General features: G+C 61.3%; 107 protein-coding genes and 1 tRNA gene (2 of these 108 cut by a window edge). 26 read left to right on the top strand and 82 right to left on the bottom strand.

Annotation, left to right across the window (positions count from 1 at the left end; all coding sequences use genetic code 11):
- The 5 genes from FN060_RS12800 to FN060_RS12780 all read right to left on the bottom strand — a co-directional run.
- Positions 1-702, bottom strand: the 5' portion of a protein-coding gene (locus FN060_RS12800; protein ID WP_142588348.1) for a TRAP transporter large permease. It extends 600 nt beyond the left edge of the window; only the first 702 of its 1,302 coding nucleotides appear in the window; the start codon lies at positions 700-702; its stop codon lies off the left edge, out of view.
- Complete coding sequence (locus FN060_RS12795) at positions 699-1,217, bottom strand: TRAP transporter small permease (RefSeq protein ID WP_077549142.1); 519 nt, start codon at positions 1,215-1,217, stop codon at positions 699-701. The genes FN060_RS12800 and FN060_RS12795 overlap by 4 nt, the downstream gene beginning before the upstream one ends.
- Positions 1,218-1,297: 80 nt before the next feature.
- Positions 1,298-2,284: a TRAP transporter substrate-binding protein DctP gene (dctP, locus tag FN060_RS12790; RefSeq protein ID WP_142588346.1), complete on the bottom strand. Its 987-nt coding sequence runs from the start codon at positions 2,282-2,284 to the stop codon at positions 1,298-1,300.
- Positions 2,285-2,439: 155 nt separating this feature from the next.
- Positions 2,440-4,329: a bifunctional sugar phosphate isomerase/epimerase/4-hydroxyphenylpyruvate dioxygenase family protein gene (locus tag FN060_RS12785; RefSeq protein ID WP_142588345.1), complete on the bottom strand. Its 1,890-nt coding sequence runs from the start codon at positions 4,327-4,329 to the stop codon at positions 2,440-2,442.
- Positions 4,326-5,225: a shikimate dehydrogenase gene (locus tag FN060_RS12780; protein ID WP_142588343.1), complete on the bottom strand. Its 900-nt coding sequence runs from the start codon at positions 5,223-5,225 to the stop codon at positions 4,326-4,328. Before FN060_RS12780 ends, FN060_RS12785 begins: the two co-directional genes overlap by 4 nt.
- Before the next feature lie 196 nt (positions 5,226-5,421).
- Between FN060_RS12780 and FN060_RS12775 the strand changes: the two genes are divergently transcribed.
- Complete coding sequence (locus FN060_RS12775; RefSeq protein ID WP_183949883.1) at positions 5,422-6,075, top strand: TetR/AcrR family transcriptional regulator; 654 nt, start codon at positions 5,422-5,424, stop codon at positions 6,073-6,075.
- Between the two features lie 82 nt (positions 6,076-6,157).
- Here FN060_RS12775 and FN060_RS12770 read toward each other — a convergent pair whose 3' ends face one another.
- The 5 genes from FN060_RS12770 to FN060_RS12750 all read right to left on the bottom strand — a co-directional run bounded on the left by FN060_RS12770 (position 6,158) and on the right by FN060_RS12750 (position 9,943).
- Complete coding sequence (locus FN060_RS12770) at positions 6,158-7,471, bottom strand: O-antigen ligase family protein (RefSeq protein ID WP_183949881.1); 1,314 nt, start codon at positions 7,469-7,471, stop codon at positions 6,158-6,160.
- Between the two features lie 4 nt (positions 7,472-7,475).
- Positions 7,476-8,231: a glycosyltransferase family 25 protein gene (locus FN060_RS12765; protein WP_142588339.1), complete on the bottom strand. Its 756-nt coding sequence runs from the start codon at positions 8,229-8,231 to the stop codon at positions 7,476-7,478.
- A 56-nt stretch (positions 8,232-8,287) separates the two neighbouring features.
- Positions 8,288-8,944, bottom strand: coding sequence for a YrbL family protein (locus FN060_RS12760; protein ID WP_142588337.1), 657 nt, complete (start codon positions 8,942-8,944; stop codon positions 8,288-8,290).
- Positions 8,945-9,148: 204 nt separating this feature from the next.
- Entirely contained in the window at positions 9,149-9,373 is a 225-nt protein-coding gene (locus tag FN060_RS12755; protein WP_142588336.1) for a hypothetical protein, read from the bottom strand.
- A gap of 102 nt (positions 9,374-9,475) precedes the next feature.
- The gene (locus FN060_RS12750; protein ID WP_142588334.1) at positions 9,476-9,943 is read right to left on the bottom strand and encodes a MarR family winged helix-turn-helix transcriptional regulator; all 468 of its coding nucleotides are present in this window, start codon (positions 9,941-9,943) and stop codon (positions 9,476-9,478) included.
- Positions 9,944-10,029: 86 nt separating this feature from the next.
- Between FN060_RS12750 and FN060_RS12745 the strand changes: the two genes are divergently transcribed.
- From FN060_RS12745 to FN060_RS12735, 3 genes are read left to right on the top strand one after another with little or no spacing between them, the layout of a single operon-like run.
- The gene (locus FN060_RS12745) at positions 10,030-11,805 is read left to right on the top strand and encodes an N-acetylglutaminylglutamine amidotransferase (protein ID WP_142588332.1); all 1,776 of its coding nucleotides are present in this window, start codon (positions 10,030-10,032) and stop codon (positions 11,803-11,805) included.
- A gap of 2 nt (positions 11,806-11,807) precedes the next feature.
- Entirely contained in the window at positions 11,808-13,610 is a 1,803-nt protein-coding gene (gene ngg, locus FN060_RS12740; protein ID WP_142588493.1) for an N-acetylglutaminylglutamine synthetase, read from the top strand.
- A 2-nt stretch (positions 13,611-13,612) separates the two neighbouring features.
- Positions 13,613-14,776 carry an osmoprotectant NAGGN system M42 family peptidase gene (locus FN060_RS12735; protein WP_142588329.1) on the top strand — a complete coding sequence of 388 codons (1,164 nt, stop codon included), beginning with the start codon at positions 13,613-13,615 and terminating at the stop codon, positions 14,774-14,776.
- 34 nt (positions 14,777-14,810) lie between these two features.
- On the opposite strand, the gene FN060_RS12730 is transcribed toward FN060_RS12735, so the two are convergent.
- The 4 genes from FN060_RS12730 to FN060_RS12720 all read right to left on the bottom strand — a co-directional run bounded on the left by FN060_RS12730 (position 14,811) and on the right by FN060_RS12720 (position 18,777).
- Positions 14,811-15,143: a four-helix bundle copper-binding protein gene (locus FN060_RS12730; protein ID WP_142588328.1), complete on the bottom strand. Its 333-nt coding sequence runs from the start codon at positions 15,141-15,143 to the stop codon at positions 14,811-14,813.
- 76 nt (positions 15,144-15,219) lie between these two features.
- Positions 15,220-17,082: a 4-alpha-glucanotransferase gene (gene malQ / locus FN060_RS12725; protein WP_142588326.1), complete on the bottom strand. Its 1,863-nt coding sequence runs from the start codon at positions 17,080-17,082 to the stop codon at positions 15,220-15,222.
- Between the two features lie 72 nt (positions 17,083-17,154).
- Positions 17,155-17,286 (bottom strand): hypothetical protein, encoded by a 132-nt coding sequence (locus FN060_RS23390; protein WP_280136222.1) that lies wholly within the window; start codon positions 17,284-17,286, stop codon positions 17,155-17,157.
- A gap of 60 nt (positions 17,287-17,346) precedes the next feature.
- Entirely contained in the window at positions 17,347-18,777 is a 1,431-nt protein-coding gene (locus FN060_RS12720) for a phosphomannomutase (RefSeq protein ID WP_142588324.1), read from the bottom strand.
- Positions 18,778-18,955: 178 nt separating this feature from the next.
- Here FN060_RS12720 and FN060_RS12715 point away from each other — a divergent pair, with 178 nt between their 5' ends.
- The 3 genes from FN060_RS12715 (at position 18,956) to FN060_RS12705 (ending at position 23,035) form a co-directional block, all read left to right on the top strand.
- Entirely contained in the window at positions 18,956-20,203 is a 1,248-nt protein-coding gene (locus FN060_RS12715; RefSeq protein WP_142588322.1) for an NAD(P)/FAD-dependent oxidoreductase, read from the top strand.
- A 173-nt stretch (positions 20,204-20,376) separates the two neighbouring features.
- Positions 20,377-21,735 (top strand): glutamine synthetase family protein, encoded by a 1,359-nt coding sequence (locus tag FN060_RS12710; protein ID WP_052637026.1) that lies wholly within the window; start codon positions 20,377-20,379, stop codon positions 21,733-21,735.
- A 1-nt stretch (position 21,736) separates the two neighbouring features.
- Entirely contained in the window at positions 21,737-23,035 is a 1,299-nt protein-coding gene (locus FN060_RS12705; RefSeq protein WP_183949879.1) for an NAD(P)/FAD-dependent oxidoreductase, read from the top strand.
- Positions 23,036-23,050: 15 nt separating this feature from the next.
- Here the strand turns inward: FN060_RS12705 and FN060_RS12700 are convergent, their stop codons facing one another.
- From FN060_RS12700 to rirA, 4 genes are all read right to left on the bottom strand, one after another.
- The gene (locus FN060_RS12700; RefSeq protein WP_244665768.1) at positions 23,051-23,704 is read right to left on the bottom strand and encodes a TetR/AcrR family transcriptional regulator; all 654 of its coding nucleotides are present in this window, start codon (positions 23,702-23,704) and stop codon (positions 23,051-23,053) included.
- A 154-nt stretch (positions 23,705-23,858) separates the two neighbouring features.
- Positions 23,859-24,398 carry a gluconokinase gene (locus FN060_RS12695; RefSeq protein WP_142588318.1) on the bottom strand — a complete coding sequence of 180 codons (540 nt, stop codon included), beginning with the start codon at positions 24,396-24,398 and terminating at the stop codon, positions 23,859-23,861.
- Positions 24,399-24,491: 93 nt separating this feature from the next.
- The gene (locus tag FN060_RS12690; RefSeq protein ID WP_142588317.1) at positions 24,492-25,520 is read right to left on the bottom strand and encodes an AbrB family transcriptional regulator; all 1,029 of its coding nucleotides are present in this window, start codon (positions 25,518-25,520) and stop codon (positions 24,492-24,494) included.
- A gap of 111 nt (positions 25,521-25,631) precedes the next feature.
- Complete coding sequence (gene rirA / locus FN060_RS12685; protein WP_142588316.1) at positions 25,632-26,105, bottom strand: iron-responsive transcriptional regulator RirA; 474 nt, start codon at positions 26,103-26,105, stop codon at positions 25,632-25,634.
- A gap of 213 nt (positions 26,106-26,318) precedes the next feature.
- Here rirA and FN060_RS12680 point away from each other — a divergent pair, with 213 nt between their 5' ends.
- Positions 26,319-27,329, top strand: coding sequence for a Fe(3+) ABC transporter substrate-binding protein (locus FN060_RS12680; protein WP_244665802.1), 1,011 nt, complete (start codon positions 26,319-26,321; stop codon positions 27,327-27,329).
- Positions 27,330-27,386: 57 nt separating this feature from the next.
- On the opposite strand, the gene FN060_RS23385 is transcribed toward FN060_RS12680, so the two are convergent.
- Positions 27,387-27,509 (bottom strand): hypothetical protein, encoded by a 123-nt coding sequence (locus FN060_RS23385; protein WP_268877031.1) that lies wholly within the window; start codon positions 27,507-27,509, stop codon positions 27,387-27,389.
- Between the two features lie 105 nt (positions 27,510-27,614).
- Complete coding sequence (locus FN060_RS12675; RefSeq protein WP_142588315.1) at positions 27,615-29,111, bottom strand: CoA-acylating methylmalonate-semialdehyde dehydrogenase; 1,497 nt, start codon at positions 29,109-29,111, stop codon at positions 27,615-27,617.
- 108 nt (positions 29,112-29,219) lie between these two features.
- Here FN060_RS12675 and FN060_RS12670 point away from each other — a divergent pair, with 108 nt between their 5' ends.
- Positions 29,220-30,101: a LysR family transcriptional regulator gene (locus tag FN060_RS12670; protein ID WP_142588314.1), complete on the top strand. Its 882-nt coding sequence runs from the start codon at positions 29,220-29,222 to the stop codon at positions 30,099-30,101.
- Positions 30,102-30,111: 10 nt separating this feature from the next.
- Here FN060_RS12670 and FN060_RS12665 read toward each other — a convergent pair whose 3' ends face one another.
- From FN060_RS12665 to FN060_RS12650, 4 genes are all read right to left on the bottom strand, one after another.
- Positions 30,112-31,251, bottom strand: a complete 1,140-nt coding sequence (locus FN060_RS12665; protein ID WP_142588313.1) for a GNAT family N-acetyltransferase — start codon at positions 31,249-31,251, stop codon at positions 30,112-30,114.
- A gap of 128 nt (positions 31,252-31,379) precedes the next feature.
- Complete coding sequence (locus tag FN060_RS12660) at positions 31,380-31,619, bottom strand: helix-turn-helix domain-containing protein (protein ID WP_142588312.1); 240 nt, start codon at positions 31,617-31,619, stop codon at positions 31,380-31,382.
- Positions 31,620-31,856: 237 nt separating this feature from the next.
- Positions 31,857-31,933, bottom strand: a tRNA-His gene (locus FN060_RS12655).
- A gap of 126 nt (positions 31,934-32,059) precedes the next feature.
- Positions 32,060-32,506: a phasin gene (locus tag FN060_RS12650; RefSeq protein ID WP_077549116.1), complete on the bottom strand. Its 447-nt coding sequence runs from the start codon at positions 32,504-32,506 to the stop codon at positions 32,060-32,062.
- 221 nt (positions 32,507-32,727) lie between these two features.
- Between FN060_RS12650 and FN060_RS12645 the strand changes: the two genes are divergently transcribed.
- Positions 32,728-36,303 (top strand): PAS domain-containing sensor histidine kinase, encoded by a 3,576-nt coding sequence (locus FN060_RS12645; RefSeq protein ID WP_142588311.1) that lies wholly within the window; start codon positions 32,728-32,730, stop codon positions 36,301-36,303.
- A 135-nt stretch (positions 36,304-36,438) separates the two neighbouring features.
- Positions 36,439-38,013: an ABC transporter permease gene (locus FN060_RS12640; protein ID WP_142588490.1), complete on the top strand. Its 1,575-nt coding sequence runs from the start codon at positions 36,439-36,441 to the stop codon at positions 38,011-38,013.
- Positions 38,014-38,260: 247 nt separating this feature from the next.
- On the opposite strand, the gene FN060_RS12635 is transcribed toward FN060_RS12640, so the two are convergent.
- On the bottom strand, positions 38,261-40,210 hold the full coding sequence (locus tag FN060_RS12635; RefSeq protein WP_142588310.1) for an acetoacetate--CoA ligase: 1,950 nt from the start codon (positions 40,208-40,210) through the stop codon (positions 38,261-38,263).
- A gap of 176 nt (positions 40,211-40,386) precedes the next feature.
- Here FN060_RS12635 and FN060_RS12630 point away from each other — a divergent pair, with 176 nt between their 5' ends.
- On the top strand, positions 40,387-42,222 hold the full coding sequence (locus FN060_RS12630) for an AsmA family protein (RefSeq protein WP_142588309.1): 1,836 nt from the start codon (positions 40,387-40,389) through the stop codon (positions 42,220-42,222).
- A gap of 69 nt (positions 42,223-42,291) precedes the next feature.
- Here the strand turns inward: FN060_RS12630 and FN060_RS12625 are convergent, their stop codons facing one another.
- From FN060_RS12625 to FN060_RS12605, 5 genes are all read right to left on the bottom strand, one after another.
- A complete protein-coding gene (locus FN060_RS12625) occupies positions 42,292-43,110 on the bottom strand; it encodes an ABC transporter permease (protein WP_077549111.1) in 819 nt (272 codons plus the stop codon).
- A 3-nt stretch (positions 43,111-43,113) separates the two neighbouring features.
- Positions 43,114-44,022, bottom strand: coding sequence for an ABC transporter permease subunit (locus tag FN060_RS12620; protein WP_142588308.1), 909 nt, complete (start codon positions 44,020-44,022; stop codon positions 43,114-43,116).
- A gap of 12 nt (positions 44,023-44,034) precedes the next feature.
- Positions 44,035-45,189, bottom strand: a complete 1,155-nt coding sequence (locus FN060_RS12615; RefSeq protein WP_142588307.1) for an ABC transporter ATP-binding protein — start codon at positions 45,187-45,189, stop codon at positions 44,035-44,037.
- Between the two features lie 72 nt (positions 45,190-45,261).
- Entirely contained in the window at positions 45,262-46,359 is a 1,098-nt protein-coding gene (locus FN060_RS12610) for a polyamine ABC transporter substrate-binding protein (protein ID WP_142588306.1), read from the bottom strand.
- Positions 46,360-46,469: 110 nt separating this feature from the next.
- Positions 46,470-47,888, bottom strand: coding sequence for a helix-turn-helix domain-containing protein (locus FN060_RS12605; RefSeq protein WP_142588305.1), 1,419 nt, complete (start codon positions 47,886-47,888; stop codon positions 46,470-46,472).
- A 218-nt stretch (positions 47,889-48,106) separates the two neighbouring features.
- Here FN060_RS12605 and aceA point away from each other — a divergent pair, with 218 nt between their 5' ends.
- Both aceA and FN060_RS12595 read left to right on the top strand, forming a co-directional pair.
- Positions 48,107-49,396: an isocitrate lyase gene (gene aceA / locus FN060_RS12600; RefSeq protein ID WP_142588304.1), complete on the top strand. Its 1,290-nt coding sequence runs from the start codon at positions 48,107-48,109 to the stop codon at positions 49,394-49,396.
- A gap of 110 nt (positions 49,397-49,506) precedes the next feature.
- A complete protein-coding gene (locus tag FN060_RS12595; protein ID WP_052637005.1) occupies positions 49,507-49,743 on the top strand; it encodes an SMc00767 family acetate metabolism repressor in 237 nt (78 codons plus the stop codon).
- A 53-nt stretch (positions 49,744-49,796) separates the two neighbouring features.
- On the opposite strand, the gene FN060_RS12590 is transcribed toward FN060_RS12595, so the two are convergent.
- The 3 genes from FN060_RS12590 to FN060_RS12585 all read right to left on the bottom strand — a co-directional run bounded on the left by FN060_RS12590 (position 49,797) and on the right by FN060_RS12585 (position 52,408).
- Positions 49,797-50,669 (bottom strand): LysR family transcriptional regulator, encoded by an 873-nt coding sequence (locus FN060_RS12590; protein ID WP_142588303.1) that lies wholly within the window; start codon positions 50,667-50,669, stop codon positions 49,797-49,799.
- Between the two features lie 284 nt (positions 50,670-50,953).
- Positions 50,954-51,088 (bottom strand): hypothetical protein, encoded by a 135-nt coding sequence (locus FN060_RS23380; protein WP_280514325.1) that lies wholly within the window; start codon positions 51,086-51,088, stop codon positions 50,954-50,956.
- Positions 51,089-51,220: 132 nt separating this feature from the next.
- Positions 51,221-52,408, bottom strand: coding sequence for a BaiN/RdsA family NAD(P)/FAD-dependent oxidoreductase (locus tag FN060_RS12585; protein WP_142588302.1), 1,188 nt, complete (start codon positions 52,406-52,408; stop codon positions 51,221-51,223).
- A gap of 121 nt (positions 52,409-52,529) precedes the next feature.
- Here FN060_RS12585 and FN060_RS12580 point away from each other — a divergent pair, with 121 nt between their 5' ends.
- From FN060_RS12580 to edd, 5 genes are all read left to right on the top strand, one after another.
- Positions 52,530-53,981 (top strand): glutamine synthetase family protein, encoded by a 1,452-nt coding sequence (locus FN060_RS12580; RefSeq protein WP_077549102.1) that lies wholly within the window; start codon positions 52,530-52,532, stop codon positions 53,979-53,981.
- An 8-nt stretch (positions 53,982-53,989) separates the two neighbouring features.
- A complete protein-coding gene (locus tag FN060_RS12575; RefSeq protein ID WP_142588301.1) occupies positions 53,990-55,279 on the top strand; it encodes an NAD(P)/FAD-dependent oxidoreductase in 1,290 nt (429 codons plus the stop codon).
- A 90-nt stretch (positions 55,280-55,369) separates the two neighbouring features.
- Complete coding sequence (zwf, locus tag FN060_RS12570) at positions 55,370-56,842, top strand: glucose-6-phosphate dehydrogenase (RefSeq protein ID WP_142588300.1); 1,473 nt, start codon at positions 55,370-55,372, stop codon at positions 56,840-56,842.
- Positions 56,843-56,845: 3 nt separating this feature from the next.
- Positions 56,846-57,544 carry a 6-phosphogluconolactonase gene (gene pgl / locus FN060_RS12565; protein WP_142588299.1) on the top strand — a complete coding sequence of 233 codons (699 nt, stop codon included), beginning with the start codon at positions 56,846-56,848 and terminating at the stop codon, positions 57,542-57,544.
- Positions 57,545-57,628: 84 nt separating this feature from the next.
- The gene (gene edd, locus FN060_RS12560) at positions 57,629-59,446 is read left to right on the top strand and encodes a phosphogluconate dehydratase (protein WP_142588298.1); all 1,818 of its coding nucleotides are present in this window, start codon (positions 57,629-57,631) and stop codon (positions 59,444-59,446) included.
- Positions 59,447-59,471: 25 nt separating this feature from the next.
- On the opposite strand, the gene FN060_RS12555 is transcribed toward edd, so the two are convergent.
- From FN060_RS12555 to FN060_RS12530, 6 genes are all read right to left on the bottom strand, one after another.
- Positions 59,472-59,828 (bottom strand): hypothetical protein, encoded by a 357-nt coding sequence (locus FN060_RS12555; RefSeq protein WP_142588489.1) that lies wholly within the window; start codon positions 59,826-59,828, stop codon positions 59,472-59,474.
- A gap of 177 nt (positions 59,829-60,005) precedes the next feature.
- Positions 60,006-61,094: an ABC transporter ATP-binding protein gene (locus tag FN060_RS12550; protein ID WP_142588297.1), complete on the bottom strand. Its 1,089-nt coding sequence runs from the start codon at positions 61,092-61,094 to the stop codon at positions 60,006-60,008.
- A gap of 11 nt (positions 61,095-61,105) precedes the next feature.
- Positions 61,106-62,761: a beta-galactosidase BglA gene (gene bglA / locus FN060_RS12545; RefSeq protein WP_077549097.1), complete on the bottom strand. Its 1,656-nt coding sequence runs from the start codon at positions 62,759-62,761 to the stop codon at positions 61,106-61,108.
- 31 nt (positions 62,762-62,792) lie between these two features.
- Positions 62,793-63,956: a carbohydrate ABC transporter permease gene (locus tag FN060_RS12540; protein WP_142588296.1), complete on the bottom strand. Its 1,164-nt coding sequence runs from the start codon at positions 63,954-63,956 to the stop codon at positions 62,793-62,795.
- Between the two features lies 1 nt (position 63,957).
- Positions 63,958-64,971, bottom strand: coding sequence for a carbohydrate ABC transporter permease (locus FN060_RS12535; RefSeq protein ID WP_142588295.1), 1,014 nt, complete (start codon positions 64,969-64,971; stop codon positions 63,958-63,960).
- A gap of 98 nt (positions 64,972-65,069) precedes the next feature.
- Positions 65,070-66,431, bottom strand: a complete 1,362-nt coding sequence (locus tag FN060_RS12530; protein ID WP_183949889.1) for an ABC transporter substrate-binding protein — start codon at positions 66,429-66,431, stop codon at positions 65,070-65,072.
- A 242-nt stretch (positions 66,432-66,673) separates the two neighbouring features.
- On the opposite strand from FN060_RS12530, the gene FN060_RS12525 reads away from it, so the two are divergent.
- Positions 66,674-67,696: a LacI family DNA-binding transcriptional regulator gene (locus tag FN060_RS12525; RefSeq protein WP_142588294.1), complete on the top strand. Its 1,023-nt coding sequence runs from the start codon at positions 66,674-66,676 to the stop codon at positions 67,694-67,696.
- Positions 67,697-67,716: 20 nt separating this feature from the next.
- On the opposite strand, the gene folD is transcribed toward FN060_RS12525, so the two are convergent.
- The 40 genes from folD to FN060_RS12325 all read right to left on the bottom strand — a co-directional run bounded on the left by folD (position 67,717) and on the right by FN060_RS12325 (position 103,994).
- Positions 67,717-68,616, bottom strand: a complete 900-nt coding sequence (folD, locus tag FN060_RS12520) for a bifunctional methylenetetrahydrofolate dehydrogenase/methenyltetrahydrofolate cyclohydrolase FolD (RefSeq protein ID WP_142588293.1) — start codon at positions 68,614-68,616, stop codon at positions 67,717-67,719.
- Positions 68,617-68,732: 116 nt separating this feature from the next.
- On the bottom strand, positions 68,733-70,403 hold the full coding sequence (locus tag FN060_RS12515) for a GumC domain-containing protein (protein WP_142588292.1): 1,671 nt from the start codon (positions 70,401-70,403) through the stop codon (positions 68,733-68,735).
- Between the two features lie 98 nt (positions 70,404-70,501).
- Positions 70,502-71,143: a hypothetical protein gene (locus tag FN060_RS12510; RefSeq protein ID WP_142588291.1), complete on the bottom strand. Its 642-nt coding sequence runs from the start codon at positions 71,141-71,143 to the stop codon at positions 70,502-70,504.
- A 100-nt stretch (positions 71,144-71,243) separates the two neighbouring features.
- Positions 71,244-71,783 (bottom strand): hypothetical protein, encoded by a 540-nt coding sequence (locus FN060_RS12505; RefSeq protein WP_142588290.1) that lies wholly within the window; start codon positions 71,781-71,783, stop codon positions 71,244-71,246.
- Entirely contained in the window at positions 71,783-72,148 is a 366-nt protein-coding gene (locus FN060_RS12500) for a hypothetical protein (RefSeq protein ID WP_052636985.1), read from the bottom strand. Before FN060_RS12500 ends, FN060_RS12505 begins: the two co-directional genes overlap by 1 nt.
- 25 nt (positions 72,149-72,173) lie before the next feature.
- A complete protein-coding gene (locus FN060_RS12495) occupies positions 72,174-72,728 on the bottom strand; it encodes a rod-binding protein (RefSeq protein ID WP_142588289.1) in 555 nt (184 codons plus the stop codon).
- A 104-nt stretch (positions 72,729-72,832) separates the two neighbouring features.
- The gene (locus tag FN060_RS12490; protein ID WP_142588288.1) at positions 72,833-73,249 is read right to left on the bottom strand and encodes a hypothetical protein; all 417 of its coding nucleotides are present in this window, start codon (positions 73,247-73,249) and stop codon (positions 72,833-72,835) included.
- Between the two features lie 6 nt (positions 73,250-73,255).
- Positions 73,256-74,008, bottom strand: a complete 753-nt coding sequence (gene fliR, locus FN060_RS12485) for a flagellar biosynthetic protein FliR (protein WP_077549087.1) — start codon at positions 74,006-74,008, stop codon at positions 73,256-73,258.
- A gap of 28 nt (positions 74,009-74,036) precedes the next feature.
- Entirely contained in the window at positions 74,037-76,124 is a 2,088-nt protein-coding gene (gene flhA / locus FN060_RS12480; RefSeq protein ID WP_142588287.1) for a flagellar biosynthesis protein FlhA, read from the bottom strand.
- A 100-nt stretch (positions 76,125-76,224) separates the two neighbouring features.
- Complete coding sequence (gene fliQ / locus FN060_RS12475) at positions 76,225-76,491, bottom strand: flagellar biosynthesis protein FliQ (protein WP_142588286.1); 267 nt, start codon at positions 76,489-76,491, stop codon at positions 76,225-76,227.
- A gap of 39 nt (positions 76,492-76,530) precedes the next feature.
- The gene (gene flgD / locus FN060_RS12470; RefSeq protein WP_142588285.1) at positions 76,531-77,019 is read right to left on the bottom strand and encodes a flagellar hook assembly protein FlgD; all 489 of its coding nucleotides are present in this window, start codon (positions 77,017-77,019) and stop codon (positions 76,531-76,533) included.
- On the bottom strand, positions 77,010-77,459 hold the full coding sequence (gene flbT, locus FN060_RS12465) for a flagellar biosynthesis repressor FlbT (protein WP_142588284.1): 450 nt from the start codon (positions 77,457-77,459) through the stop codon (positions 77,010-77,012). The genes flgD and flbT overlap by 10 nt, the downstream gene beginning before the upstream one ends.
- Positions 77,456-77,803, bottom strand: a complete 348-nt coding sequence (flaF, locus tag FN060_RS12460) for a flagellar biosynthesis regulator FlaF (RefSeq protein WP_142588283.1) — start codon at positions 77,801-77,803, stop codon at positions 77,456-77,458. Before flaF ends, flbT begins: the two co-directional genes overlap by 4 nt.
- 33 nt (positions 77,804-77,836) lie before the next feature.
- Positions 77,837-78,934, bottom strand: coding sequence for a flagellar hook-associated family protein (locus FN060_RS12455; protein WP_142588282.1), 1,098 nt, complete (start codon positions 78,932-78,934; stop codon positions 77,837-77,839).
- 2 nt (positions 78,935-78,936) lie between these two features.
- A complete protein-coding gene (gene flgK, locus FN060_RS12450; protein WP_142588281.1) occupies positions 78,937-80,403 on the bottom strand; it encodes a flagellar hook-associated protein FlgK in 1,467 nt (488 codons plus the stop codon).
- Positions 80,404-80,432: 29 nt separating this feature from the next.
- On the bottom strand, positions 80,433-81,986 hold the full coding sequence (locus tag FN060_RS12445; RefSeq protein WP_142588280.1) for a flagellar hook protein FlgE: 1,554 nt from the start codon (positions 81,984-81,986) through the stop codon (positions 80,433-80,435).
- Positions 81,987-82,089: 103 nt separating this feature from the next.
- Complete coding sequence (locus tag FN060_RS12440) at positions 82,090-82,761, bottom strand: response regulator transcription factor (RefSeq protein ID WP_142588279.1); 672 nt, start codon at positions 82,759-82,761, stop codon at positions 82,090-82,092.
- A 282-nt stretch (positions 82,762-83,043) separates the two neighbouring features.
- A complete protein-coding gene (locus tag FN060_RS12435; RefSeq protein WP_142588278.1) occupies positions 83,044-83,619 on the bottom strand; it encodes a transglycosylase SLT domain-containing protein in 576 nt (191 codons plus the stop codon).
- A complete protein-coding gene (gene fliK, locus FN060_RS12430) occupies positions 83,549-84,946 on the bottom strand; it encodes a flagellar hook-length control protein FliK (protein ID WP_142588277.1) in 1,398 nt (465 codons plus the stop codon). The genes FN060_RS12435 and fliK overlap by 71 nt, the downstream gene beginning before the upstream one ends.
- The gene (gene motC, locus FN060_RS12425) at positions 84,943-86,217 is read right to left on the bottom strand and encodes a chemotaxis protein MotC (RefSeq protein WP_142588276.1); all 1,275 of its coding nucleotides are present in this window, start codon (positions 86,215-86,217) and stop codon (positions 84,943-84,945) included. The genes fliK and motC overlap by 4 nt, the downstream gene beginning before the upstream one ends.
- Before the next feature lie 11 nt (positions 86,218-86,228).
- Positions 86,229-87,512, bottom strand: coding sequence for a MotB family protein (locus tag FN060_RS12420; RefSeq protein WP_142588275.1), 1,284 nt, complete (start codon positions 87,510-87,512; stop codon positions 86,229-86,231).
- A complete protein-coding gene (locus tag FN060_RS12415; protein WP_142588274.1) occupies positions 87,509-88,147 on the bottom strand; it encodes a FliH/SctL family protein in 639 nt (212 codons plus the stop codon). Before FN060_RS12415 ends, FN060_RS12420 begins: the two co-directional genes overlap by 4 nt.
- Before the next feature lie 204 nt (positions 88,148-88,351).
- Positions 88,352-89,635, bottom strand: coding sequence for a flagellin N-terminal helical domain-containing protein (locus tag FN060_RS12410; protein WP_142588273.1), 1,284 nt, complete (start codon positions 89,633-89,635; stop codon positions 88,352-88,354).
- A 297-nt stretch (positions 89,636-89,932) separates the two neighbouring features.
- On the bottom strand, positions 89,933-91,144 hold the full coding sequence (locus FN060_RS12405; RefSeq protein ID WP_142588272.1) for a flagellin N-terminal helical domain-containing protein: 1,212 nt from the start codon (positions 91,142-91,144) through the stop codon (positions 89,933-89,935).
- Between the two features lie 229 nt (positions 91,145-91,373).
- Positions 91,374-92,549: a flagellin N-terminal helical domain-containing protein gene (locus tag FN060_RS12400; RefSeq protein ID WP_142588271.1), complete on the bottom strand. Its 1,176-nt coding sequence runs from the start codon at positions 92,547-92,549 to the stop codon at positions 91,374-91,376.
- A 308-nt stretch (positions 92,550-92,857) separates the two neighbouring features.
- On the bottom strand, positions 92,858-94,033 hold the full coding sequence (locus FN060_RS12395; protein ID WP_142588270.1) for a flagellin N-terminal helical domain-containing protein: 1,176 nt from the start codon (positions 94,031-94,033) through the stop codon (positions 92,858-92,860).
- A gap of 227 nt (positions 94,034-94,260) precedes the next feature.
- The gene (fliP, locus tag FN060_RS12390) at positions 94,261-94,998 is read right to left on the bottom strand and encodes a flagellar type III secretion system pore protein FliP (RefSeq protein ID WP_052636954.1); all 738 of its coding nucleotides are present in this window, start codon (positions 94,996-94,998) and stop codon (positions 94,261-94,263) included.
- 109 nt (positions 94,999-95,107) lie between these two features.
- Positions 95,108-95,605 carry a flagellar basal body-associated FliL family protein gene (locus tag FN060_RS12385; RefSeq protein ID WP_142588269.1) on the bottom strand — a complete coding sequence of 166 codons (498 nt, stop codon included), beginning with the start codon at positions 95,603-95,605 and terminating at the stop codon, positions 95,108-95,110.
- Positions 95,606-95,631: 26 nt separating this feature from the next.
- Positions 95,632-96,351, bottom strand: coding sequence for a flagellar basal body L-ring protein FlgH (flgH, locus tag FN060_RS12380; RefSeq protein WP_142588268.1), 720 nt, complete (start codon positions 96,349-96,351; stop codon positions 95,632-95,634).
- The gene (locus tag FN060_RS12375) at positions 96,348-96,881 is read right to left on the bottom strand and encodes a MotE family protein (RefSeq protein WP_244665766.1); all 534 of its coding nucleotides are present in this window, start codon (positions 96,879-96,881) and stop codon (positions 96,348-96,350) included. Before FN060_RS12375 ends, flgH begins: the two co-directional genes overlap by 4 nt.
- Positions 96,878-98,002 (bottom strand): flagellar basal body P-ring protein FlgI, encoded by a 1,125-nt coding sequence (locus FN060_RS12370; protein WP_142588267.1) that lies wholly within the window; start codon positions 98,000-98,002, stop codon positions 96,878-96,880. The genes FN060_RS12375 and FN060_RS12370 overlap by 4 nt, the downstream gene beginning before the upstream one ends.
- A complete protein-coding gene (gene flgA, locus FN060_RS12365; RefSeq protein WP_142588266.1) occupies positions 97,999-98,481 on the bottom strand; it encodes a flagellar basal body P-ring formation chaperone FlgA in 483 nt (160 codons plus the stop codon). The genes FN060_RS12370 and flgA overlap by 4 nt, the downstream gene beginning before the upstream one ends.
- 18 nt (positions 98,482-98,499) lie before the next feature.
- Entirely contained in the window at positions 98,500-99,288 is a 789-nt protein-coding gene (gene flgG / locus FN060_RS12360) for a flagellar basal-body rod protein FlgG (protein WP_142588265.1), read from the bottom strand.
- A gap of 18 nt (positions 99,289-99,306) precedes the next feature.
- The gene (gene fliE / locus FN060_RS12355) at positions 99,307-99,636 is read right to left on the bottom strand and encodes a flagellar hook-basal body complex protein FliE (protein WP_142588264.1); all 330 of its coding nucleotides are present in this window, start codon (positions 99,634-99,636) and stop codon (positions 99,307-99,309) included.
- Positions 99,633-100,052 (bottom strand): flagellar basal body rod protein FlgC, encoded by a 420-nt coding sequence (flgC, locus tag FN060_RS12350; RefSeq protein ID WP_142588263.1) that lies wholly within the window; start codon positions 100,050-100,052, stop codon positions 99,633-99,635. The genes fliE and flgC overlap by 4 nt, the downstream gene beginning before the upstream one ends.
- 3 nt (positions 100,053-100,055) lie before the next feature.
- Positions 100,056-100,442, bottom strand: coding sequence for a flagellar basal body rod protein FlgB (flgB, locus tag FN060_RS12345; protein ID WP_077549068.1), 387 nt, complete (start codon positions 100,440-100,442; stop codon positions 100,056-100,058).
- Between the two features lie 52 nt (positions 100,443-100,494).
- Complete coding sequence (locus tag FN060_RS12340) at positions 100,495-101,067, bottom strand: flagellar protein (RefSeq protein ID WP_142588262.1); 573 nt, start codon at positions 101,065-101,067, stop codon at positions 100,495-100,497.
- A 3-nt stretch (positions 101,068-101,070) separates the two neighbouring features.
- Entirely contained in the window at positions 101,071-102,468 is a 1,398-nt protein-coding gene (gene fliI / locus FN060_RS12335) for a flagellar protein export ATPase FliI (protein ID WP_244665765.1), read from the bottom strand.
- A 13-nt stretch (positions 102,469-102,481) separates the two neighbouring features.
- Positions 102,482-103,216, bottom strand: a complete 735-nt coding sequence (gene flgF, locus FN060_RS12330) for a flagellar basal-body rod protein FlgF (RefSeq protein WP_077549065.1) — start codon at positions 103,214-103,216, stop codon at positions 102,482-102,484.
- A gap of 1 nt (position 103,217) precedes the next feature.
- Positions 103,218-103,994, bottom strand: coding sequence for a DUF1217 domain-containing protein (locus tag FN060_RS12325; protein WP_077549064.1), 777 nt, complete (start codon positions 103,992-103,994; stop codon positions 103,218-103,220).
- A 201-nt stretch (positions 103,995-104,195) separates the two neighbouring features.
- Between FN060_RS12325 and motA the strand changes: the two genes are divergently transcribed.
- The 6 genes from motA (at position 104,196) to FN060_RS12295 (ending at position 109,449) form a co-directional block, all read left to right on the top strand.
- Positions 104,196-105,068, top strand: a complete 873-nt coding sequence (gene motA / locus FN060_RS12320) for a flagellar motor stator protein MotA (protein ID WP_077549063.1) — start codon at positions 104,196-104,198, stop codon at positions 105,066-105,068.
- Entirely contained in the window at positions 105,068-106,021 is a 954-nt protein-coding gene (locus FN060_RS12315) for a FliM/FliN family flagellar motor switch protein (RefSeq protein ID WP_425312158.1), read from the top strand. Before motA ends, FN060_RS12315 begins: the two co-directional genes overlap by 1 nt.
- A 62-nt stretch (positions 106,022-106,083) precedes the next feature.
- On the top strand, positions 106,084-106,728 hold the full coding sequence (fliN, locus tag FN060_RS12310) for a flagellar motor switch protein FliN (protein WP_142588259.1): 645 nt from the start codon (positions 106,084-106,086) through the stop codon (positions 106,726-106,728).
- A 29-nt stretch (positions 106,729-106,757) separates the two neighbouring features.
- A complete protein-coding gene (fliG, locus tag FN060_RS12305; RefSeq protein WP_142588258.1) occupies positions 106,758-107,801 on the top strand; it encodes a flagellar motor switch protein FliG in 1,044 nt (347 codons plus the stop codon).
- A 122-nt stretch (positions 107,802-107,923) separates the two neighbouring features.
- Complete coding sequence (flhB, locus tag FN060_RS12300; RefSeq protein WP_244665764.1) at positions 107,924-108,979, top strand: flagellar biosynthesis protein FlhB; 1,056 nt, start codon at positions 107,924-107,926, stop codon at positions 108,977-108,979.
- 26 nt (positions 108,980-109,005) lie between these two features.
- Positions 109,006-109,449 carry a hypothetical protein gene (locus FN060_RS12295; protein WP_052636920.1) on the top strand — a complete coding sequence of 148 codons (444 nt, stop codon included), beginning with the start codon at positions 109,006-109,008 and terminating at the stop codon, positions 109,447-109,449.
- A gap of 21 nt (positions 109,450-109,470) precedes the next feature.
- Here FN060_RS12295 and visR read toward each other — a convergent pair whose 3' ends face one another.
- From visR to fliF, 3 genes are all read right to left on the bottom strand, one after another.
- Positions 109,471-110,199 (bottom strand): transcriptional regulator VisR, encoded by a 729-nt coding sequence (gene visR / locus FN060_RS12290; protein WP_142588256.1) that lies wholly within the window; start codon positions 110,197-110,199, stop codon positions 109,471-109,473.
- 33 nt (positions 110,200-110,232) lie between these two features.
- Positions 110,233-110,970, bottom strand: a complete 738-nt coding sequence (gene visN / locus FN060_RS12285; protein ID WP_142588255.1) for a transcriptional regulator VisN — start codon at positions 110,968-110,970, stop codon at positions 110,233-110,235.
- Between the two features lie 271 nt (positions 110,971-111,241).
- Positions 111,242-112,870, bottom strand: partial view of a flagellar basal-body MS-ring/collar protein FliF gene (fliF, locus tag FN060_RS12280; protein WP_183949875.1) — the 3' portion only. Its footprint extends 48 nt past the window's final position; only the last 1,629 of its 1,677 coding nucleotides appear in the window; its start codon lies beyond the right edge, outside the window; its stop codon occupies positions 111,242-111,244.

Genomic DNA, 112,870 nt, shown 5'->3' with positions numbered 1-112,870 from the left:
GCAGCCGAGCAGGACCACCGGCATCATAAGGGCGGGGAAAGCGCGGATGGTGATGCGCGGGATTTCGCGCATCGGCACCGGATCTTCCACCGGGAAGTTCTTGCGGCGTGCGGTGATGGCAACCTGCATCATCTGCAGCCCCGCCATCATCAGGCCCGGAACCATGCCTGCGAGGAAGAGGTAGCCGATCGAGGCGTCCGACACGAGCGCGTAGATGATCATCGGGATTGATGGCGGAATGATCGGGCCGATAACCGAGGTCACCGCCGTCAGAGCGGCTGCGTAGCTCGGTGTGTAGCGGCCTTCCCGGGTCATCATGTTCTGCATCATCCGGCCGCTCCCGGCGGCGTCGGCGATTGCCGAGCCCGACATGCCGGCAAAGATGATGCTCTGCACGATATTGACCTGCGCAAGACCCCCGCGGAAACGCCCCACCAGGACGTTGCAGAAGGTCAGCAGTCGTTCCGTCATCGACCCGACGTTCATGAACTCGGCCGCAAGGATGAAGAGCGGGACCGCCAGAATGACGTAGTTGGAGTACATGCCGTTGAGAAACTGCTCGGCAACGATCCCCATGTCCGCGCCCGCCAGGAACAGGTAAAGCGTCGAACCGGCCAGCATGGCGAGCCCTATGGGCAGGCCAAGGAATGCAAGAATGGTGATGATGACGATTGAAATCGAGAAGGGGCTTGCGAGGTTCATACGCCTGAGCCTGCCTTGGTCGGGTCGAAAGCATCCGGCGCGTTGCCGCGTATAGCGCGGAAGCCCAGCCACATATAGCGGACGATCATCGCAATCGCGAAGACGACATAGATGGAATAGAGATAGTCGAAGCGGATCTTGAGATAGGCGGTGCTCTCCACCTTCATGAAGGTCACGTAGTCGACGATGGCCGGAAGCGAAATGCCGAAGAGGAAGATCAGTGCCGCTGCACAAATGATCTGCATGATGCGTCGTGACTGGTCGCTGGCACCACCCCAGATCAGGTCGAAGCGGATTTCGTCGACCTCACGAACCACGAAGGCTGATCCGAAGAGAACGATCCAGATCCAGAGCGCCACGCTGACCTCGTGGGTCCAGCCGATGGAGAGATTGAGTACATAGCGGAAGATGATCTGCAGGATGAAGACGACGAACATCATCAGCAGCATCAGGCACAATATGTTTTCCGCGCGCCGTCTCAACCACCCGCCGATGGTCGCAAGTGTGGTGTTCATCCCTCATTCCTCCCAGGAGGAGGCGCGCCGCAGGAGCGGGCCGCCTCCTCGATCATCGTACTCTGAGCTTCAGCTCGATCTTACATTCCAGCGACTTTTTCCAGGATGCCCTCGGGCCAAGACTTCGCGAGGTCGGAAGCGAGATACTTCTCCTGCGCGAATTTGCGGAACGCCTCCTGGTCTGGTTCATAGATCTCAAGGCCGGCAGCCTTGAACTCATCCAGCAGCGCCTTTTCCTGGGCGACGTGCTGTTCCTCGCTCCATTTCATGGCGTCGTCTGCCGCCGCCTGGAAGGACTGCTGCTGTTCAGGTGTCATCTTGTCCCAAACTTCCTTGGAGATGACCAGCAGGTCGTAGCCGATCAGGTGCGAAGTCAGCACGATCTGCGACATGACCTCGTAGAACTTCATGTTCTTGACGTTCGGGAGCGGGTTGTCCTGGCCGTCGATCGCACCCGTCTGCAGTGCGGTATAGACTTCCGCATAGGCAACAGGAACCGGGTTGGCCCCTAGGGCCTCGCCGAGGAACTGCCAGGCGTCCCCACCCGGCATGCGCAGCTTGATGCCGGCCATGTCTTCCGGCGTGTTGATCTTCTTCTCAGGCTTCAGGCCCACCTGGCGCGCGCCGAAATAGGTCGGGCCGAGAATGTGGATACCGAGCTTGTCCTCGGCCATCTTCTTGAACTCGGCGCCGGTCTCGCTGTTGAAGAAGGCCGACAGATGTGCAGCGTCACGGAAAAGGTAAGCGGACGTGAGAACCGACCACTCCGGGATCTGCTTGGAAATGTCCTGCGGCGCGATATTACCCATCTGCAGGTTGCCGCGCTGGATTGCTACGAGTTCGGTGCCCTGCTTGAAGAGGTTACCGCCGTAATAGGGTTCCAGCTTGAAGTTCTCGCTGATCCCTTCGGCAAGCTTCTTGGTCATCTCGGCGCGGATATCCTGCTCCGAGAACACGGCCGAGAACTTGAGGACCGGCTTGTCCTGGGCCAGGGCCGGAACGGCGAGCACTGCCGCGGCGAGCATGGTTGCGCCAAACAAATGACGGCGAGTGATATTGAGCATCATGTTTTCTCCTCCTGTTTGTTTCTCTCTCATCCACCGAGCGTAGATGATCTCCTCCAGACCAACGGTGTCTCCCGTCTGCTCAAGGCAGAATGTACGGAACAGTTCGTTTGGTCAATTCTTCCACCTGTTGCGCGTGTCTTCGCGCTGGCAATTTGTTATGTCGCGGGCACTCCTTCGGGTCGGATCTGCTTTCTCAAAGCCGCGATGCGGAAGATCGCATTGGCTGCACCGTAGCCGCGATAGCCGCGTCTTTCGACGATCTCGAAAAAGAATCCCTCAGCGAAGGTTCCGCTGTATAGCTGGAAATATTCCCCGTGCTCATCCCGGTCGTAGAGGATGTTCTCTGCCTTCATGCGCTCGGTCAATTGCGGCTCAAGACCGAAACGTGCTTCGACGTCGTCGTAGTAGTTTGGCGAGATCGGCAAGGTATGGAAGCCGTTGGCCCGCAACGCCTCGGCGGTCTTGAAGATATCGGTGCTTCTGAAGGCAAGATGCTGGATACCGGAGCCGAATTTCTCTGCTATGAAGTGGCCCGCCAGTGTTCTCCGGTTCTCGGCGCCGTTCATCGTGATCCGCAAGGAACCGTCGCGATTTTCAACGACCTGGCTCCGCACCACGCCGGCCGGATCGATGATGTCCACCATGGGCGACTTGGCGGCCTCGAAGATGGAGGTATAGAAGAGAAGCCAGGTCAGCATCTCTTCATAGGCCACCGTCTGGGCAACATGGTCTACGGCAATCAGGTTCGCGGGGACCGGCTGGCCCTCATCGGATGCGGGGACGAAGTCCACCTCCCATATTTTGCCTAGGCTGCTCGTGCCATCGATCAGATAGACCAACCCGCCGCCGACCCCGCGGATCGCCGGGATCTCCAGTTCGCCGGGTCCTACCGGCTGGTGGAACGGTTCCGCCCCCAACGCTACCGCGCGCGCCAACGCTGCAGATGCATCCTCTACTTCCAGGGCCATGGCATAGGCGGATGTCCCGTGAACGGCATAGGCCGCGCTGGCAAAGCCGACGGATTCCCGATTGACGAGGATGCGGATCTGTCCCTGCTGATAGACGCTGACCTTCTTCGTTCTGTGAACGGCGGTCTTGCGGAAACCGAGCGCATGCAGCATCGCGATCAACTGGCCGGCATCCGCCTCGCCGACAGAGAACTCTACGAAAGCCACGCCCTTCACCACGGCGCGCTCGGGCATCGGCGCAACCGACAGCGTGGCCGCCCCCGATTTTCTCCGCACCTGATCGCCGAGATAGATCAGCGATCGATGGCCATCGGCCGCGATCGCCTTGGGCGAGCCGCCACGAAATTGATCATTGAATATCTCAAGCGAGAAATAGCCGTCGTAGCCGGTTTCCGCGATTGCGGCGACGAAGTCGGTGACTGGCAGATCCCCCTCGCCCGGCATGTTGCGGAAATGCCTGCTCCAGTAGAGGAGGTCCATGTCGATGAGCGGCGCGTCCGCGAGCTGGACGATAAAGATCTTGTCCTTCGGGACAGATCGGATCGAACCGATGTCGATCTTGCGCGCCAGCGAATGGAAACTGTCGAGGATAAGCCCGACGTTGGGATGATCGGCGCGGCGGACGATTTCCCATGCGTCACGATGATCGAAGATATGGCGACCCCACGCAAGGGCTTCATAGCCGACCCGCAGGCCGCGCTTGGCCGCCCTCTCCCCCAGTTCCCGGAAGTCCGCTGCGGCGCGATCGATCCCACCCAGCGACACAGGCGAGACGTTCGAGCAGACCAGGACGAGATCCGTCCCCAGTTCCTGCATGATATCGAATTTGCGCTCGGCACGATCGAAGGTCCGTGCACGATGCGGCTCCGGCATCCCCTCGAAATCGCGGAACGGCTGGAAAAGCGTGATCTCCAGCCCGGCGTCCCGGACCATTCGGCCGACATCGCGGGGGCTGCCGTCGAAGGCAAGAAAGTCGTTCTCGAAGATCTCGACTCCGTCAAAACCCGCCTTGGCGATCGCCTCCAGTTTTTCCGGCAGTTCACCGCTGATCGATACCGTTGCGATCGATGTCTTCATCGGCCGCCTCCCGCTGCGCGGACGGGCTGGAGCGGCCCCCGCGTCATCTCGGCGAAGTGTCGGAGCATGCGGTCCTCATCCGGTTCCAACCCGGTAAACAGTGCGAATGCGCCAACAGCCTGAAAGACTGCCATGCCGCCGCCATCCAGGATGCGGCATCCAACCTTTTCCGCCTCGATCAGCAGTTCCGTCCTCAAGGGGAAATAGACGATTTCCGCCACCCATAGGGATGGGTCGAGAAGATCGGCCGGCAGCGGCAGGCCCGGATACTTCGCCATGCCGGTCGGCGTTGCATGGATCAGGCCCGTCGCCGATGCCATCTCCCGCGAGAGGTCGCGGCCTGCCACGACTGCCCTGTCTGGAAAATGCTGCTTCATGCTTTCAGCGAGAGCTGTGGAGCGAGCCGCATCCTGATCGAAGATCGTCAGCCTCTCGGCACCTGATCGAAGGATGGCAAAGGCCGTTGCGGCGCCCGCACCTCCGGCCCCCAACTGCACGACCGACCGGAGATTGGCTCCAGGCAGGCCTCGCCGAAAGCTCTCGGCGAACCCCCACCAGTCGGTGTTGTGCCCGTGCCGCCGGCCATCGCGGAGGACGACCGTGTTGACGGCGCCAAGCGCCATGGCCTCCTCGGAAAGGGTATGGAGGAAGGGGATGACGTCCTGCTTGCAGGGGTGGGTAATGTTCAGGCCACCGAAGCCTTTCGCTTCTGCATCCGAAAGGAGGTTCGGCAGGCGCTCGTCGCCACCATCGATCCGCTCCAGATCGAGTAGAACGTAGCGATAATCCAGACCCTGCGCGCGGCCCTCTTCCATGTGCATCGCAGGCGTCAGGGAAGCCTGGATGCCCTTGCCGATAAGCCCGGCACGAAATGAGGAATGCTCGACGGCTGCCATTTCTGCATTCACCGCGGCGACGGATGATCTTGATCATCCCGGCCGTGGCGCTCCTCCCAAAACGCTGTTCTTGGGTTCAGCGATAATGTACTAACTAGTTCGTGTCAATCGGTGCGCCATTGAAACCTGACTGCAAGGCCAATATGAGTCGTCGCGGAGGCGGCGAGGATGCCCGGGGGAAGTGACGGAAGTGGACGTGCGCAGGCCTGCTGAGCGAGAGAGCCGGAAGAACGATCCGGAAAAGACACGGGACGACATCCTGAACGTCGCGACGGAGGAGTTTTCGGCCTACGGCCTATCCGGCGGCCGCGTCGACGCGATTGCCGAGAAGACCCGCACGTCGAAACGAATGATCTACTATTATTTCGGCAGCAAGGAGGGTCTCTACCTCGCGGTGCTCGAGAAGGCCTACCGGAAGATCCGCTCGCTCGAAGCCGATCTTGAGCTTGCCGACATGCCTCCGGTCGAGGCGCTGCGAACCCTCGTCGCCAACACCTTCGACCATGACGAGAACAATCCCGACTTCGTCCGGTTGGTCAGCATCGAGAATATCCACCACGCCAACCACATGAAGCGATCGTCCGAGATTGGCGAACTCAACCTCTCGATCGTCAGGACGATCGGCGAAATCCTGGAAAGGGGGCGTCGAGAGGGCGTCTTCCATCGCGATGTCGACGCGGTGGACCTGCACATGCTGATCAGCGCCTTCTGCTTCTTCCGCGTCTCCAACCGCTACACCTTCGGCACGATCTTTCACCGGGATCTGTCGGAGCCCACCCTTTATGACCGGCACAAACGGATGATTTCGGATGCGGTTGTCGCCTACGTGACGCAACCTGCGGCGAAATAGTGATGAGGCCCTCAAGTCTCAACAATAAGGTCACGGCACCGAACACCGCGAAAATCAGGCAGCGAATTCCAGCGGGTCGTGACTAATCAGCTTGCGCGACATCGGCGGGCTTCGCCTGGCTGATCCGCATCGCAAGCGAAATCGCGAAGACGGCAGCCCCCGCAAGCAGGAAGTAGCTCTCGCCCAACGCAAGGCGGTTGTTCGAGTTCGTCGCGATGGTGATGAAGAAAAACAGACTGAGGCTGTAGAGGTAAAGCATGAGGCTTGCCGAGATGATCCCCTGCCGCCTTGCCTCGTATATCCTGTACGCGGACGCCAGGATGAAGATGGCGAGTACCAATGCGCCAAAGAGGCCGTGCCGCACCAATATTTCGAGATAGCCGTTGTGGAGCAGCCGGTGGTTGGTGTCTTGATAGGTTCCCTGCCGCCATCGATCCTGCCAGAGATTCCCCCAGCCGAACCATGGAGAGGACTCCACCGTGTCCAGTGCGTTGGTCCACAGCATCAGACGCTCGCGCATGGATGCGGGAGTGTCGGGGTTCTCTACGGCACGGCGCATGGCATCTCGGGGATCGACATACCCCATTCCAAAGCTGAACAACTCGCTGGTGGCTTCTATTGTCGGACCAGCCACGCGTCTGGCATCCTCCTGCGCAATGATGATGCCCATCATCGCGACCAGCAGTACTGCAAGCACGGCCAATGCCAGACGTCTGCCATAGAATGCTAGGACCGCCAGGGACATGAAGCCCGCCAGGGGGCCTAGGGCGAGCCACACCCCTTTCGACTGGGCGCCCAGAATACCGACCCCGCTCAACAGCACTGTCAGGAACCCCATTCCAAGGATCGCGGCGAGACGCCAACCGTCATAGCGCCGTGTTTCCACGACGTAGAGCATCAAGAAAATGCTCGTGACCAGAAGCATGCCGCATCCGATCGCTGCATGGATGGGATTGTTGTGAAAGAGAGGGAACACGCGCTCGCCGCTCCCGAGCGCAGCCCAGTCGATGCTCGCCAGCAACCCCAAACCGCCGGCGGCGATCAGAACGATCGCCGCCGGAAAGAGGTGCTGGCGTGTCTTGTATAGTGCCACCCCAAGCGCCGGAAAGAAGAGCGGGAATATGTACAACCACTCGGAGGTGCCGCGTGCGTCATGAACTGTCACGCCGATCACGAAGCGGATAGCAGCGTAAGCGGCCCAAAGCCAGCAGAACCAGGCGAGCCAGTCACGCGAGAGGACGCGAACGTGGTTCCGAAAACGGATCATGGAAAGCGCAACGAGCGCCAGCGTTGCGTAGCGGTAGGCGTCGCTCTCCACCAGCATGGCGGAAGCCATCAGCACCCACAACAGCGGAAGAAGAAAGGGGTCAAACCGGGAGGAAGCAGGCGCCGGCATGAGTTCAGACCCCCTTGAGCGCATATCGGATCCGCTGGAGATAGTCCCTTGCCCGCTGCCAATGAGTCGGGAGGCGCTTCCACCAGACGAACTTTCTCTCCTTGTAGCCGCTTCGGTTGGCGATAGTGCTTGCCGATCGCTTGGACGTGACGACGTCCTCGTCCACGGTCAAGACTTCCGCGCCTATCGCCCAGCCCCGCTCGAGAGCGATGTCGAACGGGTATTCCATCACCTTCATCTGCTCAACCAGCTTCGCCGCACCGGCGCGCGTGACCGCGTAGCAGGCCGCTGAGCCCATGGGACCGTGAATGGCCCGGCCGATCCGGTCGCCTCGATCGCTTGTTGCATAGATCCTGAAACCGACCATGCGGTGATTGAACAGTTTGATGACGTCCGCCCCCGGAACCGCGGCGAGCGCCGCCGCTGCACGCTGTGGCAGATCCGAGGAAAGCCTGATGTCGTCCTCAACGATGATTGCCTGAGGCAGCCCGGCCTCAAGAAAAGTCGAGAGCGCCTTCATGTGGCTGCGATAGCAGCCATACTCGCCCGGGATCATATGACGCCCGTTGTTGCGCATGAAGGCAGGTTCGTTCGCGTCGACCCGTTCTTCTGCTTCGACAACAGTGCCGTCAATCGCCGCAACCCTCTGGACAGGCAGGCCCAGAGCAGCAGCCTCGCGCGAGAGTTCCTCCCAGCGCTCCAGGGAGCGGTCGAGGTTTATCGCGTAGATGATAACCTGAGGGGTGTCGGCGCTATGCATTAGGACTCGTCGGAACGGGTTGGAGGCGGCAGTATCGTCAAGCCTGACGAAAGCGCCTATCCGCTCGCAGTCAGTGATTGATCGAGAGCGTCCTCGGCCGACAGCGCCGCTGCGTTCAACCGCGCACGGAGTTTCTCAGCCTTCTGACGCTTATCGTAGCGATTAAGTGACTGCGACCAGCTTTTCAACGGAATTGCGGCGTTTTCACCATAACCATCGATCAGGACGATCCGGAGTTGCCCCGGGAGCCGGTCTGAAAGCACGAGATTGTCGATCCCTAGCTCGTTGACCACAACCGGACTGCGCTCGAGCCAGTCAAAGAACTCATCCAGCAGCGGCAATAGGCTCCTGTCCAACCGCCGAGACTTCATCAGGCTCGCGACTGTGGGCGCGATGTCGCTCCGAAAGGTCTCGCATCGAACCGCAAGCCCGGGACCGATGTCGGTATCGACCAAACCGACCACCTCTTCCAGATGCTGCGAAGGATGTCCCTCGGCGGCGTAATAAGCCACCTGCTCCTCCAGAACCCGCATGAAATTCTTCAGATGATAGAAGCGGCGACGGCGGCCACGCAGAAATCCCCAGCGGGCCTTCTGACGCCTGGCGGCTTCGGACCGCACCACCTTGACGAGAATCGACTGGTCGTCCGGGTGGCGATACACAGCCGAGTTATTGCCCGAAGCAACAGGCGCGCTATCTGCCAGATGGATCATGCAAGGCTCCGGGGACAATACGATCGAGAGGTTGCGCTAAGCCTGATCGTGCCGATCGGCTTCAACAGTTCGCAACTTGCGCCTTATGCGACGGTTTGGTGACGAAATTCAAGCTGCACCAAATTTCTGCCACCTGTGGACGTCGCTCAGTTGCCAAAGGTTCTGGCGCGCCACGTCAGAGGGACGGATGCGGCAGCCCCCATCTCAACCGTGGTCTTCGTCCTGCTCCGGCTCCAGCATGGCGACAAGCTCTGCCACGCGAGGGCTTGGCAGATGATGCCCTTCGTTGATCAGCGCCTCGTCACTGTTGAGCCAGGTCCACGCTTCCATCAGGTCCTGGAAGCTTGCGCCGGTTGCAAGGATCTCGGCCGCGAAATTGTCGTCGACCGGACCCAAGACCTGCCGGATTTCTTCCCGTGTGATGGTCATTGCTGCCTCCTTCAGCCTTCGCAAGACAAGTTAGGATATCGGATTTCGTGAACAATAGGAGGCCGGTCGCTTTGTGGGCAATCCACGACCATCAGTGGACCACTACCTGGCCGGAGACATCAACTCCGCCAGTTGCAGGACAGCCTGCGCCAGCGCCTGGCGTTGCTGCGCGGGAAGGCCAGCGAAGTTCTCCAGAAATACGTCGCCCATCGGCTCCGGCGCCTCCGCCACCAGCCGAGTACCTTCCGGCGTGAGTCTCGTGTGGACGATCCTCCGGTCGGTACCGGACCGGTATCGCTGGATCAGTCCGCGCTCCTCCAGATTGTCCAGGATCGTCACCAGCGTCGCCGGGCTGATGTCAGCATAGACGGATAGCGCCACGGAGGTTACCTCCCCAAGCTCCATGATGCCCTTCATGAGGATGAGTTGGGCCGCCGTCAGCCCGCATCGCTTCGAAAGCGCCCGTGATTGAAGATCGTGGGCCCGGACGATTCGCCGGACTGCCTTCTCGACCATCCGGGCTTCCGTCTGCAACCTTTTCCCATCCGTCTCGTTTGCCGCGACATTCATGCCTTGACCATATCCATTCGATCTCTAACTATTAGATCTAGTATTATTTCAGGCCATTCAAGAGCAAGAGAGGATTGATAGGAACCGTGTGTGGGATCTGTGGTGAAGTGCGCTTTGATGGGGGACAGCCCTCGCCCCTCGTGCAGGCGAAAATGATGGATGCGATAGCGCCGCGGGGGCCGGATGGCTCCGGGTTGGTTATCCATGGCAATGCGGCGCTCGGCCACCGGCGCCTGTCCATCATCGACCTCTCGCAGAAGGCTCGCCAGCCCATGGTGGATGCCGATCTCGGCCTCACCATCGCGTTCAATGGCTGCATCTACAACTATCCCGAACTCCGCAACGAGCTGGAAGCCAAGGGCTATCGCTTCTTTTCGCACGGCGACACCGAGGTGATCCTGAAATCATGGCATGCCTGGGGAGTCGAGTGCGTGAAGCGCTTTCACGGCATGTTCGCGTTCGTGCTTCACGAGCGCGACAGCGGTCGGGTCGTCATGGCGAGGGACCGGTTCGGCATCAAGCCGCTCTACTTTGCCCGGACTGGAGGTGCGATCCGGTTTGCCTCCTTCCTTCCGGCGCTTCTGAAGAGTGGCGACATCGACACCTCGATCAACAAGACGGCGCTGCATCACTACATGACCTTCCATGCGGTAGTGCCCCCGCCACACACGATCGTCAACGGTATCCAAAAGCTGCCGCCAGCGACGATCCGCGTCATCGAGGCTGATGGGCGCGAAGAAGACACCGTCTATTGGGCGCCGCCCTACCAGCGAGATCCATCGCTGAGCAAGCTTTCCTCGACCGAATGGCGGGATCTCGTACTGGACGCGCTGAGAACGGCAGTTCGTCGTCGGATGGTGGCTGATGTTCCGGTGGGCGTCCTGCTTTCCGGCGGGGTGGATTCCAGCCTCATCGTCGGCCTTTTGGCAGAAATGGGCCAGAAGGACCTCATGACCTTCTCGGTCGGATTTGAAGCCGCGAACGGAGAAAAGGGCGACGAATTTGTCTATTCCGACATTGTCGCCAAGAGGTTCGGCACGGATCATCATCAGATCTTTGTGCCGTCGGAGCGCCTCATGGAGGCCTTGCCGGGTGTCTTCGCGGCAATGTCCGAGCCGATGGTTTCCTATGACAATGCCGGTTTCTACCTGCTGTCGCAGGAGGTCTCGAAGCATATCCGGGTGGTGCAGTCGGGCCAGGGGGCAGATGAGGTCTTCGGTGGCTATCACTGGTATCCGCCGCTGGCACAGTCGAACGACGTCAGCCACGACTATGCAAAGGTATTTTTCGATCGCTCGCATGACAAGCTTTCGCAGCACCTCAATCGCGAGTGGATGACGGAGAGCGACGTCAGCTTCGAATTGGTTGATCGCCACCTTCGCTCCCCCGGTGCGGACACGGCTGTTGATGCCGCCCTTCGTCTCGACAGCCAGGTCATGCTGGTGGACGACCCCGTGAAGCGGGTCGACAACATGACCATGGCCTGGGGCCTGGAGGCACGCGTGCCATTCCTCGACCACGAACTCGTTGAACTGGCTGCCAAGATCCCGCCGGAAGAGAAACTGCGGGAAGGCGGCAAAGGGGTGCTGAAAGACGCGGCACGCCTCGTCGTACCTTCGGAAGTGATCGATCGGAAGAAGGGTTACTTCCCGGTACCCCAGCTGAAATACGTCGACGGACCCTATCTCGATATGGTCCGCGATGCGTTAGGGTCGCAGGCTGCACGCGACCGCGGGATCTTCCGCAAGGACTACCTGAACCAGCTGTTCGACAACCCCTCTGATCATATCACCCCGCTTCGCGGGTCGGAGCTTTGGCAGGTAGGGCTGCTCGAAATGTGGCTGCAGACGCAGGGGATCTGATGATGGCCAAGACCACACCAGAAGACAGGGCGGGCCGATTTCCCGCGGCGAAGGCGGTTGCCCATCGTCTCAAGCGCCAACGGGTGGACTACTCCAGAGGCGGAGGCCACCCTGCGGACGCTGATCTCGCGAAGGATGCGGCCCAGGTCGATTGCGGCTGGGGGCGGCTGCTGTTTGCGCAGACCTTCCAGGATCCGGCTCAACTGGTGGCTGCCCTGCGCGAGGAAGCGCCGGAACGGCGGGACATAGCCGTCTATGTCAGCGATCCGCATGTCGTCCTCGCTGCTGCACCGCAGGAGCTCTTTCTTGATCCCTCCCACACGTATCGTCTGGATCTGGCAACCTATCGCAACAGCCGCAAGCAGCCCCGCGGCTTCTTTGTGCGCAGGCTCTCGTCCGAGGCAGATGCGGATGCGGTCAACCGCATCTATGCGTCGCGAGGAATGGTTCCGGTGCGGCCCGACTTCTTCTGGTCGAACAGGGACAATCGCTCGATCACCTACCTCGTGGCGGAGGACGAGGTCTCGGGCGAGATCATCGGCACCGTCACGGGCATCGACCATCGGCGTGCATTTACCGATCCGGAGCGGGGCTCGTCCCTCTGGTGCCTGGCGGTGGATCCGCAGGCTCGCCATGGCGGCGTCGGCGAAGCTCTGGTGCGGCGGCTGGCCGAGCATTTCAAGGCCAGAGGCTCAGCCTTCATGGACCTGTCGGTCCTGCACGACAACGAACAGGCAATCAGCCTCTACGAAAAACTGCACTTCCGCCGGATCACGGCCTTCACCGTCAAGAGGAAGAATTCCATCAACGAGCGGCTCTACGCCAATCCGCTCGAGGAATACGACGTTCTCAACCCTTATGCGCGGCTCATCGTCAATGAAGCCCGCCGGCGCGGGATCCACGTGGAAATCACCGATGCCGAAGGTGGCTTCTTTCGGCTGACCCAGGGCGGGCGGTCCGTGCACTGCCGCGAAAGCCTGTCGGAACTCACCTCCGGCGTCGCCATGTCGATCTGTGATGACAAGGCGGTGACCCGACGCGTGGTCGAGCGGGCCGGGATCAGCGTGCCGGAGCAGATGACGGCAGCCGGGAATGATGACGAACTGGCAGCCTTCATCGAGAGGCACGGCCAGGTCGTGGTCAAACCGGCCAGAGGCGAACAGGGTCGTGCAGTCGCGGTCGGGCTCGACAACCTAACGGCGGTCAAGCATGCAATCGCGGAAGCTCGGGAGGTCTGCGATCGGGTTCTCGTCGAGGCATGTTTCGAGGGGCAGGATCTCCGTCTCGTGGTCATAGACTTCAAGCTTGTTGCCGCCGCCGTCCGACGTCCGCCGCACGTTGTGGGAGACGGGCGGCAGACGATCCGCGAACTGATCGAGGCTCTCTCACGACGGAGGGCAGCTGCAACCGGAGGAGAGAGCACGGTCCCCATCGACGCCGAGACGGAGCGCTGCCTCAAGCTCGGTGGCTACGGGCTCGACACGGTGCTGGAAAGCGGCCAGGAGGTGCTCGTGCGCAAGGCGGCCAACCTGCACACGGGCGGCTCCATTCACGATGTCACGGGCATCGTCCATCCGCGGCTTGTCGAAGCGGCCATTGCCGCTGCACGCGCCATCGACATTCCAGTCGTCGGTATCGATTTCATGGTGCGCAATCCCACCGAGCCGGACTATGTCTTCATCGAAGCCAACGAGCGCCCCGGCCTGGCAAACCACGAGCCGCAGCCGACGGCGGAGCGGTTCCTGGACCTGCTGTTTCCGACGTCCGGGCAGCGTTACGCCAATCTCGTCCTCGGAAAGAGCTAGGCATGTCCATCGAGATCGACGAGGCTTACCTCAAGCGCCAGTTGGAGGCGCTCCTGCGCATCGCAAGTCCGACGGGCTATACCGATGAAATCGTCCACTATTGTTCCGGCGAGCTGGAACGGCTTGGCCTGAAGCCGGAGCTTACCCGCCGCGGTGCAATCAGAGCCGTCCGGCAGGGCAGCCGCCGCCACGGCGCGCGCGCGATGGTCACCCATCTGGATACGCTGGGTGCACAGGTGAAATCGGTGAAGGACAACGGACGTCTGGAAGTCGTGCCGATCGGCCACTGGTCAGCCCGGTTCGCTGAAGGCGCCAGGGTCACCGTCTTCAGCAGCGCCGGCAGTTTCCGCGGCACGATCCTGCCGATCAAGGCCTCGGGCCACACATTCAACGACGAGGTCGATACGCTCCCTGTCGGGTGGCGCTACGTCGAGTTGCGTATCGATGCCGTCACGACCTCTCGGCAGGAAACCCTAGCCTTGGGGATCGACGTCGGCGATGTCATCGCGATCGATCCTGCTCCGGAGTTTCTGGAAAACGGCTTCATCAACTCGCGTCATCTCGACGACAAGGCGGGCGTGGCAATCGCTCTTGCGGCAATCGAAGCGCTTGAGCGGACTGCAGCAACAACACCGGTCGATACCTATTGGCTCTTCACGATTGCAGAAGAGGTCGGCGTCGGGGCCTCATCGATCCTGACCGGAGACATTGCCTCCATGCTGACCATCGACAACGGGACCAGCGCCCCGGGGCAGAACTCCGCCGAATTTGGCGTGACCATAGCCATGGCGGACCAATCAGGACCGTTCGACTATCACCTGACCAAGAAGCTCGTCGATCTGTGCCAGAGCGAAGGCATTCCCTATCAGAAGGATGTCTTCCGCTACTATCGTTCCGACTCCGCCTCTGCGATCGAAGCGGGCCATGATGTGCGCACGGCCCTTGCCACCTTCGGAATCGACGCGTCCCATGGGTATGAGCGAATTCATATGCTTGCGCTCGTCTCGGTAGCCCGCCTCGTTGCGGCATTCGCCGTCAGCCGAGTGGAGATAAAGCGGGATGCAAGGGAGATTTCCGGCGTCGAGGGCTTTACGCACCAGCCGACGGAGGAGGCCGACAATCCGCTGCCGCCTGAATTCGGTTCAGCCGGCTCTCGGAATACCTAGAGCCGGTTGAACAGGGTTATAGCCAAGGCCCAGATCAGGCAGCCATCTGGCGGCAGCTTTCGGCGCATTTGCGGCAGGCGTCGACGCAAGCCTGCATGTCACCTACTTGCTCGCAATCGTTCGCACATTCGGTGCAGATTTCCGCGCATTCGCGGCATGTATGCTTGTGGTGCTCCGTTCCGATCAGCATGAAGTGGGCCGAAGTCCGGCAGATTTCCGCACAGGCCATCATCAGCCGAAAGTGTGCAGGTTCCGTATGCTTTCCGCCGGCCTCCAGGCAGTGGTTCATCGCCATCGAGAGGCAGACGCTGTAGCAGTTCAGGCAGTTATCTATGCATTCCTTCATCTTGGGGTCCATCGCGGCCATCCTGAATCCTCCTGGGTTCTTTGCACGAAGGGGTAACAGAAGACGAAAGCGGAGGTTCCCGCGCGATGCGGCCGGTCTAGGATTGCCGCGGCCGTTCGGCCGTCACAGCGGCGACAACACGCTGGAAGAGCGAGCTTCCGGCAATTTCCTCCAGCGGAAGACGCAGCTTCAACCGCCAGTTCGGATAGGCATCCGACGTCCCCGGCACGTTGGTCTGGCGGTCCTCTCCGACCAGATCCGCAAGTCGCAGAGCGACCGTGACGCTGGGCGAGCGAGCCAATAGCCGGTGCATTGCGACGAACAGTTCCTCGGAGATGGCGCCAGCTGGCTCGGAAATCGAGCCTACCGCTGCAGAGGACAATCCCGCCCCCTCTATGGCTCGAATGAAGGCTGTTCGCCGTTCCTGCCTTTCACGCAATGATGCCTCCGCTCCCCGTTCGTCCGTGAGGCCGAATTCCCTTGCCAGCCGGATGTCGTCACTGCGCCACCAGCCGATCAAGGGCGGCAAATCATGGGTGGACAGGCAGGCCAAGGAAAGGTGTGAGACGGCAGGCGACCCGACAACCTCATCCACCGGCTCGAAGTAGAGGACGCGGTAGCCAAGGATCTGCGCCTTCACCATCATGTCGCGGAAGCCGTCCGGCACGTTGCCGAGGTCCTCTCCGATAACGATCGTGCCGCGCCTGTGGCTCTCTGCGGCAAGGGTACCGACCATGTCCTGGAACGGATAACGGAGATAGCCGCCGACCGCCGGCGTCTCTCCTTCCGGCAGCAGGAAGAGCTGCCAGAGTCCCATGGCATGGTCGATGCGCAGAGCGCCGGCAAAACGCATGGACGCATCCAGGAGCTCGGCATAAGGCCGCATGGCTTTGGCCTTCAACGCAGCGGGCGACAGGGCCACGAGGCCCCAGTCCTGCCCCGACGTGCTGAAGACATCCGGCGGCGCCCCGACCCTGAGCCCCTGCAGGACGAGTTCCGGCGTGCTCCAGCTCGAGGAGCCGTCCGGAGCCTCCCCTACCGCAAGATCGAAGTACAAGCCGATCCGCATGCCCGTGCTACGCGCGCAATGCTCGGCTTCCTGCAACTGCTCAGCAGCGACCCACTGCAGCCAGCAATGGAATTCCACTTCGTCTGCATGATCGTCAGCGAAGCGTTTTACCGCTTCACTATCCTTGGACCGGAATTCTGCGGGCCAGTCGGTCCATCCGCCACCATGACCAAGCTCGACCATCGCCAACGATAGCGCTTCGAAGAGTGCATGCAGACGAAGCTCCTCCCCGGCGTCCGATCGGAACCGCTTAAACGAATCGCGTCCGGCCGTCGCCTCCGCAGCATCCGCGCTTGCCTGCCAGACCTTCCGCAGCACCGGCAGCTTGAGCCGTGTTACTCCCTCGTAGTCTACAAATTCGGTTTCCCGCAGCGTTACCAGCGCATCCTGATCCACCCACGCCTCCTCGTAGCCCGGCAGCGTGTCAACCGCGATGTAGAGAGGATTGAGGAACTTCCTGTTCGATGGGGAATAGGGGCTGCAGCGGGTGGGTTGGGAGAGGAAGAGCGCATGCACGGGGCTCAGTCCAATAAAGTCAGCTCCAGCCGCGGCCGCAATCTCGCAAGCAGCTTTCAGATCCTCGAAATCCCCAAGGCCCCAACTGCGGCCCGACCTCAGTTCGTAAAGCTGCAGGGAAATTCCCCACACCTTCTCCTTCTCAAGGAAAGTAGGCAGGTAGCATTTCGTCGTCTCATCGAGCTCCATGCGCGGCGGCGACAGATTTGCTGCCTCCCGCGACACCTTCCCCAGGGCGCGAAGCATGAGTTCGCGCGTGGCGGTCGGCACGTTCTGCACCTTGCCTTGCAGATCCTGATAGGTAGCCGGAATGCCGTGGCCGATCGCGACCTCGTCAAAATCATCCAGCCGATCCGTACCCTTCGTACTGCTCATCGCCACCTCGCCCTGCTGCAAGCGATGAACAGGATGGCTCCCGTGTTTGTTCCAGCCTTCCGTGCAAGCCAATCACTGATTGACGGCATGCGGCGGCGGGTTGCCCGGCTCCTCCGAGACCGTTGCCTGGAAGGGACGGAAGCCGATGATGACGATCGCGAGCACGATGACGAGAACGCCGATGACAAGGTAGCGAAGGTTCATGATACCTCTCCTGGGAATTCGGCGCCAACCAGCCGATCCAGCAAAGGTTCCGGGCCGTGTCTAAAGAGCGTCTGCGCCGCCGTGTTCGTGCGCCCACTGGCCTATGCGCTCCAGTCCGGCCCGAAGCAGCGCATCTGCGGCTGATGCGTCTTTCGCCTCGACGTAGCAGCGCATCTCGGGCGCATTTCCGGACGGCCTGAAGTGAATGATCCTTCCATCGACGAGTGCCACCCTCAGACCATCGATGTCGGAGGTCTCCTTGATCGGTCCGATCGGTTCCAGGAACGACTCGAGATTTCCGCGATCCGCTCGCAGATGGGCCATGAGCGCAGCGCTCGTTTCCGTCGGGAAGTTCTCCAATCGGTCAGAGGCGGCAATCGGCAGCGCGAATTGAGCGCCGATCTTCGAGAGAGGCAGCCCCCTCTCCGCACGCAGTCCAAGCACCGCGAGAATGGGCAGGAAGCAGTCTCGCGTTGGCAGGGCACGGAAAACTTGCCCTTTCACCTGGAAATCAGATGCGGTTAAAACCCCGCCATTGGCTTCGAAGCCCATCACGCCGTGCCTTCCAGCTGCCACGGCGTCCTGCATCGCCGCAATCACATAGGGGGAGCCGACGCGCGTCCGGGTGACTGCGAATGACCCTGCTGCCTCAATCCCCGAGTTGGAGGTCACCGGGGTGACGACCACGTCTGCCCGAAGGAAGTTCGCGGCGATCAGGCCCAGCAGATCACCGCGAAGCGGTATGCCTGCCTCGTCTGCCACCAGCGGGCGGTCGCCGTCGCCATCGGCCGATACGATAGCATCGAGCTCGAATTCCGTGCTCCACTGCCGCAACGCGTTGATCGTGTCGGCTGAAACCGCTTCGGTATCCACCGGAATGAAGGTCTGCGAACGTCCCAGAGCCATGACGTCGGCGCCGTAGAAGCGCAGCACGTCCACGAGCAGGTCCCGCGCCACCGTGCTGTGCTGATAGACCCCGATCCGGAGCCCTTGGAAGGCACCCTGCGGGAGGAGCGCGATATTCCTGTCTCGAAAGAGTGCAAGGCATTCGCGCGAGTGATCGGCGGGTGCATGAGACGTCGGACCGACCTCCCATCCCTTGGCGGCAAGCGCGCTGATCGCCTGCTCGTCCTGCTTGTCGATCTCGCCATCCGGGCGATAGAACTTGATGCCGTTGCGGTCGGCAGGGATATGCGAGCCGGTGACCATCAGCGACGCTGCGCCACGCTTGAGGCCGTAAAGCGCCAGAGCGGGAGTGGGAAGCTCGCCGCAATCAACCACGCGAAAGCCCAACTGCGATAATGCCGCACTGCAGTTCGATGCGATCGCGGGGCTAGAGGGACGAAAGTCCTTTGCCAGCAGGATCTCGGAGCCCTGCTTCGCTTGTCCACTCTCCAGGAGATACCGTCCAAAGGCTGCGGCGTAGGCGCCGGAAACAGGTCCTTCGAGATCGACCGAAAGGCCCCGAAGGCCGCTGGTTCCAAACTTCATGCGCTCGCTCCGCTCATCTTGCCGCTGTGCGGATCTGTATCTGCCCCCCGACAACGCGACAAGAGAACCGAAGATGGACGCTTTCAGACAATCGCAAGCCTGTGGCGATTTTTCATTTGCGCCGCAGCATCCTCCCCGGCATGTTCGCGCCATCGGTATTTGGATTGAAAGTGCAGACATGGCAGCGGATGCAATCGTCCTGGGCGCAGGCATCATAGGGGTTTCGACGGCGCTACAATTGGCGCGGCGCGGCAAGTCGGTCGTCCTTGTCGACCGCAGGGGTCCGGGTGAAGAGACATCTTACGGGAATGCGGGGCTCATCCAGCGGGAGGGCGTCGTCCCCTACGGGTTTCCGCAGCAGTTCGGCCTGATCCTGCGCTACGCCCTGAACAACCGCATCGATGCTCACTATCACTGGCGCGCCATCCCGCATGTCACGTCCTTCCTGGCGAAGTACTGGTGGCATTCCAACCTCAGCCGGCATCAGCTGATCGCGCGGGCCTACGCTCCGCTGATCGAGCACTCGATCTCCACCCACAACGAGCTGATAGAAGAAGCCGGCGCACAGGACCTCATCGCCAAGAGTGGCTGGACGGAACTCTTCCGCACCTCCGCAAAGCGCGATGGCGAATTGAAGGAAGCGGCACGGCTGCGCCAGGAATACGGGGTCACGTTCCGGGAGCTGACGTCAGCCGACATCAGTGTAGAGGAGCCCGATATCAGCGGCGACTTCGTCGGCGGCCTGAAGTGGGAAGATCCGTGGTCCGTCCGCGACCCCTATGCACTGACCATGGCATATGTTCGCCTGTTCGAGAAACTTGGTGGTCGGGTCCTCAAGGGTGATGCCCGCAGCCTGTCGCAGACGGCGACCGGCTGGCGCATGGTTGCCGGCGACGGAACCGTCGAAGCGAAGGATGTGGTGGTCGCGCTCGGACCGTGGTCCGACACCGTGACGAAGCCACTCGGCTACCGCTTCCTCGTCGGCGTCAAGCGTGGCTATCACATGCACTACGGAACCAGGGTGGGCGCAAAGCTCAATGGCTGGACCATGGATGCGGAGAAGGGCTATTTCCTCGCGCCGATGAACCAGGGTATCCGCCTGACCACCGGAGCTGAATTCGCGCTTCGCGATGCCCGCAAGACACCGGTCCAGCTGGAGCGGGCAGAAGCGGTCGCCCGCACGGTCTTCCCGCTTGGCGAGCGCCTGGACCCGGAACCTTGGATGGGTGCACGCCCCTGCACGCCGGACATGATGCCGGTCATCGGTCAGGCGCCGCGTCACAAAGGCCTCTGGTTCGCCTTCGGCCATGCCCACCACGGCCTGACGCTCGGCCCGGTAACCGGCCAGGTCATCGCGGAAGCCATCGCGGGAGAACAGACCCTCATCGACATCTCGGCCTACCGGCCCGAGCGCTTCGAGGCCTGACTGCTGGCCTTCCTGCCAGAATGACGCTAGACTTTGAAATAGGGGAAGGCGGGCATTGTCCCGCGACATAAAGAATGGCTCGATATCTCATCTACAATGCCAGAACCGTCCATCGTTAGCGGGCCACCCGGCCCGGCGCTTCGGCGCCTACGGAAACGGCTTCTTGGTGTTACATGGATGATATAAGTTCAGCGCAGGTTTTCTTAGACAGCAATCCGGACATCGAAGTCCTCGAGGCATTCGTCATAGACGTCAATGGCGTGCCGCGCGGCAAATGGATTCCGCGCGAGCGGGCTCTCGACATCCTGTCCAAGGGCATGGCGATGCCAAGATCCGTCTATGCACTGGATGTGTGGGGACGGGATGTGAATGCGGCCGGGCTCGCTGAGGGCACCGGCGACCCGGACGGCCTTTGTTTTCCAGTTCCCGGCACGCTTTCGCGCGTGACCTGGTTGAACCGGCCGACCGCCCAGGTTCTTCTCGGGATGCGTGATCCGGATGGCCAGGGCTTTTACGGCGATCCTCGGCAGATCCTCGCCAATGTCCTCAAGGGCTTCACAAAGCTAGGACTGACCCCGGTGGTGGCGACGGAGCTCGAATTTTACCTGATCGATCCGGTACGTTCGGCGCTCGATCCCGTGCGCCCTCCCAATTCACGCGATGGCCGCTGGCATACCGGCCAGACGCAGGTTCTGTCGATTTCGGAATTGCAGGACTTCGAGTCGGTCTTCCACGGGATTGCCAGTGCGGCACGCGCCCAAGGTATTCCCGCAGACACGACCTTGCGCGAGAATGGGCCGGGCCAGTACGAAATCAACCTCAACCATGTTCCCGACGCGTTGAAGGCAGCCGACTTCGCGGTTCTCCTCAAGCGGATCGTCAAGGGCGTGGCGCGGGCAAACGACCTCGATGCCACCTTCATGGCCAAGCCCTACGGCAGCCAGGCGGGGAGCGGAATGCACGTGCATTTCTCCCTGATCGACGAAACGGGGACCAATGTCTACGCGGGAGAGGACGGCCCGGCGGAACGTCTGTTCCACTCCGTCGGCGGCCTTCTGGAAAACATGAACGACAGCATGGCCGTCTTTGCGCCGCACGCCAATTCCTATCGACGCCTCAGGCCAAGCGAGCACGCGCCCACCTACGCGTCCTGGGGCTTCGACAATCGCTCGGCGGCGGTGCGGGTCATCACCGCGAGCCGACCGGCCACCCGAATCGAGCATAGGGTGGCGGGATCCGACACCAATCCGTATCTCGTGCTGGCGATGATCCTCAATGCAGCGCTCACCGGCATACGCGAGAAGCGCAATCCCGGCGGGGCGATCACAGGCGACGATCACGCGGTCAGCCACGAGCCCCTGCCGACCAACTGGGACTATGCGGTGCAGCAGTTTGCGAAGTCGACATTCGCCTATGCCACGCTCGGCCCCAAGTACCGCGCGCTCTACACCGCCTGCAAGCAGCAGGAGATTCAGGAGTTCTCACTTCGGGTGACCGACGTGGAGTATGATGCCTACATCCGGACGGTATGAGATGAGCTTCAAGACCAGCGACAATCCCCGACACACGAATTCCTGGTACGCGGCAACCGCCAACGACAAGCGGGTACGCCCTGCCCTCCAGGAAGATCTGGAGACCGATGTCTGCATCATTGGTGCCGGCTTCACAGGAATCTCGGCCGCCGTTGAGCTAAGCGAACGGGGCTACCGGGTGGTTGTTCTGGAGGCGGAGCGCATCGGCTATGGCGCATCCGGGCGAAATGGCGGGCAGATCGTCAACGGCTATAGCCGTGACCTGCAAACGATCGCCTCGCGATACGGGCAGGAGAAGGCGGTCGCCCTCGGGGCCATGTCGCTCGAAGGTGGGGAGATCATCCGTAAGCGCGTTTCGACCTACAACATCGACTGCGATCTCATCCCGGGCGGCTTCTTCGCAGCATTTACGGACAAGCAGATCCGGGAAATGGAGGCCCACAAGCGGCATTGCGAGCAGCATGGCCACGGCGGACTGGAAATGGTCTCGAAGCAGGAGGTCAGCCGCTATGTCAGTACCGACCGCTATGCCGGCGGCATGGTCGACCGGCTGGGCGGGCACATCCATCCCCTCAACCTGGTCGTCGGCGAGGCCGCGGCGGCGGAAAACCTCGGCGCGCGTATTTTTGAAGGCTCCCGCGTCGTCACGCTGGAAGATGGAGAACGACCGATTGTCCGTACAGAGCGAGGATCGGTTATGTCCGCCTACGTGCTCGTCTGCGGCAATGCCTATCTATCCCCCCTCCTGCCGGAGATCCACGGACGCATGATGCCGGTGTCGAGCCAGGTAATGGCGACCGAACCTCTCGAGGAGGGACTGGTACAATCTCTGCTGCCGGCGAATTACTGCGTGGAGGATGCCAACTATATCCTCGACTACTACCGTCGGACCACCGACAATCGCCTGCTCTATGGCGGTGGCATCGGATATGGCGGGCATGATCCGAAGGACCTGACGAGCGTCATCCGGCCGAACATGCTGAAGACTTTCCCGCAGCTAAAGGATGTCCGGATCGATTATGCGTGGAGCGGCAATTTCGCGCTGACCCTGACGCGGATCCCGCACATGGGACGTCTTTCCGACAAGGTCTACTTCTCGCATGGCGACAGTGGCCACGGTGTCACGACCACCCACCTGCTCGGCAAGATCCTCGGCGAGGCAGTCGCCGGTCACGCTGAACGCTTTGACATATGGGCTTCGCTTCCCAACCTTCCATTCCCGGGCGGAAAGACGTTCAGGGTACCGCTGACGATGCTGGGCGCATGGTGGTATGGGCTGCGCGACCGCCTTGGGCTGTGATGTCCCGAAGCATCACTAGGCGTCTGCTTCCGACCCAGGGAGAAAGCGTTGCATCTGAACCGCGCATGCGGACTTGAAGTCTTCGATGATGAGCCCGGCCTCGTGCTCGTCGGCCAGCAACGCAAGGCGAACAGCGGCTTCGGCCATGTGGAACATCAGGAACACCATGCGCTCGAATTCGTCTCGACGGTCCGCGGCTACGAAGCGTGACGTGGCATCCGAAAACAGCCTGGCATGGTTGCGGGATTCCTGGAGATCCAGAAGCGCCAGCTCCTTGTCAGCCTGGGTGGCATTCAAAAGGTCCTGCAGCGCAGGCGTGCGGCGGATGTTCTCGTAATAGCGATCGATGATGCAGTCGATCGCCGGGAAGACATCGTCGACGGTCGCCACCCTGGAAACGCCATCGCGGATGAACGTCCCGACGCCGTCCACGTACCGCATGTAAAGCGTCGCGACGATCGCGCTCTTGTTCGGGAAGTACTGGTAGATCGACGCGATCGGGCCGCCCGCGAGAGAGGCGATCTCCTTCATCGTGACCGCATCGATACCCTTGCTGCCGATCAGGTCCATGGAGACCTTGAGGATTTCATCTATCCTTTCGCGGCTGCGCTCCTGCTTCGGTATCCGCCTTAGCAGACCTTGCGTTACGCAATCCATCGTATCCGACATTCGCAGCACTTCTCCCATACGCACACTGAATTCGGATGCCGGCATCTGCAGGCACCCGATGGAGACCCAGGATACCTGCCTCTACGGGAGCGAAAGTGATCTAGATCATCAACCCAGCGGGTTTTATCATTGTATTAGGATGTAAGAAGTCACTTCAGCGCGAATCAGACCTAGGTCCAATCTTGCTCAGACCTTTCTCGGCGGCTTCGACTATTTCGTCGAGCGTCCCATCGATAGTCACAGTCACGACGCCCTCCTCGCCCTCCGGCGTCTCCAGCGTCGCCAGCTGACTGTGGAGCAGCGAAAGCGGCATGAAGTGGCCCGTCCGTTCCCCCATCCGGATTTCCAGAAGCTCCGGTGTCCCCTTCAGGAAGATGAACTTCAGGTTTCCTCCCGCAGCTGCGCGAAGCCGGTCACGATAGACACGCTTGAGGGCGGAGCAGGAGAGGACGAGGCTCCTGCCTTCGGCAACGGCACGGGCAAGGTCCTGTCCCACGAGGTCGAGCCATGGCCACCGGTCCTCATCGGTAAGGGGAATACCCTTCGCCATCTTCTCGACATTGGAGGGAGGATGGAGCCTGTCTCCTTCCGCAAAGTCGCAGTTCAGCGCCTCAGCCAACCGTTCGCCCACCGAGGACTTACCGGCTCCGCTGACGCCCATGACGATGATTGCTGAAGCTGTTTGGCGGGTCATTGTGCTAATCATTCCTCAATAGATCCGCCGATCAGCTATCCGACCTTCCCCGTCAAGCTCAAGCCGCAGGAAGCCAATCTGCACAGCTTCGCATCAATTCCTGCTCAGATCGCGGCGCAGAACATACGGCATCAGCCCGGACAGGAGCAGTAGGCGCAGGATGTGATGCGCACCCACATAGGTCGGCTGGGCATTCAGCATGACCGCCATCGCAGCCATCGTTTCCAGTCCGCCGGGAGCGAAGGCAATAAGCGCGGCATCGACCGGGACATCCGCGATATGCGACACCAGAGCCGCGATCATGGCAGCCAGCACCACCACGACGACGGTCACGACACCTCCCGCGACAAACGCCGTGCGTAACGCCCGGACGGAGACCCCGGAGAAACGGGATCCGATCATCCCTCCGAGTAGCACATAGGTCGGGATCAACACCCAGGCCGGCAGGTTGCCTTCCACCATCCCGCTGAGATGAGCGCTACCCGACGCGATCATTCCTCCCATGAGAAGTGCGGCTGGCACGCGCAACCGCATCAGCACCCAGCCCAGACCGAGAGCCGCTGAAAACGAGATGGCCAATGGCCAGATGGCCATTGTCGCGGCGGGAGGCGGAGTGGTTCCGACTAGGTCGAGAACCTCAACGATCAGCGGAACCGTCAACGTCAGGGCGAGGACCCGGACACTCTGGATGACGCCTACAGCCAGAAGGTCGCTACGGGTGTCCGCCGCTAGGCTGAGCACGAAGCTGAGATGACCGGGGGATGCCGCAAGCAAGGCCGTGGTTCGATCATAGCCGAAGAACCGCTGCAGGATCCAGGTCGCCGAATAGAGGAGTATGACGATGGCCACCGGGACGACATGGAAGCTCAAGGGCCACGTCCGGGCTGCGACAAAGACCTCAGGCGTCAGGCCCGCTCCCATCGAAAGGCCCACGGCAACGAAGCAGGCATTTCGCACCGATGTGGGGATGGAAAGTCGCAGGCCGGCAAGTCCAGCGATGCTGACGGCGGAGGCTGGCCCAATCAGGAACGGCGCAGGCAACCCAAGGAGGTAGGCGGCTATAGCCCCGGCCGATGCCAGGGCTGCAGTGAGAAGGAAGGTGCGAAGATCGGCAAGGGACATTCAAACGCCTTTTCGAGGCGCAATCTCCACCCCTGAGCGTTTCCCCTTGTATTGTACGCCGGAGAGAGGTCAACCCGGCAAAGAATTGCCGGGCAAAGACAATCGGACAACTCAGGCAGCGGGCACAGCTGCAAGCCGAGGTGCACGAGCCTCGTCGATACCGAGCAGGAAATTGATCTGCGGGCGAGCCTTCACCAGATCGTCAATCGTGTAGTCCGACAGGACATCGAAGAACGCGTTCAGCGCCTTGCGCAGCGCCGAATTGAGGCCACAGCTGTTCACAAGGGGACATTCCGCGACGGAATCCTCGAAACACTCCGCCATCGCAAAATTATCTTCGGTGACCTTCACGACGTCGAAAAGCGTAATCTTGTCGGCCGGGCGTCCGAGCCGAACGCCTCCATTGCGACCGCGAACGGTTTCCACCAATCCTGCCCTGGTCAGCGGCTGGAGGATCTTGAAGAGGAAGAGTTCCGACACGCCGTAAGCCTTGGCAATCTCGGGGATGCGGCTCAGGTGACCTTCATTGGCCGCGCAGTACATCAACATGCGCACCGCGTAGTTCGTCTGCTTCGTCAACCGCATCGTATTGCTCCCCGAGTCTTCGTCAGAACTTACATATAAGGGCTCGGCTAGTTTTGAACAATTCCAAAATAAGAAATTTATGATCAAGTTTTCCCGCGATCCCGCCCGGGGGCTCTTGACCCTCACAAAAATTCATGACTTCTGCCATCAAGATTAATACCCCGATGGAGGATACTCATGGTGAAAATGTTGTCTCTTGTCGCCCCGGCGATCATGGCGAGCGTGGCGCTTCTACCGATCGACCATGCCCTGGCAGACGGTGAAGTGAACGTCTACTCCTACCGGCAGCCGGACCTGATCAAACCGCTGCTGGACGAGTTCACCAAGAGAACCGGTGTCGAGACCAATGTGCTCTTCCTGGACAAGGGCCTTGTCGAGCGCATCCAGGCGGAAGGTGCGAATTCGCCCGCAGACGTCATCCTTACCGTCGACATCTCCCGCGTCATGGAAGCCAAGGAAGGCGGCGTGACCCAGCCGGTCACCGACAATGAGACGATCAACAAGGACATTCCGGCCCACTTCCGGGATCCTGCCGGCGAATGGTTCGGGCTTACCACCCGGGGCCGTGTCGTCTACGCCTCAAAGGAGCGCGTCGAGCAGGACGAGATCACCTATGAGGAGCTTGCCGATCCGGAATGGAAGGGCAGGATCTGCATTCGCGATGCGCAGCATTCCTATAACATCGGACTGATTGCCTCGATGATCGCTGCCCACGGCGAAGAGCATACCGAGGAGTGGCTGACCGGACTGAAGAACAATCTTGCCCGCAAGCCGAACGGCGGCGATCGCGACCAGGCGAAGGCAATCTTTGCCGGCGAGTGCGACATTGCGCTTGGAAATACCTACTACGTCGGCCTGATGCAGACCAACGAGAAGGAACCGGAGCAAAAGGACTGGGCGGCTGCCATCAAGGTCCTGTTCCCGAACACCGCAGACCGCGGCACGCATGTGAACATCTCGGCGATGGCACTCGCAAAGAACGCTCCGAACCGCGACAACGCCATCAAGCTGATGGAATTCCTCGCATCAGGCGACGCACAGGAGATCTACGCCGAGCAGGTCTTCGAGTATCCGGTCATGCCGGGCGCTGAGCCTTCAGACATCGTCAAGGCGTTCGGCGAGATCAAGCCGGACACGCTACCGCTGGCTGATATTGCCGCGAACCGGAAGAAGGCATCGGAACTCGTGGACAAGGTCGGCGTGAATGAAGGGCCGAACGGCTGACACAGCTAAGGCGGGGGCGGTCATACCGCCCCCGTTGACGTTCAGAACTGCGGTAGATCAAAGGACGGCTGCCGCCGTCCAGGCGAATGCTCCGACGAGCGCCAGAACAATTATCGCGACCACGGCAACCCTGCTCCAATAGGCGCGTCTCGCGCGCCTCTCATCCCATTCGTAAACCATCGTCCCGCTCCCTAGCGCAGGCGAAGTAGGGCGTCCGGACGGAACGTCAACATATGCTAAAAAAGAAGGCTCTGCATTTGCGGAGCCTTCTTTTGCAGTGACGACTTACTTCATCGTCGGGATGGAGAATTCGGCGCCGTCCTTGATACCCGAGGGCCAGCGCGACGTGACTGTCTTGGTGCGTGTCCAGAACCTGATCGAATCCGTTCCGTGCTGATTGAGGTCGCCAAAGGACGAGGCCTTCCAGCCGCCGAAGGTGTGGTAGGCGAGCGGAACCGGGATCGGGACATTGACCCCGACCATGCCGATATTGATACGGCTGGCAAAGTCGCGGGCGGCATCCCCGTCGCGGGTGTAGATGGCGACACCGTTTCCGTATTCGTGCTTCATCGGCAGCTCTAGAGCTTCTTCATAATTTCTCGCACGCACCACGGAAAGCACGGGACCGAAGATCTCGGTCTTGTAGATGTCCATGTCGGGCGTCACGTGGTCGAAGAGGCAGCCGCCGACGAAATAGCCGTTCTCATAGCCCTGCAGCTTGAAGTCACGTCCGTCGACGACAAGCTTCGCGCCCTCCTCTACGCCCCGATCGATCAGCCCGCGAACGCGCGTGTGCGCTTCCTTGGTAACGAGCGGCCCCATGTCGGCCTTGTCATCCGTGTAGGGACCGATGCGAAGGCTCTCGACCATCGGGGTCAGCTTGTCGATCAGGCGGTTCGCAGTCTCTTCCCCAACCGGAACAGCCACGGAGATCGCCATGCAGCGTTCGCCGGCGGAACCGTAGCCCGCGCCGATCAGCGCATTGGCGGCCTGATCAAGATCGGCATCCGGCATGATGATCATGTGGTTCTTCGCGCCGCCGAAGCACTGGGCGCGCTTGCCGTTGGCCGTGGCGGTGCCATAGACATAGCGGGCGATCGGCGTGGAGCCCACGAAGGAGACAGCGCCGATGTCCGGATGGGCAAGGATAGCATCCACGGCTGCCTTGTCGCCGTTGACGACGTTCAGAACGCCTTCCGGCAGGCCTGCCTCGATCATCAGCTCTGCGAGGCGCATCGGGACGGATGGGTCACGTTCCGACGGCTTCAGAATGAAAGCGTTGCCGCATGCGATGGCCGGCGCGAACATCCACATCGGGATCATGCCGGGGAAATTGAACGGGGTAATGCCGGCGCCGATGCCGACCGGCTGGCGGATCGAGTACATGTCGATGCCGGGGCCGGCGCCTTCTGTGAACTCGCTCTTGGAAAGATGCGGGATGCCGATGACGAACTCGCAGACTTCCAGGCCCCGGACGATGTCGCCCTTGGAATCCTCTATGGTCTTGCCGTGCTCGCGGGAGAGCAGTTCCGCGAGTTCATCCATGTTCTCGTTCAGTAGCTGCACGAACTTCATGAAAACCCGCGCCCGGCGCTGGGGATTGGTCGCCGCCCAGGCGGGCTGGGCAGCCTTCGCCGCTTCGACGGCAGCACTGAGCTCAGCGTCACTCGCCAGGGAAACCGTCCCTTGGACCTCTCCGGTCGCGGGATTGAAGATGTTTGCGGTGCGCCCGCTCTGGCCGGCAACGCGCTTGCCGCCGATGAAATGGCCGATCTCGTACATAGAAACACTCCTCCGATAGCTCGATGGCCCGCAGAGTGGCAAACAAATTTGCACAACGCAACGCGATAGTTTACGCATCTGTTGTGCATTTTTGTCGATAGGTGATCCGTGGACTGGGATGATGTGAGGCTTTTCCTAGCCGTCGCGCGAAGTGGCCAGCTTCTCGCCGCTTCGCGACGCCAGGGGATCAATCACGCAACCTTGGGCCGTCGGATGACGGCGCTTGAGCACGCTCTGGGGACAAGGCTTCTGGTTCGGCGAACGAACGGATGCGAACTCACGGCGGAGGGAGAGGTCTACTTTGCCGCCGCCGAGCGGATGGAAGCTGAGATGCTGGCGGCGCAGGCTGCGACCGGCCAGATCGATACGAGCGTGTCCGGCACGGTCCGGCTTGGCGCGCCGGACGGATTTGGTGTGTCGTTCCTCGCAGCGCGCCTGGGAAGGCTCATGCAGCAGCACCCTCTGTTGAAGGTGCAACTCGTACCCGTCCCTCGTTCCTTCTCGCTGTCGCAGCGGGAAGCGGACGTGGCCATAACGATCGAGCGGCCGGAACAGGGCCGGCTCATATCCTCCAAGCTTACCGATTATACCTTGGGCCTCTATGCATCGCGCGCCCATGTGAAAGCGCATGGGATGCCGGGCGGGCTCGAGGACCTGCGGCATCATCCTCGCATCGGCTATGTTGAGGACCTGATCTTCTCGCCTTCGCTCAACTTCACCGGCGAGGTGATGCGCGACTGGGATGCGACGCTGGAAGTCTCCAGCGCCATCGGCCAGACCGAGGCCGTACGCTCAGGAGCCGGCATAGGTATCCTGCACGACTACATCGCTCGCCAGTACCCAGAACTCGTCCGCATTCTCCCGGACGTGGTGATCCGTCGCGCCTACTGGACGACCTATCATGAGAGCAGTCGCGACCTGATGCGGATCAAGACGCTGGTCCGCTATCTGAACGACATCGTTCACGAGGAGCGCCATATCTTCCTGTGACGCGAGGTCGTCAGCGCCCCGACAGTTTCCGCAGAACGACCCATTTCAGCGGCCGCAGCCGCTGGTAGACCATCGTTCCTCGGACTTTCTCCATTAAGTTCTTCCGTCCAAGGTAGAGGCGCCCGCGGAGCGTCAGTGCCTCGCGCCGCTCCACGAGGGGGATTGTCGTCCTGCAGCTTTCCAGCTTCCAGGGTTCGTTGCCTATCCCAAGGTCCATCCACTCGAAGCCGTTCTGATGAAGCCATTCGAGGGCCTTGTAGAAGAGAATGCTACCGGGGGAATGTTTCGTCCACTCGTCGCCCTCGAAGGAGAGCATGATGGCGTAATACCGCTTGCCGCTGACCAGGCCCCAGATGGTAGCCACGACCGTCTCGCCGACGGTGAGGTAGAAGAGCCTGAGCGTGCCCTCTCGATGGAAGCGAACCGTTCCGCGGTCGAAGAAGTCGAATTTGTCGCGATCGACGTCGAATCCCGGGACCTTGGTCTCCTCGAAACGTCGCTGCTTCTGCCGAAGCATCGCCGCGGTCACCCGCCTCACTTCGTCTTCCGTCTCAGCAAGATGGAACCCGAGGGAGCCCAGGCGTTCCAGGCCCCTGGTCTTGCGCATCAGCGTCGTGCGCCGAGGTATTTCCCCGTCGATCTCGGCCCAGGGGCGCCTCAGGTCTGTTGCATGACAGGAGAGTTCACTGGCTCCGCTCTCCAGGAAGACAAGCGGGTTCAGCAAGCCCTCTACCTCCCCCGGCATTTTCGTCAGCTCGACGACATCGACGGGCGGAAGCTCTGCGAGCACCTGCTGCCAGAGTTGCTCCGCGGTCTCGCGGCTCCACGTCATCTCCGATGGGAACAGCACCGGAGCGTTATAGTCTGCGGCATCCTGGTCCACGAACTGCAGCAGTCCTGCGCCGCCTGCCCTGAGGATGCGAAGCGGCATGAAAAGCAAGGGTTGACGGGCTCGGTCCCTTACCTCCACGAAATGGAAGCTTTGCGCGCCGGACCGCCCGAAGCTTTCCAGCCACACCTGAAGAAAGGTGCGTGATTGGAAGGCGTGCAGCAGTGTCAGGGCCTGGTGGTGGGATGGGGCGCCGACGGGCCAGTCGGACGAGACGTCCTCCAGGCGGTTCCGCACCTCAATCAGAAAGGGTTTTTCCACGCTGTCGCCCCGCCGGCTCTCGTCGTTCGAGATGCCGCAGGGATGACATCTTCCCGTCAAGATTACGTTTACGGACAGGGTTCATTTCGCTGTTTTTGCTGGCTCTGACGTCAACCCGACGCCTGCCTTCATAGAAGAGCGGCAGGCGGCAGACCGAGAGCAGACGCGATGCGCTGCACGAGCGCCGGATCCGTTACACCGCCATCCTCCACCGCCTTCAGTTCGTCCACGGTCAGGCCGGTGGTCACGGCCAGTTGCTCAAGCGTATAGCTCCGCTCCTGGCGCGCTTCGGTGAGAAGGGCTGAAACACGATCAGCGGAGATACCGGTCTTCACTGCAGTGTCGAAATTGCTCATGGAAATAGACATAGGAGGAACCCTTCTACAATTGTCTCGCGCCGCAGGCGAAGTGTGCAAGGAGTACGGCAGCACAAATAGCGTGCGCCGCAATAAAGAGTAGGTTCTTGGCCGAGTGGATGCAAGTCAGCCGGCCCAGACCGACTGCTCAAGCCGTGGCTTGCCCGCGTACGTGCCGCAGAAAAACAGAACGGTGACTAGTTCGCAGCCACTCGCGGCTTACCTGCAGCGCATCGGGATCAAGAGAAATGGTACGGTTGGCTGGAGTTGAACCAGCGACCTCAGGTGCCACAAACCTGCGCTCTAACCAACTGAGCTACAACCGCACATGTAAGCCGCCGCGGCGGCTTTTCGGGTCAAATACGAGCATCGGGCCGTTTTTGCAAGCCCCCATACGAAAAGAAGGACCGGGGCTCTTCGCCGCCAGTCCTTCCTGTTCTCGATGCTGAAAATCAGGCCGCCTTGAAGGTCGACATGGCCTTTTCGGCAGCTTCCTTGCCCGGCTGGCTGACCGCTTCTGCGAGCTTGCGCGTGGCATCCTGGATGCTGCGAGCCTGATCGACGGTCAGTTCGGCCTGCTTGCGGACGAAGCTCGTCTGCAGTTCCACGAATTCAGCGACGGACTTCACGCCAAGAAGCGCTTCCATGTGGGAAAGCGAAAGATCGGCATTGGTGCGAAGAGCCTCGATGGCCTTGAGGCCAACTTCCACTGAGCCGGCCTGAGCGGACTGCATGGTGGTCTCGACCGTCTTCGTCGCCTCTTCGGTCGCAGCCTTCACCTTTGCATAGGCTTCGCGAGACTGGGCAGCGCCCTTCTCGGCAAATTCACGGAAGCTGTCCGTCAGCTTGGCCGGGTCGAAGGCGCTGAAGGAGAAGATATCATCGTTGCGGTATGCCATCCTCATATTCCTTGTACTTGGTATCTTCGGAAGGTGACCGAAGCTTCATGAGCCGTATATAATAGATCTCATTGTGCATTGCAACATAATTGTGCGCCGCACCATTTTCACGTTAACCTTTTGGGGCGTTAGGGCGCAGTGATTGTGGACCCAAATCGGCGTTCCGGCTATTAACACTATGTCAAGAACTCTATTTACGCTCGTGACGTCGGGGCCCTTCCATGCCTGCCACACAGTACCCGTTCATCGACATCGCGGTTCACGAAGGTGTTCGCAACCGATATGCGGCCGGCGATGCGATCGTGTTGTTCTCAGCCGACATGTCCACCGTACTGTGGTGCAACGGTCGCGGCGCCGGACTGTTCGGCTATGGGTCCGTCTATGACTTTCTCGACCAGGGCCCAGATCAGAACGATCTTCTCTTTCGGCAGGTCAGAAGCGTCGCGTCGCGGGTGGAACGCTCCTCTATTCCCGAAACCCTCACCATCCGCGTCGCTGCCGGCTTCCGAGCGGTGCCCGTCATGGCGCGCTGCATGCCGATCGACCTTTCCGGCGAGGCAGGGGTGCTTTTCACCGCTCCTGTCAGAGGAACTGGCGGCGCGGCTGCTGCAACAGCGTCGGGGCTAATCGATGGGCTCGATGATCCCCACATCCACGTGGCGGTGCTCGGCGCCGACGGAGTGGTGGCCGAGGCATCGAAAGCATTTCCAACTCTCGGGCTGACGCCGCATACCGCGCAGATGCTCGTGACCATCGCGAACAATGAGACGAACCGCCTGGTCAAACGCCCGGTCCCGACCTCCAAGGGTTATCTTCCTGCGGCGATGGGCAAGCTCTCCGACGATCCGGCGCTCTATCTGCTGCTCGTCGTGGAGACGGCCGCTGCCGGCATGGATCTGGCACCTGAAGCGATCGGCAATGACCCGGCTGCGGCCATGGAAGTCAGGTCCCGAGACGCAGATAGCTTCGACGCCGCCATCGATGCGGTCGCGCATATCGAGGAAACCTCCGGCGCGGAGGAGCTGGTGACGCTCGATGTTGATCCGGCAGGCGGTGAAGAGGACGACGACTCGGACGAGGGCGGCAGGACCCTCCCCCCTCAAAGCGGCGAGGCGCAGGCGACAACGGTGACGCTCTCAGGTGAAGGCGTGGTCGATGAGGCGCCGGCCGAGCCGCCGACCCCACCGCGCGAAGAGCCTCCTTCGGAAACTCGCTTCGTTTTCCGTCGCGATACCCGCGCCACCCGCTTCGTCTGGAAGATCGATGCGGAGGGGCGTTTCCAGGAGATTTCCGACGAGTTTGCGCGAACCGTCGGTCCCCGCTCTGCGAACATTGCCGGTTCGACCTTTGCAGACGTTTCAGCGCGCTTCAAACTCGATCCGGAGAACAAACTGCAGGATCTTCTGCGCCGCCGCGATACTTGGTCCGGCAAGACGATCTGGTGGCCCGTCGAGGGAACTTCGTTGAAGGTTCCGATCGATCTCGCGGCGTTGCCGACCTACACCCGCGACCGCGTCTTCGACGGGTTCCGCGGGTTCGGCATCATCCGTGTCGGCGATGTAACCGAGGACCCCGATGCGCTCGGCATCAGTCTCGCCTCTGACGCGAACGAAACGCGCGCGGAAGCGTCACCACTCCAAGAGACCGAAGAGGTCTCCTCCTCCGTTTCGGACGACGTTGCATCCGGCGAAGCCGCGACAAGGGAAGACTTGACGACACCTGAGGAAGCCGTTCCAGAGATCGAGCCGGCCTCCGATGCCGAACTCGATAGTGAACTGCCCGAACCGTCGACGACACAGCCGTCCAACCGCGGCGCAGAAACCGATCTCCAACTGCCGGGGAATGAAAAGCCTGCACTTCGCGTGGTGGAGGCTCCCGCCGCCAGCACCGACAAGGTCGTGCAGCTACCGGATCGCCGGATCCGGCGAGAGGGCCTGTCACCTGTCGAGCAGGCAGCGTTCCGCGAGATCGCCCGTCAGCTTGACGGCTTCATAGGCCGCCGCCCGCCGGGGGATGAGGACCCCAGCAGTCAGGAGGGAGCAGGCGTAAATGCCGATGAGGTTCAAGCCTTGCCCGACACGCTGGAAGATAAGCGGGCGGTGTCACCGCCTTCTTCAGAGGCGGAGGGAGACGACGACCTGTCATCGGCAGACTTGACTGAGCCAAACGATGCGCGAGAGGCGCCACCTGCTGAGGAGCAGCGCCCGGCAGTGGAAGAGAGCGAGCTCGACCACCACCAGTCCGATACCGCAGACGGCGAAAGAGTTTCCTACATGCCTGCTGTCCGCGAACGCATGGGATTGTCGGGAGAGATCCTGGACCAGATGCCGGTTGCGCTCCTGGTGCATGCCGGTGACCGGCTCATCCATGCCAATCCGGAATTCCTGCGCCTGACGGGCTATCCGTCGCTTGAGGCGCTGGCACACGTTGGCGGGCTCGATGCGCTGCTGCAGCGGCAGGATCTCGACAACGCGGCCAATCAGGCCAGCGGGCTGGTGCTTGTTCGAGCCGACGACTTGATCGTTCCGGTGACCGCGCGTCTTCAGTCCGTCCGATTCGAGGATGCCACTGCGCTCATGCTCGCCATGATCCCGATCGCTGCAGAGCCGGTGGCGGAGAAGGAACATCGGGCCGAAATCATTCCGCTCGCAAGGCCAATTCCCGAGCAGGCGGCGCGCCTTCAGGTGGAGGTGGAAGAACTGAGGGCAATCCTCGAGACTGCGACAGATGGCGTCGTCGTCATCGACATCGACGGAACCATCCGCTCGATGAACCGGTCCGCCAGCGCACTTTTCAACTACGATAACGACGAGACGGAGGGCAAACCCTTCGTGATGCTCTTCGCCCATGAAAGCCAGAAGGCAATCGTCGACTATCTCGCAGGTCTTTCCGGACATGGCGTCGCCAGCGTCCTCAATGACGGCCGGGAGGTTATCGGACGCGAGGCCTCCGGAGGGTTCATCCCGCTTTTCATGACCATCGGGAGGCTGACCTCTTCCAACGGCTTCTGCGCGGTGATCCGTGACGTGACCCAGTGGAAGAGGACGGAAGAGGAACTGCGAACGGCAAAGCGCGTGGCTGAGGCCGCGAACGCCCACAAAAGCGAGTTTCTGGCCCATGTAAGCCATGAAATCCGGACGCCCCTGAACGCCATTATCGGCTTTGCGGACCTGATGGCGACGGAGCACTTCGGCCCGGTCGGCCACCCACGCTATGTGGAATATGCGAGCGACATCGTGCGCTCGGGCCGACATGTGCTGGACATCGTCAACGACCTCCTCGACATATCGAAGATCGAGGCAGGAGAAATGGAACTCGACTTTATACCAGTCGAGCTCAACGAAACGGTGTCGGAGGCAGTCTCGCTGTTGCAGCCACAGGCGAACGGGCAGCGGGTTATCATCCGGACAGCCCTCTCCCACTCCGTGCCGCAGGTCGTTGCCGACCTTCGCTCGGTGAAGCAGATCGTCCTCAACATCCTCTCCAACGCAATCCGCTTTACGCCCTCCGGAGGGCAAATCGTGGTTTCGACGGCCTATGAAGCGAACGGAAGCGTCGTCCTGCGTATCCGTGACACCGGCATCGGCATGACCCGGGAGGAACTGGAGGTTGCCATGAAGCCGTTCAGACAGGTCGCGGGTAGCACGAGAAAGCGCGGCGACGGCACTGGTCTGGGGCTTCCCCTGACCAAGGCAATGGTCGATGCCAATCGCGCCAGTTTCGCAATCAGTTCTGCGCCGCGCGAAGGGACACTGGTCGAAATAACCTTTCCGCCGCAGCGGGTGCTTGCGAATTGAGGTCTGCCGGCTTAGCAGTTCCTCACTTCTAGAGGATCAAGCTTGCAGGTTCCCCCGTATCCGGCCAGTCGCCCCCCCCGACGCCCCCGACGCGCCACGTCTGCGCTGGCGATCGTCACGGCAGCCGTGGTCGCCATGCCGGTGATTGCCGTGGTGTGGATCGCGCTCCAGGGGGGTGATGACACGTGGCGGCATGTCGCGTCCACGGTCATCCCTCGCGCAAGCCTGCGCACCCTGCAACTCCTGGGCCTGACGGGGCTTGTATGTGCCCTCGTTGGTACTCTTACGGCATGGCTCGTTACGAGCTACGAATTCCCCATGCGCAGCATGCTGTCGGTCATGCTCGTCTTGCCGCTTGCGATCCCTTCCTATCTCGCCGCCTATGCCTTCGGCGAGTTCACGGATTTCACAGGCCCTCTGCAGACGGCCTACCGCGCAGCCTTCGGCTTTCAAAGCTCTCGCGAGTACTGGTTCCCGGACATTCGGTCGATGGGTGGCGCGGTTCTCGTCCTGAGTTCGGTGCTCTATCCGTACGTCTACCTCGCCTGTCGCTCGATGTTCCTCATGCAGGGGCGAGCCGCCGCCGATGTTGCACGGACGCTCGGCGCCAGTCAGGCCAGAGTGTTCTGGCGCATTCAGATCCCGATGGCGCGCCCCGCGATCATGATCGGCCTGACGCTGGTAACGATGGAGACTTTGAACGATATCGGCGCCGTGCAATTCCTCGGCATCAATACCCTGACCTTCTCCGTCTATGATACATGGCTGAACCGGGGCAGCCTGAGCGGGGCGGCACAGATCGCTGCCGTGATGCTGGGGATCGTCGCACTTCTGATCTGGCTCGAGCAGGCGGCGCGTCGCAGCCAGCGCTTCTCCACGAACCGGACCACCGGCGCGGTACATGACGTTGTGCGAACCCGACTTATCGGCGTGGCAGCTGCGGGTGCAACGGCGTTCTGCCTTCTTCCGGTCGTGACCGGCTTTGCAATTCCGGTCGTTGTCCTCGGCGGGTTCGCCTCCCGACGGCTCGGCGACTATCTCGATCCTCGGCTGCTCGACGCGCTCTGGAACAGCCTGGTCGTTTCCTCGCTGACCGCGATGATCGCCGTCCTGTTCGGCCTTGTCCTTGCCTACTCTATCCGCAACGACCGGTCATCCGGTGTCACGATGGCGGGGCGTATCGCCTCCCTCGGCTATGGCGTCCCGGGGACAGTGCTGGCCATCGGCGTGCTCATCCCCATGGCCGGTTTTGACAATGCGGTCGACGGCTTCCTTCGTTCGAATGTCGGCATATCAACCGGCCTTCTTCTCTCGGGTAGCGGCGCGGCGATCGTCTATGCCTGCACGGCCCGGTTCATGACCATGGCGGAGGGAACATTGGAAGCCGGGTTCCACAAACTCTCTCCTCACCTGGACATGGCCGCACGCACGCTTGGCCGCAACCAACGACAGACGCTGGCGACCATTCTCCTTCCCAATCTTGGTCCAGCCTTGATGACGGCGGCGCTCATGGTCTTCATCGAAACCATGAAGGAGCTTTCGGCCACGATGCTGTTGCGACCGTTCAACTTCAATACGCTCGCGACGCTGGTTTACGAGGATGCTTCCCGTGCCCGGATCGAGGATGCGTCAGTTGCCGCGATGATCATCATCCTTGCGGGCCTGATCCCTGTCCTGATCGTTTCACGTTCCTTGGACAGGCAGCGCTGATCAAAAAAGAAGGCGGCCAAAGCCGCCTTTCGAGGTAATGCTGTGTCACGTGCGTTCGGACATCCTGATGCCCCAAGCGCCTGCTGCTTCGGACGGGTTTAGCGATGTCGCCCGCTACTGCTGCAATCTTTGCCGGTGCGACTTAACGATGCGTTAAAGTGGCACACGATCTCTGGCAACCGTCAGTCCCGCCCCAAACTGAAGCGGATGTGTCTCGACTAGAGGGTCCTCCGCGTCATCCTGCCTATCAAGTCCGGAGCTCGAGGAGGTCAGCGAAAAGGTCCAGCGCCTCCGGATTGGCCAAAGCCTCCTTGTTCTTGACCGCCCGTCCATGGACCACATCCCGCACCGCTAGTTCGACGATCTTGCCGGACTTGGTCCTCGGTATATCTGCAACGGCAATGACCTTGGCCGGGACATGCCGCGGGGACGCGCCGGTGCGTATCTGGTTCCTGATGGCCTTCACAAGTTCATCATCGAGCACGGCTCCCGGCGCAAGACGTACGAAGAGGACGACGCGTACGTCCCCGTCCCAATCCTGGCCGATGCAGATGGCCTCGGCGATCTCCGGAAGCTGTTCGACCTGATTATAGATCTCGGCGGTACCGATGCGCACCCCGCCTGGATTGAGGGTCGCATCCGAGCGCCCATGGATGATGATGCCGCCATGCTCGGTCCACTCGGCGAAGTCGCCATGGCACCAGACATTCTCGAACCGGTCGAAGTAGGCGGCTCGATACTTCTCGCCTTCCGGGTCATTCCAGAACCTGATCGGCATGGAGGGAAATGGCCTGGTGCAGACGAGCTCGCCCTTTTCTCCGCGCACGGGCTGCCCGTTATCGTTCCAGACATCGACCGCCAGCCCAAGCCCCGGTCCCTGGATCTCACCCCGCCAGACCGGCTTAAGCGGGTTGCCGAGCACGAAGCAGGAGACGATGTCCGTCCCCCCGGAGATGGACGCAAGGTGGATGTCCGACTTGATGCCTTCATAGACGAAGGAGAAGCCCTCGGGAGAGAGCGGTGATCCCGTCGAGGTCATCAGCCGCAAATGGGACAAGTCGTGGGTCTCTCGCGGAACGAGTCCGCTCTTGCGTACCGCGTCGATGTACTTGGCCGAAGTCCCGAATACAGCGAATCGCTCATCCTGGGCATAATCAAACAGCACTTTTTCATCCGGTGCGAAGGGCGAACCATCGAACAGGCAGAGCGTCGCTCCGACCGCGAGCCCCGACACCAGCCAGTTCCACATCATCCATCCGCAGGTGGTGAAGTAGAACAGCCTCTCGCCCGGCTCGATGCTGCAGTGAAGGCGGTGCTCCTTCAAGTGTTGGAGCAGGACCCCGCCGGCGGAATGAACGATACACTTCGGCACGCCTGTCGTTCCAGACGAGAAGAGGATGTAGAGTGGGTGCGCGAAGGGAAGGAGCAGATATTCGACCTCGCGCGCTTCGAACGGAGCAATGAAGTCCGCAAACGTCCGACCGTCGGCAAGCGAAGCGGCGAGCGCCGGCGCATCACCGGCATAGGGGACGACCAGCACCGGAACGGCAAGCGCAGCGGCAACCGTCCGGACCTTATCCGCGACGTCCTGCAGCTTTCCATTGTACCAATAGCCATCACAGGCGATGAAGAGCTTGGGCGCAATCTGGCCGAACCGGTCCAGCACACCCTGCTCACCAAAATCGGGCGAACAGGAGGACCAGACGGCGCCGATCGACGCCGCCGCGAGCATCAGCGCCACCGTCTCAGGCATATTGGGCATCATCGCAGCGACGCGATCACCTTCCCGGACGCCGGCCGCCCGCATCGCCTGCTGGAGGCGGGAAACGTTGTCGCGGAGGCGATCCCATGACCATGTATCGCGAGCCTTGTCCTCCCCTCTGAAGATGATGGCTTCGCCAGCACCGCACTGGGACAGGAGGTTTTCCGCGAAATTCAACCTGGCGTCCGGAAAGAAGCGGGCTCCGAGCATATCGCCACCGTTCACCAGCACACGAGCGCCAGGCTCCCCCTTGACGCTGCAGAACTGCCAGATGGCCATCCAGAATGCCTCCGGTTCCCTCACAGACCACGCATGGAAGTCATCCACGGAGGTCGTGGGGCTTCCATGTCGTCCGGCGCACCAGGACATGAACGATCGAAGTGGCAAATCCTGTCGAAGGTCCGACGGTGTCCATAGCGGCTGATCAGAATTCATAGGGTCTCCTCCATCCCAAGAACACCTTCCCTATAGCAATGCTGCAGCGCAAGATAAACGGCCAATGATCTGATCCGGAGCCCAGTTTGCGCCAGAAGCCCATTTACTGTATCCGCAGGCCTTACCCAGCAACTTGATCAAGATTACCGCGAGAGCCCGCGAGGCTTAGGAGGCCTATGGCAGAGGGAGTTGGCGTAACCTCGAAGCGACTGTTTCGCCGCTCGTGGCGTCCGTTCGGCGCGGGTATCCTGCTTCTTGTGGGGCTAGTGCTGGCTGTTCAGGCGCTGGCGCCTGTTCTGATCTCCAGCTCGATCGTACGGGATGGAATAGAGCGTGCACTGTCCGATTGGACTGGCCATGATGTTCGCATAGAAGGACCTCCAAAACTCAGCTTCTGGCCCGAGCCCGAAATCGAGGTCAGCCGTATCGTCGTCACGAAACAAACGCCCTCAGGCATTCGCGTTCTGGCGCGCGTCTCGCGGATGACGGCTGACTTCCGCCTCCTCAAGGCGATGGGGGGAAGCCTGGAGTTTCGCGACTTCACGTTCTTCGACCCGGAGATATTCCTCTTGCGTGACGAGGAGGGCCGCCTGGATTGGGCGCAGGAGGGTCGGCTCACTGGCGCAATACGCAGTGCTGTCGAGGTGGACGGACGCGTGGTTCTCGATCGGTCACTGGACCTTGCCCTGGGCGATGTCACGATCAACAACGGTCGGGTCGAGGTGAAAGACGCTGCGACTGGGCGCGTCTGGTCGGGGCGTGGAATTACGGGTGATCTCGATTGGCCCCGACTGTCCGAGCCAGCCTCGCTGCATGTGACGGCGGTGGTCAATGGGCAGGCATTGCAGCTTTCCGGCTCCTCAGGTCAGCCTCTACTCCTTCTTGCGGGTCGGTCTGCGTCCCTTGAACTCTCCCTCAACTCGGACCTGCTGGCAGCCGAGTTTGCCGGAACCGCAGACCTCGCGAAAGGAGGCTTCCTGTCCGGACCAGTCAAGCTCTCAACACCAAACGCGCAAGCTGCTCTCGCATGGGCAGGAGTGCCGATTTCAGACCTTGCATCAGATGGACGATTGTCGATCGAGGCCCGGCTGCTGACAACTGAGAGAGCACTGCGCTTTGATGAACTGCATCTCACGACAGAGTGGATGGAAGCGACGGGAATAATTGACCTGCTGCTCCCGCAGGATCGCCCCCTGCGCGTGACGGGGACGCTAGCCGCGAACCGCTTCGACCTCGCCGACCTGCAGGCAGCGACGAGACCAAAGCCTGACGGCGACGGGAAAGGCAGTTTCTTGGACCGGATGGAGCTCGACTTGCGTCTTTCGGGACAGGACGTTTCGCTCGCCAACCTTTCGCTCACCCAGGCGGCGGTAAGCATCCTTCGTGAGAACGGTCAGTCCCGCTTTGATCTTGTGGATGGAACGCTCGGAGGGGGCGACATGACTGGTCAGGTCATCACCTCCGTAGGGGCGGGAAAGCTCACCACCGATGTCACGGTCTCTGTCCGGAACGCCGACCTCGGGGAGATCTTCGAGACGCTAAGGCTGCGTGGCCCGGTTCCTCAAGCCCAGGGCTCCTTCGAAGTGACATTGGCAACGACGGAGGACGGCTGGAGGGGCTGGCGCAAGGGCCGGGGCTCCTTTCGCATGACGACCGGCCCGGGCACCTTGGCCGGTCTGGAACCGGAAACGATCCTGACCCGTGCACGCCAGGGACGGTACCAGCCCCTGACGAACCCGGACGGCCAGGACTTTGACTACCAGAGCCTTGCGCTTTCTGCGACGTTCGCACGTGGTTTGGCGGAGATCGAGACGGCCATCATCGAAGGCAACGGCCTGCGCGTGGAATTTTCAGGCGCGCTTCCACTGACGGACGGCGGTCTGGCGCTCTCGACGACGATCAGCAGACGAGAACAGCAGGGTGAGGAGAACGTGCTGTTCATCGGCGGCTCTCTTTCGGAGCCGATGGTAATTGCCCTGATGCCACCGGCCATTCCGGCTTCATCCGATTAAGCCCACCTCGGCCACCACCGCCACTGATTGGCGTGAGGCGCCGACCGGAAGGCTGGCGCCTTCGTCCCTTCAAGTTGTTCCCCGCAGAGCAACATGCTCGTCGCGGATGCGCCTGAGCTCTGCACGCTTTGATGCGATGGAGGCGAAAATGACACCGATCGTCACCAGGCCGATGAGAATCGTGCAGATTGCGTTGATCTCCGGCGTCACCCCCAGCCTCACCTGCGAATAGATCTTGATTGGCAAGGTGGTCGCGCCGGGTCCGGTGGTGAAGCTCGCGATGACCAGATCGTCGAGCGAGAGGGTGAAGGCCAGCATCCAGCCCGCGACCACCGCCGGCATGATGAGCGGAAGCGTGACCTTGAAGAAGGTTTTGACCGGCGGACAGCCAAGATCGAGTGCCGCCTCTTCGAGGCTGCGGTCGAAGGTGAGGAGTCGCGACTGGACGACAATCGCCACGTAGCACATGGTGAAGGTCGTATGGGCTATCGTCACCGTCCAGAAGCCACGATCGACGTTGAGCGCCACGAACAGCAGGAGCAGCGACAGTCCGGTGATGACCTCCGGCATGACCAGCGGCGCATAGATCATTCCCGAAAATGCCGTTCGCCCGGGGAATCGTGAAAAGCGAACCAGCGCAAGTGCCGCGAGCGTACCCAGCACGGTCCCAAGCGTGGCACTCAGCACCCCCACCCGCGCCGTGACCCAGGCGGCATCCATCAGCCCCTGATTGGACCACATGGCCGCATACCACTGGAGCGAAAACCCGCCCCAGACGGTCACCAGCCGGGAGGCGTTGAAAGAGTAGATGACCAGGATGATGATCGGAATGTAGAGGAAGGCGAAGCCCAGGGTGAGGATGATGGGGTCAAAGCGTGAGGACTTCATGGCTCACCTCACCTTCTGCTGCTGGTTCTGGAAGATCATGATCGGCACCACCAGCACCAGCAGGAGGAGCACCGCTACGGCTGATGCGAGCGGCCAGTCACGATTGCCGAAGAACTCCGTCCACAAGGTCTTGCCGATCATCAGTGTCTGGGCCCCGCCAAGCAGGTCGGGGATGACGAACTCACCTGTGATCGGGATGAAGCATATCATCGAGCCGGCGACGACGCCCGGCACTGACAGCGGGAACGTGATCCTCCAGAAGGCCTTCCAGGGCGGGCAGCCGAGATCGCTGGCCGCCTCGAGCAGCGTCCCGTCCATCTTCTCCAAGGCGGCATAGAGTGGGAGAACCATGAACGGCAGGTAGGAATAGACGATGCCGATGAAGACGGCGATGTCGGTGCGGTAGATCTGCACCTGCTCGTCGGGACCCAGCAAGCCGAGCGCCTGAAGTAAAACCGTAAGAAGTCCTTCCGGCTTCAGGATGCCGATCCAGGCATAGACACGGATTAGGAACGAAGTCCAGAACGGCAGGATCACCAGCATGACCAGGGTTGGTCGCAACGAATTCGGTGCGCGCGCCATGGCGAGTGCGATCGGGTAGCCGATCAGCAGCAGGAGGACGGTCGAAATCGCCGCAATGCGCAAAGAGGAGAGGTAGGACTGCAGGTAAAGTGGGTCCTCCAGGAGGAAGCTGTAGTTTTCGAGGTCCAGTTGGCGCACGAAGTCGCCGAGCATGCCGGGGCCTTCGAAGACCGGCAGGTAAGGAGGCATGGCGATCGCCGTGTCGGACAGCGATATCTTCAGGATGATCAGGAACGGCGCGGCAAAGAAGAGCAGCAGCCACAGATATGGGATGATGACGACCAGCCATCTCGCTGGTCCCGCCTGGGGAGGTGCCGCAGTGTCAGCCATTCTCCACTCCCCTCAATTGGTCAGGATCAGCCCGGCATCCCTAGGCCAGCTCAGCCAGACCATGTCGCCGAAGGTAATCGGGCGATCGACAAGCCTGGAGACGTTTGCCTGCGCGGCGCGGATGATCCGACCGTCCTCCAGCCTGACAAGAAAGACGGAAAAATCGCCGAGATAGCCGATGTCCCAGACCTCCCCATGGGCCGCATTGACGCCCGTATCGGCGGGAGGATCGAGAGTGATGCGTACTTTTTCCGGCCGGATGGCGAAGGCCGCCTTGCTGCCCTCGACCGCCGCGCATTCCTGCTCGACCGAAACTGCCAACCCGTCGCAGTTCAGGGTGACGGTCATCGAGGAGCCGCCGCCGCTCACTCCGGTGACGGTACCTTCCATGATGTTGATGTCGCCTATGAAATCGGCGACATAGCGGCTGTTGGGCGCCTCGTAGATTTCGGCAGGCGTGGCAACCTGAACGATCCTGCCCTTGTCCATCACCGCAATACGATCCGAGACTGTCATCGCCTCCTCCTGGTCATGGGTGACGATCAGGAAGGTCAGGCCCAGCGTGTGCTGGATATCCATCAGTTCGAACTGCGTCTCCTCGCGCAGCTTGCGATCGAGAGCGCCCAGCGGTTCGTCCAGCAGAAGCACTTTCGGACGCTTCGCGAGGGATCGGGCCAGAGCCACGCGCTGCCGCTGGCCACCGGACAATTGGCCGGGCTTGCGCTTCGCAAACTCCTCCAGCCTGACGAGCCTCAGCATTTCCTGGACGCGTGTGTCGATCTCTCCCTTCGGCAGCTTGTCCTGTTCGAGACCGAAAGCAATGTTCTTCTTCACCGTCATGTGGGGGAAGAGTGCGTAGCTCTGGAACATCATGTTGGTCGGGCGCCGATAGGGCGGCACGCCCGAGATGTCCTTGCCTTGCAGCAGGATTCGCCCTTCCGTCGGCTCCTCGAAGCCTGCCAGCATCCGCATCAGCGTGGTCTTGCCGCATCCAGAAGGGCCAAGCAAGGAGAAGAACTCACGTTCGTATATGTCGAGGCTCAGCTCGCTGACGGCGGTGAAATCGCCGTAGCGCTTCGTGATGTTCTCAAAGCGGATGAATGGTACGGCGTCGGGTTCTGTCCATGGAGAAAACGTCCGTTTCACGGGTCCCAGAGATCTGGCCATGCCTGCTCCATCGAGCGTTGCGGGTATCAGTGACAAGAATGCGAAGGGCGGGTCACTGCCCGCCCCTCTGTATCAGCTGCCGGTCTTGATCTGGGTCCAGATCCGGTTGAGCACGCGTTGCTCACGCGGCCCATAGGGAGAGATGGTGAAGAGCTTCGACACGGTCTCGGCCGGAGGATAGACGGAGGGATTTTCCAGGACTTCCTTGTCGAGCAGTTCCTGCGATGCCAGGTTGCCGTTTGCATACTGGACGTAATTCGAGGCCTTGGCGATGACCTCGGGCTTCATCAGGAAGTTGATGAAGGCATGCGCTTCCTCGACATTCTTGGCATCCGCCGGGATCGCCAGATTGTCGAACCACATGTAGGTGCCTTCCTTCGGAATCACGTACTCCACGTTCACGCCGTTGGCAGCCTCCTCCGCCCTTGCCTTGGCCTGCAGCACGTCGCCCGACCAGCCCATCGAGATGCAGGTATCGCCATTGGCCAGTTCATCGATGTAAGCCGACGAGTTGAAAGTCTTCACGAACGGGCGGATGTTCATGTAAACCTCGCCACCTGCCTCAAGGTCGGCCGTCTCCTTGCTGTCCGGATCTTTGCCGACGTAGTTCATCGCGATCGCGAAGGTCTCGTCGGAGGCGTCGAGGATGTTGATACCGCAGGCTTTCAGCTTCTCGGCATTTTCCGGCTTGAAGAGGATGTCCCAGCTGTCGACCGGCACGTCGCCAAGCGCTGCCTTGACCTTATCGACGTTATAGCCAAGCCCGGTCGTTCCCCACATGTAGTTGACCGCGTACTCGTTGCCGGGGTCGTACTTGGCCAGGCGCTCGGTGATTTCCGGCCACATGTTCGACAGGTTCGGCAGCTTCGACTTGTCGAGCTTCTGGAAAACGCCCGCCTGGATCTGGCGCGCCAGGAAGGGTGCGGTCGGAACCACGACGTCGTAGCCGGAGCCACCGGCCAGAAGCTTCGTCTCGACGATTTCGTTGGAATCGAACACGTCATAGACAACCTTGATGCCGGTCTCCTTCGTGAAGTCTTCCAGCACCGACTCATCGATGTAGTCGGACCAGTTGTAGACATGCACCACCCGTTCCTGGGCCATGGCGGCCGTAGCGGTCACCGCGAGGCTGGCAACGGTCGCAGCAAGATGCAGCAGCTTGGTCTTCATGATCTCTCCAGTTCGACTTGTCGGCCATCGATGCAGCCGTTCCCCATTTCGAGGCGAGAGTAAGAAGGAAATTTTGCCGCCACAAGGAAAATGTGCACTGCAGGATCGGCTTACTGGAAATCGAAGGCGCTCAATCCGGTCACCATCTCGTCAAGCCCCAGCGGGCGCGTCAACGGGGGTTCCGCGCGGGCAAGGCAGCCCCGTCTTTCGCAGAGGCGGCAGGCCGTGCCGGCGAGCACGCCCGCGGCCGTGCTTTCAACGGCAGGGCCATAAACAGTCTCGTCGGCGATCGCCAGTTCGCATCCGATGAGCAAGGCGGTCCGCCTTATCCGTTCTCCGAAAGCCGCCTGAGGTCCGTCGATGGTACGGGAAACCGTCAGGTAGGCGGTACCATCGGGCATTTCAGCTGCTTCCGCCAATATCTGGCCAGGCTGGGCGAAGGCTGAGTGGATGCCGAGCTTCGGACAGAGCCCGCCGAACGCCGCCCTGGGATAGCCTTGGGCTCCCGCACGCCGGATGACATTGCCCGCATGATCCAGTTCAAGCAGGAAGAACGGCAGCCCCACCGCCCCGGGTCTGGAAAGCGTGGTGATCCGGTTGGCCGCCTGCTCGAACGAGACATCGAAGCGGGACCTTAAGAGATCGATGTCATAGCGCGCCTTCTGGGCAGCCGACAGGAAGGCCCCGTATGGCATCATCAGCGCATGCGCGGCATACCGTGCCAGTTCGAACCTTCCGATGCGGCGTGCCTCGCCGCTGGTGAAGGAGAGGTCTTCCAGTTCCGCCAGGATTTCCGAGGACAGCGCCAGTTGTGCCGCCTCGGCGGCCATTTCTCGCGTCCTGTCGAAGGGAGACAGCCTCTCGGACAAAAAGAGCCGCATCGAGTGGCGATCATATCGGCGTCGCAGATTTGGCATTGCGTGTATGGGCAGGGTGCGCGCGGCAATACCATGCTCGGCCTTCAGCCAGGCCTTCAAGGCTCCCGGCAGGTCCTCCCCTGGACCCAGGCGTTGCACGAACTCTTCGGCTGCATCTTCGATCCGGCCGAAGAAGTTCGGACGACGCTCCAGCCTGTCCCGGACTTCGTCGATCGGCAAATGGGTTGCAGAAACTGAAGTCTCATGCCCCTCCTTCGCCAGAATGTCGGTGAGATCCGTCAGGCGGGCCGCCTGTTCCCGATAAGCCCGGTAAAGCTTCACCATTCCAAGCGCGGCATTGGGAGCAGCCTCCGCGACTTCGAGGATTTCCTGATCGCCCGGAATTTCGCCCGACAGGAGAGGATCGGCAAACACTTCGCGCAGTTGGGTCGCTGCGCCGTTGCCCTCTCCCTGCAGCAGGTCGAGATCGACCTTGTAGACCGAGGCCAGCTTGATGAGCAGTTGCACCGTGAGCGGGCGCTGGTTCCGCTCGATCAGGTTCAAATAGGACGGCGATATCCCAAGCGCCTCCGCCATTGCCGTCTGCGTCAGGCCGAGCCCGAGACGAACACGTCGCACGCGAGGCCCGGCGAAAATCTTGCGTTCAGCCATTTGTCACCTTTTTTACACGCCCGCACCACACAGCTTCTTTGACTATTTTTACATCTTCACAACGGCACTTGTCAAACAAGCGACATCATAACCCTTTTAATGTCTCTGTTTTTGCATATTTTCTGGCAGTTCAGCGTTTGCATCTGTAAATCCCGTCACAGACGCAGGCAGCTATGGTTGCTGATGCGGAAGTCACGAATGAAGATGGAGCCTTGCAGATGACCGACTTTTACAACCTCGTTCCGAACGCCCCAAAAGACCGTTATGACGGCATCGAGCGCCCCTATACGGCGGAGGACGTCAAGCGTCTGCGCGGCTCAGTCGAGATCAACTACACGCTGGCGGAGATGGGCGCCAATCGCCTGTGGAAGCTGATCAACGAAGAGCCCTTCATCAACGCCCTCGGCGCGCTCTCCGGCAACCAGGCCATGCAGATGGTCCGCGCCGGCCTGAAGGCCATCTACCTCTCCGGCTGGCAGGTCGCTGCCGACGCCAACACCGCGTCCGCCATGTATCCGGACCAGTCGCTCTATCCGGCCAACGCAGCTCCGGAGCTCGCAAAGCGGATCAACCGCACACTGCAGCGCGCCGACCAGATCGAGACGGCCGAAGGCAAGGGGCTTTCCGTCGAGACCTGGTTTGCGCCTATCGTCGCCGACGCGGAAGCCGGCTTCGGCGGACCGCTGAATGCCTTCGAGATCATGAAGGCCTTCATCGAAGCCGGCGCCGCAGGCGTTCACTTCGAGGACCAGCTCGCCTCTGAAAAGAAGTGCGGCCATCTCGGCGGCAAGGTTCTGATCCCGACGGCGGCCCATATCCGCAACCTGAACGCCGCCCGTCTCGCCGCGGACGTCATGGGCGTTCCGACGCTGATCGTCGCCCGTACCGATGCCGAGGCCGCTAAGCTCCTGACGTCGGACATCGACGAGCGCGACCAGCCTTTCGTCGACTACGATGCCGGCCGCACGGCCGAAGGCTTCTACCAGGTCAAGAATGGCATCGAGCCCTGCATCGCCCGTGCGATCGCCTATGCTCCGCACTGCGACATGATCTGGATGGAAACCGGCAAGCCGGACCTGGAACAGGCCCGCAAGTTCGCCGAAGCCGTCCACAAGGCACACCCGGGCAAGAAGCTCGCCTATAACTGCTCGCCGTCGTTCAACTGGAAGAAGAACCTGGACGACGCGACGATCGCGAAGTTCCAGAAGGAGCTGGGTGCGATGGGCTACAAGTTCCAGTTCATCACCCTCGCCGGCTTCCACCAGTTGAACTACGGCATGTTCGAACTGGCGCGCGGCTACAAGGATCGGCAGATGGCCGCCTATTCCGAGCTGCAGGAAGCCGAATTCGCGGCAGAGGTCAACGGCTACACCGCCACCAAGCACCAGCGCGAGGTCGGCACCGGCTACTTCGACGCTGTCTCCATGGCGATCACCGGCGGCAAGTCCTCGACCACAGCCATGAAGGAATCGACCGAGACCGAGCAGTTCAGGCCGGCCGCCGAATAATCTCCCGGGCACAGCCCTTCGCCCTACCTCTTCCCGTCCGCGGGGAGAGGAGACCGACAAAAGTCCGGATCAGCAACGTCAAGAACCCCGCGTATAAGAGGAGAAATGCAATGACCCCACAGACCCGCGTCAAGGAACGTGCCGAAGAACAGGCATCCGCCATGACGACCGACCAGCAGGCCATGATCCGCATGGTCGCCAACGACCTACACCGTCTCAACCAGTCGGTCATGAAAGCCGTCGATGCTGGCGTATCGGTCGAACTCGTCCGCTCCGCCCGTCATCATGGCGGCGACGGAAACTGGGGCGATCTCCTCATTCCGGTTGTTGTCACCCAGGCTCACTGAGCAGGCCATTATAGGCAAAGGGCGTCGCGCATGTCGCGGCGCCCTTTGCGCATTCAGCCCGTCGAGGCGGGGCGGCGGCCGGCAAAGAGGTCGGCATGGCTGCGAACAAGCTCCGTGATCCGATCCACGACCGTCCGGATCTCCCGCCTGTGGCGGTCGTCGTTGTTCATCACGATCCACTGGGTGTGACGCAGGGCGGTTATCTCCTCCCCTACCCGTTCCAGCCGAAGGTCATTGTCCCCCACGAAACATGGCAGCACGGCGATACCGGCGCCTGCGATCACCAGGTCACGGAGCGACCTCGGGCGATTTACCGTCACTGTAATCGCGCCCGCCTGATGCTCGTGCGGATAGCGGAGGTAAGCGGAAATCGCCTCTTCCTCCGAAACGGCAAGCCAGCGCTCCTCGCTCGAGGAAGCGGCTTCGCGGGAGCGATACGCGGCGTAAGCCACTTCGCCCAAACGGCGCGCGGCAAGATTACCCTCCTCCGGCTCGAAGGCCCGGATGCCGATATCGCTCTCGCGGTGCGCGAGGCTCGCCCTTCGCTCCGCGATGAACATGTCGATGCGGAGGTTCTCTTCGGCCGTCTGGAGGCGTGTGTGATGCCTTGCCAACCACCAGGCAAGCCAGGTGCCGCAGGCGATCCTCACGAGCGGCGAAGCACTTTCCTGTTGCCACGCATCGATCCGCCGTGCCGCACCTTCCATCTCCTGCACCTGCTCGAAAAGCACCGCGCCCTCAGGCGTCAGCTGATAGCCGGTCCGGCTGCGGAGAAAGAGCGGGCGCCCCACGCCGCCTTCCAGCTCGAGCATGCGACGTCCGATGGTAGCAGGGCTCAAGCCGGTGACACCGGCGGCGCCGGACAGGCCGCCATGGCGGGCGACCTTGAGGAAAAGTTCGTATGTGTCCCAACCTATGTTTTTCATTGGTGAAAAACATAGCGCGTTTCCCGCTGTTTCAGAAGCCTGTGAACCGTTCTATCTCACACGACGGCTTTTCATCTTCGGAGGTAGAGACAATGTACGAAGTCGTCGCTGCGATCGTGGCATCATCCCGAGCATGGGAGAATAGAGGAAGGACGGAGCGTGGACTGGAAGATCGATATTATCAGCGGTTCGCGACGCCGATACCGAGTGCTCCTGCAGCCGTCTGCCGGATTGCGGACAGGCTCTTGAGCCTCAGGCCGTCGGCCAAGGACGATTCGCGACGATCAGGAAATTGCCGACAGCACCAGGAAGGCAGCGGTCGCGCCAGCGCACAGCAACAGGAGGCGCAGACGAAAGAGCCGGTCGGCATCCTCGGCCTTGGCAATGGCGACAGCACGGGCACGGTGAACTTTTTGCATGATCTGAACCCCAAGAGCGTTGTCGGTCGCGGTCTGCCGCGACAGGCCGGATGCCACATCCTGACAGCAGGAATTTGCCGGCATCAAGGCAGGATGATCAAAGCACCTTAACAAGGCTTGAATCAGCGATGCCTACAATGCGTCCCCACAAACATGGCCCGAGGCCCAGGCCCACTGGAAATTATACCCCCCAAGCCAGCCGGTCACATCGACGCACTCGCCGATGAAGTGGAGGCCGGGAACCTTCCTGGCGGCAAGCGTGCGCGAATCCAGTTCCTTTGTATCGACACCGCCAAGGGTTACCTCCGCCGTGCGATAGCCTTCGGATCCCGCCGGCCGAACACGCCATTCCTGGGCCGAGGCAGCGACCGCCTGCAGCACCCTGTCGGGGCAGTCGGCCAGCTGGACATGGGCCGCGACGCCCGGCCTTTCCAGGAGGTACTGCGCGAGGCGCCTCGGCAAAAGCTCGGACAGTACGGTCAGAGGCGCCTGGCGGCCATTCTCCCTCCGCGCCGACCTCAGCATCTGGAAGAGGTCATGCTCCGGCTCGATCTTCAGCAGGATCTCGTCGCCTTCGCGCCAGTAGGACGATATCTGCAGGATAGCCGGCCCGCTCATACCCCTGTGGGTAATGAGGAGGGCTTCGCGAAAGGCCGTCTTTCCGTGACGCACCTCCGCGGGGACAGAAACTCCCGACAGCGGCGCCAGACGCTCGAGCAATGGCGGATCGAGCGTCAACGGCACCAGCCCCGGGCGGGTTTCGATCAGGTTCAAGCCGAACTGCTCGGCGATCCGATAGGCAAGACCGGTGGCTCCCATCTTCGGGATCGACTTGCCCCCCGTGGCAACCACCAAGGCTGGGGACTCAACTGGCCCGGTTGACGTTCCGACACGGAATACTGCACCGGTGTGTTCGACCGACGAAATCTCCTGCTGGAGCTCCATCTCGACATTGGCGGCGCGCATCTCTGTCGTCAGCATTCCGATGATCTCTTTGGCGCTGCCGTTACAGAACAACTGCCCGAGCGTCTTCTCGTGCCAGGCTATGCCATGCTTGTCCACGAGAGCAATGAAATCACGCGGCGTGTAGCGCGCAAGGGCCGACTTGGCGAAGTGCGGGTTGGCGGAGATGTAGTTTGCCGCCGAAGTCCCGGTATTGGTGAAGTTGCATCTTCCGCCGCCGGAAATGCGGATCTTTTCGCCCGGCGCCTTCGCATGATCGAGGAGCAGGACCCTCCTCCCGCGCTGCCCGGCACGAATGGCGCACATCATCCCCGCGGCTCCGGCTCCAAGAATGACGGCGTCGAATTTGCGGACCAAGTGCGGCTCCCTTCAGCAGGTTTCCCTGTTTGCGATCAGTCGGGCAAAGTCAATGCCGCCCCCTCGCCAATTGCCGATCTCTGGTTATGATGGCGCTCCGATCAACGCAAACCGGTGCTTCATGACGCGCAAGAAACCGTCGCCTGCCTCCCCATCCGCAGGGCCTGTGCTGAAATCGACCGGCGGACAGCCCACGCCACCAGCCCTGACCTCTCTGCGCGGCGTACACGACTGGAAGGAAGCCGTCGCCTGGCTGCGGGCGCGCGGCATCGAGGATGTCGAGTGCATTACGCCAGACCTCGCAGGCGTCCCGCGCGGCAAGATGATGCCGTCGTCGAAGTTTACCTCCAACACGTCGCTGGCCTTGCCTTCCGCTCTCTACCGACACACGATCTCCGGCGAGTATCCGGATGAGACGGCCAGCTTCCGTTATGAGCCACGCGACAGCGACCTGAAGCTGGTTCCCGACCTTTCGACTCTCTCCGTCGTGCCTTGGGAGACGGATCCGACGGCCCAGGTCATCTGCGATGTGGTCGGCATCGGCGGCGACAACGTCCCCTACACGCCTCGCGCCGTCTTGAAGAACATCGTCGACCTTTATCATGAGCGCGGGTGGAAGCCGGTGGTCGCGCCGGAAATCGAGTTCTACCTCGTCGCCAAGAATGATGATCCGGACTATCCCCTGCACCCGCCGAAGGGCCGCTCGGGCCGCGCCATTCTCGGCGGCCAGGGGTATTCGATCGCCGGCATCAACGAGTTCGATGAACTGATCGACGACATCTACCATTTCTCCGAGAAGCAGGGCCTGGAGATCGACACGCTCATTCACGAGGAAGGGCCTGCCCAGCTTGAGATCAATCTGCGGCACGGCGACCCGATAGAATTGGCCGACCAGGTCTTCCTCTTCAAGCGCACGATCCGCGAAGCTGCGCTGAAGCACGGCATCTACGCGACGTTCATGGCAAAGCCGATGCAGGGTCAGGCGGGATCCGCCATGCACATCCACCAGTCGGTGGTCGACATTGAAACGGGACGGAACGTCTTTTCCAACGAGGACGGCTCGCCCTCCAGCGAGTTCTTCCACTTCATCGGCGGCATGCAGACCTATGTCCCCAAGGCGCTCGTCATGATGGCGCCCTATGTCAATTCCTACCGGCGCCTGACGCCGGACATGGCGGCGCCGGTGAACAATGCCTGGGGATACGACAACCGCACCACGGCCTTCCGCGTGCCGGTGTCCGATGCTGGCGCGCGGCGCGTTGAGAACCGCCTGCCGAGTTCCGATGCCAATCCTTATCTGGCGCTGGCAGCCTCCCTTGCCTGCGGGATGCTCGGCATCGTGAACAAGGTGGAGCCGGGCCCTCCGACGGAACACAGCGCGAATGAGGGTTCGATTGAATTGCCGCGCGGTCTTCTGGAGGCCGTCTCGGCGCTTGAGGCGGAGCCGGCCCTTGCGGAGGTGCTCGGCTCGGAGTTCATCGGCCTCTATGCCGGCGTCAAGCGCGGCGAATTCGAGACCTTCATGCAGGTCATCAGCCCGTGGGAGCGAGAGTTCCTGCTCCTCAACGTCTGAGTGGTCTGATGAGTGAGTGGCAGAGCCCGATTGCTCCAGGCATATCCTGGTATCAGGCCACTGTCGGTGAGCGACCGACCTATCCTGCCATGGACGGCTCCAAGGTGGCCGACGTGGCGATCGTCGGCGGCGGCTTCACGGGGCTGCAGGCTGCCTTCCACCTTGCCCGGCGAGGCGTGTCGGTTGTCCTGCTGGAAGGCGCCCGCCTCGGTGACGGCGCGTCCGGCCGCAATGGCGGCCAGATGGGAACCGGGCAGCGCGCCTGGCCGGAGGAACTGGAGCAGAAGATAGGTTTCGAGCGCTCGAAAGCGCTGTTTGACATGGCGGAGCAGGCGAAGCGCTACCTGCTGGACTTTGCATCCGAGCACCAGATCGACATGGACTACACGCCCGGCCAGATGAATGTGGCGCACAAGCCGGGCTACGAGAGGGACTACCGCGCCAATGCCGAGATCGCGGCGAAGCGTTATGGCTATCCGCATCTCAGCTTCATGGACCGGGAAGAAACGGCAGAGCGGACAGGCTCGCGACACTATTACTGCGGCGTCCGCGACACCGGCACCGGGCACATCCACCCGCTCAAGCTGCTGGTCGGCCTGGCGCGGGCCGCGCAGAGCGCCGGTGCCCACATCCACGAGATGACGAAGGTCACCGCGATCCGACGGGGAGATGGAAAGACGCTGCTTGATACGGCGCGGGGTACGGTCTCGGCAGACCGGGTCCTAATCGCCACCAACGGCTATATCGAGAAGCTCGAGCCGGTGACGGCCGGTCACATCATGCCGATCGGATCCTTCATAGCGGCAACCGAGCCGCTGGACGGCCACCCGAGCGTACTGCCGGGCGGAGAGGCCGTAGCGGACTCCCGCTTCGTCGTCCGCTATTTCCGCAAATCGCGTGACAATCGCCTGCTGTTCGGCGGCCGCGAAGTCTACTCTTCCAGCAGCCCGGAAGACACCGCAAACTTCATCCGCCGGCAGATCATCGAGACCTATCCGGCCCTCAAGGATATCCGCATCACCCATGCCTGGGGCGGCTATGTGGGGATCACCATGCCGCGGCAGCCGTTTGTCCGCGAAGTCATGCCGGGGGTCACCTCGATCGGCGGCTATTCCGGCCATGGCGTCATGTTGTCGAACTTTTCCGGCAAGCTCTATGCCGACCGCTTGACCGGCACGGCGAATGCGCTGGGTGATTTAGAGGCGCTCGATGTGCCGAGTTTCCCCGGCGGCGCCAATCTGCGCAAGCCGCTGCTGTTCCTCGCCCTTACATGGTATGCGCTGCGCGACCGGGTGTAACAGCGCCTCAAAAAATGCGCCTGGGGACTGGAATTTTTAAATCGATTAGATTAGGAACGTCCGAGTTCGAAAAGACGAGAGACGAGCCTTATGAGCAGCCAGATCATCCCGGTCGATCCCTTTGATTGCGTCGTGTTTGGCGGATCGGGCGACCTTGCGGAACGAAAGCTGTTGCCGGCGCTCTATCATCGACAGGTCGAAGGACAGTTCCTGGAGCCGACCCGCATTATCGGTGCGTCCCGCAGCCCGCTTTCCGACGAAGAGTATCGGACCTTTGCGCGTGACGCGCTCCGCGAGCATCTCAAGCCCGGGGAATACAACGACGCCGAGGTCGAGCGCTTCTGCAAGCGACTGTTCTACGTGCCGGTGGACGCGAAATCGGATCAGGGTTGGGACAAGCTCAAGAAGCTTCTGGACGGCGGCAAGGATAGTGTCCGCGTCTTCTATCTTGCCGTTGCTCCGTCGATCTTCGGCGCGATCTCTGAGAAGATCCGCGACCACAAGCTTATCACCAAACAGACCCGGATCGTGGTGGAAAAACCCATCGGCCGCGACCTTGCATCGGCACTCGAACTCAACGACACCATCGGCCGGGTATTCCAGGAAGAGCAGATCTTCCGCATCGACCACTACCTCGGCAAGGAGACGGTGCAGAACCTGATGGCGCTGCGCTTCGCCAACGCCCTCTACGAGCCGCTATGGAACGCGCAGCATATCGACCACGTGCAGATCACGGTTGCCGAGGCCGTCGGACTGGAAGGCCGCGCCGGCTATTACGACACGGCCGGCGCACTGCGCGACATGGTGCAGAACCACATCCTTCAACTGCTCTGCCTTGTTGCCATGGAAGTCCCCTCTTCGCTCAGCGCCGAGGCGGTGCGCGACGAGAAGCTTAAGGTTTTGCGGGCGCTTAAGCCCGTCACCGAGGGCAATGTCGAGCACATGACTGTGCGGGGCCAGTACAGAGCCGGAGCATCTGCTGGAGGGCCGGTAAAAGGTTACCTGGACGAGCTGGAAGGCGGCGTCTCGAATACCGAGACATTCGTCGCCATCAAGGCGGAGATCGGCAACTGGCGGTGGGCCGGGGTGCCCTTCTACATCCGCACGGGCAAGCGGCTGGCGACACGGGTGTCGGAGATCGTCATCACCTTCAAGCCGATCCCCCACAACATCTTCGACCAAGCGGCCGGGCGCATTTCCGCCAATCAGTTGATCATTCGGCTGCAGCCAGACGAAGGCGTCAAGCAGTCGCTGATGATCAAGGACCCTGGTCCCGGCGGCATGCGCCTTCGCGGCGTCTCACTCGACATGAGCTTTGCCGAAGCCTTCGCCGTCCGCAACCCGGATGCCTATGAACGCCTGCTGATGGATACGATCCGCTCGAACCAGACCCTGTTCATGCGTCGCGACGAGGTCGAGGCGGCCTGGCAGTGGGTAGATCCAATCCTGAAGGGCTGGGAATCCACCGGCCAGGCAGTCCAGGGCTACACCGCAGGAACCTGGGGTCCAAGCCAGGCAATCGCGCTGATCGAGCGCGACGGCCGCACATGGCACGAGGGTTGAGTGATGGAACCGAACCTGCACGAATTCTCAGACGGTACGGTACTGGCGGAAAAGCTTGCCGATCAGGTCGCCCATCGCCTTGCCGCGGCAGTGGAAGCGCGTGGCGAAGCAAGTCTCGCCGTATCAGGCGGCTCCACGCCGAAGAGGTTCTTCCGGGCACTCGCCAACAGGGACATCGACTGGGCGAAGGTCACGGTCACGCTGGTCGACGAACGCTTCGTTCCTGCCGATCATCCGCGGTCCAATCATCTGCTGGTGCGGGAGAACCTCTTGCAGGGCAAGGCGGCAGCGGCACACTTCATTCCCCTCTACCATGACCGCCCGAGCGTCGAGGAGGCTGCCCAGGCGGCAACAGCGGCGGCAAAGGCAATCAGCCCACCTTTCGACGTCGTCATCCTCGGCATGGGTGGAGATGGCCATACTGCCTCCTTCTTCCCGCATGGCAGCACGTTGAACCAGGCGCTCGACGCCGCCGGGCCTCGCTCTGTCCTGCCCATGGAGGCCGACGGCGCCGAGGAGCCCCGCCTGACCTTCTCCTTTTCCAGCCTCACGGATGCCGGAATGCTTGTGCTCCATATCGAGGGGCAGTCGAAGAAGGACGTGCTGGCCAAAGCGCAGGAAGGCACCAACGAGACGGAGATGCCGATCCGCGCAGTTCTTCATCGAGCCTCGTCGCCGGTGGACATCTACTGGGCGCCCTGACGCCCGGCCCGAAGCATCACCCGGAGCAATCCGGCGGCATCTGCCGCTCCCAGCCGGCTTGCTCCCGAACCAAAGGACATGGCCATGGCTGCTCACTCGCAGATCGAAGCAATTACAGCCCGCATCGTCGAACGCTCGAAGCCCCGCCGCGAACGCTATCTCGACCAGGTTCGTTCAGCTGCTTCGCGGGGTCCCCATCGGGCAGTACTTTCCTGCGGCAACCTCGCCCACGGCTTTGCCGCCTGTTCCCCCGCCGACAAGGCCGACCTTGCGGCAGACGTGGTTCCCAACCTCGGCATCATCACCGCCTATAACGACATGCTGTCGGCGCATCAGCCTTACGAGACCTTTCCCGCCATCATCCGCGAAGCGGCCCGGGAGGTCGGCGGCGTGGCACAGGTCGCTGGGGGGGTGCCAGCGATGTGCGACGGCGTCACCCAGGGCCAGCCGGGCATGGAGCTTTCGCTGTTCTCGCGCGATGCGATTGCCATGGCTGCAGGCATCGGCCTCTCCCACAACATGTTCGACGCGGCCGTCTTCCTCGGTATCTGTGACAAGATCGTCCCGGGCCTGGTGATCGCGGCGCTGACTTTTGGTCACCTGCCGGCCGTATTCATCCCCGCAGGTCCCATGACGTCGGGGCTGCCCAATGACGAGAAGTCTCGGATCCGCCAGCTCTACGCGGAAGGAAAGGTCGGGCGGGCAGAACTGTTGGACGCAGAGTCCAAATCCTATCATGGCCCCGGCACCTGCACGTTCTACGGCACTGCCAATTCCAACCAGATGCTGATGGAGATCATGGGCTTCCACATGCCCGGCGCCTCCTTCATCAATCCGGGCACGCCGTTGCGGGACGCCCTGACGAAGGAAGCCGCCAAGCGTGCGCTCGCGATCACGGCGCTCGGCAACGAGTTCACACCGGCTGGGGAGATGATCGACGAGCGCTCCATCGTCAATGGCGTGGTCGGCCTGCACGCGACCGGCGGCTCCACCAACCACACGCTTCATCTTGTTGCCATGGCGCGCGCAGCCGGTATCCACCTGACATGGCAGGACATCTCTGAGCTCTCCGACATCGTGCCGCTGCTGGCCCGCGTTTACCCTAACGGGCTGGCCGACGTGAACCATTTCCACGCTGCCGGCGGCATGGGGTTCCTGATCAAGCAGTTGCTGAAGGCGGGGCTCGTCCACGACGATGTCCGCACCGTCTTCGGTCACGGGCTTGAAGCGTACACGATCGAGGCGAAGCTCGACGCGGCGGGCAGCATCGTTCGGCAGCCGGCGCCGGAAGAAAGCGGTGACGCCAAGGTGCTCGCGAAAGCGGAGGCGCCATTCCAGCCGAACGGCGGGCTCAAGATGCTGACCGGCAATCTCGGCAAGGCCGTCATCAAGATCTCCGCCGTCAAGCCGGAGCGGCACGTGATCGAGGCACCTGCGATCGTCTTCCATGACCAGCAGGAACTGCAGGATGCCTTCAAGCGAGGCGACCTCAACCGTGACTTCATCGCGGTCATGCGCTTCCAGGGTCCCAAATCCAACGGCATGCCGGAACTGCACCGCCTGACGCCGCCGCTTGGGGTTCTCCAGGACAGGGGCTACAAGGTCGCGCTGGTGACCGACGGGCGCATGTCAGGTGCCTCCGGCAAGGTTCCTGCCGCGATCCACGTGACGCCTGAAGCCTCCGACGCTGGCCCGATCGCACGGATCAAGGACGGCGACTTGATCCGCCTCGACGCAAGCAGGGGAACCTTGGAAGTGCTCGTCGACGCAGCCCAGTTCTCCGCACGGGCTCCTGCGACCGCCGACCTCGACCAGAACGAGTTCGGCATGGGCCGCGAGCTTTTTGCGATCTTCCGGAAGAATTCGGGAACGGCAGACAACGGCGCGAGCGTCTTCGCCTGACCTTGCGGCTTGTGCCGCGCGGCACTTACCAGGAGCGGATGTCCAGCACCTTGTCGCGATGGGCGGGGTGCGTGCTGAAGACGAAGATCCGATCAAGTTCCTTCTGGCTCAACAACCGGAGGAAGCGGACTTCGATCGTGTTGTTGGCAAAGGTCTTCATCAGCAGGCAACCGATCTTGGATATCCGGGCGTCCGGAATATCCAGGTAGAACTGCTGGGGCAGCTTGTACTGGGTCAGGATGCCGATGATGGCTCCGCTGAGCGAAATGCGCAGGATCTCACAGCGGCGGGCGGCCATGTTCAGCACGCCATTCTCGGTATACTCGATCCGCGCCGCGTTCATGGTATCCTCCATGCGGAACCGCGTCTCGCGGTCGTACATGAAGGACTCTTCCTTGTTCAGGAAGTGATTTTTTCCACCGCTGAATGCACCCACGGCCAGTCTCCTACTCTGCCAGACGAGCTTACAGGCCGAAGCTTAACAGAGGGTATGTCTTGGGCGTCCATGGGCGAAAAACTGTGACATGCTCACTTTTCGGGGGAGCGCCTAAATGATGGCTCAGGTGCGATAGGTATGGCCATCGGCATCGAAGAGATGAAGCTTGTGGGGCGAAGCCGTCAGGCGCACGGTGTCGCCCTTCCTGCCGCTCCAGATGCCCGGAAACTTGGCGATCAGCGGCTCGTGATCCGAAAGGCCCTCGATATAAAGAAGCGTCACCTCCCCCAGGGCTTCGACCAGCGAAATTCGCCCCTCGAAGAGGAAGTCTCCATCCTCGGCAACGGAAAGGTCCTCCGGCCGTACACCGAAGCTTGCAGACTTGCCTCGTTCGGAGGCATCCGTCCGGATGGGAACCCGAACAGCCTTCCCGCCGCCGAAGCTGACGGTCGTGGTCTCGCCCGTTTCGGTGATGGTGACCGGCAGGATGTTCATCGCCGGTGAGCCGATGAAGCGTGCGACGAAGAGGTTGTGCGGCCGTTCATAAAGATCGAGCGGCGCCCCAACCTGCTCGATCCGGCCGGCTGAAAGGACGACGATGCGGTCGGCCAGCGTCATCGCCTCGACCTGATCGTGTGTGACGTAGATCATCGTGGTGTCCGGCATGGACTCATTGAGCTTGGCAATCTCGATGCGCGTCGCGACACGAAGGGCCGCGTCCAGGTTCGAAAGGGGTTCGTCGAACAGGAATACCTTGGGGTCCCGGCAGATCGCACGGCCGATGGCGACGCGTTGCCGCTGGCCGCCCGAGAGTGCCTTGGGCAGACGATCCAGGTAAGGGGTCAACTGGAGGATGTCGGCTGCCGCTCGAACCCGCCGGTCGATCTCCGCCTTGTTCTCCTTGGCGATGCGCATGCCGAAGGCCATGTTGTCGTAGACGGTCATGTGCGGGTAGAGCGCGTAGGACTGGAAGACCATTGCGATGCCGCGCTTGGAAGGCGGCACCTCATTGACCAGTTGGCCGTCAATGTACATCTCGCCGTCGGTAATGGTCTCGAGGCCCGCGATCATCCTGAGCAGCGTAGACTTGCCGCACCCCGAGGGCCCGACGAAAACGACGAACTCCCCCTGCCTGATCTCCAGATCGATGCCGTGGATCACCTTGACCTGGCCGTAGGCCTTGCGGATGTCCTTCAGAACGACGCCAGCCATTTTCCCCTCCTTTAGGCCCGCCGGGCGAAAAACGCCCCCCATGCGGGCAGGTTTATGCGGTTGCCTTCCACCGTGCTTTCGAAGCCGTGACCCTCCAGCACCTCCCAGTCGCCGGGAGGTGGCTCTGCCGTCGCCGAACCCGGCGACATGTTGAAGACGCACAGGACGATCTCGTTGCCGTAGCGCCGCTCATATTGCAGGAGCGGCATCTCGGACGAAAGCAGTTCCATGTCTCCCTTGGCCAGCGCGGGATGCTGCTTGCGGAAGGCAAGGAAGCGCCGGTACTGCTCCAGCACCGAGTCCGGATCGCCGTACTGGGCGCTGACGGCGCGAAGCTGATGTTCGACCGGAATGGGAAGCCATGTGCGGTCGGAGGTTGAGAAGCCGGCATGGAGCGCCTGAGCATCCCAGACCATCGGTGTGCGGCATCCGTCCCGCCCCTTGAACTCTGGCCAGAACTGGATCCCGTATGGGTCCTGCAGGTCGGCAAACGCGATGTCCGCTTCGGTCAAGCCCAATTCCTCGCCCTGATAGATGCAGACCGATCCGCGCTGCGTCATCAGCACTGCCGCGAGCATCCTGACATAGGCATCGCGATCCTGGACCTCGGCGCCCCAGCGGCTGGCGTGACGGACGACGTCATGATTGGAGAAGGCCCAGCAGGCCCAGCCCTCGGGCGCTGCGGCCGAAAATGCTGTCTGGACCTCCTTGACCCGCGATGGCGTCAGCGCGTCCGGCGCCAGGAATTCAAAGGCGTAGCACATATGCATCTTGTCGCCGCCGGAGGTGTACTCGCCGACAATCTCCAAGCCACGCTGGCTGTCACCCACCTCGCCGACGGCGGCAATTGCCGGGAATTCGTCGAGCACCGCGCGGAACCGCCTCAGGAAATCCAGGTTCTCCGGACGGTTCTTGTCGTAGATGTGCTCCTGGAAATTATAAGGATTGACCGCAGGCGCCGTGGAGGCGTTGCGCCGCGACACTTCTAGAGCCGGATTGTCGCGAAGTTCCTTGTCATGGAAGTAGAAGTTGATCGTGTCGAGCCGGAAGCCATCCACACCGCGCTCCAGCCAAAAGCGCGTCATGTCAAGGAGAGCATCCTGGACCTCCGGATTGTGCAGGTTGAGGTCCGGCTGGGACGTCAGGAAGTTGTGCATGTAGTACTGCATGCGGGTCGGGTCCCAATGCCACGCGGACCCGCCGAAGATCGACATCCAGTTGTTCGGCGGCGTACCGTCCGGCTTGGCATCGGCCCAGACATACCAGTCCGCCTTCGGGTTGACCCGGCTCGACCGGCTCTCGATGAACCAGGCATGCTGGTCGGAACTGTGCGACATCACCAGATCGATCATCACCTTGAGGCCGAGGCGATGGGCCTCGGCGATGAGCGCGTCGAAATCCGAGAGCGTCCCGAACATCGGGTCAACCTCGGTATAGTTCGACACGTCGTAGCCGAAGTCCTTCATCGGCGACGGGAAGAACGGCGATATCCAGATCGCGTCGGCGCCGAGAGCCGAAACATGCGGCAGACGCGCGGTGATGCCTTTCAGGTCCCCGATGCCGTCACCGTTGGAGTCCTGAAAGGAGCGCGGGTAGATCTGATAAATGACGGCGCCGCGCCACCAGTCCTTGTCCGGTGCCGCGGGCGTTCCTGCGAGTATGGTCATTCAGTGTCCTGTTTTTGTGAAGGAATATGCTTCAGCCGCCCTTCACCGAACCCGCCAGCAGGCCGCGGACCAGATACCTCTGGAGCGCGAAGAACACGAGGAGGGGCACGATGATGGTGATGAAGGCGGAAGCGGTCAGAATCTCCCAGTTGCCTCCCCGCGAGCCGAGCAGCGCATTCAGTGCGCCGGTGAGGACCAGTTGGTCCCGGCTGGCGCCGAGGAAGACGATGGCCACCAGCAGGTCATTCCAGACCCAGAGGAACTGGAAAATTGCAAAGGAGGCGAGCGCCGGGAAGGAAAGCGGGAGAACGATCTTCATGAAGATCTCGAAGTCGCTTGCACCGTCGACGCGGGCGGATTCGATGATCTCCTTGGGCAGGCCCGCGATGTAGTTGCGCAGGAGGTAGATGGCGAGCGGCATGCCGAAGGCCGTGTGGGCGAGCCATATCCCGGCATAGGTCTTCGAAGGGACCCCAAAGAGTATGCTGATCTCGTTATACAACCGCAGAAGCGGGATCAGCGACATCTGGAGCGGCACGACGATGAGGCCGATGACGGTCGCGATGATGATCGTGCGCCCGGGAAACTCCATCCACGACAGCGCATAGGCTGCAAAGGCCGCAATCAGGATCGGAATGACGGTTGCCGGAATGGTCACTGTCAGCGAATTGATGAAGGACTGACCAAGACCTTCGGCATTCACCACGGTCTGGTAGTTTTCCATCGTGAATTCCGGCGGGGTCGCGACCGTCAGATAGACGCGCTGGCCGCGGCTTCCCTCGAAGCGCGCCGTGCTTGAATGGACGTAGCTGCCGTCGCCGTTGACCGTCAGCGTTTCGCCGTCTCCCAGATCGGCGGTCTCGCCGGCTTCGAACGCCGCCGGCTCCTGTACGCGGACACCGAAGGCCCGTACCGTGCCGGGCGCCCCTTCCTCGAAGACATTGCCGGTGATGACGTAGCTTGCGCCTTCCTGCCGCTGGGCGGAAGGCTCCGCGAGGCGCACCGCGGCCGTCTGGGCGGAGCTCGAGAACGCCGTCCACCAGCCGGACGTGGTGATCTGGTCCCGGTCGCGGATCGAGGTGACCAGGATGCCGAGCGTGGGCACCAGCCAGATGATGACGATCAGCAGAACCGAGAGATGGACGAAGAGACGCGGAAGGCCAACCCGCCGGATACGTGTTGCGAGAGCGGTCATGTCAGTGTCCTCCCGTCTCGCGGTTCGCCTGCCGGATATTCCAGATCATGATTGGCGTCACCGCGGCCATGATCACCAGGGCGATGACCGCACTCCGGCCGGAATCACCTCCGCCACGGAACATCCAGTCGAACATCAGGTTTGCGAGCACCATCGTGTCCCACTGGCCGTTGGTCATCGTCAGCACGATGTCGAAGACCTTGAGCACGAGGATCGTGATCGTCGTCCAGACGACAGCGATTGTGGCCCATATCTGGGGAACCATGATCTTCCAGAAGATCTGCCAGCCATTGGCGCCGTCGATCACTGCCGCCTCGATCGTCTCCTCGGGAATGCCGCGCAGCGCCGCCGACAGGATCACCATGGCGAAACCGGTCTGTATCCAGATGAGGATGACCATGAGGAAGAAGTTGTTCCAGAACGGCAGGGCAATCCACACCTGCGGGTCGCCGCCGAAGAACTGGACGATGGCGTTGAGAAGGCCGATCTGCGTCTGCCCGGCGCCCCGGTACTCGTAGATGAACTTCCAGATAACCGATGCGCCGACAAAGGAGATCGCCATCGGCATGAAGACAAGGCTCTTGGCGATGTTGCCCCACCAGATGCGATCCGTCAGAACCGCGATCACCAGGCCCAGGAAGGTACAGGCGGCCGGCACGACCAAGAGCCAGAGGAAGTTGTTGAAGATCGACTGCCGGAAGCCGGCATCGGAGAGCGCCCAGCGGTAGTTGGCGAGCCCCACGAAGACCGTCCCCGATCGATCGTAGAAGGACAGGATAAGGGTCGCGACGACCGGATAGACGAGGTAGATGCCGAGAAGGATCAGGGCAGGCCCGAGGAAGAGCCAGGGGCGGACGACAGCCCGCCGGTTGAGGTTGCGCGATGCGCGCTGGACATCGTCCTGTGGCGTGGGGAAGATGACCTGGAGGATCTTGTCCGATAGCCAGTAATAGAGGGCGCAGACAAAAACGCCGACGACCATGACGCCGACGGCAGATACGATCTGTGATGCCATCACTCCCCCTCCCCGCCTTGCGGCTCTTGCGGCCGCTGAATCTATTGCTGCTTCAGGGGACCGTGCGTCCGACGACCGGAGGCACGGTCCCGCTGAACTTAGTTCAAGCCGTCCCAGGCGTTCTGTATATCCGTTGCGACAGCTTCTGCATCCTTGCCGCCGACATAGTCGATCATGCCCGTCCAGAAGGCGCCTGCGCCGATCTTGCCGGGCATCAGGTCCGATGCGTCGAAGCGGAACGTGGTGGCAGAGGTGAGGATCTCGCCCTGCTTCTTCAGCGGGTCGTTGGCATAGGCCTCGACGTTTACGCCCTTGTAGGGCGTCAGGAAGGCGGCCTGGGCCATCCAGACCTCATGCGCGATCGGCGTCTTGAGGAATTCGATGAAGGCCTGGGCCGCCGGCGAATCCTTGGTGATCGTGACCAGGGTGCCGGCGCCGAGAACAGGAGTGCCGAGATCGGCCTTGGCTTCGTATGTCGGCATGTAGAAGAAGTCAGCGTCAACACCGAGTTCCACGCCATCGGGGAAGAAGGACGGGATGAAGGAAGCCTGGTGATGCAGGTAGCACTTCGGCGGGATGTCGAAGAGGCCCTTCGGACTGTCGCGGAAGTCGGTCGAAGCGACCGCTGCCACGCCGCCGCTCACATACTTGTCGTTGCGGGCGATCTTGCCGAATTCCTCGATCGCGCCGACCACGGCAGGATCGTTGAACTTGATCTCGTTGCTCACCCACTTGTCGTAGGTCTCCGCCGGCTGGGTGCGCAGCATCAGGTCCTCGACCCAGTCGGTTGCCGGCCAGCCGGTAGCGCCGCCCGAACCCAGACCGATGCACCACGGCACACCACCGTCCTCGACGATCTGGTCGCTCAACGCCAATAGATCTTCCATGGTCTCCGGCACTTCGTAACCGGCTTCCTCGAAGTTCTCCGGCACGTACCAGACGAGCGACTTCACGTCCGCCTTGTAGGGGAAGGCGTAGAAGGCTTCCGCCCCGTCCTTGCCCTTGTAGGTGCCGTAACCAATCCAGCTCTCGCCAGCGCCGTAGTTTTCCTTCACCCACTTTGCCGTCTCGTCGCCAAGGGGAACGAGGAAGCCCTTGGATGCGAGATCGGCCAGCAGCCCGGGCTGCGGCAGGATGGCGATATTCGGCGGCGAACCCGCCTGCGTGTCGATCACGATCTGCTGCTCGTAATTCTCCGAAGAGGAATACCGGGCATCGACGCCGGTCGCTTCGCGGAAATAGGCAAGCACGCTGTTGAAGAGGATCTCGTCGTCGCCGCGCCATGGACCGAACAAGGTGAGGCTCTGCCCCTTGAGATCGCCGTGCGCTGACTTGAAGTCCTCGAAGCTCTGCCAGTTAAAACGAGATTCTTCGCCCGGAGCGAACTTGAGCTCCTGCGCGGCAGCCCCGCCTGCCATAAGCACGGTCAGCGCAACGCCCATCCACAGTGACTTGTTTATCATCGAAGACCTCCCTCCTGTTGGTCGCGCAGCGTCACAGATCGGCATCTGCCCAAAGCGCTTTGATCGGTAGTCATGTGTTCTCCGACCTGTCGCTGTCAAGTCCTCGGGCGGTATATTAGTGTTGCACCGCAGCACAGCCAACATCCAGACGAGTATGATCGGCAGCTTTTGTTTGAGATTTCAAGAAACCGCTGCTACTAATTCCAAGCGCTTTGAGAGTGCGGTAGGGAGGAGTAGCTGTGAACCTGAAGCAGTTGGCGGAGCTGCTGGGCCTGTCACAGACAACCGTCAGTCGCGCGCTGAACGGCTATCCGGAGGTCAACAGGGCAACGCGAGAGCGCGTTCTCAAGGCCGCAGAAGAAACAGGATATCGTCCCAATGCAGCGGCGCAGCGTCTGGCCACCGGGCGGGCAGGATCGATCGGCCTCGTCATGCCGGCCGCGCCCGATTATTATGCCGATATCCATTTCGCGGAGTTCCTGAGCGGCCTTGGCGAGGAAGCTGCTCGGCGGGATTTTCACTTTGTGCTGATGCCGAAGAAGCCCGGCGAGGAGGAGGATGCGCTGCGCTGGCTTGTCGCGAGCGGCAGCGTCGACGGCATCTACCTCGCTTACATGCAGGCGAATGACCCGCGAATTACGCTGATGCAGTCGCTCCGGATCCCTTATCTGGTCCACGGGCGCTCGATCGGGATCGAGGGCGACTACCCTTACCTCGACGTGGACAACGAGGCTGCCTTTCGCGACGCCACCAATCTCCTCCTGGAACTCGGCCATCGGCGGATCGGCCTGCTCAATGGACCGGGCGGGGTTGATTTCACCATCCGCCGCAAAGCCGGGGTAGAGGCGGCGCTCGCAGCGAAAGGACTTGCCCTGGAGGCTGAGCAGATGCGCCATACGGCCATGACCGACGAGTTCGGCTTCCGCGGCATGAAGGAGCTTCTGGAACAGCCCGCGCCCCCCACGGCCGTTCTTTGCGCCAGTACCGTACTTGCGCTCGGCGCGATCCGGGCCGTCAACCAGGCGGGCCTGAGGCTCGGCCGGGATATCTCCCTGATCGCCCATGACGACGTCCTGCCGCTGCTGAAGCCGGAAGATTTCTCCGTACCGCTGACCACGACACGGTCATCGCTCAGGGCCGCAGGCGTGCGCATCGGCCAGCGGCTGATCGACCGGATCAAGGGACTGGAGACAGGACCCGAGCAGGAACTTTGGAAGGCGGAACTGATCGTCCGCAACTCGACGGGCGCCGCCCCCCGCTGAGGGGCATAGCGCTCGTGCCGTCAGAACTTCGGGATCGGGCGCCCGAATGTCCTGCAGGCGGCAACCACGGTATTGACCATCAACATGGCGATCGTCATGGGACCGACGCCGCCGGGGACCGGCGTTATCGCACCGGCAACCGCTGCGCATTCCTCATAAGCGACATCGCCCGTGATCTTCGTCTTGCCCTCGCCCTTTTCAGGCGCGGGGACGCGATTGATGCCGACGTCGACGACCGTCGCACCGGGCTTCACCCAGTCGGCTCTTACCATGTGGGGGCGCCCGACGGCGGCGACGAGGATGTCCGCTTGGCGGCAGATGCCGGGAATATCCCTGCTGCGGGAATGCGCGATGGTCACCGTCGCATTCGACGACAGAAGCAGCATGGCCATCGGCTTGCCGAACAGGTTCGAACGACCGATGACGACCGCATTGAGGCCCGAAAGGTCGGTGCCGTGGATCTTGTTGATGAGGATCAGCGCGCCGGCCGGCGTGCAGGAGATCAGCCCGCTTGCTAGGTCGCCTGTCGCAAGCTTGCCGGCGTTGACGACGTTCAGCCCGTCGACATCCTTTTCCGGCGCGATCGACTGGATCACCGGCTCCGACTTCAGGTGTTTCGGCAGCGGCAACTGGACAAGGATGCCGTGAATGGCGGGATCGGCATTCAGTTCGGAGACCAGCGCCTCCAGCTCCTCCTGCGTTGTCTCCTCAGGCAGACTGTGCTGCACGGAGTTGAAGCCGCACTGCTTCGCCATCTTGCTCTTGGAATTGACATAGGCGTGGCTGGCCGGATCATTGCCGACGATGACAACGGCAAGGCCAGGCTTCACCCCGACGTCGCTCTCCAGAGCTGCCGCCGCCCTCTTCACGGTCTCAATGACCGATTCCGCCGCTACCTTGCCGTCGATGATCGTCGCCACACGCGTTCCCCGTAGTCGAATGAGACCGAGACTGAAGTCTGTGCAGCACCCTGGCTGCAGATCAGGCTGTCATGCCTAATGCGTCGCAAGCGCGAGAAATGCAAGAAAGAATGCCTTCAGCGGAAAGCGGCGGACCGACGCTCGACTCGTCCTCTAAGCTCGACAAGCTGGTGATGCAGCTCCCAGAGCTCCCGCTCCAGCGGGTCCTCGTCATTGGCTGGCCGGGGAAGATCTCCAGAGGATAGCTCATGGCGAACCGAGTGATGCACCTCACCCGCGATCGCTGATGCCACGAGAGGCGGAAAGGACGGAGCGCGATCCGCGGGAACGGCGTTGTGATAGAGGATCTGTCGAATTCGCTCCGCCAGGGGTGCATCATCCATTGAAGGCGACAAGGCAAGGCCGTCCTCTACGCCCTCACCATGGTCCGAAAGCGCATCATTTATCTCCTGCACATCCGGGTCGCACCGCAACCCATCGCGGACAGCCTCAGAGACAGTGCGAGACACCGTCCGCGAACTGCGCCGCCACTGAAGGAACATCAGCGATATCGACATGCCCGCCACCGCTCCGGTGGCCATCGCTCCCGATAGCGTCCAGCCCGTAGTGACGGCCCGCTCCGGCTCTGCCGGAGCGATCAGCGTCAGGGACAGCGGGACCGCCGCATTGCCATCCCGAGCCTCATGACTGGCCTCCCGGTAGACTTCCTCCGCTTTCCGCGCCGCTGCTTCCAGTGCATCCAGCTTCTGGCGCAGCGCCCGGCTTTCAGATGAGACGGCCGGCTCCCGACGCTTCAGCTCATCGAGCTTCTGCGACGCGTCTGCTTTCTGTGCCTCAAGACCCTTGACGAGTTTCACCAGTTCCCGGTCGATGTCGGCCTTCGCGGCATTGAGCGCGCCCTTCGCACCCAGAAGGCTGGGATGGCGCGGCCCCAGCTGTTGCGAGAGCTGGTCGAAGGCAAGCTTCGCTTCGACATACCGCTCCCGATGATACTCGAGCGCAGTGTATTCGAGCCGGTCCGGAAGCGGCTGCTTCAGCACGTCAGCAGACGTCATCGACGCCGCTTCCTGCACCTGCTCGTCGAGTTGCATGAGCCGGGCTTCAAGCGCACTGGTTTCCTGTCGGGAGAACTCCGCCTCTCCGCCCGCGCGCTCGGCCGCAGCAAGCTCTTTGCTGTCGAGACCTGTCTTGAAGGCTTCAATATCCTTCTTCGCCTCTTCGGCCGCCGCCTTGAGTTCCGGCAATCTCTGATCGGGCGCGACAGGAAGCCAAACAGCCGGATTGTCGACAAGCTCAGCGGCGACGCTGTTGGCTGCGCGCGTTGCGGTGGCCGCGTCGGAAGCAGTCGCGCGAACCAGCAGCATCCTGCCTTCTTCCGCGGGGATAAGCTGCACTGAACCGGCTGCCACCTCAGCGGCCGCTTCGTCAACGGAGGTAACCGGTGGAGCGCCCAACAGTGCGTCGAGGATCATGCCAGACAGGGAGCTATTCTCGGCATCCGCTTCATTCTGCCGGTCCGCTTCGGGATGGACGGGCTCGTTGCCTCCCGAGGATATTGCATTCGACAGGGATGCCGCCATCGAAGCCGTGAGCGCTCCGCCCTCTATTTGCAGGGTCGCATCGGCACTGACCTGGCGAGGCGACCACGTTGCCAGGGGAAGCGAGATCACAGCACCTACCGTCGCGGCGAGGAGGACAGTCACGATACCGCGGAGGAGGCGCGATGGCGCCGCCGATGCCAATGCGTCGACTTCAATCAGCTCATGGTTCGGACGGTCGGCTAGCATCGGTCAGCTCGGCAGTTCGCTCTGCCGCCTCAGGACATCATGAAGGGATGCTAAACAGACGTGGGAAACAAACCGTTAACCGGCGGCGCGACACCGTCTCACGCGGCCTTCCGGCGAGGTTCGTTCTGCGCCTCCGGAGGCATAGCTCGAAGTGGCTCCGTCCGGGCTACGAGACCTTCGGGCGTCGTGCCACAAAAGAGCTTGAGGCTCGCCGAAAATACCGAGAGCCGAAGCCGATCTTCGGCGCTGATATTGGGAATGGCAATCAGTGCCAGATCGGAATGCGGAAGATCGCGGAGTTCACCGAGGTCCGCCGTTGTGTAACTGTGCCAGGGGGCATGGGCCTTTAGATGACGCCCGGCCGAAGCCAACTCATCGGCCGTTCGGCCGATCACGACGACCCGCAACGGACGCTCGACGAAGGTCAGCAGCGCAGGGACGAGTTCGGAGGCGGAGCAGTTCCAGCGCCCGCTCCTCCACGACCATAACCTGCGCAGACGCGGTGCAAGGAAAAGCGACCGTAGACGGGAGACGGCCGCGAGCGGACCGCGGTCGGACCTGAGTACATCTTCATCGAGTGAGACTGATGCACCCGTCGCCTGTGCGAAGATCATCGCCTCCAGCGCCGCCAGCGTCGCGTTCCAGGCTTGCGGCCAATCCGCGGCCCCGCCGTCAGTCAGAGATGACAGCTGAACACAAACCGGGACATAATCCTGAGCTGGAGAGGTTGCTTCTCGCATCAACGACCACCGAACCATCTTTGGTCGACGGTTCTAGCAGAGCCCGATGAATGGCCGGGTAAGCAGATCGCTCAATGTTGAACGATCGGTGCTTTACGGGCTAGTGGGTGGCAGGCTTCGGCTCCTCGACAACCACGCCTTCGACAATCTTGGTCGGCGCGACCGGTCGCTTGCCTTCCCGGGCAACATTGGTTCGAATGTCTTCCTTGGAGATGAAGTCCAATTGTTCGACAAGCACTTCATCGACCATGCCTTCACCCAGCTTGGCGTTCAGCTGGTCCTTGATGCGGGTACGGAATGTCTCGAGATCAAACGCGCCCGGGTTGCCGAGATCGATCATCTTGTCGCCCACCAGAAGCGTGAACAACTGGTCGGTCGTCAGTTCCGTCATAGGAAGCTTCTGGCCCTTGATCTGTTCCTTGTCCATCATGAACGAGAAGCGGCCAAGGAAATAGCCTGTGATCATACCGTCAGAGATGACCGGAACCGTGAGCGATTCGCCCCGGACGAGTTCCAATGCCTCCTTGCGGGCAGCCTCCTCGTCGACGGGTGGCGGCGGTGCAGACATCTGGACTGAGAAATAGACCGCGGCCAGCGTCACGATGCAGACCCACAGTCCGGTCAGAAGCAGCTTGATCATCACATCTCGCTGTAGAGGAATTGTTCCTGGGTATATGTGCCGTCACCGTCGGCTTCGCGGGCCGCGTTCTTGAGGAGGTCAGCGACCGCCCGCACGGCGTGCAGATGCGCCTCGACACGGCGCGCATTGATCGCGAGCTTTTCCTTCAAGTGATGCATCTGGTCGATGTGTGCGACTGCCAGTTCCTTCGGATCGGTGCTCCGGAACAACATGGTCAGTTCATACAGGCACCGGCTCTTGTGCGCATTCGAGACCTTGAGGTCGAACTCCGCATCCGTCCCCAGCCGCTGATTCTCATTATCGACGATCATCTCCAGGCGGCCGAGCACTGTCTTGATCCGGTGATCGTTTGAAACAACTTCCATTTGTCCTGCCCCAGCACTTTCCATATCAGGCCTCACCCTCTTGCGTAGGAGCAAGATCGAGGACCTGACGTTCAATATCGGTCTTCATCCTCATGGCGCGATCGCGATCGCTTTCATCTGTCGTGGCATTGACGACCGCAGCCTCCTGCCGCGCCAACGCCTGCGAGTACATCTGCTCGGCAATGCCGATCCCGCCGTTCCGCGACATGCCGTCTGCGATCTGCTCGGCCATCATGCTCTTCCAGAACTCGCCGGCCGAACCCTTGCCGTAGACCTGCTCGCTGTCGCTCGGCAGCATCGAACTGACGAAGTTCTGCAGGATGCTTGCTTCGAACTTACGGTATTCCTCCGGCATCCGCGCCGTCTCTGCCGCGGGCGCGGGATTGGCGAGCCCGGCCTTCGTCGCCGGCGTGGAGATGACGTCGAGCGCCGCGCCGAAACCTGCCCCGACCTCGGCCAGACTGGTTGCCGCAAATGCAGCCTTGTTCGCCTTCAACTTCGCCTGGGCCGCCTGGACTTCAGCCGGGTCTGCAGCCCGGACCACGTCCAGGACGAGATCGCTCGGAGGGGAGATCGCCACGTCAGTTCCTTTCGCCACGGCCGCCAGGCATGTCGGCCATGGCAGCAACGGTTCGATTGCTTTCTAGCGGCGGCTCGGGCCGCCCCTTTCGACTGTGGCCAAGACTATGACGACTGAACCTTGCTGGAGGCTGGCGCGGCGAAGGTGATTTCCAGGAGATCGTAGATCGCCTGGTCGGACGCCTGGCGCTCCTCCTGCTCGCGTGCCTTCTTCATGTGCTCCTCGAGCCGATCGCCCTTCGTGCGCTCCCGGAGCACCTTCATTTCCTGTATCTGCTGGATGCTCTCCAACTGGCCGTCCTTGATCGTCAGGCGGCCGAAGCGCTCGGCGTAGTTCTGCGAAAAGGAACGGTGAATCGGATCGATCGAGCCGATCGCCTGGATCACGACCTCCATCGACTGGGCCACCTCGGCACGGTGCTGGGTCGTTGCGGCGAGCTCGTGCTCCGCCATCTTTTCCATATGGCGCTGAACGCTCACGAGGCGTTTCAACTTCTTCGACCTGTTCTGCTCGTCAGCCATGACACCTCAGAAAGAAAGAAAGACCATCGGGAAACCGTCCGCGAACTGGCGAATCAGGGCAGCGATCGACAGGTAGAGCAGGAACAGACCGCCCGCGAGCAGGAATGGGGTGGAAATGAAGAAGACCGGGATCTGTGGCGCAAGCTTGTTGATCAACCCAATGCCGACGTTGAACATCAGGCCGTAGATCAGGAAGGGGCTAGCAAGCCGCAACATCAGATCCGTCGAGGCGCGCAGCGTGTCCGTCAGAGTGATCAGCATCTTCTGAGGATCGACCAGATTTCCAACAGGCGTCGCCGCGTATGAGTCCACCAGCGCCCGGATGACGATGTGGTGGAAGTCGAGCATGAAGAGCAGCAGAAGCGCGCTGAAGGTCAGGAGGTTCGTCAGCTGGTTTTCTGAGGTATCCTCGAGGACGTCCGTACCGCCGGGCGCCGTAAAGCCGATCGACATGGTGAGGATCGCGCCCGCATACTGCATGCCCAGCGTGTAGAGGCGGGCAATCAGGCCGTAGACGACGCCGATGAGCGTTTCGCTAACAATCAGCCCGATATAGGTAGCATCGGGCGAAGTAGCTCGCGGATAGATGACGTCCCATAGAAGCGGGAGAACCGCCACGGACACGGCCACCGCCAGGAAAAGTCGAATATTGGCAGGTACGCGCGCGCTTCCAAATCCCGGCAGAACCATGATGCACCCGCCCATGCGACAGAAGGCGAGAAACAGTGCCAGTATGGTCCCCTGCGGGTCGGTAATCATCCGGGCGATCCCCTGCCGGGCTCGGCCATCAGGAGATGGAGCCCAAAATCTTGATCTCGAGTCCCTTGGCAAGTTCGACGTGGGAGAGAACGGGAAGCGTCGCAAACAGCCGCTCGATGATCATGCGGACATAGGACCGTGTTTCAGGCGAGGTGACAAGAACGAAAGGCAGTCCCCGGTCCATGAATTCACGGATAACTTTAGTCGCCTGCTCGCTGAACTCCTCCAGGCTGCGCGGATCGATATCGAACTCGACGACCTCGCCCTTCGCATCCCGCTTCAGGGCCTGGTGGAAGATCATGTCCCACTTGGTTCCGAGGCGGAGAACGCGAAGCACACCATTGTCCGCTAGGTCGCCGCACAACTGCTGCGACATACGAACACGGACATGCTCGACGATCTGCTCAGTCTTGCGGACGTGAGGCGCCAGTTCCGCGACGGCTTCCAGAATCAGGTGCAGGTTGCGGATAGAGACGCGCTCGGCGAGCAGCAGCTTCAGCACCGCCTGCAGGCCGGAGTAGGACATATGCGAGGAGCAGATCTCGTCGGCGAGCTTCTTGTATTCGGGATCGAGGCGATCGATCAGTACCTTCACGTCCTTGTAGGACAGGAGTTGCGGCAGGTTGTTGCGAATGACCTCGGACATGTGGGTCAGCACAACCGAGACGTTGTCGATCGGATGGAAGCCCTCGCGCTTCAGGTCTTCCGCAAAGGTCTCAAGGATCGATACGGCCGGCATGCCGAATGCGGGCTCGCGAATCTCGTCACCCGGGATGCTCGGCTTGCGGCCGGAACCGGTCACGACCAGCACGTCGCCAACACGCAGTGTATTGGACGCGATCGTCGTACCGTGGATGCGGATCTGGTAAGATTTCTCCGGGATCATGATGTCGTCGGACACCTTGATCTCCGGAACCACGAAGCCGTACTGGGTCGCGAACTTCTTGCGCATCTTGCCGACGCGGAACGCGAGCTCCTGATGCGCACCGAGCAGGCGCGTGGAGACCTGCTTGCCGAGTGCCAGCTCGATCTCGGCCGTGCGGAGCGCGCTCTTGACGGAGTCCTTCTCCGCCTCCTTGTTCTGGACGACCTTCTTTTCCTCGTCCTCGCGGCGCTGTTTGTTCTCGGTCTCCACCCGGCGGGGAATGTACCAGGCGCCGAAGCCCATCACGCCGCCAAGCGCCAGGAAAGGCACCAGTGGAAGACCCGGGACGAGCGCCAGCATGCCCATCAGCCCCGCCGCCATCGAGAGAGCGCGGGGGTAGCCGCTCAGCTGGTCCACGACTGCCTTGTCGGTTGACCCGGCTGTGCCGCCGCGCGACACGAGGAGGCCCGCGGCCAGCGAAACAACCAGCGCCGGAATCTGCGAGACAATGCCGTCGCCCACCGACAGCTTGACGAAGACATCGGCTGCTTCGCCAATTTCCATGCCGTGGCGGAAATAGCCGATGATGATCCCGCCGAAGATGTTGATCGCGGTAATGATGAGGCCGGCGATCGCATCACCACGGACGAACTTGGATGCACCGTCCATGGCGCCGAAGAAGGAGCTCTCCTGCTCGAGCTCGCCGCGCCGGCGTTGCGCCTCCTTCTCGTCGATCACGCCTGCGGAGAGATCCGCATCGATCGACATCTGCTTGCCCGGTATCGCATCGAGGGTAAAGCGGGCGCCGACTTCGGCAATACGCGTGGCACCCTTGGTGATGACGATGAAGTTGACGGTGATCAGGATCATGAAGACGATGATCCCGATCACGAAGTCGCCGGACATGACCAAGCCGGCAAACCCGGAGATCACGCCGCCCGCGGCGTCATGGCCCTGGTGTCCGTTCGAAAGGATGACGCGCGTCGTCGCGATGTTGAGCGACAGCCGGATCATCGTCGCGATCAGCAGGATGGTCGGAAAGGACGAGAAGTCCAGCGGCCGCTGGATCCAGAGCGCCACCATCAGGATAAGCACGGAGAAGGCGATCGAGAACGCCAGGCCCATGTCGATCATGAAGGTCGGTATGGGCAGGAACAGGATGCCGAGGATCGCGATGATTCCCAGCGCAAAGCCGACATCACGTCCGTTCGGTGCTACCTTGGGAATGGAAAGTGCAGGTGGTTGCGCCATGATGCATCCGTCTCTTCATGAGATGGCGGCAGAAGTACTGCCAGTTCACCGTCTTCCTAGACGGCGAAGCTTGCGCGAGGGTGTCATCCCCACGGCCGGGTCAGAAGCCCGACTGCACCCGCGAGAAGACGAGGTTGGCGAACAGGTTGATCTGAGCGCCGATGAATGGCGCCGAGACGCCGATCATGATCATGATGGCAACGATCTTCGGCACGAAGGTGAGCGTCATTTCCTGCACCTGCGTGAGGGCCTGCAGGATGGCAATACCGACGCCGACGATCATTGCCGTCAGCACGGCAGGACCGGACGCTGCTAGGATCGTCCAGATCGCCGCCTGCATGATATCCAGGGCATCGGCTTCGTTCATGTCGCCAGCTCCGACCCGAATCATTCGGGCCTTCAGTCATCAGCCTGTTGTATCGTCGCCTGAACCGTCCGTCGAGCCGCCAGCGGTATCGCCGGGCGTCGTCTTGACGATCGGATTGTCGGAGATCACCACGCCGGCCTGCAGCAGGACCTTGTCGTTGTTCTCGGTGAGGACGATCACGCCATCCGAGTAGACTTCGACTTCCTTGACCTTACCCATGACCTGGTCGTCGGCGCTCTGGACATACTTGCCGACGAGATCGCCCGCACGTGTCAGCGCCTCCGCCTGCAGCATGCTGCGCAGGTGGGCGTTCGTCTGGATCGTCTGCTCGACCTGGGAGAATGAGGCGAGCTGGGACATCTGCTCGCTCGCATCCATCGGATCGGTCGGATCCTGGTTCTTCATCTGGGCGATGAGCAGCTTCAGGAAGCTGTCATAGTTCAGCCCCGCCTTGTCGGCATCCTTCGTCGTGGCGGCGGCATTCGCCCACGGGTTGGAAGCCGCCGTGGTTACCGGATCTACCGCCATGGGGCGATCTCCCTGCGGATCTGCTCAACCGTCGCCGGCGTCATTTCCTGGCTGTTGAGGATGCGGTCTTCGATCGGATAGAGGCCGCGGATCGCCTTCAGAGCGTCGAAGGCGCGGCCCGAGGCTACCATCCCGTCGATCCGCTTCAGTTCCGCCAGCACCTCTTCATTCTGGAAGCAGTTCAGGAGCATGCTCACCGACTTCCGGAACAGGGCCATCGACTGGTCCTTGCCCTCGGGGTTGATCAGCATCATCTGGGCAATGAAATAGAGTTGCCGCAGCGGCGTCGTTGCTTCCTCCGGCTGGAGGACGTGGTTTTCGAGCAGGAACGTCACATCGTTCAGGAATTCCAAAGCAACCTTGCGATCAACCCGCAGCACCGCGCCGTTGATGAAGATGCGTTCGCCCGATTTCAGCGAGATGCGCAGCGTACTTTTCATTTAAGTCCATCCTTAATGATGGTGGTCACGTCGATGATGCCCTGGTAGTTCGTCGACTGGCGCTTCCTGATCCGCTCGCATTCCTTCAAAATCCAGATGGCGATCGAAATCAGATTGGCGCGCAGCTCCGAGCCTAGCTCGTTTTCCGGCTGCTTGAGGTCCTCGATCAGACGTATCCAGACCCGCCGTGTGTAGTAGACCGCCTCGATGGTGTGGCGGGAATAGCCCCCTGCGTCGCGCGCGGCGACCAGAAGTTCTATCGATCGTTCCAGCGCCTGCCGTTCACGGTCCTTGGCGTCGGCGACGCCATCTTCCATGATCTCGGCATATGAAAACTGGTACATTCATGTATCCTTCATTTTCACCTGTTTCCTCAATCATCTGAGGAAGTTGACCAGACTTAACTGCTGCAGACGTGCGGTCAGCGTATAGGCTGTCTCCACCAGCGCCTCGAGACCCTTGACCCGGGTTGACGCCTCGTAGGCATCGACGGATTCCAGGTCATTGAGATGTACTTCGATGATCTTCTGCTGTGCCTCGAGCGTCTCGTCGGCCTTCTTCACCCGTTCCGCGGAAAGACCGAGGCGGGCCCGCTCACCGGTGAGGCTCGACATCGCTTGGCCGATATAGGCCTGGGCGCGGGTGGTCACGACGCTGCGGGCCTCATCCGAAATGTCGTTCGTGAGAAACTCCATCGAAATCAGGGAGGTCAAGACGAACTTCCGCATGCCTTCTGTGTTAGAGTTGGTCGAGGTCTCGACGATCTCGCTCTGCGTGATGCGGCTCTTCATGTTCTCGTCGGACGCGTTAGAGACGTAAGCCGCCCAGAAGTCGGTACCAACAGTCGCGATGTCGTGGGGCGGGTCCGTCAGCGGTGAGCTGCCGTCGAACTTCGATTCCATAAGATCCAGGAAGTCCGACATGTCCTGCTCGCTCATGTCGCTTCGCGACGCGATCGCATTGTCCGTCAGAAACTTCGCCAATTCGGCGTCGAAAGCGACCTGTACCGCAGAACCCTGCGCCGCGACGTTCTCGAACGGCTTGATGTCGGAGTTGATGCCAGCAAACAGGTATTCACCGTTCACCGACGTATTGGCGAAGCTGGCAAATGTGTCCAACGCCGACTGAATGGACGTGCGTGCGACGCTAAGGTTTGTAGAATCGCTGCTGCCGCCGATGCCGATGAGGGAATCGAGAATCTTTTGGCCAAGGCCAGACATCTTCGACAGCGCCTCTTCCGAGGATTCCAGCCGCTGGGTGGCGAGAGAGTTGGTGGTGAGCATCGACTTGATGCGCAGCACGTCGCGGGTGAGATCGAGGCTTCGTGACGTGGTAGCCCCAAGTGCAACACCGACGTCGGCGTGCCGGCCGGTCGTCACTTCCTGCTGCGCGGCGACCATGTCCTGCTGCGCCTTGGCGACCGCGTACCGCATCGTCGTCTGGATACTGAGCGATGAAATGAACGAAGTCTTCATGATCAGCTCGCCGCCTCGAGCAATGCCTGCATCATCGTATCGACCGTCGACATCAGTTTTGCCGCTGCCTTGTAGGACTGCTCGATGTCGAGCAGCAGTGACAGCTCCTCATCGAGGCTCACGCCGGTTTCGCTGGAATAGGCATCGGTTGCACGGCTGAGCATTGCCAGCTTGTTCTCCGTGGCCGACGTTGCCGTGCTGCGCAGCATCTCGAGCCAGCCGATGGAATCTGCAGCGAAGGATTGCAGATCGAGCTTGCCGCCGACCTGGGTGCTTGCAGCAAAGTCGATCCTCACTTCGAAGGCATCATCGTACTTGTTGAGCAGATCCGAAAAGCCGGTCGAAGCCGTGGTGTTGACGATATAGTTCACGCCGTTGATGCCGCCGTCGCGGATCAGCATCGGATTCCCGGACGGGGGGATGACCAGCGGGTTGACCTTGATGCGGGCCGCCAACCCCGGCTCGACGGTGTTGTCGGCCGGCATCGTGCCGATATCCCAGGTGAAGAGGCCCGGTAAGGTCGGCAGCGCAGGCGCGGTGGCCGGATCCGGGTCCGTTTCGGCAAATGCAACGATCAGTCCACGGGCGATCTCGTCCATCTGGCCCTGGTAGACGGGAACGACATCGTCACGCAGTTGCAGCAGCGCCTGGAGAGAGCCCTTGGCGCTTGTCTCAGGACCGACACCCGCCTTGACCGCCACGCCATCGATATAGACGCCGTTGCCAGTCGTGGTGGCGCCGTAGGCGACGGTCGGTGCGAAGGTGACGGGCCGCGGAACAGTTTCAAACAGAACCGTGCCCTCTGTCGTGTAGAGAACCAGGTCATTGTTCTCGCGCGACAGCGTTGTGATGCCGACGATCTCCGCGATCTGCTTCAGGAGTGTTTCGCGCTCGTCAAGGGCGTCGTTCGGATTGGCGCCGACCGCCGTCTCCTGCTTTACCCGATTGTTGGCGATCTCGAACTGCGCCAGCAGCTTGTTGAGCTCCTCGACGCCCTGCTTGATGTCGTCGTCGGCGCGCTTGCGAATGGCCTGCAACTGATCGGACGCAGTGTTGAGCGAATTGGCGAGATCAACGGCCGTCGAGATGACCGTTGCACCAACAGTCGTTTCGCTCGGCTTGCTTGCCCAGGTCTGAAGATTGTTGCGCAGATTAGCGATTATCGCGGAGGGCGACGTCTCATAGTCGTTGCCGCCCATCAGAGACTTCACCTCTTCCAGGCCGGAAAGCAGGATCTGCTGACCGCTGTAGAGGGAGGAGCTTTCGATGGTCTGCCGGTAGAGCGCCTGGTTCTGGGAGCGCTCGATGGCAACGACGAGAGAACCATTGCCCCCTGTCGTCAGCACCGCGGATCGCCGGACGTAGTTGGCGTTCTGCGCGTTCGCAATGTTCTTCGATGCGACGCCGGTCTGAATGCCGGTGTTGTTGAAGATGGATTGCGCCGTTGAAAGTGCGGACGAAAGGGACATGGGTAGCTGCCTCTAGGAACTAGCTCCCGTCATCTTTTCAGATTGACGAGAACTTCCATCAGTTCGGAACCGGTCTGGAAGACCTTGGAATTGGCGGTGTAGTTGCGCTGGGACTCGATCATCGAGGTCAGCTCTTCGGCGATATCGACATTGGAGTCTTCCAGCGCGCCGGAAAGGATCGTGCCGTAGCTGCCGTTCGCGGCGTAGCCCATCACGATGACACCGGAGTCGTTGCTCTGGGAGTAGACATTGCCTGCAAGTGGCTTCAACTGGTCGGGACTCTGCACGTCCGCCATGGCGATGCGGTACTTCGGCTCCAGCTTGCCGTTGGAATATTTCAGGTAGACGATGCCGTCCTCGCTGATCTCGTGCCCGACCACATCGCTTGCCGCGTTACCATCAATCTTGCCGTTGCCGACCTTGAAGTCGGAGGACAACTGGGTTGACCCACTGATGTCGATCGTCAGGCCGTTGAAGACAGCGCCGCCCAGGACCATTCCTTGAGTCGTCACCGAGGCGGGACCTACGATCTGTCCGTTGACGTCGAACTCGATGGTCGGCACGTTGCCGACGCCGTCCGAAGGCGCGGAGACCGTGGTGGTGCCCGCAACGCTCGTGACACCGGTAAGGTTGATCGCGATGGCTCCGAGGGTTCCGGCGGTCGTCGTGAGGGGCGAGCCGGTCAGAAGTGCGCCGGCGCCGTCGAAGGTCAAGCTCGACGTACCGAGGGAGGTCGTTCCGGTGGCGCCCTGGAAGACCTCCAGATCCCAACCCGTGGCAGTCTTGACATATTCGTAACGCAGCGTGTGCGCAGCGCCCGTACTATCATAGGCGATCTCGGTCGTTTGGAAGGTCGTACCGTCTGCGGCGGCCGAGTCGAGGTTGCCGGTAGCGGCCACGGTCGCGGTCGGCGTAAAGGGCTGGCTGAGAATGGACGTGCCCTCGTAGCTTACGTCGACGGTCCAGGTATTGTCTGCAGCCTTGGTGTAGAGGAAGTCGAGAAGGCGCGTGTTGCCCTGTGAATCGTAAGCGACCAGCGAGGTGGTCTTCTGGTAGCCGACAGCCTCCTTGGAGGGCAGGTTCACGTCCAGGATACCAGTCTGCGAAGCCGTGGCGTTCAGCGAACCCGACGACAGGTTGATCTCGGTCAGGCCGTCGAAGCCGTTGACGACAATCGTCGGATCGTCGGTCGAGGAGTACTGATAGCCCATCAGCGTGAAGCCGGCGGCGTTCTGCAGCGTTCCGTCGGACATGCCGGTGAAATTGCCGGCGCGAGTGAGATACTCGATGCCGTCGGAGCCCTGGACGATGAAGAAGCCACGTCCGTTGATGGCGAGGTCCGTCGACGACGTGGTGTAGGTGAACGTGCCCTGGGAGGAGATGGAATAGCGGACGTTCGTGGTGACGCCGCCAGAGTTATAGGCACCCTCACTGGAAGGGAGGATCAGCGATGAGAACTGGGTGGACGCCTTCTTGTAGCCAGCGGTCGAGGCATTGGCGATGTTGTCGCCCACCGTGCTCAGCCGGTTTGCCTGCGCGTTCATGCCGGACACACCGGTTCTCATGGTTCCGTAGAGGCTCATATCCAATCCTCGTTATAGCTTTATTGTCCGGGAGAGTAGGTGGTGGGCCTTGCGTGAAGCTGTCTGAATTCCGCTTCATCCAGGGGAGCGGAATTCCTCTGCGTCAGCTCCAGTCGATGCAGTAGCCAAGGAAGCGCTTCGAATCGATCGGATCGGTCCCGAGCTTCTTGCGCAGCTTCTTGCGCAGCTTGCTGATGTGGCTTTCGACCACGTTCTCTTCGACTTCTTCGTCGAAGATGCCGTAGATCGCGTTGAAGATCTGGGTCTTGGAGACGCGCCGGCCGCGGTTGGCGACTAGGTATTCGAGAATCCGTCGCTCCCGGCGCGGCAAGGGGAAGGTCTCGCCGGCGATCTCCGGATCACGACCGTCGGAGAACACCCGGATTTGGCCGACGTCAGTGTGGTTGGCGATTGCCTTCAGCCGGCGCCGGATCGCCGCCGCACGCGCTAGAATCTCGCGGGGATGGACCGGCTTGCGCACGACGTCGTCAACACCGCTGTCGAACAGAGCAAGCGTAGCATCGAGCGACGGCTGGTCACTCACGGCGATGACCGGCGCCTGGGAGCGGTCGCGGATGGTCCGCGGCAGCTCGAGCATGCAGTCCCCCTGGCCGATCAGGAATGCCTCCACGGCATGCAGATCGCCGTCGGCTGCTGTGTTCACCCACTCGGTGAACTCTGCCGGATCGAAGCCTGTCGAGGGAATGCCCTCGCGTCCAAAAAGAGAAGTGTAGCCATTTTTTACGAGCTCGCGCTCGTCAACCACTACGATCATTCGTCCGCCTCCGAATCAGTTGTGGTGTTTCGATGAGGCTATGGGTACGAATCGCGGGAATCGGGCACAAGCTGCAGGAAGTTAACCAAACAAATTAATAGTTGATTAACCATTGGCTGCCGATTTGCACTATATGTAGTATGTATACCGGACATCTCGTACAATTTTTCTTGTGCGAAATTAACACTTGGTCGCTTCGGGGCTTGCATCGCTTAATTTTGCCCCAAAACGGCCACAGGTCAGATTGCGAGTCGCGGGACCCGTATCTGCAGCCTGAGGTTGCTAATCCGCGCAGAACGTCGAGGCGTTGGGTGTCCATTTCCCGTAGCCGGTGGCGACCAAATTGCTGATCACCCGGCAGACATATTTCTTCTGCGCGGGATCATTGTTCGGTCCAGCATGGTAACGGGCTACCGCCATAGTCCATGTCTCGTGGCGGCTGTGGAGGTTGCGAAGAAATTTCGCGGCGTACTCCACGTTGCGTCTGGGCTCGAACATCTCCCGTGCGGATGAGAAGTTCTCTCCGTGGAAGTGGTGATTGATCTGCATGCATCCGATGTCGATCAGCTTCCGCCCCTCACGCCGCGCGGTATCGAACACAGCAAGCGCTTCCTGCGTCGAGGCAGGGTAATACGCCTTGCCCTCGACGTTCATCGCATAGGCGTAGAGACTTCCCTTCCGCCCCGTTTCGGTGAGGCCGACGGAGTAGAGGATGCCCTCGGGAACGCCGTATTTGGCAGCTGCGGCCTGGATCTCCCGTTCGCAGGCACCGCCCGAGGCGAGTGCGTCAGAGGTAAAGCTGGCCGTTGCGAGTACCGACAGGATCGGCAGAAGCAGCCTTTTCAGTGACCAGTTCATTCCCGTCCGCCCTTCCGTTCATCTCGCTATCGAAACCGGGCCTCTGCTGTTCCCGGTTCTGCGCACCGCCATTTCGTTCCCCGCTCCCGGCCATCTGCTGGCCGGTTGCGGCGTTCTGCTGTCCCTTCTGCTGCTCGGCGTCAGCCGTGGACGAGATGTTGATGGTCACCTGATCGACAGAGAATCCGTGGGCCTTCAGCGAATCTAGCATGCCCTTGCTGTCCTCGCTCAACTGCCGATACGCCGCGCGCGTTTCCACCGTGAGATGAACGTGAAGCTCCTCCCCGATCAGCCTCAGCGTGGCAGTTACCGTGCCGAGGTCATGGGGGGTCATCTGCAATTTCAGCATCTGCACCGCCGAGCCTGTAGCCCCGCCGCCAACTGTGTCAGTGCCAACTGCGCGCGAATGCATTGCTGACGACCATCCCGTGTCGCCGGTCATGGCTGCGAGCAGCGAGGTGCTGTTGGAGCTGGGCGCGAGCCCGAGGAACCGTCGGGATTCGACGATGGAAATGTTCTCGATCGATGCAGCCTTGCCCTTGCTCTCTGCCGCCGTGTCCGAAAGATTTGCGGCACGCGTCAGTTCAGCAGCAACGCCACCCCCCTTGGCGTCGGAAAAGCGGAAGCTGCGTGCCGGCTGTACCGCGCTGTCCAATTCCGTCGTAGGCATCTCCAGCGTCTCACCCTGGGGACCCGCGGTTCGGCGGAGACTTTCCGAATTCGCCTCGCCGCGCCTCATAGCCTCCGATTCAGACTTGCGCCCTCCCCCTGCTTGCGTTTCGCGGCTTGCACCGTGAGCAGACCAGGCTTGGGCCGGCCCGCCGAGAATGTTCAGGAGGTCGGACGTGCCCTGGGGGTCGCCGGTGCCGGAAGCGGCGCCTTTTGGCGAGGCTTCATCTGCATCCGCCGCTTCGGCCTCGTCTGTCGCGTCTCTTCCAACCACATTCGATGATTGCCCGTGCTTCGCAGCCAGATTTTTGACGGCATCGGCATGCTTGGCCCCAAACCCGGCCTGCGAAATCGAACTCCGTTTGATGGGGTGGTCGTCCAGGCCATGGCGATTGACGTGCAAGAACTTTGCCGCAGGATTGACGACGGCTGCATCGGCATCGGGTTCGCCAGGGAGACCCTGCAGGTTGCTATTGCCGTGCGTCTCGCCCTCGGCTTCGGAACGAGCAGGGGCCTTGCCTTCGCCCGCCTTTTGTCCGTTCAACCGGGTCAGGGTACTGGAGAAGCCCGCCTCTCCATCTTCGGCCTTGCCCGATCGTCCCGATCCCTTGACTGCAGGCTCAGCCGTTGCCGCCTTGGAGAGAGCATCCAGCATCATCGCACTACACCTTCCTGTTTCAGAAGATCGTCGATCTCGCTCAATTTGGAGCGACCGGATTCGACAAAGGTCTGGATTTCGGGATCAATCTCGACGCTGCTCTCCAGTGGCGCAGGGAGCGCCACAACTGCAGGCCCGGGCTCTTCATATCCGGGAGACGCTTCCTCGGTTTCAGCGTCGGGTCGAGCCTCGACTTTGACGCCCGCATCTTGCGCGAGGCTTGCCGTTGTCGGCTTGCGCAGGACCTCGCCTGCAATCGCCTGCGCGGCAGCGCGCAGCGCCTGGTCACGCGGTGAGAGTTCCTCCTCCGGAATAGCAGCAAGATCCTCAATGGCAGTCCCGACATCCGATGTTGGAATGCTTGCGACGCCACGATACAGCCTCGCCAACACTTCCGGTCCGTCGGCAGCCATGCCTGCCAGAGCCGCAGCCTTGCCGGACGCCATGCGCGCCAGCTCACTCTTGCCATCGAGTGTCGCGCGACGGGCGATGCGCAGGAAGACCTCCCGACGGCGGTCGACATCCATGAATTCTACCGTCGCGTCGATGTCCCGCTCATCGATCTCGGGATGGTGCTCAACGACAAGCTGGACAAAGAAGTCGACGAACTGGCTGGCATAGGGCGAATGGACGAAACGGCGGGCGTATTTGCGGGAATATGCCAGGCCCTTGTCCACGAGGTCGGCATCGACCGCGATGGCAACGGAACGCCGCAGCGCTGCTTCTTCTATGATCGTGCCCGGCGCTCCCAGTCGAGCGATGTCGTAGTATTCCAAAGCGCCGACCGGATTTTCCGGAACCGTGACATTGCCACTGACGAGCGCAACATAGGGGCCGATCGCTTGGTCACGGTACTCGATCGCCATGTCGCCCAGGCTCTTGGCAACGAGTGTTCCCTTCCCCCCCAGATACTTACGCAAGGCATCTGCGACACGACTGTCGAAGTTTCCCGAGAGGTCGCGCTCCACGAGGTATTCCAGCGTAGCTGGATTGCCGCCGCTCATCGCATAGATCAAGGCGGCATCGACGTTGCGCGGATCATCGAAGGTTGACGTATCCGCGGCCCGAAACGCCGCGTCGATCTTGTTGAGCATGAAGCGCTGCATCTCGCCGGCTGAATGATCGCCGAGGGCGACCGTGTCCTGCACGAACTGCAACGAGCGGAGCATGATGTACGGGGCGAGTTCGGGCGCCTCCTGCGCGCTGACAGGGCGCGCCGGTTGCCCCCCGAGGAGGAGGGCCGCTGCGAGTGCTGCCGAACGAAACACCATCCGGGGCATGGCTATCCCTCGTCAGCCTGCAACAGGATCTCGATGCGCCGGTTTGCAGCGGCCAGCGGATCCTCCGGCACCTGCAGCCGCCGATCCGCATAGCCGGAAACCTGCTGCACACGGTCTTCCTTCAGGCCGCCGCGGACGAGCATGTAATAGGCACTGTGCGCGCGGGCCATGGAAAGCCGCCAGTTGTCGTTCTCGCCGCTCTGGAACTGCCGGCCATCCGTATGGCCGCGCACCAGGATGGCGCCCTTTCGCTCCTGCAGGATCTTGCCGATTTTCTCCATCGCGAGGACCATTTCGCGGCGCGGAACCGCTGACCCGATGTTGAACATTGGATCGGCAGCCTGATCCGAGATCGTCACCAGCAACCCACCTTCTGCGGGAGTGACCACCAAGCCCTCGGCGAGCTTTCCGGCGACGCCGTCTATCTGCTTCGCGATCTCCTGACGCAGAGCATCGGCCTCGGAGGTTCGCTCCGCTGCGCCGTCTGCCGGCGCGTCGGCGACCTCCTCCACCTTGTCCACGCCCGCCAGGGCCTCACTCTTGTCGGTTGCCTTTTCTGGCTTCTCGTTGGTCTCGGGCTTGCTGGCGGTCTCGGGCAGATCCGTGTTCTGGCGCGGTTGGGGCATGGCAAGCGCCACCTCGTCCTCCGCCGAGAGCTCACCGTCGGTCGCGGTAGACGATCGCGCTTCCTGCTGTTGCTCGGGACTGGTGACCTGAACCTGCTGGGTCCAGAAATCCGGATCGAATGGATCGCGATAGGCCTCGCCGCCGTCCGCGCCCGTGGCAGGACCGGAATCGGCCGCGCCCCCCTCGCCCTTGGCGCTGATGTTCGCCTGCTGGCCAACTTCCTGGGCAATTTCGGCCAGTACCGAGTAGGGATTCTCGAAGTAGTCGGCCTCGGAGTAGTGAGTCTCGTCGCCGGATGTCGAGGTCATGTCCTCGCCGGTTGCCGCGGCCGAGCCTATGGTACTGCCCTCCGCCTTGACCTTCGAGCGCTCGGTCTGTTCCTGACCCTCCGCCTGGTCGACGGGCTTTTCAATGCCTTTCTCGGCAGGCGTCTCGTCTGATAGCTTGATCGGATTGAAGTAGCTCGCCATCGAGGCCTTCGTTTCCTCATTGGCCGCATTCACGAGCCACATCACGAGGAAGAATGCCATCATCGCCGTCATGAAGTCTGCATAGGCAATCTTCCAGGCGCCGCCATGGGCGCCGTCGTGGTCGCCGCGATGCTTCTTGACGATAATGATCTCGTTCTTGCCGTGGTGATGGTTCTCTGCTTCGCTCATGCAAGAAGCTCCTTCACCCGGGCCGACCAGGCGGAGAGCCGCGTCACCAGTGCCGGATCACCAAGGTCGGCAGAGACGTCGAGATCGCTCGCCTCAACATGACGGAGGACGGAAGGCAGGCCGTCACCGAGCGCTTCGGACAGCTTCATGCGCAGATGCTCCGGCCCACGTACCGTGACCGTCGCCACATCGCCTTCCAGCACCGCCGCCCTGATGAGATCCGCCATGTCCGCGATGGCCTTGTCGGTCAGCGCCTCTTGAACCAGGGGTGCAAGTACCTTGGCAGTCTGGTCGCTTATCGCCTCGGCCACCGTTATGGCGATCTGACCGAGCTTTGATTGGACGAGCTCCACGATTTCGTTCTCGTAGCGAGCTTTCAATGCCGCCATTTCAGCCTCCTGGGCCGCCAGGAGAGCCTGACGTTCCTCGGCCCATTTCGCCTGAAGCTCCTGCGTGGCTGCTTCATATCCGCTGGCATGGGCTTCGGCGCGCTCGGCCTCGAGATCGACAGGCTCTTCGACAACCGCACCCGATCCCGAGAAGCCGCCGAAATCAAAGTCGCCACTCGCCTCCGGAGGGGGTGGCGGCGGCACTTCGCCGAAATCCTTCAGAAAACGGGCAATCGAGGCTGTCATTGCTGCTGGAACCTGCTCATCTGTCCTGTCCAGGCTAGTACATGCAGGGCAACAAAGGGTTACCGCCAGCACTAGCCGATTGCGCCGTACCATCCACAGGGAAGCCCGGCATCTGGCAACAGGCTAGAATTCCAAGCTTGTGCGAGGATGAAGGTAGACGGCGATGTTGGCCGCGGATGCCCCACGGCCACCGCCATCGCCAGGTTACTGCCTGAAGAGGGTCAGGATGTTCTCGGCATTGGTGTTGGCGATGGACAGCGACTGGATGCCGAGCTGCTGCTGCGTCTGCAGCGCCTTCAACCGTGTCGATTCCTCGTTCATGTCCGCATCGACCAGGCGGCCGATGCCCTTGTCGATCACATCGATCAGGGAGGCAATAAAGTCCTCCTGCAGGTCGATGCGGCTCTGGATGGAGCCAAGGCTGGACGCGGCGCTCGTCATAGCCAGGAGTTGCCGGTCAACGAAACTCATCATGATGTCGAGGACATCGCTGTCCTCGGTAATCGAACCCGGCACCTTTGCATTCAAGGCGGTGCGCAAGTCCCCGAGCTTGGTGATATCCAACGTGACGACGGAAACGTCTACCTTGCGATTATCCAGGTTGTTGCCGGCAGCGACGACATAGAAGAAATTGTTGGTCCCGTCGTTGTGAACCGGCACGGTGAACGCCGGCCCAACGGCCGAATCGGTGGTCGTTGCTTCGACCCAGACATCGTCAGTCACCTTGAAGTAGGATCCGCCGCCTGCCGTGTAAATGGATGGGTCGGCGTTGGTATCCCCACCAAGCGCTGCGAGATCTGCATCCTTATAGGTGGTCACTGCGAACTTTGCGTTCGTCACCAAGCCTGCCCCGTCGTTAGTCGACGCCGTGACCGCCATCTCGCCTTTGGCTACATAGGCCAAGTCCTGATCGAGAATACCCAGTTTGCCGCCACTGGTGTCGAAAAGGACCGTCGTGGAATTCATGGGGTAGTCGACAGTGGTAACCGCAACCTCGCCGGAAGGGCCGCGGGTGAAGGCTGAAACCACCTCCTTCAGAAGCGTCCTCTCGACCGCCGGGCTTCCGCCGTCGCTGATCACGCCCTGGATCCAGTTCTCGCCGGAGAAGCTCGCCGATTCCGAGATGCTGCGCAATTGCTCCTGCAACTGCGTGATCTCTTCCTGGATCTTGGAGCGGTCTACGCCGACGCCGTAGGCCGCAACAAGCTTCGACTTGATCTCCTGGACGGTCGCGATCGCACTGTCCATGGCCTCATAGGCGGTATCGACCTTGGCCGCGCCGAGGCCGAGCGCATCCTGAACGGTCGACAGGGTACCATTGTCGGAGCGCATGGTCGTCGCAATCGACCAGTATGCAGCGTTATCTTCGGCCGTCTCGACGCGCAGTCCTGTCGAAACGCGCGCCTGCGTCGTTTCGAGATCCCGGTCGATCGACCGGAGCGTCTGGAGCGCCGCCATAGCAGCAACGTTCGTAAGGATACTGGTCATTGCCCCTGCCTCTGTCTCGAATGCCGATGTGCATCAGGAAGACGACAGGAAGGGCTTCATGCTCGGCCGCCGGTTCCCGTCATGGGCGGGCGGTCTGTCGTTCGTTAACAAATCGTTAACGCGGACAGTTAACAGTCGAGCCTTGCCCGTGGCAAGCGTCGAAATGCTTGGCTTTGCCCTGCGGCAGGCTTCACGCAAGCTACGGAAACGCGAAAACCGCGCCCCTTCCGAGGCGCGGCTTCCATCATGACTTTCAATCCGCAGGGCGGGACGAAGATGCCCCTAGCCGGGCTCCGCTTACTGGCGGAAGAGAGTCAGGATGTTTTCGGAGGCGGTGTTGGCGATGGAGAGCGACTGGATGGCCAGCTGCTGCTGCGTCTGGAGAGCCTTGAGACGTGTGGACTCCTCGTTCATGTCGGCATCGACCAGTCGCCCGATACCGGAGTCGATGGAGTCGGTGAGGGCCGCGATGAAGTCCTCCTGCATGCCAATACGCATGGCGATGGAACCAAGGTCGGCGCTGACGCTGATTGCCGCCTCGAGCGCCACATCCACGGCCTGCACCATGACATCCAGTTCGGCATTGGTAAGGGTTGTGATGTCCAGCAAATCGATCGATTGCGGTGCGACGATATTCGTCTGCGGTGCACCCGTCAGGCCGGTGTCGACACCCCATTTGGTCGTGCCGTCATCATAGATGACTTCCTGGCCCGTGGCCAACACGTCGATTGCGCGCACCCAGTGACCATCCACCTTTACGTAGTCGCCGTTGTAATCGACCCCGCCCGGCGGAACAATGTAACCGGTGACATTGGCAGAATCGCCAGCGAAGACGGCTCCCGCTCCGATCAAACCGTCGATCGAGTAAACGCCGACCGTATGTTCCGATAGGGTACCATTGATGTTGACCTGAAGGGTGACGGCCGACTGCGAGACGTTGAACTGCTTGTCCAGAATGCCGGTGTTCCCTCCCGTGTCGAAGAGGACATTGGTGGCCGACAGCGTATAGTTGACCTTCTGCACCGAAACGGCTCCCGTCTCGTCGCGAACGAAGGAGGCGACGACGTTCTTCTGGAGAGCTGCACCGCCGGCAGTCAGATCCGCCTGCAGCCAGTTCTCACCGGAGAAGGAAGCCGCCGAAGCGATCGAGGTCAACTGATCCTTCAGCTGATCGATCTCCTCCTGGATCTTGCTGCGATCGACGCCCTCTTCCGTGGCGGCGACGACCTTCGCCTTGATCTCCTTCATCACTTCAACCACGGTTTCCATCGCGGCATAAGCGGTATCGACCTTTGCTGCGCCGAGACCCAGGGCATCCTGAACGGCGGAGAGGGCCATGTTGTCGGACCGCATGGTCGTGGCGATCGACCAGTAGGCGGCATTGTCGGAAGCGGTGCCGACGCGAAGACCGGACGAAACGCGCGCCTGGGTCTCTTCCATCTTGGCATCGATCGAGCGGAGAGTCTGGAGTGCAGCCATTGCTGCAACGTTGGTAAGAATGCTCGTCATTGTGGTTGCCCCTTTATTGGCTAGATGAGGGACATCCCGGATAGGCCGGGAACGATGGTATGGCTTGATGCCGTTAACCGCTTCTTCGTCTAGGTTAACCCATCGTTACGATGGTTGCAGTTAAGCCGGGCATGGTTAACAAACCTTAAACGGAGTTCACAAAGTTTAACGAAACAGAAAAAAGGCCGCCCCCGAGGGGACGGCCTTCCAAGTGTGAGCTGCTCGAAGATTAACGGAACAGCGTGAGGATGACTTCCGAAGCCGAGTTGGCGATCGAGAGCGACTGTATTGCCAGCTGCTGCTGCGTCTGCAGAGCCTTCAGACGGGTTGACTCTTCGTTCATGTCGGCATCAACCAAGCGGCCGATACCGGAGTCGATCGACTCGCTCAGCTTCTTGACGAACTCTTCCTGCATGTCGATGCGCATGCCGATCGAACCGAGGTCGGCGGCAGCACTCGTCATGTCGGTGAGGGCCGCGTCAACCGCGGAGATCATCACGTCGAGCTGGGCGTTGGTCAGCGTGGCGAGGTCGAGGGTCGCAACCGACTGAGTGGCAACGGCCGTCGTCGGAACAGCACCGGTGTCTACGCCCCACTTGGTCGTGCCGTCGTCATAGACGACTTCCTGGCCGGTGGTGCCGACGTCAACTGCGGCCACCCAGGTGCCGTTGACCTTGACGTAATCACCGGCGAGAGCACCCGTCGAGTTCGCATAGTCGCCGGTAAAAGTCGCCCCGTCGGCGATCAGGTCATCAACGGAATAGGCACCAACCGTGAACTCGGTCTCGGTACCGTTCATGTTGACCTTCAGCGTCGTGCTTGCCTGCGAGACGTTGTAGGTCTTGTCGAGGATGCCGGTGTTGCCTCCGGTATCGAACAGAACGTTGCTGGTCGAGAGCGTGTAGTTCACCTTCTTGACCGAGACGGCGTTGTTGTCATCGCGGACGAAGGATGCAACGACGCTCTTCTGAAGAGCGATACCACCGGCCGTGAGGTCGGCCTCGAGCCAGTTCTCGCCGGAGAATGCAGCGGCGGAGGCGATGGACGTCAGCTGATCCTTCAGCTGGTCGAGTTCTTCCTGGATCTTCGTGCGATCGACGCCGTCCTCGGTTGCGGCAACGAGCTTGGCCTTGATTTCCTTGACGACTTCGATGGCCGATTCCATACCGGCATAAGCGGTATCGACCTTGGCGGCACCGAGGCCGAGAGCGTCGGAAACAGCCGAAAGAGCCATGTTGTCAGAACGCATGGTCGTTGCGATCGACCAGTAGGCGGCATTGTCAGCGGCTTCGCCGACACGCAGACCGGAGGATACGCGTGCCTGGGTCTCTTCCATGCTGGAAGAAATTCCGCGCAGGGTCGAGAGCGCAGCCATGGCTGCGACGTTAGTCAGAATGCTAGTCATTTATGGGTGCCCCTTGAATGGCTGATTTTGGGAAGGGACATTCCGGACTGTACCGGGAGAAGGCGCACAGCGTCATGCTTGCTAACCTGTTAATTTTCAAGGTTAACTCGCCGTCTCGATGAGGCTAGCTAACGCCGGTTTGGTTAATGAAGAGCTAAACGGAGCAGCCAAAGAGGCACAGCCGGAGATTTTATTTTGCAGCCTTTGCGTGCGCGCGCGTGCCACAAGATGCTTAAAAAAAGATAAAGCCGCACCTGTTGCCAGGTGCGGCTGAATGTACCGGCTGTAAAGCCGATGGTCGTATCCGATTAACGGAAGAGCGACAGGACGTTCTGCGAGTCGGAGTTGGCGATCGAGAGAGCCTGGATTGCCAGCTGCTGCTGCGTCTGCAGAGCCTTCAGACGGGTCGACTCTTCGTTCATGTCGGCATCAACCAGGCGGCCGATACCAGCGTCGATCGACTCGCTCAGCTTCTTGACGAACTCTTCCTGCATGTCGATGCGCATACCGATCGAACCGAGGTCGGCGGCAGCACTCGTCATGTCGCTCAGAGCCGCGTCAACCGCGGAGATCATCACGTCGAGCTGGGCAGTGGTCAGCGATGCCAGGTCGAGGGTCGCGATGGACTGAGTGGCAACGGCCGTCGTCGGAACAGCACCGGTGTCTACGCCCCACTTGGTCGTGCCGTCGTCATAGACGACTTCCTGGCCGGTGGTGCCGACGTCAACTGCGGCAACCCAGTTGCCGTTGACCTTCACGTAATCACCAGCGAGAGCACCCGTGGAGTTGGCATAGTCGCCATCAAAGGTCGCCCCGTCCGCGATCAGGTCATCAACGGAATAGGCACCAACCGTGAACTCGGTCTCGGTACCGTTCATGTTGACCTTCAGAGTCACGCTGGCCTGCGAGACGTTGTAGGTCTTGTCGAGGATACCGGTGTTGCCGCCGTCATCGAACAGAACGGTCGTCGAGTCGAGCGTGTAGTTCACCTTCTTGACAGAGACATTGCCCTGGTCGTCGCGAACGAAGGAGGCCACGACGTTCTTCTGGATCGTGCCGCCTGCGCCGGTGAGGTCGGCTTGGAGCCAGTTCTCGCCGGAGAAGGATGCAGCAGAGGAGATCGCCGTCAGCTGGTCCTTCAGCTGCGAAATCTCTTCCTGGATCTTGGACTTGTCGACGCCGTCCTCGGTTGCGGCAACGAGCTTGGCCTTGATTTCCTTCACGACTTCGATGGCCGATTCCATACCGGCATAAGCGGTATCGACCTTGGCGGCACCGAGGCCCAGAGCGTCGGAAACCGACGACAGAGCCATGTTGTCAGAACGCATGGTCGTAGCAATCGACCAGTAGGCCGCGTTATCGGAAGCCGAACCGACGCGCAGACCGGAGGAGATACGCGCCTGGGTGTCTTCCATGTTGGAAGAGATGTTACGCAGCGTTGCAAGAGCTGCCATTGCATTGGTGTTGGTCAGAACACTCGACATAATGTTTGTCCCTTTGACAAAATACTATTGGGGGACATACCGGATCGGTTTCCCTTCCGGTCACGACAGCCCGGCGTCATGCCACTCGGTGCCGCATCTTTGGCTACCAAACCCGTCGTGTGAGGCAAAGGTCGCACGCCAATTCTTGCCAACATCTTAAATCCGAGCGCCACTCAGGTCGGCAGTCGGCTCATGGTAAACGGGGGGTAAGGAGGCGTGGTTAACGGTCAGCCGAACGATCGGACCAGGCTGCCGACCAGCAGGTTCCAGCCGTCGATCAAGACGAAGAAGAGGATCTTGAACGGCAGCGAGATCGAGGTCGGGGGCAGCATCATCATGCCCATGGCCATGGTGATGGCGGCAACGACCATGTCGATCACGAGGAATGGCAGGATGATCAGGAAGCCGATCTCGAAGCCGCGCCGGATTTCCGACAGCATGAATGCCGGGATGAGAACCCGGTAATCGATTGCCTCGGCCGTACCGACGGTCTGGTTCCGCTCCCTCGCCAGATCGACGAAGAGCGCCAGATCCTTGTCGCGCGTGTTGACGCTCATGAAGGCGCGGAAGGGCTCCGCGATCCTCTGCACCGCCTCGGCCTCCTGTATCTGGTTTTCCAGAAGCGGCTGGACTCCCTCGTTCCAGGCCCGATCGAAGGTCGGTGCCATGACGTAGAAGGTCATGAACAGCGCCATGGAGATCAAGATGAGGTTGGACGGCGCAGTGGCAAGTCCCATGCCGGAGCGGAGGATCGAGAAGGCGATGACGAAGCGCGGAAAGCTGGTCACCATGATGAGGATGCCTGGCGCGACCGAGAGGACGGTCAGAAGACCGAACGTCCTTATGATCCAGGCCGCAGCGGAGCCGTCGACGGGCAGGTTCAGAAGGTCGGCGGGCGACTGCTGTGCCAAGGCAAGTCCCGGAATCGCCATCATGGCTATGAGCAGGAGGATCAGCCGAATCATGCGATCACGAAGGTTCTGGACATCAACCTTCGATAGCCATCGCAGGTGATCGCGGTCAACCAGGCGCGCAGGTCATCCCCTGTTATCGGCAAGGCATGACGGCAGGGGTCTATTCGATTACCAGGGTACGGAACATCACCCTCGACACCTTTCCCTTCGAACGCAACGCGACGCGCTCCTGAAGGTCGTCCCGCAGGTACTGGAAACCGCGCGGACCCTCAATCTGCTGCAGGGAGACCGTCCGTACATAGGCGAGGATGTCCTGGTGGATATCCTCCGCAAGGGGGAGTTCCGGCGGGCCGTTGAAGGCAAGCGCGACTTCGAGACGAATCCAGTTTTCCGAAGGATAGGCGAGGTTGGTCGTTATCGGGTCGAGGAGGACTATGCCGTTTGCCTCGGTCGCGATCTTCGGAATACCCTCTTCCTTGGGGTTCTTATCGCCTTCCGGCGCTGCGGCTTCCTCGACGCCCGGAACAGGTGGCGCGATCATCCCGCCCAATACCCAGCCGCCACCGGCACCAAGCAGAGTCAGAATTGCAACACCGCCGATCAGCAGCAGAAGCGACTTCTTCTTGTTGGCACCGTCTGCGCCCTGTGATTCGTCCATTGTCGTGTCCCGTGCTCAGGTCACCCTCAGAAGGGCGAGTAGAGATCCACCACCTGCTGGCCAATCGGCGGCTGTTGTACTTCCATCAGGCGACCGCGGCCGCCGTAGGAGATGCGCGCCTCGGCGATGCGCTCGTAGGAGATCGTGTTGTCGGCATTGACATCCTGCGGACGGACGATGCCGGCGACGTTCAGGATGCGGATTTCGTGATTCACCCGCACTTCCTGCGATCCGCTGATCAACAGGTTGCCGTTCTCCAGGATGCCGGTCACGACGGCGGCGACGAGCAGCTTCAACTTCTCGGAACGCTCCGTTGAGCCCTTGCCCTGGGAGCTCGAACTGGAATCGGTGCCCATGTCGCCCGATGTACCCGTGTCCGTGCTGAAGCCGAGGAAGTTCGAGACCTGGGCGCCCCACTGCAGATTGGTGCCGTTCGTGCGGCTGCGTTCGGTTTCGTTGTCGAACGAGGCTCTATCGTTGATCTGGATGTCGACGGTGAGGATATCGCCAACGTTGAGGGCGCGGGCATCCTTGAAGAGCGCGGACTGCGAGTCGCTCCATAGCGAGTAGCCATTGGAGAGCTGGCGCGGCTGTTTCGGATAGGACGCCATCTGCGGCGCGGAAGCGTATTGCAGGCCGCTGCCGATTGGGCTCATGGAAGGCGCATTGCCGATTTCCTTGATGGTCTGGCTCTGGCATCCCGCGAGCAGGAGGACGGCCATGAGGGCTGGGGCGCGCTTCTTCATGAGGGTTCTTTCGAGGTATTTGGGTCGGATGCGCTGGCGATGATCGTGGCGATCACTCCCGCCTTCTGGGGATCCATTTCGCTGAGGACGAGCCCCGACTGGCGCGGCGGAAGCTTCATGATGATGGCAGCCGCCACTTCGATGTTCATTTCTTCGAGCTGCGGCGCGGCGGCATCGGCCTTCATCGTCTTGAAGATTTCGACGAGGCCTGCCTCGGCACGAACGAGGAAATCGTTGCGACGCTTCAGCCAGTCCTCGTACTCCGCCTTACGGCTTTCGAGAACGGCGATCCGGGCGTCGACGTCGGACTGCAGCTTTTCCAGCTCCTGCTTCTGCAATAGGTAGCGCTGATCCCTGGCGGCATCGGCAATGTTGGTGCAGAACTGCCTGATCTCGTCCTGGGTGGAGTTCGTGAGCGATGGAGCAGGCTCCTGCGCATTCACCTGCGGGACCGCCAGCAGTACCACGCCTACCAGAAGAAGGTGACGAAGGGAGGTGCGACGGCCACCAGGGTCCATTTCCTCGGTCATTGCAGGACAAGCTCCGCTTGAAGGGCTCCGGCAGACTTGATGCCCTGCAGGATGGCAATGATCCCGTCGGGCTTGACGCCGATATTGTTAAGGCCGGCGACCAGCGTACGGAGATCGGGACCATCGAGGATGGCGACCGGGCCGCCTTCCTTCATCGCCATGATGTCCGTTTCCGGCTGGACCGCAGTTACGCCCCGGGAGAAAGGCTCCGGCTGAATGACCTGCGGCGTCTCTGTTACCTGGACGGTGAGCGTTCCATAGCTCACGGCCACGCGCGAAACCCTGACATCGGCGCCGATGACGATGGTGCCGGTGCGCTCGTTGATGACGACCTTGGCCGGCGTATCGGTCTGGACCACCAGATTCTCGACTTCGGCCATTAGACGGGTAAGGTCGGCGGCCTTCGGCTTTTGGATGATGACTTCCTGCGAATCGCGCGCCTCCGCGATGGGACCTCCGTAACGCTGACCCGCGAAGACGTTCACCGCGTCGGCCATGCGGACGGCTGTGGAGAAATCCGGATTGCGCAATTGCAGCACCAGGTTGACCGCATCCTTGAAACGCGAGGGCAGTTCGCGTTCGATGATTGCCCCATTGGGGACGCGACCAGCCGTGGTGACGCCTTCCGTCAGCGTCGCCGCATCTCCCTGGGCGGAGAATCCCGATACGATGACGGCACCCTGTGCCACGGCATAGATCTGGCCGTCGGCACCGGAGAGCGACGTCATCACCAGCGTCCCGCCGCGCAGCGAGGTCGCGTCGCCCAGCGAGCTGACACTCACATCGAGGCGGCTGCCCGGGCTTGCGAAGGGCGGCAGGTTCGCGGTGACCATCACCGCTGCGACGTTCTTCGCATTGGACTGGCCGCCCTGGGTGGAAATGCCGAGATTTTGCAGCATCGCCCGCATGGACTGGTCGGTGAAGGGCGAACTGCGAAGGCTGTCTCCGCTACCTTGCAGACCGACGACCAGACCATAGCCGATCAACTGGTTGTCGCGGCCAGACTGTAGCGAGGCGATGTCCTTGATGCGGGCGGCGTCCGCCATGGCCGATGGCGCAACAGCGGAGAGTGCCGCCGCCGCCGTCAGAACCAGTGCCAGTATCCAGCGAGCGTGTTTCATCGCGCCATCACCTGTATCGTCCCGTCACCCATTACCGTGCCGCTCACGATGACGCCGGAATCCGTATTTCGCACGCGAATGAGATCTCCGATGGAGGCGTCCTGGAGAGGCATGCCGGCCGCCGAGATCGTCATGTTGCCGATGCTGAAGGAAAGACGTACCGACGAGCCGCGGCGCACTGCATAGGGCGCCCGCAGCCCGGAGAGAGCGATGGTGCGGCCTGGCAGCAGTGTTCGCGTGCTGACCATGCCGCTGACTTCCTCGACCGTGCGGGCAAAGCCATCGGCGAGGTTCGGGTTGGTCACGTCGACCTCTTCCACCGCGGCGACCGAAATCTCCTCGCCGGGATAGATGATCTGCTTCGGCACCACGGCGGTGCCCATGTTCGCGGCGGCAGCAGCTGTCATCCCCAACAGCAAGGCGGCAGCCCACGGGAAGACCTTCCCGTTGATGATCCTCATCCTGCGGCGAAACATCATGTCTGCCCTTCCCGCTGCTTACTTCAGGTTCTTGCTGACGATGGAAGCCATCTCATCTGCCGTGGTGATCACCTTGGAGTTCATCTCATAGGCGCGTTGCGCCGAGATGAGGTCGGTGATCTCCTTCACCGCATCGACGTTGGAGGCTTCCAGATAGCCCTGCTTCACGTAACCGAAGCCCGGATCCTCCGGGACGGCAACGATTGGCTCGCCCGACGCCGGGGTCTGGGCGAACAGGTTGTCGCCCAGCGGCTGCAGTCCTGCCTCGTTCACGAAGTTGGCGATGGTAAGCTGGCCGATTTCCTGGAACTCGGTCGCATTCCCTATGCGGACGCTCACCTGGCCGGTCCGGCTGATGACCGTCTCGCTGACGTCCGGCGGAAAGACGATGCCCGGAACTACCGTATAGCCGTCGATGGTGACGAGCTGTCCCTCAGCATTGGTGTTGAAGGCGCCGGCCCGCGTGTACATCGTCGTACCGTCCGGCGTCTCGATCTGGAACCAGCCGCGGCCGACCAGCGAGAGGTCCAGGCTGTTCTCGGTGTGCGTCAGCTGCCCCTGCGTATGAATGTTGCGCACGGCCGCCGTCTGGACGCCAAGTCCGATATTGGCGCCTTCCGGCACGATCGCCTGGTTGGCGCGGTTCGGCACGCCCTGGGCACGCTCGGTCTGGTAAAGGAGGTCAGAGAACTCGGCACGCGCGCGCTTGTAGCCGGTCGTGTTGATGTTGGCGATGTTGTTGGCGATGACCTCGAGATTGGTCTGCTGGGCATCCATGCCCGTCGCCGCGACGGAAAGCGCTCTCATGTCCGGGTCTCCGTTCCGTTAGATCGACATCTTGGTGATTTCGAGATACGCATTCACGATCTTGTCGCGCAGCGCGATCGCCGTGTTCAGCGACTGCTGGGCCTGCAGGACGGCGTCCACCACCTCACGGGTATTGGCCTTACCCTGAATCCCCTCGAAGGATTTCACTTCGGCGAACTTCAGGCTGTTCATGGTGTCGGTCGCCATGCCGCCGAGGACGCTGGCGAAGTTCATGCCGGCATTCTCGCCGGGGACGAGCGTGCCATTGAGGGAGGAACTCGTCTCGACCAGTTCCTTCAGGTTCCGGGTCGGCGACAGGGAGCTTATCTGGGTAATGCTATCGATCATTGTCCGCTCTTGAGAAGGTCTATGGTCGCGGCGATGAGTTCCCGCGTCTGTTTGATGGTCTGCAGATTTGCGTCGTAGGTCCTGTTGGCCTCGCGCATGTCCGCCATTTCGATCAGCATGTTGACGTTCGGCAGCTTCACCATGCCGCGTTCGTCGGCCGCCGGATGGTTGGGGTCGTATTCCTCGATGAAACTTGAGGCGTCCGTGCCGAGCTTCTTCACGCGCACCAGTTCGACCTCGGCAGCGCGGTCCATCTCGGCGCCGAAGGTGATCGTCTTGCGCCGATACGGATCGGCGCCGGGCGTGTCCCCTGTGGAGCGTGCGTTGGCGATGTTTTCGGAAACGATGCGCAGGCGTGTCGCCTGGGCCTCAAGGCCGGAGCCTGCGATCTTGGAAGCGGCTGAAAGCGGATCCATTGCTTACCTTCTTACCGTCATGAGCATCATGCTATGAAAAGACTTCACGAGGCTCGTGCTGAGCTCGTATTGGCGCTTGATCTCTCCCGTCTTGGAAAGTTCCTCGGCGAGCGCCACGGTATTGCCGGACTCCTGCAGGCCGATTTCGTTGTTCAGCTCGTTGTCGCTGACTTCGATGTCCTGGCCGTACTGGCTCGCCGCCAGATGTCCGGGATGCGTCCGGACCATGCTGACCTGGGTCTGGTCCAGCACTGCGTTGAACGGAGTGATGTCCTTTGCGCGGAACTGGGGCGTGTTGGCATTCGCGATGTTGGTCGCCACAACCTCCTGACGGACCGAAAGCCATTCAGCCTGCCGGGATGCGAGCGCGAATAGTTGGATCGGTTGCATAGGCTTCTCCATCGTTCTGTCAGGAGACTATGCAGGTAATCTTGCGTGGGACTTACGGACGCCCCGTGCCTTGATCCTCGTAGACTTCGCCGGAGGACGTGACGATTGCCCACTTGCCGTCGCGCTGCTCGATTCGCGCGAGCTTGCTGTTGTCGGGGAGGATTGATCCCACCCGCACCATGTACATGCCGGCGCCGTCTTCAATCAGTGCACGGCCATTGGTGACGTGCAGCAAGCGGAAGGAACTCTTTCCCGGGAAGGGCTGGATCTCGCGCAGCCTGCCGCGCTCTTCCTCCTCGCCCAGCGCCGATGTCGTTGCGGTGGTCAGGCTATCTGCAGGCTCAGGTGCCGGCGCCGCTTCGTCATCATCGGAATTATCGACCATAGCCAGAGGCGAGACGCTCATAACATTGCGCGGCTGCCCCGGGGGGAGATCGCGTGTATGCTCGAAGCTCGGGGTGCGGATCCCGAACTTGTCCTCATTAAAGAAGACGTACCAGGGAAAGATCGCCGAGGCCGCGGCGAGCGCGATGCCCGTGGCCGTGAGGATCCGATCCCCCGTGCGAGGCGCATTCTTTTGGAGCCGGTGCAGGTCGTCAATCTCCGGCGTGTTACTTTCGACCATGCCTTACCCTCTCTGTCTCGCGGCCGGCGGCACCTGGCTGGCCGCGTTGCGAAGTGCTGTTGCGAGGTCGGCATAAGCGTCAGCGGAAGGCTGCTCGCCCGGCGTCTGCTTCAGGACTTCGTAAATGACCGGCACCTGCTTGATCGCCATGTCGAGATCCGGGTCACTACCGGGGCGATATCCGCCGATAAGGCGCAGGTCGCGCGTTTCCTCGTATCTGTGGATGAGCGCCTTCAGACGGGAAACGAGCTTCTCCTGGTCCGGCGTCCATGCCTTGCGTGCCAGACGGGAGATTGACGCAAGGGGATTGATTGGTGGATAGCGCCCCTCCTCCGCGAGGCTCCGATCCAGCACAAGATGGCCATCGAGGATGCCACGCGTCGAATCGGCAATGGGGTCATTGTGGTTGTCGCCATCCACGAGAATGGAGATGATCGCCGTAACGGTGCCCGCACCTTCGGCGCCCGGCCCTGCCCGTTCGAGTAGGCGCGGCAGTTCCGTGAAGACGGAAGCCGGATAGCCGCGCGCGATCGGCGGCTCGCCGGAAGCGACGGCGACCTCTCGGATCGCATGGGCAAAGCGGGTGACGCTGTCAACGATGAAGAGGACATTGTCCCCCTGGTCGCGGAAATGCTCGGCAATCGTCACGGCGACCAGCGGCGCCATCTTGCGCAGCATCGGGCTTTCGTCACTCGTCGCAACGACCGCGATCGCCTTTGCCATGTGCGCGCCCATCGTGTCCTCGATGAATTCGCGAACTTCTCGTCCTCGTTCGCCAACGAGCGCAATGACAACCTTGTCGAACGCGTCTGCACGAGCCAGCATCGACAGAAGCGTTGATTTGCCGACGCCCGAACCAGCAAAGACGCCTAGGCGCTGGCCAAGGCAGAGCGGGGAGAAGATATCAACAGCCCGAACGCCGGTCATGAACCCCTTCTCGACGCGGCTGCGGGTCATCGAAGGCGGCGCCGTATTGGAAATGGAGCGCTTGACGCGTCCCTTGACCAGTGGTCCGCGCCCGTCGATCGGGTCTCCCAGCGCGTTGATCGTGCGCCCGCACCAGCTGTCGTCCGGGGCGACCCGGAAAGCGCCCTTGCGGATCACCGTATCGCCAATGCCGATTGGCTCGCCGGGCTCGATCGGGCAGACGTAGACCACCTCCGGTTCGACGCGAACCACTTCGCCGAGGTGGATGCCGGTGGCGCTGCGGTGGGCCACAAACTCCCCGAGCCGAACATGCCGCGAGAGGCCCGCAACCGTATAATGACCGGCCGCAATCGTACGAACATGGCCTCCGTGCGCCACCGAATGGGCCGGACTGGCATAGCGTTCGGTGATTTCGGCGAGCTGCGCCAGCTTTCCGCCCGTGACTGCCTGCAGGATGGCCGCTTGGTCAAACATTGGCATTCAGTTCCTATCGGCCGCCGCCAAGTGTCTTGATGGCCTCGTCGAAGGAGGCTTCGGTGTCGCGCATCATTGCGGAGATCCCCTCGAAGGCGCGGTTCACCTGGATCAGCTGCGTCATCTCGCTGATGCCGTTGACGTTCGATCCCTCGATGTAACCCTGCACCACAGCGACGCTGAAGTTATCGACGACCGGCTGGGGCGCAGCCACGGGAATGACCCCGCTGTTGTCTGCCCGCAGGAACCCCTGGGAAAGGTCAGCGGTGAACAGGCCAAGCGTTGCGACCGGCTGGCCGTCCTGCGAGATGCGGCCATCGGCACCGACGGTCGGCGGGCCGCCATTGCGGTTGAGCTGGATCGGTGCGCCGCCGGCGTCCAGAACCGGGTGCCCCATGATCGACACGAGTTCACCGGTTTCGAGCATCGTGAAGCGGCCGTCCCTGGTTAGCACCTGCCCTGCGGGCGTATCGATCGTGAACCACGCATCACCCTTGATAGCAAAGTCGAGGGCATTGCCTGTCTGTTGCATCTGGCCCAGGCGCGTGGACAGATAATCGTTGCCCTGGGTGACGAATGCCACCTTGGCATTCAGTTCGTTACGGGTGCTGCTCAAGACCTCGTCGAATTTCACCTCGGTCGCGCGGAAGCCGACAGTGTTCATGTTGGCCATATTGTCGGCGATCGTGTTCAGACGGCGCTCGAGCGCGATCTGCGAGGAAATTCCGACGTATAGTCCGGACTGCATATCATTTGCCTCCGAGTTTCAGTGAATTGATCGAGATGAGAAGGTCAGTGGAGATGCCCTGAGTGGATGGGGCGAAGAGCGAAACGATGGAGACGGGATCGCTCGAATTTTCCATCTCCCACAGGGCCGCGAACCGCTCCAGCAGCTTCGATACCTTTGCGGGGTCCTGGAAGTCGGCAATGTCGATGGAGTCCTCGATGAATTCGGCCTGGCGGTCGACATCCATCGCAGCGATCTCGTCGGGCAACTGAAGGACGGTCCGGATCACCTCGACGAGTGCATCATCGGCCAGGATTTCCATGCCGGACTTTATGGAAGGGGCCATACGTTCGAAGTAGAGCGCCAGCCGCACGCCGGGATTGTCCGCTCCCGCCTCCTCCTCCAGCGTCTGGCGCTGGTATCGCTCTACCACGCCCTTCTGCGCCTTGTCGAAAGCGGTAGCCGCGGTGCCGTGCGCCTCGAAGTTGAAGGTCTCTGCAAGCGCCGCGTAACGGCTGTCGGCGAGCTTGCGCGCGAATGCCTCGCTGTCTGCCACGCCTTCGGTCAGTACCTTCCGGATGAAGGCCTTGGCATAGGCCATGTCCTCCAGGCCATGGGCCTTGAGGGCGTAGTTGTAGATGCGGCTGTCAGCCATGAAATCATCGACAGTTTTTATCTTGCCGATGTTGGCCAGGTAGTATTCGGTCTCGCGCGCCACATCCGGTTTCTCGGCCACGCGCGCCAGGGAGCTCGGCAAGTCCCTGCTGATCATTGCGTAGCTGGTATAAGTCGTGATCATCTCGGATCCCCCAGGCGCTGGTGAAACGGCCCTTTCGGACAATGCGCCCGATTCTGATGGCAAGCACTAGGATGGAAGACTTGTGCGAGGCTGTACCTCACCCCCGGAGCTCCAGACCGGTTTCTCTGACTGAACCAGCCTCACGCAAGCCAGAGGCCGTATCTCCACCGTGAAAGTCTCAACTTCTGTGTGGGTACCCGGATGAATATTCTAATCGGAATGGTGATCACGTTCGGCTGCATCCTGGGTGGCTACATGGCCATGGGGGGGCATATCGACGTTCTCATTCAGCCATTCGAACTGGTGATCATCGGCGGTGCCGGCCTCGGCGGCTTCATCGTCGCGAACCCAATGAAGGTGGTAAAGGACTCGGGCAAGGCGCTCGGCGAGGTGTTCAAGAACGCCGTGCCGAAGGAGCGCAACTACCTTGATGTTCTCGGGGTCCTCTACTCGCTGATGCGTGACCTGCGCACGAAGTCGCGTAACGAGATCGAAGCGCATATCGACAATCCCGAAGAATCGCCGATCTTCCAGACCGCCCCCAATCTTCTGAAGAACAAGGAACTCACCTCGTTCATCTGCGACTACGTCCGGCTGATCATCATCGGCAATGCGCGCTCGCACGAAATCGAGGCGCTCATGGATGAAGAACTAGAGACGCTTCTCCACGACAAGATGAAGCCTTACAACGCCATCTCGCAGATGGGCGACAGTTTCCCGGCCATCGGCATCGTTGCGGCAGTTCTCGGGGTCATCAAGGCGCTCGGAAAGATCAACGAGTCGCCCGAAGTTCTCGGCGGCCTGATCGGCGCCGCACTCGTCGGCACGATGCTCGGCATCGTCCTCTCCTATTCCGTCTGCACGCCGCTGGCGTCGCAGGTCAAGATCGTGCGTACCAAGCAGCATCGCCTCTTCATCATCGTGAAGCAGACGCTTCTCGCCTACATGAACGGCTCCGTCCCGCAGGTGGCGCTGGAATACGGACGCAAGACAATCTCCAACTACGAGCGCCCCTCGATCGATGCGGTCGAGCAGGAAATGATGAATCCGGGCGGTGAAAACAAGGCGGCATGATGACGACGACCGAAGCAAGGGAATTCTCCCCGGCTCCAATCGACTTCGCCCTTCTCGCGAGACTGACGGGGGGGCTTGGAGATCGGAAGACGATCGAGAAGATTGGCGCTGATTTCGGCCGGCTCTATGCCGACTTCCTGCCGGATGTCTTCAACAGCGAGACCGGCATCTCAATCGATGTAACCTATACCGGCTGCTCTTCCGGGCTAATGACGGACCTGGTCGCCGATCTCGGCGACACGTTCACGCTTGCCGACGGCTCGCTGCGCAACTGGTCGCCGAACTTCGTCCTGGCCTGCGGCAACAGTTTCATCATCGCGTTGATGGAGCGCATGCTGGGTGCCCTGCCGGAAACCATCGAGCAGCCCTTCGAACGGCCTCTGTCGGAGATCGAGCTCGATCTTGCGCAGATGGTCCTCGCAAAGATGGGTGAGGTCTTGCGCTCGGGCGTGAACGCCCAGGGCGGCTTCGAGGCAATACTCGAGCGAAGCCACAACTTCGAGGATCGTCCGGAACCGGACGAGGCGATTCCGGCCGAATTCGGGGTCGCCATCCGACTGGCCATAGAGATCGGCAAGGTCACGTCCGAGCTCGCTCTCGTCATTCCGCAGCGCGCTTTCCTGAAGACCAAGGTCGTGATGCCGAAGGCGAAGGGTCAGTCATCGAAGACGAAGGAAGAGTGGCATGAGCGAATCACCGAGCAGGTTCGACGCTCCCACGTGACGCTGGAAGCGCGCGTTCGCCTCCAGACACTGACCCTCGGAACCATATCTCGCCTGGCCGCTGGCGACGTCATTGCCTTCCAGGACAAGAAAGACGTGACGGTTCAGGTGCGTGCCAACGGCATGGACATGTATGCCTGCGAACTCGGCCGGTCCGGCGAGCGGTATACGGTCCGCGTGAAAGACAACATCAGCACCGACGACGAGATCCTTGACCATCTGATGGGATAGAGCCGGGCAGGCCATCACCCGCACGGCAGGTTGACGCAAGTTTCAACGGGAATAATGAGCACATGGCTACGAAGAAGACACCAGTGACCGAAGAGGACATCGCGATGCCCGGCGTCGCGAGCGGCGAACTCGATCAGGCGATCGATGACCTGCGTGGCGTGCTCAAGGCCGATAGTGATGGCGTACCAGGTTTCGATGCCGACTTCGGAAATGTCGGCAGTGACCTCTCGCCCGCAGCATCTAGCGATTTCGGTGCCGAGTTCGGCTCTGACCTCGCCGGTGCAGCCAGTTCTGCCGGTGGTCTCGGAGATTTTGGCGGCGGCGATTTCGGGGGCAGCGATTTCGGCAACACCGACTTCGGTGGTTCCGACCTCGGGGGCTCCGGTTTCGGCGGCGCAAGCATGGACGAACCGACCTTTTCCGGTGGCGTCCAGGAGCCTGGTAGCGCGCTCGCCGCCAATCTCGACCTCATCATGGACATTCCGATCGACGTCGAAATTGTTCTCGGTTCAAGCCGTATGCAGGTTTCCGGGCTGATGAACCTCGAAGAAGGTGCAACGATCGCGCTGGACAAGAAGATCGGCGAGCCCGTTGAGATAATGGTCAACGGTCGGCGAATCGGCAAAGGTGAGATCACCGTGCTCGACAATGACGACACGCGCTTTGGCGTGAAGGTAACTGAAGTACTCAGTACGAAAAGAGCCTGATCCCGGTGTAGGGACAGAGAGGTAAGACCATGATGGACTTTGACGATTTCGGTGGCGCTGTAGCCGAGAAACCGTTGTCCCAAGCCGAAAAGGCCGCCGCTGTGCTTCTTGCCATGGGCAAGGGCGTTGCCGGCAAGCTTTTGAAGTACTTCACCCAGGCCGAACTCCAAACCATCATCGCCTCTGCCCAGCGCTTGCGCTCAATTCCGCCTGACGAGCTGTTGCTGCTCGTCAACGAATTCGAAGACCTGTTTACTGAAGGAACGGGTCTCATGGACAACGCCGCCGCCATCGAGGCGATCCTCGAAGAGGGGCTTACGCCTGAGGAAGTCGACGGCCTTCTCGGCCGCCGCACTGCCTTCCAGGCTTACGAATCGTCGATCTGGGACCGTCTGCAGGATGCCGATCCGGCCTTCGTTGCCAAGTTCCTGTCGCGCGAGCATCCCCAGACGATGGCCTACATCCTGTCGATGCTGCCGTCCTCCTTCGGTGCAAAGGTCCTGCTGCAACTGCCCGAGAGCCGTCGCGCCGACATCATGAACCGTACGGTAAACATGAAGGACGTGAGCGCGAAGGCAGCACAGATCATCGAAAAGCGGGTCGTGGACCTGATTGCGGCTATCGACGCCGAGCGCAATTCGCAGGGTTCGGCGAAGGTCGCGGAACTGATGAACGAGCTCGACAAGCCGCAGGTCGACACGTTGCTTACGTCTCTCGAGACGATCAGCAAGGAAGCCGTCAACAAGGTTCGCCCGAAGATCTTCCTCTTCGAGGACCTCCTCTACATGCCGCAGCGCAGCCGTGTCATGTTGCTGAACGACGTTGCAGCGGATATCCTGACGATGGCGCTTCGCGGTGCGAGCTCCGAAATCAAGGAGTGTGTGCTTTCGGCGATCAGCCCACGTCAGCGCCGCATGATCGAATCGGATCTCGCCGTCCCGGCTGCGGCACTGAACCCGCGCGAGGTGGCAATCGCGCGGCGTGCCGTGGCGCAGGAAGCGATCCGCCTTGCAACTGCCGGGCAAATCCTGCTCAAGGAGCCGGAAGAAGGCGGCGACGTGCAGGCAGCCTGAGGCCTCACTGGCATTTCTCGCATGTCCTGCCCACAGTCTTTTTGTTGACTCGATTACCGGCTAGCGCCCGCATGCGCTAGCCTGCGGCTGCAGGCCTGATCGATTCGGCGGGGACAGACGTCTTGTCAGAAGATAAAGACAGCAAAACAGAAGACCCTACCGCCAAGAAAATCTCCGACGCGGCCGCCAAAGGCAACGTGCCTTTTGCGCGAGAAGTCCCCGTCTTCGCGTCGGCACTTGCCTTCTACATTTTCCTGGTCTTCTTCATGCCCTCGGGCATGGCCAACCTCGCAGAGACCCTGAAGGACGTCTTCTCGCAGCCCGATCAATGGCAACTGGAGAACAGGCCGGACGTCATATCGCTCGGCGTCCATCTTGCCTGGGCCGTCGCGGGATTCCTCATCCCCGTCATGCTGCTCTTCATCCTGTTCGGCGTGGGATCGTCGCTTGCGCAGAACATGCCATCCATGGTGTTGGAGCGTATCCGTCCGCAGGTGTCGCGGATCTCACCTAAGAAGGGTTTCGAGCGTATCTACAGCGTGGCGGGCATGGTCGAGTTCGGCAAGTCCTTCTTCAAGATCCTCATCGTCTCGACCATCATGTACTTCGTCATGCGCGGCGAGTTCTTCTCAGCGCTCGATGCGATGTTCTCGGACCCGCAGGTCATTCTGGTCAAGCTTGACGGAATAGCCCGCAAGATGGTGGTCATCATCCTCCTGGCCACCGCCTTCCTCGCCGCAGTCGACGTGGCTTGGTCGCGTCATCACTGGTTCACCCAGCTCAAGATGACGAAGCAGGAGGTGAAGGACGAGTACAAGCAGGCCCAGGGCGACCCGCTGGTGAAGTCGAGGCAGCGGTCGATCGCCCGAGATCGCGCCCGACGCCGCATGATCGACAGCGTGCCACGCGCCACGCTGGTGATCGCCAACCCCACCCACTTTGCAGTGGCCCTTCGCTATGTACGGGAGGAGAACGACGCGCCGGTGGTCGTCGCCAAGGGTCAGGACCTCATCGCCCTCAGGATTCGCGAGATCGCGGAGGCGAACGGCATCCCCGTCTTCGAAGATCCGCCCCTTGCCCGCTCCATGTTTGCGCAAGTCTCGGTTGATAGCGTCATTCCGCCAGCCTTCTACAAGGCGGTGGCGGAACTGGTGCATCGGGTTTACGCGGCCCGTTAGCCGAATCAACGGACACATTGAGCGTCATGAAAAAATGCGACCACGCTGCAGAAAGAGAAAAGATACTCGCCAGTGCCATCAGTCCCGTGGCTACAGAGCTCCGGTTACTGGACGCCGGCGACCTGATTTCCCTAATTCGGCTGGAGTCCTACGGCAATCTCGCTGACCTTGTCTCGTCGGCCGCGGAACTGTATTTCCATCCCGGCACGATCAACTTCGGTGCCGGTGGTGAGTATTCGCTGGAGTGGAGCGGGCCGCCGCAGGTCGTTCTGGATCTCGAGATCAAGCCGAAGGGCGTCTCCGTCTATGCCCGCCTGACGCTCGCCGACACGCAGGCGGGAATCGAGATCGACCACATCGCCTTCCAGACGCCGCTGGAGAACCCGGAAGCAAATACGGAGTTCCTCGAGCGCAGTCTCCAGGAAGCGCGGTTCGTCAAGACGACGCCGCCCATGGCTCTGGCCAGCTAGGCGGGATCCGCCTCCTCTCCCTCAATGGATATGGCCGAGGCGGATCGCCTTGGCTATGGCCTGTATCCGATTCACGGCATCGAGCTTCATGGTCGCCGAACCGAGATAGGCGTTGACCGTATGGACGGACAGACCAAGATTTTCGGCAATTTCCTCGCTGATGCGTCCGTCGCCCGCCAGTTGCAGGCAGGCAACCTCCCGTTCACTGAGTGTCTCGGCGGTCACCGTCCGCCGCTCGTCCAGCGCGAGCAGGTCCATCATGATCTGGCAGCCGAGCACATGGTGTTCGACGATTGCGTCGCTGGAGAGGTTGAGGGAGGCAGCGGTGAATACGAGATAGCCGTTCCCAGTCGCGCCAAGCCGAATTGGAAAGGCCAAACCAGAGAAAGGCAGAACGTCCGAGGGCAGTTCACGGATGAGAGGCGTGAACTCTGAAGCCTGTACGAAACTCATGTGATCAGAGCTTGTCCAGGCCAACGGCAGGAGCGATGTCTCCACGTGGTCCAACATCGCCTCGCCGTAGGTTTCCACCATCATGGCGAGATGGCGGGAGTGCTCCTCTCCCCAGTTGTCCATTTCCGAGATCAGCTTGCGCTTGCCCGGAAGACCGCCACCCGCGATCCGGAACATCACGAAATTGCGGGCCCGCAGATGCTTCTGCATCGCCGCCAGTCTTGGAAATATGTCGGCGCGGCTGGTAGGCCGTTGAGCGCGAAGGAAATGCGCCGCCGTTGAGGCGTCGATCGCCATGCTATGCGTTCATCCCATTCATGCCATGCTTCCCTAGACCAGGTTGTGGCGCACTGCGTAGGCTATGGCCTCCGAGCGGGTTTTGGTTCCCGTCTTCCGCATTACGCTCGTTATGTAATTGTTGATGGTGTTGCGCGAGATACCGAGGATGGTAGCGATCTCGTCGCTTGTCTTGCCTTCTGCAATCCAGAACAGGCACTCCAGCTCACGTTCCGTAAGCTCGAAATCCCGCTCGGTGCGGACCTCTCGTCGATCGGAGGAACTGACGGCGTAGGCCGCCAGAAGCCCCACTTCCCGCAATCGCTCCTGCGACAGGATCAGCCCCTCCGAGAACAGCAGGAGCAGCATATAGCGCGTCCGCCCGACGCACAGGCTGAGGGAGCAATACTGCCGGCTGATGTTGTCCGGAACAGGTGTGTCATCGGGAACGAGAGAAAAGGTAGGGGCAAAGAGCGAGAGACACTTATCCAGCTCCGTCGATCTTGCGTAGTTGCTGGCGATCTCAGGTGCGACGCGTCGGACCAGATCAAAAGGCCAATCGGAAGAGATGATGTATTCTAGACCCTGTTGCTGGATAAGGTCGCAGCGGGCGAGGAGGAAATGGGAGGCACCCACATATTCGGCCAGAAGATGCATCGAGGACGGAACGTCGCGTGCACCGGCAGTAAGCGAGAGCTTGCAGACAACACGTTCCCGAGACGAAGGCGTCGAGGACGTATCATCCTCAATCCCCAGCGTGTCTCTTACTGCCCTCACTCCCCTTGAATCCATCCGCCTTGCTAACCCTTAACAAGCACGTCTGGAGAGGCCAATGATGCGTTCCAGATCCATCTGTTCAGCGACTCAACTCCATATGATCGTCGATTCGTAACCATTCTAGGAAAGCCGCCGGAAATTTCCATCGCTTCGATGTCATCTCCAGAAGCAGGAGGACGTCGCGGATCAATGAACGATCGATGCATCCAGACAAGCCACGGGTATGTAAACAGAAAAGGCCGACCCTACCGTCGACCCTTTCTGGTAACATTTCTGTGAGCTCCGGTCAGGCTGCCTGATCGACTGCCCATTTGCGGAGGATCTTCGCGGCCCGCTCCTCGCTGATCTCCACCATGCGGGAAAGCCGCTTCTCCGGGCCTTCCTTGACACGGCGATTGAAGCCGCCCTCGTCGTCTCCCATGCCGAGCAGATCGTCGGTGCTGTCGAAGCCGAAGTCGGAGCCGAAGCCCTCCATCAAAGAGCTGCCGCCGGCCGCCGGCGAGAAGTCCGGCAGTTCGAGGCCGGCGCTGTCGGTGGACAGTTCCGTGGAGGCGGTCGTTGCACCGACGGTGCGGACCAGCGGGCGCAGGCCGAGCCAAACAACCAGGAAGGCGACCACGACGAAGGCGAGGGAGTTGATGATGCCTCCGAGATTACGGCTGAGAACCTCGGTCACGCCCGGCCCGGATGCTGCTTCTTCGAGAAGCTGCGACTCCAGGAAGTCCATGGCGGTGAGGGTTACGACATCACCCCGCTCCTGGTTGAGGCCGGCGGCGGACGTCACGATCTTCTGCATCTCGGCCAGATAGGCATCGATCTTCGCCTGATCGACTGGTTCGCCGACCATCTGGGCAACGCGACCGCGATTGACGACCACGGCGACCGACAGCTTCTCGATCTGGTAGCTGTTGCGGACCGTCGCAACAGTCCTGCTGTTGATCTCGTAGTTCGTCTGCTCTTCCTTCTTGTCCGACTGGTCGGAGGATTGCGGACCTGTGGCACCGCCCGCCTCAGGAGCAGCCTGGGGAATATTCTGTTCGACGGTCGCTGCAGAATCATTCTGGTTCTGTTGCGAACGCTGCTCTTCCTTGGTGATGCGGACTGAACGCTCGACGCGGGATTCCGGATCGAAGATGGTTTCCTGGATCTGCTGGCTGTCCGTGTTGAGGTTCGCGGTCACGCTGGAGCGGAAGTTGTCCATTCCGAGGAATGGTGCCAACGCCTTGTCGATGTTGGTCTCCAGTTCCTGCTGCACCGACTGCACGATGTTCAGTGAGCGGTTGAGCTCGCTGTTCCCATACTCGTCGCCGGCGGCGAGGAGCTGACCTGTGGAATCAAGAATGGTGACGTCGTCAACTTCGAGGCCCGGAACAGCAGACGCAACCAGATGCCGAATGGATGCCGCGGCCTTGCGGCCGGTGCTGGTGCTGGCGCGAATCATCACCGACGCCGTCGGCTTTTGCTCGCCTCGCCGGAAGTTGCCGACGTCGGGCATCACGATGTGAACTCTTGCGGCTGCCACGCCGCTGATTTGCTGGATCGAGCGGCCGATCTCACCCTCAAGGGCCCGCACACGGGTGACTTCCTGCATGAAGGAGGTCAGGCCAAGGGAGCCGACATTGTCGAAAAGCTCGTAGCCCGCATTCGCGCTGTTGGGCAGCCCGCGTTCAGCGAGGAGCAGGCGGGCCTTGCCTGTCATGCCAACCGGGACCTGGATGGTTGCTCCGTCGGCTCCGACGGCAAAGTCGATACTGGCCTCCGCAAGAGCGATGCTGACCTGGTTAAGGTCCGTGGTCTCAAGTCCTACGTAGAGCGTTTCATAGGCAGGCTTGTTGACATAAAGCGCGGCACCCAGGACGAGCGCAAGAGAAACGACGCCTACCCCTGCCAGCGCAATAAGCTTGGTCTGGCCGAG

The sequence above is a fragment of the Pseudorhizobium halotolerans genome (genome assembly GCF_902153235.2).
Classification (GTDB): Bacteria; Pseudomonadota; Alphaproteobacteria; order Rhizobiales; family Rhizobiaceae; genus Neorhizobium; species Neorhizobium flavum.
This window is presented reverse-complemented; position numbering and strand designations above follow the sequence as displayed.

What these genes read in the sequence shown, in the direction of transcription:
- FN060_RS12795 (WP_077549142.1), bottom strand. Translation starts at nt 1,217, where the DNA reads ATGAACACCACACTTGCGACCATCGGCGGGTGGTTGAGACGGCGCGCG.
- dctP (WP_142588346.1), bottom strand. Translation starts at nt 2,284, where the DNA reads ATGATGCTCAATATCACTCGCCGTCATTTGTTTGGCGCAACCATGCTC.
- FN060_RS12785 (WP_142588345.1), bottom strand. Translation starts at nt 4,329, where the DNA reads ATGAAGACATCGATCGCAACGGTATCGATCAGCGGTGAACTGCCGGAA.
- FN060_RS12780 (WP_142588343.1), bottom strand. Translation starts at nt 5,225, where the DNA reads ATGGCAGCCGTCGAGCATTCCTCATTTCGTGCCGGGCTTATCGGCAAG.
- FN060_RS12770 (WP_183949881.1), bottom strand. Translation starts at nt 7,471, where the DNA reads ATGCCGGCGCCTGCTTCCTCCCGGTTTGACCCCTTTCTTCTTCCGCTG.
- FN060_RS12765 (WP_142588339.1), bottom strand. Translation starts at nt 8,231, where the DNA reads ATGCATAGCGCCGACACCCCTCAGGTTATCATCTACGCGATAAACCTC.
- FN060_RS12760 (WP_142588337.1), bottom strand. Translation starts at nt 8,944, where the DNA reads ATGATCCATCTGGCAGATAGCGCGCCTGTTGCTTCGGGCAATAACTCG.
- FN060_RS12755 (WP_142588336.1), bottom strand. Translation starts at nt 9,373, where the DNA reads ATGACCATCACACGGGAAGAAATCCGGCAGGTCTTGGGTCCGGTCGAC.
- FN060_RS12750 (WP_142588334.1), bottom strand. Translation starts at nt 9,943, where the DNA reads ATGAATGTCGCGGCAAACGAGACGGATGGGAAAAGGTTGCAGACGGAA.
- ngg (WP_142588493.1), top strand. Translation starts at nt 11,808, where the DNA reads ATGGCCAAGACCACACCAGAAGACAGGGCGGGCCGATTTCCCGCGGCG.
- FN060_RS12735 (WP_142588329.1), top strand. Translation starts at nt 13,613, where the DNA reads ATGTCCATCGAGATCGACGAGGCTTACCTCAAGCGCCAGTTGGAGGCG.
- FN060_RS12730 (WP_142588328.1), bottom strand. Translation starts at nt 15,143, where the DNA reads ATGGCCGCGATGGACCCCAAGATGAAGGAATGCATAGATAACTGCCTG.
- malQ (WP_142588326.1), bottom strand. Translation starts at nt 17,082, where the DNA reads ATGAGCAGTACGAAGGGTACGGATCGGCTGGATGATTTTGACGAGGTC.
- FN060_RS23390 (WP_280136222.1), bottom strand. Translation starts at nt 17,286, where the DNA reads ATGAACCTTCGCTACCTTGTCATCGGCGTTCTCGTCATCGTGCTCGCG.
- FN060_RS12720 (WP_142588324.1), bottom strand. Translation starts at nt 18,777, where the DNA reads ATGAAGTTTGGAACCAGCGGCCTTCGGGGCCTTTCGGTCGATCTCGAA.
- FN060_RS12715 (WP_142588322.1), top strand. Translation starts at nt 18,956, where the DNA reads ATGGCAGCGGATGCAATCGTCCTGGGCGCAGGCATCATAGGGGTTTCG.
- FN060_RS12710 (WP_052637026.1), top strand. Translation starts at nt 20,377, where the DNA reads ATGGATGATATAAGTTCAGCGCAGGTTTTCTTAGACAGCAATCCGGAC.
- FN060_RS12705 (WP_183949879.1), top strand. Translation starts at nt 21,737, where the DNA reads ATGAGCTTCAAGACCAGCGACAATCCCCGACACACGAATTCCTGGTAC.
- FN060_RS12700 (WP_244665768.1), bottom strand. Translation starts at nt 23,704, where the DNA reads ATGTCGGATACGATGGATTGCGTAACGCAAGGTCTGCTAAGGCGGATA.
- FN060_RS12695 (WP_142588318.1), bottom strand. Translation starts at nt 24,398, where the DNA reads ATGACCCGCCAAACAGCTTCAGCAATCATCGTCATGGGCGTCAGCGGA.
- FN060_RS12690 (WP_142588317.1), bottom strand. Translation starts at nt 25,520, where the DNA reads ATGTCCCTTGCCGATCTTCGCACCTTCCTTCTCACTGCAGCCCTGGCA.
- rirA (WP_142588316.1), bottom strand. Translation starts at nt 26,105, where the DNA reads ATGCGGTTGACGAAGCAGACGAACTACGCGGTGCGCATGTTGATGTAC.
- FN060_RS12680 (WP_244665802.1), top strand. Translation starts at nt 26,319, where the DNA reads ATGGCGAGCGTGGCGCTTCTACCGATCGACCATGCCCTGGCAGACGGT.
- FN060_RS23385 (WP_268877031.1), bottom strand. Translation starts at nt 27,509, where the DNA reads ATGGTTTACGAATGGGATGAGAGGCGCGCGAGACGCGCCTATTGGAGC.
- FN060_RS12675 (WP_142588315.1), bottom strand. Translation starts at nt 29,111, where the DNA reads ATGTACGAGATCGGCCATTTCATCGGCGGCAAGCGCGTTGCCGGCCAG.
- FN060_RS12660 (WP_142588312.1), bottom strand. Translation starts at nt 31,619, where the DNA reads ATGTCTATTTCCATGAGCAATTTCGACACTGCAGTGAAGACCGGTATC.
- FN060_RS12650 (WP_077549116.1), bottom strand. Translation starts at nt 32,506, where the DNA reads ATGGCATACCGCAACGATGATATCTTCTCCTTCAGCGCCTTCGACCCG.
- FN060_RS12645 (WP_142588311.1), top strand. Translation starts at nt 32,728, where the DNA reads ATGCCTGCCACACAGTACCCGTTCATCGACATCGCGGTTCACGAAGGT.
- FN060_RS12640 (WP_142588490.1), top strand. Translation starts at nt 36,439, where the DNA reads ATGCCGGTGATTGCCGTGGTGTGGATCGCGCTCCAGGGGGGTGATGAC.
- FN060_RS12635 (WP_142588310.1), bottom strand. Translation starts at nt 40,210, where the DNA reads ATGAATTCTGATCAGCCGCTATGGACACCGTCGGACCTTCGACAGGAT.
- FN060_RS12630 (WP_142588309.1), top strand. Translation starts at nt 40,387, where the DNA reads ATGGCAGAGGGAGTTGGCGTAACCTCGAAGCGACTGTTTCGCCGCTCG.
- FN060_RS12625 (WP_077549111.1), bottom strand. Translation starts at nt 43,110, where the DNA reads ATGAAGTCCTCACGCTTTGACCCCATCATCCTCACCCTGGGCTTCGCC.
- FN060_RS12620 (WP_142588308.1), bottom strand. Translation starts at nt 44,022, where the DNA reads ATGGCTGACACTGCGGCACCTCCCCAGGCGGGACCAGCGAGATGGCTG.
- FN060_RS12615 (WP_142588307.1), bottom strand. Translation starts at nt 45,189, where the DNA reads ATGGCCAGATCTCTGGGACCCGTGAAACGGACGTTTTCTCCATGGACA.
- FN060_RS12610 (WP_142588306.1), bottom strand. Translation starts at nt 46,359, where the DNA reads ATGAAGACCAAGCTGCTGCATCTTGCTGCGACCGTTGCCAGCCTCGCG.
- FN060_RS12605 (WP_142588305.1), bottom strand. Translation starts at nt 47,888, where the DNA reads ATGGCTGAACGCAAGATTTTCGCCGGGCCTCGCGTGCGACGTGTTCGT.
- aceA (WP_142588304.1), top strand. Translation starts at nt 48,107, where the DNA reads ATGACCGACTTTTACAACCTCGTTCCGAACGCCCCAAAAGACCGTTAT.
- FN060_RS12595 (WP_052637005.1), top strand. Translation starts at nt 49,507, where the DNA reads ATGACCCCACAGACCCGCGTCAAGGAACGTGCCGAAGAACAGGCATCC.
- FN060_RS12590 (WP_142588303.1), bottom strand. Translation starts at nt 50,669, where the DNA reads ATGAAAAACATAGGTTGGGACACATACGAACTTTTCCTCAAGGTCGCC.
- FN060_RS23380 (WP_280514325.1), bottom strand. Translation starts at nt 51,088, where the DNA reads ATGCAAAAAGTTCACCGTGCCCGTGCTGTCGCCATTGCCAAGGCCGAG.
- FN060_RS12580 (WP_077549102.1), top strand. Translation starts at nt 52,530, where the DNA reads ATGACGCGCAAGAAACCGTCGCCTGCCTCCCCATCCGCAGGGCCTGTG.
- FN060_RS12575 (WP_142588301.1), top strand. Translation starts at nt 53,990, where the DNA reads ATGAGTGAGTGGCAGAGCCCGATTGCTCCAGGCATATCCTGGTATCAG.
- zwf (WP_142588300.1), top strand. Translation starts at nt 55,370, where the DNA reads ATGAGCAGCCAGATCATCCCGGTCGATCCCTTTGATTGCGTCGTGTTT.
- pgl (WP_142588299.1), top strand. Translation starts at nt 56,846, where the DNA reads ATGGAACCGAACCTGCACGAATTCTCAGACGGTACGGTACTGGCGGAA.
- edd (WP_142588298.1), top strand. Translation starts at nt 57,629, where the DNA reads ATGGCTGCTCACTCGCAGATCGAAGCAATTACAGCCCGCATCGTCGAA.
- FN060_RS12555 (WP_142588489.1), bottom strand. Translation starts at nt 59,828, where the DNA reads ATGTACGACCGCGAGACGCGGTTCCGCATGGAGGATACCATGAACGCG.
- FN060_RS12550 (WP_142588297.1), bottom strand. Translation starts at nt 61,094, where the DNA reads ATGGCTGGCGTCGTTCTGAAGGACATCCGCAAGGCCTACGGCCAGGTC.
- bglA (WP_077549097.1), bottom strand. Translation starts at nt 62,761, where the DNA reads ATGACCATACTCGCAGGAACGCCCGCGGCACCGGACAAGGACTGGTGG.
- FN060_RS12540 (WP_142588296.1), bottom strand. Translation starts at nt 63,956, where the DNA reads ATGACCGCTCTCGCAACACGTATCCGGCGGGTTGGCCTTCCGCGTCTC.
- FN060_RS12535 (WP_142588295.1), bottom strand. Translation starts at nt 64,971, where the DNA reads ATGGCATCACAGATCGTATCTGCCGTCGGCGTCATGGTCGTCGGCGTT.
- FN060_RS12515 (WP_142588292.1), bottom strand. Translation starts at nt 70,403, where the DNA reads ATGCTAGCCGACCGTCCGAACCATGAGCTGATTGAAGTCGACGCATTG.
- FN060_RS12510 (WP_142588291.1), bottom strand. Translation starts at nt 71,143, where the DNA reads ATGCGAGAAGCAACCTCTCCAGCTCAGGATTATGTCCCGGTTTGTGTT.
- FN060_RS12505 (WP_142588290.1), bottom strand. Translation starts at nt 71,783, where the DNA reads ATGATCAAGCTGCTTCTGACCGGACTGTGGGTCTGCATCGTGACGCTG.
- FN060_RS12500 (WP_052636985.1), bottom strand. Translation starts at nt 72,148, where the DNA reads ATGGAAGTTGTTTCAAACGATCACCGGATCAAGACAGTGCTCGGCCGC.
- FN060_RS12490 (WP_142588288.1), bottom strand. Translation starts at nt 73,249, where the DNA reads ATGGCTGACGAGCAGAACAGGTCGAAGAAGTTGAAACGCCTCGTGAGC.
- fliR (WP_077549087.1), bottom strand. Translation starts at nt 74,008, where the DNA reads ATGATTACCGACCCGCAGGGGACCATACTGGCACTGTTTCTCGCCTTC.
- flhA (WP_142588287.1), bottom strand. Translation starts at nt 76,124, where the DNA reads ATGGCGCAACCACCTGCACTTTCCATTCCCAAGGTAGCACCGAACGGA.
- fliQ (WP_142588286.1), bottom strand. Translation starts at nt 76,491, where the DNA reads ATGAACGAAGCCGATGCCCTGGATATCATGCAGGCGGCGATCTGGACG.
- flgD (WP_142588285.1), bottom strand. Translation starts at nt 77,019, where the DNA reads ATGGCGGTAGATCCGGTAACCACGGCGGCTTCCAACCCGTGGGCGAAT.
- flbT (WP_142588284.1), bottom strand. Translation starts at nt 77,459, where the DNA reads ATGAAAAGTACGCTGCGCATCTCGCTGAAATCGGGCGAACGCATCTTC.
- flaF (WP_142588283.1), bottom strand. Translation starts at nt 77,803, where the DNA reads ATGTACCAGTTTTCATATGCCGAGATCATGGAAGATGGCGTCGCCGAC.
- FN060_RS12455 (WP_142588282.1), bottom strand. Translation starts at nt 78,934, where the DNA reads ATGAAGACTTCGTTCATTTCATCGCTCAGTATCCAGACGACGATGCGG.
- flgK (WP_142588281.1), bottom strand. Translation starts at nt 80,403, where the DNA reads ATGTCCCTTTCGTCCGCACTTTCAACGGCGCAATCCATCTTCAACAAC.
- FN060_RS12445 (WP_142588280.1), bottom strand. Translation starts at nt 81,986, where the DNA reads ATGAGCCTCTACGGAACCATGAGAACCGGTGTGTCCGGCATGAACGCG.
- FN060_RS12440 (WP_142588279.1), bottom strand. Translation starts at nt 82,761, where the DNA reads ATGATCGTAGTGGTTGACGAGCGCGAGCTCGTAAAAAATGGCTACACT.
- FN060_RS12435 (WP_142588278.1), bottom strand. Translation starts at nt 83,619, where the DNA reads ATGAACTGGTCACTGAAAAGGCTGCTTCTGCCGATCCTGTCGGTACTC.
- fliK (WP_142588277.1), bottom strand. Translation starts at nt 84,946, where the DNA reads ATGATGCTGGATGCTCTCTCCAAGGCGGCAACGGCTGAGCCTGCAGTC.
- motC (WP_142588276.1), bottom strand. Translation starts at nt 86,217, where the DNA reads ATGGTGTTTCGTTCGGCAGCACTCGCAGCGGCCCTCCTCCTCGGGGGG.
- FN060_RS12420 (WP_142588275.1), bottom strand. Translation starts at nt 87,512, where the DNA reads ATGAGCGAAGCAGAGAACCATCACCACGGCAAGAACGAGATCATTATC.
- FN060_RS12415 (WP_142588274.1), bottom strand. Translation starts at nt 88,147, where the DNA reads ATGACAGCCTCGATTGCCCGTTTTCTGAAGGATTTCGGCGAAGTGCCG.
- FN060_RS12410 (WP_142588273.1), bottom strand. Translation starts at nt 89,635, where the DNA reads ATGACCAGTATCCTTACGAACGTTGCTGCTATGGCGGCGCTCCAGACG.
- FN060_RS12405 (WP_142588272.1), bottom strand. Translation starts at nt 91,144, where the DNA reads ATGACGAGCATTCTTACCAACGTTGCAGCAATGGCTGCACTCCAGACT.
- FN060_RS12400 (WP_142588271.1), bottom strand. Translation starts at nt 92,549, where the DNA reads ATGACTAGCATTCTGACTAACGTCGCAGCCATGGCTGCGCTCTCGACC.
- FN060_RS12395 (WP_142588270.1), bottom strand. Translation starts at nt 94,033, where the DNA reads ATGTCGAGTGTTCTGACCAACACCAATGCAATGGCAGCTCTTGCAACG.
- fliP (WP_052636954.1), bottom strand. Translation starts at nt 94,998, where the DNA reads ATGATTCGGCTGATCCTCCTGCTCATAGCCATGATGGCGATTCCGGGA.
- FN060_RS12385 (WP_142588269.1), bottom strand. Translation starts at nt 95,605, where the DNA reads ATGGACGAATCACAGGGCGCAGACGGTGCCAACAAGAAGAAGTCGCTT.
- flgH (WP_142588268.1), bottom strand. Translation starts at nt 96,351, where the DNA reads ATGAAGAAGCGCGCCCCAGCCCTCATGGCCGTCCTCCTGCTCGCGGGA.
- FN060_RS12375 (WP_244665766.1), bottom strand. Translation starts at nt 96,881, where the DNA reads ATGACCGAGGAAATGGACCCTGGTGGCCGTCGCACCTCCCTTCGTCAC.
- FN060_RS12370 (WP_142588267.1), bottom strand. Translation starts at nt 98,002, where the DNA reads ATGAAACACGCTCGCTGGATACTGGCACTGGTTCTGACGGCGGCGGCG.
- flgA (WP_142588266.1), bottom strand. Translation starts at nt 98,481, where the DNA reads ATGATGTTTCGCCGCAGGATGAGGATCATCAACGGGAAGGTCTTCCCG.
- flgG (WP_142588265.1), bottom strand. Translation starts at nt 99,288, where the DNA reads ATGAGAGCGCTTTCCGTCGCGGCGACGGGCATGGATGCCCAGCAGACC.
- fliE (WP_142588264.1), bottom strand. Translation starts at nt 99,636, where the DNA reads ATGATCGATAGCATTACCCAGATAAGCTCCCTGTCGCCGACCCGGAAC.
- flgC (WP_142588263.1), bottom strand. Translation starts at nt 100,052, where the DNA reads ATGGATCCGCTTTCAGCCGCTTCCAAGATCGCAGGCTCCGGCCTTGAG.
- flgB (WP_077549068.1), bottom strand. Translation starts at nt 100,442, where the DNA reads ATGCAACCGATCCAACTATTCGCGCTCGCATCCCGGCAGGCTGAATGG.
- FN060_RS12340 (WP_142588262.1), bottom strand. Translation starts at nt 101,067, where the DNA reads ATGGTCGAAAGTAACACGCCGGAGATTGACGACCTGCACCGGCTCCAA.
- fliI (WP_244665765.1), bottom strand. Translation starts at nt 102,468, where the DNA reads ATGTTTGACCAAGCGGCCATCCTGCAGGCAGTCACGGGCGGAAAGCTG.
- flgF (WP_077549065.1), bottom strand. Translation starts at nt 103,216, where the DNA reads ATGCAGTCCGGACTATACGTCGGAATTTCCTCGCAGATCGCGCTCGAG.
- FN060_RS12325 (WP_077549064.1), bottom strand. Translation starts at nt 103,994, where the DNA reads ATGATCACGACTTATACCAGCTACGCAATGATCAGCAGGGACTTGCCG.
- motA (WP_077549063.1), top strand. Translation starts at nt 104,196, where the DNA reads ATGAATATTCTAATCGGAATGGTGATCACGTTCGGCTGCATCCTGGGT.
- FN060_RS12315 (WP_425312158.1), top strand. Translation starts at nt 105,068, where the DNA reads ATGACGACGACCGAAGCAAGGGAATTCTCCCCGGCTCCAATCGACTTC.
- fliN (WP_142588259.1), top strand. Translation starts at nt 106,084, where the DNA reads ATGGCTACGAAGAAGACACCAGTGACCGAAGAGGACATCGCGATGCCC.
- fliG (WP_142588258.1), top strand. Translation starts at nt 106,758, where the DNA reads ATGATGGACTTTGACGATTTCGGTGGCGCTGTAGCCGAGAAACCGTTG.
- FN060_RS12295 (WP_052636920.1), top strand. Translation starts at nt 109,006, where the DNA reads ATGAAAAAATGCGACCACGCTGCAGAAAGAGAAAAGATACTCGCCAGT.
- visR (WP_142588256.1), bottom strand. Translation starts at nt 110,199, where the DNA reads ATGGCGATCGACGCCTCAACGGCGGCGCATTTCCTTCGCGCTCAACGG.
- visN (WP_142588255.1), bottom strand. Translation starts at nt 110,970, where the DNA reads ATGGATTCAAGGGGAGTGAGGGCAGTAAGAGACACGCTGGGGATTGAG.